This window comes from Pseudomonas sp. EpS/L25 (genome assembly GCF_001512295.1).
GTDB lineage: Bacteria > Pseudomonadota > Gammaproteobacteria > Pseudomonadales > Pseudomonadaceae > Chryseomonas.
Map to the genome: position 1 here is coordinate 1 of NZ_LNUP01000011.1, position 110,237 is coordinate 110,237.

108 protein-coding genes, 1 tRNA gene and 1 pseudogene (1 of these 110 running past the window's edge) are annotated in these 110,237 nt (G+C 66.0%); 56 read left to right on the forward strand and 54 right to left on the reverse strand.

What is annotated here, in order from left to right:
• Both AR540_RS09055 and AR540_RS09060 read left to right on the forward strand, forming a co-directional pair.
• Positions 1-133 (forward strand): annotated as a pseudogene (locus tag AR540_RS09055) (IS5/IS1182 family transposase); the annotation flags it as partial.
• 824 nt (positions 134-957) lie between these two features.
• Positions 958-2,151: a hypothetical protein gene (locus AR540_RS09060; RefSeq protein ID WP_236712036.1), complete on the forward strand. Its 1,194-nt coding sequence runs from the start codon at positions 958-960 to the stop codon at positions 2,149-2,151.
• Between the two features lie 366 nt (positions 2,152-2,517).
• Here the strand turns inward: AR540_RS09060 and AR540_RS09065 are convergent, their stop codons facing one another.
• The 14 genes from AR540_RS09065 to AR540_RS09125 all read right to left on the reverse strand — a co-directional run bounded on the left by AR540_RS09065 (position 2,518) and on the right by AR540_RS09125 (position 19,121).
• The gene (locus AR540_RS09065; protein ID WP_059228163.1) at positions 2,518-3,705 is read right to left on the reverse strand and encodes a type II toxin-antitoxin system HipA family toxin; all 1,188 of its coding nucleotides are present in this window, start codon (positions 3,703-3,705) and stop codon (positions 2,518-2,520) included.
• The gene (locus AR540_RS09070; RefSeq protein ID WP_059229708.1) at positions 3,705-3,956 is read right to left on the reverse strand and encodes a helix-turn-helix transcriptional regulator; all 252 of its coding nucleotides are present in this window, start codon (positions 3,954-3,956) and stop codon (positions 3,705-3,707) included. The genes AR540_RS09065 and AR540_RS09070 overlap by 1 nt, the downstream gene beginning before the upstream one ends.
• Before the next feature lie 137 nt (positions 3,957-4,093).
• Positions 4,094-4,675 carry a DUF4337 domain-containing protein gene (locus AR540_RS09075; RefSeq protein WP_059228165.1) on the reverse strand — a complete coding sequence of 194 codons (582 nt, stop codon included), beginning with the start codon at positions 4,673-4,675 and terminating at the stop codon, positions 4,094-4,096.
• A gap of 58 nt (positions 4,676-4,733) precedes the next feature.
• Entirely contained in the window at positions 4,734-5,993 is a 1,260-nt protein-coding gene (locus AR540_RS09080; RefSeq protein WP_177339212.1) for an acyltransferase family protein, read from the reverse strand.
• A gap of 134 nt (positions 5,994-6,127) precedes the next feature.
• Positions 6,128-7,006, reverse strand: coding sequence for an SMP-30/gluconolactonase/LRE family protein (locus AR540_RS09085; protein ID WP_059228169.1), 879 nt, complete (start codon positions 7,004-7,006; stop codon positions 6,128-6,130).
• 10 nt (positions 7,007-7,016) lie between these two features.
• Positions 7,017-7,835, reverse strand: a complete 819-nt coding sequence (locus AR540_RS09090; RefSeq protein ID WP_059228171.1) for an NAD-dependent epimerase/dehydratase family protein — start codon at positions 7,833-7,835, stop codon at positions 7,017-7,019.
• 159 nt (positions 7,836-7,994) lie between these two features.
• Positions 7,995-9,206: a hybrid sensor histidine kinase/response regulator gene (locus tag AR540_RS09095; RefSeq protein WP_059228172.1), complete on the reverse strand. Its 1,212-nt coding sequence runs from the start codon at positions 9,204-9,206 to the stop codon at positions 7,995-7,997.
• Positions 9,199-9,786, reverse strand: coding sequence for a chemotaxis protein CheB (locus tag AR540_RS09100; protein WP_059228173.1), 588 nt, complete (start codon positions 9,784-9,786; stop codon positions 9,199-9,201). The genes AR540_RS09095 and AR540_RS09100 overlap by 8 nt, the downstream gene beginning before the upstream one ends.
• A 1-nt stretch (position 9,787) precedes the next feature.
• Entirely contained in the window at positions 9,788-10,606 is an 819-nt protein-coding gene (locus AR540_RS09105; RefSeq protein ID WP_059228175.1) for a CheR family methyltransferase, read from the reverse strand.
• A gap of 3 nt (positions 10,607-10,609) precedes the next feature.
• On the reverse strand, positions 10,610-14,134 hold the full coding sequence (locus AR540_RS09110; protein ID WP_059228177.1) for a response regulator: 3,525 nt from the start codon (positions 14,132-14,134) through the stop codon (positions 10,610-10,612).
• A 260-nt stretch (positions 14,135-14,394) separates the two neighbouring features.
• Positions 14,395-14,553, reverse strand: coding sequence for a YqaE/Pmp3 family membrane protein (locus AR540_RS24400; RefSeq protein WP_007159763.1), 159 nt, complete (start codon positions 14,551-14,553; stop codon positions 14,395-14,397).
• A 359-nt stretch (positions 14,554-14,912) separates the two neighbouring features.
• Positions 14,913-16,682 (reverse strand): acyl-CoA dehydrogenase C-terminal domain-containing protein, encoded by a 1,770-nt coding sequence (locus AR540_RS09115; RefSeq protein WP_059228179.1) that lies wholly within the window; start codon positions 16,680-16,682, stop codon positions 14,913-14,915.
• A 186-nt stretch (positions 16,683-16,868) separates the two neighbouring features.
• On the reverse strand, positions 16,869-18,674 hold the full coding sequence (locus AR540_RS09120; RefSeq protein ID WP_059228180.1) for a phenylacyl-CoA dehydrogenase: 1,806 nt from the start codon (positions 18,672-18,674) through the stop codon (positions 16,869-16,871).
• Positions 18,675-18,797: 123 nt separating this feature from the next.
• Positions 18,798-19,121 carry a thioredoxin family protein gene (locus AR540_RS09125; RefSeq protein WP_059228183.1) on the reverse strand — a complete coding sequence of 108 codons (324 nt, stop codon included), beginning with the start codon at positions 19,119-19,121 and terminating at the stop codon, positions 18,798-18,800.
• 341 nt (positions 19,122-19,462) lie between these two features.
• On the opposite strand from AR540_RS09125, the gene AR540_RS09130 reads away from it, so the two are divergent.
• Entirely contained in the window at positions 19,463-20,797 is a 1,335-nt protein-coding gene (locus AR540_RS09130) for an MFS transporter (protein WP_059228185.1), read from the forward strand.
• Positions 20,798-20,867: 70 nt separating this feature from the next.
• Positions 20,868-21,290, forward strand: coding sequence for a DUF1810 domain-containing protein (locus AR540_RS09135; RefSeq protein ID WP_059228187.1), 423 nt, complete (start codon positions 20,868-20,870; stop codon positions 21,288-21,290).
• 242 nt (positions 21,291-21,532) lie between these two features.
• On the opposite strand, the gene AR540_RS09140 is transcribed toward AR540_RS09135, so the two are convergent.
• Positions 21,533-22,108, reverse strand: coding sequence for a cupin domain-containing protein (locus AR540_RS09140; RefSeq protein WP_082706961.1), 576 nt, complete (start codon positions 22,106-22,108; stop codon positions 21,533-21,535).
• A gap of 311 nt (positions 22,109-22,419) precedes the next feature.
• Between AR540_RS09140 and AR540_RS09145 the strand changes: the two genes are divergently transcribed.
• Positions 22,420-23,256 carry an isocitrate lyase/PEP mutase family protein gene (locus AR540_RS09145; RefSeq protein WP_059228189.1) on the forward strand — a complete coding sequence of 279 codons (837 nt, stop codon included), beginning with the start codon at positions 22,420-22,422 and terminating at the stop codon, positions 23,254-23,256.
• Here AR540_RS09145 and AR540_RS09150 read toward each other — a convergent pair.
• On the reverse strand, positions 23,253-23,954 hold the full coding sequence (locus AR540_RS09150; RefSeq protein ID WP_059228191.1) for an alpha/beta fold hydrolase: 702 nt from the start codon (positions 23,952-23,954) through the stop codon (positions 23,253-23,255). The two genes, AR540_RS09145 and AR540_RS09150, sit on opposite strands and share 4 nt — an antisense overlap.
• 113 nt (positions 23,955-24,067) lie before the next feature.
• Here AR540_RS09150 and AR540_RS09155 point away from each other — a divergent pair, with 113 nt between their 5' ends.
• The 5 genes from AR540_RS09155 to rarD all read left to right on the forward strand — a co-directional run bounded on the left by AR540_RS09155 (position 24,068) and on the right by rarD (position 29,483).
• A complete protein-coding gene (locus AR540_RS09155; RefSeq protein ID WP_059228193.1) occupies positions 24,068-24,364 on the forward strand; it encodes a hypothetical protein in 297 nt (98 codons plus the stop codon).
• Positions 24,365-24,423: 59 nt separating this feature from the next.
• Positions 24,424-25,161 carry a ComF family protein gene (locus AR540_RS09160; RefSeq protein WP_153014210.1) on the forward strand — a complete coding sequence of 246 codons (738 nt, stop codon included), beginning with the start codon at positions 24,424-24,426 and terminating at the stop codon, positions 25,159-25,161.
• A gap of 274 nt (positions 25,162-25,435) precedes the next feature.
• Positions 25,436-27,325, forward strand: a complete 1,890-nt coding sequence (locus tag AR540_RS09165; RefSeq protein WP_059228195.1) for a PhoX family protein — start codon at positions 25,436-25,438, stop codon at positions 27,323-27,325.
• A gap of 110 nt (positions 27,326-27,435) precedes the next feature.
• A complete protein-coding gene (locus AR540_RS09170) occupies positions 27,436-28,410 on the forward strand; it encodes a serine/threonine protein kinase (protein ID WP_059228197.1) in 975 nt (324 codons plus the stop codon).
• A 185-nt stretch (positions 28,411-28,595) separates the two neighbouring features.
• A complete protein-coding gene (gene rarD, locus AR540_RS09175; protein ID WP_059228199.1) occupies positions 28,596-29,483 on the forward strand; it encodes an EamA family transporter RarD in 888 nt (295 codons plus the stop codon).
• A gap of 55 nt (positions 29,484-29,538) precedes the next feature.
• Here the strand turns inward: rarD and secB are convergent, their stop codons facing one another.
• From secB to AR540_RS09190, 3 genes are read right to left on the reverse strand one after another with little or no spacing between them, the layout of a single operon-like run.
• On the reverse strand, positions 29,539-30,003 hold the full coding sequence (gene secB / locus AR540_RS09180) for a protein-export chaperone SecB (RefSeq protein ID WP_059228201.1): 465 nt from the start codon (positions 30,001-30,003) through the stop codon (positions 29,539-29,541).
• 32 nt (positions 30,004-30,035) lie between these two features.
• Positions 30,036-30,290, reverse strand: a complete 255-nt coding sequence (gene grxC / locus AR540_RS09185) for a glutaredoxin 3 (protein WP_059228203.1) — start codon at positions 30,288-30,290, stop codon at positions 30,036-30,038.
• Positions 30,291-30,330: 40 nt separating this feature from the next.
• A complete protein-coding gene (locus AR540_RS09190; protein WP_059228204.1) occupies positions 30,331-30,750 on the reverse strand; it encodes a rhodanese-like domain-containing protein in 420 nt (139 codons plus the stop codon).
• Positions 30,751-30,928: 178 nt separating this feature from the next.
• On the opposite strand from AR540_RS09190, the gene AR540_RS09195 reads away from it, so the two are divergent.
• The 4 genes from AR540_RS09195 (at position 30,929) to AR540_RS09210 (ending at position 35,085) form a co-directional block, all read left to right on the forward strand.
• Positions 30,929-31,540, forward strand: coding sequence for an NAD(P)-dependent oxidoreductase (locus tag AR540_RS09195; protein ID WP_059228206.1), 612 nt, complete (start codon positions 30,929-30,931; stop codon positions 31,538-31,540).
• A gap of 133 nt (positions 31,541-31,673) precedes the next feature.
• The gene (locus AR540_RS09200) at positions 31,674-32,957 is read left to right on the forward strand and encodes a murein hydrolase activator EnvC family protein (RefSeq protein WP_059228208.1); all 1,284 of its coding nucleotides are present in this window, start codon (positions 31,674-31,676) and stop codon (positions 32,955-32,957) included.
• Between the two features lie 29 nt (positions 32,958-32,986).
• Positions 32,987-34,330: a S41 family peptidase gene (locus tag AR540_RS09205; protein WP_059228210.1), complete on the forward strand. Its 1,344-nt coding sequence runs from the start codon at positions 32,987-32,989 to the stop codon at positions 34,328-34,330.
• Complete coding sequence (locus AR540_RS09210) at positions 34,327-35,085, forward strand: divergent polysaccharide deacetylase family protein (protein WP_059228212.1); 759 nt, start codon at positions 34,327-34,329, stop codon at positions 35,083-35,085. Before AR540_RS09205 ends, AR540_RS09210 begins: the two co-directional genes overlap by 4 nt.
• A gap of 3 nt (positions 35,086-35,088) precedes the next feature.
• Here the strand turns inward: AR540_RS09210 and AR540_RS09215 are convergent, their stop codons facing one another.
• The 9 genes from AR540_RS09215 to AR540_RS09255 form a co-directional block, all read right to left on the reverse strand.
• Complete coding sequence (locus tag AR540_RS09215) at positions 35,089-35,850, reverse strand: substrate-binding periplasmic protein (protein WP_059228214.1); 762 nt, start codon at positions 35,848-35,850, stop codon at positions 35,089-35,091.
• 256 nt (positions 35,851-36,106) lie between these two features.
• Entirely contained in the window at positions 36,107-36,868 is a 762-nt protein-coding gene (locus tag AR540_RS09220; RefSeq protein WP_059228216.1) for a substrate-binding periplasmic protein, read from the reverse strand.
• A gap of 52 nt (positions 36,869-36,920) precedes the next feature.
• Positions 36,921-37,679: a substrate-binding periplasmic protein gene (locus tag AR540_RS09225; protein WP_442963777.1), complete on the reverse strand. Its 759-nt coding sequence runs from the start codon at positions 37,677-37,679 to the stop codon at positions 36,921-36,923.
• A gap of 31 nt (positions 37,680-37,710) precedes the next feature.
• Complete coding sequence (hisF, locus tag AR540_RS09230; RefSeq protein WP_059228218.1) at positions 37,711-38,493, reverse strand: imidazole glycerol phosphate synthase subunit HisF; 783 nt, start codon at positions 38,491-38,493, stop codon at positions 37,711-37,713.
• 10 nt (positions 38,494-38,503) lie between these two features.
• Positions 38,504-39,241, reverse strand: a complete 738-nt coding sequence (gene hisA, locus AR540_RS09235; RefSeq protein ID WP_059228221.1) for a 1-(5-phosphoribosyl)-5-[(5-phosphoribosylamino)methylideneamino]imidazole-4-carboxamide isomerase — start codon at positions 39,239-39,241, stop codon at positions 38,504-38,506.
• A 32-nt stretch (positions 39,242-39,273) separates the two neighbouring features.
• The gene (locus AR540_RS09240; RefSeq protein WP_059228223.1) at positions 39,274-39,531 is read right to left on the reverse strand and encodes a DUF2164 domain-containing protein; all 258 of its coding nucleotides are present in this window, start codon (positions 39,529-39,531) and stop codon (positions 39,274-39,276) included.
• Complete coding sequence (gene hisH, locus AR540_RS09245) at positions 39,531-40,169, reverse strand: imidazole glycerol phosphate synthase subunit HisH (RefSeq protein ID WP_059228225.1); 639 nt, start codon at positions 40,167-40,169, stop codon at positions 39,531-39,533. Before hisH ends, AR540_RS09240 begins: the two co-directional genes overlap by 1 nt.
• Positions 40,169-40,762 carry an imidazoleglycerol-phosphate dehydratase HisB gene (gene hisB / locus AR540_RS09250; RefSeq protein ID WP_058768514.1) on the reverse strand — a complete coding sequence of 198 codons (594 nt, stop codon included), beginning with the start codon at positions 40,760-40,762 and terminating at the stop codon, positions 40,169-40,171. The genes hisH and hisB overlap by 1 nt, the downstream gene beginning before the upstream one ends.
• Positions 40,763-40,888: 126 nt before the next feature.
• Positions 40,889-42,553 carry an OFA family MFS transporter gene (locus AR540_RS09255; protein WP_059228228.1) on the reverse strand — a complete coding sequence of 555 codons (1,665 nt, stop codon included), beginning with the start codon at positions 42,551-42,553 and terminating at the stop codon, positions 40,889-40,891.
• A 296-nt stretch (positions 42,554-42,849) separates the two neighbouring features.
• Between AR540_RS09255 and AR540_RS09260 the strand changes: the two genes are divergently transcribed.
• The 16 genes from AR540_RS09260 to AR540_RS09330 all read left to right on the forward strand — a co-directional run bounded on the left by AR540_RS09260 (position 42,850) and on the right by AR540_RS09330 (position 54,949).
• On the forward strand, positions 42,850-45,075 hold the full coding sequence (locus AR540_RS09260; RefSeq protein WP_059228230.1) for an AsmA family protein: 2,226 nt from the start codon (positions 42,850-42,852) through the stop codon (positions 45,073-45,075).
• Complete coding sequence (gene mutY, locus AR540_RS09265) at positions 45,072-46,136, forward strand: A/G-specific adenine glycosylase (protein WP_059228232.1); 1,065 nt, start codon at positions 45,072-45,074, stop codon at positions 46,134-46,136. The genes AR540_RS09260 and mutY overlap by 4 nt, the downstream gene beginning before the upstream one ends.
• A complete protein-coding gene (locus AR540_RS09270) occupies positions 46,133-46,405 on the forward strand; it encodes an oxidative damage protection protein (protein ID WP_059228234.1) in 273 nt (90 codons plus the stop codon). The genes mutY and AR540_RS09270 overlap by 4 nt, the downstream gene beginning before the upstream one ends.
• Before the next feature lie 244 nt (positions 46,406-46,649).
• Positions 46,650-46,725, forward strand: a tRNA-Phe gene (locus AR540_RS09275).
• 173 nt (positions 46,726-46,898) lie between these two features.
• A complete protein-coding gene (locus tag AR540_RS09280; RefSeq protein ID WP_059228236.1) occupies positions 46,899-48,218 on the forward strand; it encodes a tyrosine-type recombinase/integrase in 1,320 nt (439 codons plus the stop codon).
• A complete protein-coding gene (locus AR540_RS09285) occupies positions 48,215-49,024 on the forward strand; it encodes a hypothetical protein (protein ID WP_059228239.1) in 810 nt (269 codons plus the stop codon). The genes AR540_RS09280 and AR540_RS09285 overlap by 4 nt, the downstream gene beginning before the upstream one ends.
• Before the next feature lie 84 nt (positions 49,025-49,108).
• Entirely contained in the window at positions 49,109-49,345 is a 237-nt protein-coding gene (locus AR540_RS09290; protein WP_059228241.1) for a helix-turn-helix transcriptional regulator, read from the forward strand.
• Complete coding sequence (locus tag AR540_RS09295) at positions 49,345-49,644, forward strand: helix-turn-helix domain-containing protein (protein WP_059228243.1); 300 nt, start codon at positions 49,345-49,347, stop codon at positions 49,642-49,644. Before AR540_RS09290 ends, AR540_RS09295 begins: the two co-directional genes overlap by 1 nt.
• Before the next feature lie 332 nt (positions 49,645-49,976).
• Positions 49,977-50,153 carry a hypothetical protein gene (locus AR540_RS25715; protein WP_177339213.1) on the forward strand — a complete coding sequence of 59 codons (177 nt, stop codon included), beginning with the start codon at positions 49,977-49,979 and terminating at the stop codon, positions 50,151-50,153.
• Positions 50,140-50,448 carry a DUF3077 domain-containing protein gene (locus tag AR540_RS09300; RefSeq protein WP_059228244.1) on the forward strand — a complete coding sequence of 103 codons (309 nt, stop codon included), beginning with the start codon at positions 50,140-50,142 and terminating at the stop codon, positions 50,446-50,448. The genes AR540_RS25715 and AR540_RS09300 overlap by 14 nt, the downstream gene beginning before the upstream one ends.
• The gene (locus AR540_RS09305) at positions 50,445-50,771 is read left to right on the forward strand and encodes a hypothetical protein (protein WP_059228246.1); all 327 of its coding nucleotides are present in this window, start codon (positions 50,445-50,447) and stop codon (positions 50,769-50,771) included. The genes AR540_RS09300 and AR540_RS09305 overlap by 4 nt, the downstream gene beginning before the upstream one ends.
• A 2-nt stretch (positions 50,772-50,773) precedes the next feature.
• The gene (locus AR540_RS09310; RefSeq protein WP_059228247.1) at positions 50,774-51,052 is read left to right on the forward strand and encodes a hypothetical protein; all 279 of its coding nucleotides are present in this window, start codon (positions 50,774-50,776) and stop codon (positions 51,050-51,052) included.
• Positions 51,042-52,028 (forward strand): toprim domain-containing protein, encoded by a 987-nt coding sequence (locus tag AR540_RS09315; RefSeq protein WP_059228249.1) that lies wholly within the window; start codon positions 51,042-51,044, stop codon positions 52,026-52,028. The genes AR540_RS09310 and AR540_RS09315 overlap by 11 nt, the downstream gene beginning before the upstream one ends.
• Positions 52,021-53,745, forward strand: a complete 1,725-nt coding sequence (locus tag AR540_RS09320; RefSeq protein ID WP_082706962.1) for a DUF3631 domain-containing protein — start codon at positions 52,021-52,023, stop codon at positions 53,743-53,745. Before AR540_RS09315 ends, AR540_RS09320 begins: the two co-directional genes overlap by 8 nt.
• The gene (locus tag AR540_RS09325; protein ID WP_059228251.1) at positions 53,745-54,038 is read left to right on the forward strand and encodes a hypothetical protein; all 294 of its coding nucleotides are present in this window, start codon (positions 53,745-53,747) and stop codon (positions 54,036-54,038) included. The genes AR540_RS09320 and AR540_RS09325 overlap by 1 nt, the downstream gene beginning before the upstream one ends.
• Positions 54,035-54,949, forward strand: coding sequence for a hypothetical protein (locus tag AR540_RS09330; RefSeq protein WP_059228254.1), 915 nt, complete (start codon positions 54,035-54,037; stop codon positions 54,947-54,949). Before AR540_RS09325 ends, AR540_RS09330 begins: the two co-directional genes overlap by 4 nt.
• A 21-nt stretch (positions 54,950-54,970) precedes the next feature.
• Here the strand turns inward: AR540_RS09330 and AR540_RS09335 are convergent, their stop codons facing one another.
• The 9 genes from AR540_RS09335 to AR540_RS09375 all read right to left on the reverse strand — a co-directional run bounded on the left by AR540_RS09335 (position 54,971) and on the right by AR540_RS09375 (position 64,676).
• On the reverse strand, positions 54,971-55,429 hold the full coding sequence (locus AR540_RS09335; RefSeq protein ID WP_059228257.1) for a hypothetical protein: 459 nt from the start codon (positions 55,427-55,429) through the stop codon (positions 54,971-54,973).
• Between the two features lie 528 nt (positions 55,430-55,957).
• Entirely contained in the window at positions 55,958-56,725 is a 768-nt protein-coding gene (locus AR540_RS24770) for a PAAR domain-containing protein (protein WP_082706963.1), read from the reverse strand.
• A gap of 157 nt (positions 56,726-56,882) precedes the next feature.
• Positions 56,883-58,283 (reverse strand): sugar porter family MFS transporter, encoded by a 1,401-nt coding sequence (locus AR540_RS09345; protein WP_059228260.1) that lies wholly within the window; start codon positions 58,281-58,283, stop codon positions 56,883-56,885.
• A gap of 109 nt (positions 58,284-58,392) precedes the next feature.
• Entirely contained in the window at positions 58,393-59,445 is a 1,053-nt protein-coding gene (locus AR540_RS09350; protein ID WP_059228261.1) for an SMP-30/gluconolactonase/LRE family protein, read from the reverse strand.
• Positions 59,446-59,553: 108 nt separating this feature from the next.
• Positions 59,554-60,879 (reverse strand): MFS transporter, encoded by a 1,326-nt coding sequence (locus AR540_RS09355; RefSeq protein WP_059228263.1) that lies wholly within the window; start codon positions 60,877-60,879, stop codon positions 59,554-59,556.
• 179 nt (positions 60,880-61,058) lie between these two features.
• Positions 61,059-62,207 (reverse strand): galactonate dehydratase, encoded by a 1,149-nt coding sequence (gene dgoD / locus AR540_RS09360; RefSeq protein WP_007159921.1) that lies wholly within the window; start codon positions 62,205-62,207, stop codon positions 61,059-61,061.
• A 105-nt stretch (positions 62,208-62,312) separates the two neighbouring features.
• The gene (locus tag AR540_RS09365) at positions 62,313-62,939 is read right to left on the reverse strand and encodes a 2-dehydro-3-deoxy-6-phosphogalactonate aldolase (RefSeq protein WP_059228265.1); all 627 of its coding nucleotides are present in this window, start codon (positions 62,937-62,939) and stop codon (positions 62,313-62,315) included.
• Entirely contained in the window at positions 62,932-63,885 is a 954-nt protein-coding gene (locus tag AR540_RS09370) for a 2-dehydro-3-deoxygalactonokinase (RefSeq protein ID WP_059228267.1), read from the reverse strand. Before AR540_RS09370 ends, AR540_RS09365 begins: the two co-directional genes overlap by 8 nt.
• Complete coding sequence (locus AR540_RS09375) at positions 63,882-64,676, reverse strand: IclR family transcriptional regulator (RefSeq protein ID WP_059228269.1); 795 nt, start codon at positions 64,674-64,676, stop codon at positions 63,882-63,884. Before AR540_RS09375 ends, AR540_RS09370 begins: the two co-directional genes overlap by 4 nt.
• Positions 64,677-64,835: 159 nt before the next feature.
• Here AR540_RS09375 and phoB point away from each other — a divergent pair, with 159 nt between their 5' ends.
• The 3 genes from phoB to AR540_RS09390 are packed head-to-tail and all read left to right on the forward strand — an operon-like array spanning position 64,836 to position 68,663.
• Complete coding sequence (gene phoB, locus AR540_RS09380) at positions 64,836-65,525, forward strand: phosphate regulon transcriptional regulator PhoB (RefSeq protein ID WP_058761685.1); 690 nt, start codon at positions 64,836-64,838, stop codon at positions 65,523-65,525.
• Positions 65,526-65,545: 20 nt separating this feature from the next.
• Positions 65,546-66,859 (forward strand): phosphate regulon sensor histidine kinase PhoR, encoded by a 1,314-nt coding sequence (gene phoR, locus AR540_RS09385; protein ID WP_059228271.1) that lies wholly within the window; start codon positions 65,546-65,548, stop codon positions 66,857-66,859.
• A gap of 55 nt (positions 66,860-66,914) precedes the next feature.
• A complete protein-coding gene (locus AR540_RS09390) occupies positions 66,915-68,663 on the forward strand; it encodes a sensor histidine kinase (protein ID WP_059228272.1) in 1,749 nt (582 codons plus the stop codon).
• Here the strand turns inward: AR540_RS09390 and AR540_RS09395 are convergent.
• Positions 68,660-68,881, reverse strand: a complete 222-nt coding sequence (locus AR540_RS09395) for a hypothetical protein (RefSeq protein ID WP_059228274.1) — start codon at positions 68,879-68,881, stop codon at positions 68,660-68,662. The two genes, AR540_RS09390 and AR540_RS09395, sit on opposite strands and share 4 nt — an antisense overlap.
• Before the next feature lie 131 nt (positions 68,882-69,012).
• On the opposite strand from AR540_RS09395, the gene AR540_RS09400 reads away from it, so the two are divergent.
• From AR540_RS09400 to AR540_RS09450, 11 genes are all read left to right on the forward strand, one after another.
• Positions 69,013-69,687: a thermostable hemolysin gene (locus AR540_RS09400; RefSeq protein WP_059228276.1), complete on the forward strand. Its 675-nt coding sequence runs from the start codon at positions 69,013-69,015 to the stop codon at positions 69,685-69,687.
• Positions 69,677-71,155, forward strand: coding sequence for an AMP-binding protein (locus tag AR540_RS09405; RefSeq protein WP_059228277.1), 1,479 nt, complete (start codon positions 69,677-69,679; stop codon positions 71,153-71,155). Before AR540_RS09400 ends, AR540_RS09405 begins: the two co-directional genes overlap by 11 nt.
• Positions 71,152-71,835, forward strand: coding sequence for a TenA family transcriptional regulator (locus tag AR540_RS09410; RefSeq protein WP_059228280.1), 684 nt, complete (start codon positions 71,152-71,154; stop codon positions 71,833-71,835). Before AR540_RS09405 ends, AR540_RS09410 begins: the two co-directional genes overlap by 4 nt.
• The gene (locus tag AR540_RS09415) at positions 71,822-72,631 is read left to right on the forward strand and encodes an SDR family oxidoreductase (protein ID WP_059228282.1); all 810 of its coding nucleotides are present in this window, start codon (positions 71,822-71,824) and stop codon (positions 72,629-72,631) included. Before AR540_RS09410 ends, AR540_RS09415 begins: the two co-directional genes overlap by 14 nt.
• On the forward strand, positions 72,628-73,275 hold the full coding sequence (locus AR540_RS09420) for a hypothetical protein (protein WP_059228284.1): 648 nt from the start codon (positions 72,628-72,630) through the stop codon (positions 73,273-73,275). Before AR540_RS09415 ends, AR540_RS09420 begins: the two co-directional genes overlap by 4 nt.
• Before the next feature lie 10 nt (positions 73,276-73,285).
• Complete coding sequence (locus tag AR540_RS09425) at positions 73,286-73,945, forward strand: response regulator transcription factor (RefSeq protein ID WP_059228286.1); 660 nt, start codon at positions 73,286-73,288, stop codon at positions 73,943-73,945.
• Positions 73,942-75,318: a sensor histidine kinase gene (locus AR540_RS09430; protein WP_059228288.1), complete on the forward strand. Its 1,377-nt coding sequence runs from the start codon at positions 73,942-73,944 to the stop codon at positions 75,316-75,318. Before AR540_RS09425 ends, AR540_RS09430 begins: the two co-directional genes overlap by 4 nt.
• A gap of 60 nt (positions 75,319-75,378) precedes the next feature.
• Positions 75,379-76,716 carry a sigma-54-dependent transcriptional regulator gene (locus AR540_RS09435; RefSeq protein ID WP_059228289.1) on the forward strand — a complete coding sequence of 446 codons (1,338 nt, stop codon included), beginning with the start codon at positions 75,379-75,381 and terminating at the stop codon, positions 76,714-76,716.
• A 169-nt stretch (positions 76,717-76,885) separates the two neighbouring features.
• Positions 76,886-78,193: an MFS transporter gene (locus tag AR540_RS09440; protein ID WP_059228292.1), complete on the forward strand. Its 1,308-nt coding sequence runs from the start codon at positions 76,886-76,888 to the stop codon at positions 78,191-78,193.
• Positions 78,194-78,369: 176 nt separating this feature from the next.
• Complete coding sequence (locus AR540_RS09445) at positions 78,370-78,678, forward strand: hypothetical protein (RefSeq protein ID WP_007159930.1); 309 nt, start codon at positions 78,370-78,372, stop codon at positions 78,676-78,678.
• A gap of 534 nt (positions 78,679-79,212) precedes the next feature.
• Positions 79,213-79,545 carry an endonuclease domain-containing protein gene (locus AR540_RS09450; protein WP_059228294.1) on the forward strand — a complete coding sequence of 111 codons (333 nt, stop codon included), beginning with the start codon at positions 79,213-79,215 and terminating at the stop codon, positions 79,543-79,545.
• Here AR540_RS09450 and AR540_RS09455 read toward each other — a convergent pair.
• Positions 79,532-81,490: a DNA topoisomerase III gene (locus AR540_RS09455; RefSeq protein WP_059228297.1), complete on the reverse strand. Its 1,959-nt coding sequence runs from the start codon at positions 81,488-81,490 to the stop codon at positions 79,532-79,534. The genes AR540_RS09450 and AR540_RS09455 overlap by 14 nt on opposite strands.
• 244 nt (positions 81,491-81,734) lie before the next feature.
• On the opposite strand from AR540_RS09455, the gene AR540_RS25340 reads away from it, so the two are divergent.
• The gene (locus AR540_RS25340) at positions 81,735-81,926 is read left to right on the forward strand and encodes a hypothetical protein (protein ID WP_153014211.1); all 192 of its coding nucleotides are present in this window, start codon (positions 81,735-81,737) and stop codon (positions 81,924-81,926) included.
• A 190-nt stretch (positions 81,927-82,116) separates the two neighbouring features.
• Here the strand turns inward: AR540_RS25340 and AR540_RS09460 are convergent, their stop codons facing one another.
• Positions 82,117-83,022 carry a LysR substrate-binding domain-containing protein gene (locus AR540_RS09460; protein WP_059228299.1) on the reverse strand — a complete coding sequence of 302 codons (906 nt, stop codon included), beginning with the start codon at positions 83,020-83,022 and terminating at the stop codon, positions 82,117-82,119.
• Between the two features lie 155 nt (positions 83,023-83,177).
• Here AR540_RS09460 and AR540_RS09465 point away from each other — a divergent pair, with 155 nt between their 5' ends.
• Complete coding sequence (locus tag AR540_RS09465; protein ID WP_059228300.1) at positions 83,178-83,792, forward strand: glutathione S-transferase family protein; 615 nt, start codon at positions 83,178-83,180, stop codon at positions 83,790-83,792.
• A gap of 81 nt (positions 83,793-83,873) precedes the next feature.
• Here the strand turns inward: AR540_RS09465 and gcvT are convergent, their stop codons facing one another.
• From gcvT to AR540_RS09495, 6 genes are all read right to left on the reverse strand, one after another.
• Positions 83,874-84,983 (reverse strand): glycine cleavage system aminomethyltransferase GcvT, encoded by a 1,110-nt coding sequence (gcvT, locus tag AR540_RS09470; RefSeq protein ID WP_059228302.1) that lies wholly within the window; start codon positions 84,981-84,983, stop codon positions 83,874-83,876.
• A gap of 182 nt (positions 84,984-85,165) precedes the next feature.
• Positions 85,166-88,021, reverse strand: a complete 2,856-nt coding sequence (gene gcvP, locus AR540_RS09475) for an aminomethyl-transferring glycine dehydrogenase (RefSeq protein ID WP_059228304.1) — start codon at positions 88,019-88,021, stop codon at positions 85,166-85,168.
• Positions 88,022-88,028: 7 nt separating this feature from the next.
• Positions 88,029-88,397 carry a glycine cleavage system protein GcvH gene (gcvH, locus tag AR540_RS09480; RefSeq protein WP_059228306.1) on the reverse strand — a complete coding sequence of 123 codons (369 nt, stop codon included), beginning with the start codon at positions 88,395-88,397 and terminating at the stop codon, positions 88,029-88,031.
• Between the two features lie 484 nt (positions 88,398-88,881).
• The gene (locus tag AR540_RS09485; RefSeq protein WP_059228308.1) at positions 88,882-90,036 is read right to left on the reverse strand and encodes a glutathionylspermidine synthase family protein; all 1,155 of its coding nucleotides are present in this window, start codon (positions 90,034-90,036) and stop codon (positions 88,882-88,884) included.
• A 2-nt stretch (positions 90,037-90,038) separates the two neighbouring features.
• Positions 90,039-90,593, reverse strand: a complete 555-nt coding sequence (locus AR540_RS09490; protein WP_059228311.1) for a DUF1190 domain-containing protein — start codon at positions 90,591-90,593, stop codon at positions 90,039-90,041.
• A 9-nt stretch (positions 90,594-90,602) separates the two neighbouring features.
• On the reverse strand, positions 90,603-91,007 hold the full coding sequence (locus AR540_RS09495) for a DUF350 domain-containing protein (protein WP_059228313.1): 405 nt from the start codon (positions 91,005-91,007) through the stop codon (positions 90,603-90,605).
• A gap of 195 nt (positions 91,008-91,202) precedes the next feature.
• On the opposite strand from AR540_RS09495, the gene poxB reads away from it, so the two are divergent.
• Entirely contained in the window at positions 91,203-92,927 is a 1,725-nt protein-coding gene (poxB, locus tag AR540_RS09500; protein WP_059228315.1) for a ubiquinone-dependent pyruvate dehydrogenase, read from the forward strand.
• Positions 92,928-93,176: 249 nt separating this feature from the next.
• On the opposite strand, the gene AR540_RS09505 is transcribed toward poxB, so the two are convergent.
• From AR540_RS09505 to AR540_RS09525, 5 genes are all read right to left on the reverse strand, one after another.
• Positions 93,177-93,911: a substrate-binding periplasmic protein gene (locus tag AR540_RS09505; protein WP_065242524.1), complete on the reverse strand. Its 735-nt coding sequence runs from the start codon at positions 93,909-93,911 to the stop codon at positions 93,177-93,179.
• Positions 93,908-94,486 (reverse strand): diguanylate cyclase, encoded by a 579-nt coding sequence (locus AR540_RS09510; protein ID WP_059228317.1) that lies wholly within the window; start codon positions 94,484-94,486, stop codon positions 93,908-93,910. The genes AR540_RS09505 and AR540_RS09510 overlap by 4 nt, the downstream gene beginning before the upstream one ends.
• Positions 94,374-95,777 (reverse strand): hypothetical protein, encoded by a 1,404-nt coding sequence (locus tag AR540_RS26035; RefSeq protein ID WP_059228320.1) that lies wholly within the window; start codon positions 95,775-95,777, stop codon positions 94,374-94,376. The genes AR540_RS09510 and AR540_RS26035 overlap by 113 nt, the downstream gene beginning before the upstream one ends.
• Positions 95,774-96,514 (reverse strand): substrate-binding periplasmic protein, encoded by a 741-nt coding sequence (locus AR540_RS09520; RefSeq protein WP_065242525.1) that lies wholly within the window; start codon positions 96,512-96,514, stop codon positions 95,774-95,776. The genes AR540_RS26035 and AR540_RS09520 overlap by 4 nt, the downstream gene beginning before the upstream one ends.
• Before the next feature lie 267 nt (positions 96,515-96,781).
• Entirely contained in the window at positions 96,782-98,302 is a 1,521-nt protein-coding gene (locus tag AR540_RS09525) for a sigma-54-dependent transcriptional regulator (protein WP_059228323.1), read from the reverse strand.
• Positions 98,303-98,389: 87 nt separating this feature from the next.
• Here AR540_RS09525 and AR540_RS09530 point away from each other — a divergent pair, with 87 nt between their 5' ends.
• The 3 genes from AR540_RS09530 to AR540_RS09540 all read left to right on the forward strand — a co-directional run bounded on the left by AR540_RS09530 (position 98,390) and on the right by AR540_RS09540 (position 100,618).
• Positions 98,390-98,824 carry a MarR family winged helix-turn-helix transcriptional regulator gene (locus AR540_RS09530; protein ID WP_059228326.1) on the forward strand — a complete coding sequence of 145 codons (435 nt, stop codon included), beginning with the start codon at positions 98,390-98,392 and terminating at the stop codon, positions 98,822-98,824.
• Positions 98,825-98,967: 143 nt separating this feature from the next.
• Positions 98,968-99,384 (forward strand): organic hydroperoxide resistance protein, encoded by a 417-nt coding sequence (locus AR540_RS09535; protein WP_059228328.1) that lies wholly within the window; start codon positions 98,968-98,970, stop codon positions 99,382-99,384.
• Positions 99,385-99,592: 208 nt separating this feature from the next.
• Positions 99,593-100,618: an alpha/beta hydrolase gene (locus tag AR540_RS09540; protein ID WP_059228330.1), complete on the forward strand. Its 1,026-nt coding sequence runs from the start codon at positions 99,593-99,595 to the stop codon at positions 100,616-100,618.
• 50 nt (positions 100,619-100,668) lie between these two features.
• Here AR540_RS09540 and AR540_RS09545 read toward each other — a convergent pair whose 3' ends face one another.
• Positions 100,669-101,577, reverse strand: coding sequence for a LysR family transcriptional regulator (locus AR540_RS09545; protein ID WP_059228333.1), 909 nt, complete (start codon positions 101,575-101,577; stop codon positions 100,669-100,671).
• A 105-nt stretch (positions 101,578-101,682) separates the two neighbouring features.
• Here AR540_RS09545 and AR540_RS09550 point away from each other — a divergent pair, with 105 nt between their 5' ends.
• The 3 genes from AR540_RS09550 to nfsB are packed head-to-tail and all read left to right on the forward strand — an operon-like array spanning position 101,683 to position 104,504.
• Positions 101,683-102,690, forward strand: a complete 1,008-nt coding sequence (locus AR540_RS09550) for a zinc-binding alcohol dehydrogenase family protein (RefSeq protein ID WP_059228335.1) — start codon at positions 101,683-101,685, stop codon at positions 102,688-102,690.
• Positions 102,690-103,838: an L-dopachrome tautomerase-related protein gene (locus tag AR540_RS09555; RefSeq protein ID WP_059228337.1), complete on the forward strand. Its 1,149-nt coding sequence runs from the start codon at positions 102,690-102,692 to the stop codon at positions 103,836-103,838. Before AR540_RS09550 ends, AR540_RS09555 begins: the two co-directional genes overlap by 1 nt.
• A gap of 18 nt (positions 103,839-103,856) precedes the next feature.
• Positions 103,857-104,504, forward strand: coding sequence for an oxygen-insensitive NAD(P)H nitroreductase (gene nfsB / locus AR540_RS09560; RefSeq protein ID WP_059228339.1), 648 nt, complete (start codon positions 103,857-103,859; stop codon positions 104,502-104,504).
• A gap of 355 nt (positions 104,505-104,859) precedes the next feature.
• Here the strand turns inward: nfsB and AR540_RS09565 are convergent, their stop codons facing one another.
• Both AR540_RS09565 and AR540_RS09570 read right to left on the reverse strand, forming a co-directional pair.
• A complete protein-coding gene (locus tag AR540_RS09565; protein WP_059228341.1) occupies positions 104,860-105,861 on the reverse strand; it encodes an LLM class flavin-dependent oxidoreductase in 1,002 nt (333 codons plus the stop codon).
• Positions 105,845-106,255: a winged helix-turn-helix transcriptional regulator gene (locus tag AR540_RS09570; RefSeq protein ID WP_059228343.1), complete on the reverse strand. Its 411-nt coding sequence runs from the start codon at positions 106,253-106,255 to the stop codon at positions 105,845-105,847. The genes AR540_RS09565 and AR540_RS09570 overlap by 17 nt, the downstream gene beginning before the upstream one ends.
• A gap of 195 nt (positions 106,256-106,450) precedes the next feature.
• On the opposite strand from AR540_RS09570, the gene betI reads away from it, so the two are divergent.
• The 3 genes from betI to betA form a co-directional block, all read left to right on the forward strand.
• Positions 106,451-107,038 (forward strand): transcriptional regulator BetI, encoded by a 588-nt coding sequence (gene betI, locus AR540_RS09575; RefSeq protein WP_059228345.1) that lies wholly within the window; start codon positions 106,451-106,453, stop codon positions 107,036-107,038.
• A gap of 271 nt (positions 107,039-107,309) precedes the next feature.
• Positions 107,310-108,782 carry a betaine-aldehyde dehydrogenase gene (betB, locus tag AR540_RS09580; protein WP_059228347.1) on the forward strand — a complete coding sequence of 491 codons (1,473 nt, stop codon included), beginning with the start codon at positions 107,310-107,312 and terminating at the stop codon, positions 108,780-108,782.
• 92 nt (positions 108,783-108,874) lie between these two features.
• On the forward strand, positions 108,875-110,237 hold the 5' portion of the coding sequence (gene betA, locus AR540_RS09585; protein ID WP_059228349.1) for a choline dehydrogenase. Its footprint extends 380 nt past the window's final position; 1,363 of the gene's 1,743 nt are visible here — the first part of the coding sequence; the start codon lies at positions 108,875-108,877; the stop codon falls past the right edge of the window.

Consider the following 110,237-nt stretch of genomic DNA (forward strand, 5'->3'; position numbering starts at 1 on the left):
GATGTTCGGCTGGCTGAAGGAGAGTCGCAGGATCGGCACTCGCTACGACAAGCTGGCAAAAAGTTTCGCGGCGATGGTCACGCTCGCTTGCACGCTGCGCTGTCTGCGCCAGTATTTTTCGTACAGAGCCTAGGAGTTCAATTCGATCACGAAAATCATATCAGAAATAGCTTTGAACTTCTGAAAGACATGAGCAACAACGAACACCAAACAATTAAAACATTTATTAAAGCAAACGACTATACTCTCAATTTCTATTCTTGCGAGGAAATGCTTGAAGCGTACATAACCGACATCAAAAATAGCAATAACATAAATCTAAATGATATAGATATTTTATTTGCTGCGCTCTGTGCGTTTGTAGAATACCACGGTGAGAAATTGAAATGAGAGCAATACTTAAATTTAATCGGCTATTTGTCAGCTCCGAATCAAATAAAGTTTGCTTCTACTGTGAGTTCTCGCCAGGCGCAAACATAATTAGCGGGCGCAACACTTCGGGAAAGAGCTCACTAATATTAAGCTTGATTTATACCTTTGGCATTAATGATATCAAAGAGAGCCTGGCTGAGATCCTAAGCTACCAGCCAACATTCAGAGTGGACTTTTCTAAGACAACTGAGGACCAAGAAGATAAATACTCTATTATAAGAACACAAAAGTCGATCTACATTAAAGAGCCGACCGGAAAAGTTGTACCTTTTCACGGCATTAATGCCGACAATAGTGCTGAGCACATCGCATTGAAGGAATACGTGCGAGACCTAGTTGGATTCACTCTGCAGCTTGAGCAAAAAGGTGAGCTAAAACCAGCCCCTCTCGAAAGCATGTTCCTGCCATATTATATTTCGCAGTCTGTAGGCTGGGTGTATTTGCGTGAGTCGTTTTCCAATCTTCAATACTACAAAGGCTTTAAAGACGACTACCTAAACTACTACTTAGGCGTAAGTAATAGCTTTGATCGCGTTGAGCACAGACAGCTCACACAAAGAAGAGACAACCTATCGGCCGATATTAACAATCTCAGGCGGTACGGGAAAAAAGCTGAATTCCAATTTGCCAAACTCGTCGACGAAACGTTCGGGGGCACAGGCAAAGGAGTACGTAGATGGATATATAAAAATATCAAACTCACTTAATGAAGAAAGAAGAAAGCACATAAACCTCTGCAACAAGCTTTCCTTATTACAAAACCACCACAAAATCCTCAAAAAAACCAAAAGCAATATCAAGAAACAAAACTATAACGATGTGGATCGCTGCCCAGCCTGCACACAAGTTCTCACTTATTCCCTAGAAGGCTTATACAGCCACTATCAAAAATACAACGACACCGTAGAGCTTGAGTCACACATCACAGAGCAATTAACAGATAAAAAATCAGAAATCCATACATCCAGCAAGAAAATTAATAACATAACTAGTGAAATATATAAAAACTACGGCACCCTAATAAGCAAAGCCATTGATGGAGTTACTTTTGACCAATGGCTGTCGAACAAAGCTAACGCTGCGCTATACAGAAAAATGCAAGCCGATATTGAAACGCTTGAGAGTGAACTAAAGAGGATAAAATTTTCCCTTGACTCAATGACCACAGAACAAGAAACCTTAACAAAGCGAAACAGTAAAGAAGCTGAGTTTAAAAGAATTTTTGTGAAATACATGTCATTACTGGAACTAAAACCGCTAACCGACAGCAGGTATCTAGATCTTTACAAAATTAGCTCTTTCCCTCGGCAAGGTGTTGAGCTTCACAAGACAATAATGGCTTATCACTTTGCACTGAACTCTTTAATCGCGAACTCAAAATCGGCCCACAGATTACCATTTTTGCTAGATGCGATCCTCAAAGAGGACATTGACGAAACCAACCTCAACATCATCCTATCATTCATCGGCAAGAGTCTACCTTCGGATACGCAGGCTTTCATTTCTGTATCTGAGCACATCAAGGAAGAAACTTGTCCTGATGAAACTTCAAATCCCATGGAAAGAATTAAAGCTGGCGAAATCAAAGAAATTTATTTCCCTGAAAACTCTAAGCTTATCTACATTGGAGAGGGAAAATTAGAACGCAGCTTCCTTTCTCAGCCTCTCGACAAGCACCAAGAGATTCATATAGATACCGTTAACATAATGGCAGTTTAAGTTTCCCATGTAAAACTGCCTAATTGGTGAAGAGAAATTTACTGTGAGAGCACGCATCTAGCTGCTGAGTCATGAATAACAGCCTGACTACCGTTTATCGGAAAAAAGCAGTGCGTTGGCAGTACAGTATACAGATTTTACTAAATTACGCTTAGAACACCCTACAGTGCTATTTTCAGCTAACTATACATACCCTAGGCTACAAATGGTTTCGCTGGGCTTGCAACGTTTCTAGTTAACTCAGAATCCTTTGGGTCCACGGTTCGAGTCCGTGTAGGCCCACTAGCTTCAAGAGCCGCGCGTTGCGCGGCTTTTTTGTGCCTGGGTTTTGGGCTTTTGCCCTGTCTTTTCCGACTCCTTACTGCTTTAGCCGAACGTCTGCACGAAGGGCGCGGCGCTGTGCCGGATGGCAGCGAAGACCTGTGGCGCCTGGCTGCAAAGCTCAGTCGAACACTGCAGAACTCGCTCCAGCGCTTCCAGCTGGGCGCGGATCACCTCGACCGGTCGTTCAACGTCACAGACATGAGCGAAATCCAGCAAACCCTGACGTGAGGCGAACAAAGACTTGTTACCCATCAGCTCCAACGCCAGCACATCCTCAGGAATGTAGGCAGTGGTGTTGACGATGTCATAGGCGGGCGCCAGCCGGGCATCACGCTGGGCAGGATCGGCGTAGAGCAATCCGAAGTTCTTCAGATGAGCATCGCCATTACCGAGGATGCAGCTCAGGCTCACCATGGCGAAGAGTTGGGCCAACGAGGGGCGGACGTGTTCGGGTGCGCAAAACAGGCGAATGGCCTTGGCGATGGCCGAGTAGCTCTTGCTGTATTTCTGCTCTGCCGCCAAGCCCATCAGCGCGGCCATGTCTTCGAAGCCGATAGGTTCGAGATGTTCGTCGCGGTCGAAACGGCGCATGACGAAGAGCTTGGCATTGCTGGAAAGATGGAATTCGGGCACCGGAATGCCCGCTTCCCGCGCCACGGACATGCAGAGGTATTCGTTGATCGCCAGGCCCGGAAACTCGTCGCGGCCACTCTTGATGATCAACTCGGCGGTTCTCGACGTGAAGCGGGCATCCTCCCGCTCAGGTACCAAGACCTTGGGCTGCACGCCGGAGATACCGGCGCGCAGGATGTAGCGATCCACCAATTCGACGAACAGGTCTTCCGTGCCATCCCAGGCGAGGATCTCGCTAAGCCGTTCGCCTGGAAAGCGCTGGCGCTCCAGCAAGGCATCGATCTCGGGAGAAGCGACCGTCACGCGGCCGATGGGCGAGCTACTGCCGGTGAGCGCCAGCAGGGCCATGGGATCGAGAGGGACCAACTTGGCCAGCCGGTTACGTAGCTGCTCAAGTACGTAACCTTCCGGTAAATTCATCTGGAAGATCGGATGCAGCTCGCGGCGGCGATAGTCATCCAGGCGCACCGGCATCAGCAAACTGACGGCGGCCTGCGCAGAGGCTTCATCTTGGTAACGGAATAGGTAATCGCCATCCTGAGATACGAGCGCTCCGCTCTCGCCTGACGGGGTTGCGACGCGCAGCCGGGTCTTCATCAGTCGAACACCCCTTGGATCTCGTCCAATGTCGGCAAGGCGGCGGGGACTACCGCCAGCTCGCAATCCAAGGCTGCGAGCGCACGCGCATAGGCGGCCATACCGACACGAGGGTCTCCCCGCTCCACGGCGATGATTTTCTGGCGGGTAAGCCCTGCCAGTTCGGCGAGGTTTGCCTGGGTCAAGCCTCGATTAAGGCGACGCTGGCGGAGTTGGCTGCCGAGGCGTTGGCCGATCAGCTCGCTGTCCATGTTCTGCATACGTAACAAAGTCGATGACTTGTAACGTATACGAAACCCGAAAGCCTGGTAAAGCTAATTCTATCGCTCGTAGCAGGCTCTTCTCTTCGAGGGCCGCCTGACGGTCGCTATCTGCAATACCTTGATGGCTAGACATGCAAAAGCGCCAATACCCCAACCACCACCCCTGCCCCCGCCACCCCATACACAGCCACCTGCAACCACCGCCGCCGCGTCAGCAAGGTGATGGCGGCCAGGGAGATGGCGACCTGCATCAGCATGGTGGCTTGGGCCCAGCGGTGGTGGCGGTGGAGTTGGGTTTCGCTCAGGGATTCGTTGGCTTGTACCTTCACTTCCAGGGCTTCGGCCTTGGTGCGGATCTCGGCCTTTTGCTGGGCGTAGCGTTGGCTGTCCTGGGTGAAGCGTTGGGCGGTAGCGGGATCGCTGGCGAGGGCGGCGCCTAGGTCGGCGAGATTCTGTTTTTCGCCCTTGGCCTGGTAGTAGCCCCACTGGTTGGCGGATTCGGTCTTGGCGATGGCTTCTTCGTTCTTGTAGTAGAGCGCCAGGCTCTCGGCGTTGCCGCCCTGGTAGGCGCAGAGGGCGCCTAGCGTCGCCAGGATGGCGGTGGTGACGGCGATGCGGCCGGTGAGGCTGTCGCGGCGATGAGCGCCGTGGGCGGCGTGCTCCACTTCGTGGTCGTGGGGGCCATGGACTTCGTATTCGCTGGACAAGGCTCAGCTCCGCTGCGGATTCCTGCGGCGAGGCTAGCCGGGCTGGCTTAAGGCCTTCTTAAGAGTTGGGCAGGCGCGCCTGTAGCCAGCGGCGTAGCGGACCGGCCACCCAGCGCTGCATGGCCAAGCCGAGCAGGACGATGAGTACCAGGTGCAGCGGCAGCATCCAGCCGGGAATGGGGATGGGCAGTGCCAGGGCCTCGCCGACGTCTTCGGCCAGGTCTTCGAGGCTGTCGCCGGCCAGGTGCATCCAGCCCAGCAGGGTGCGGGTCCAGGGTTCGAGCACGGCGATCAGCGGGGTATGGACGGCGAAGATGCACAGCGAGGCCTCGCCGAGGCGCTGGGCCAGGCGGCGCACACCGGCGCGGCCGGGCTCGCCGAAGGTGGCGCAGGCCAGCAGTACCGCGGCCTGGAAGGGCGTCAGCAAGCCGTTGTGGACCAGGTAGAACCAGCGACGGCCATCGCCCTCCAGCAGCAGGGCGCCGAGCCACAGGCCGGTGAGGCCGAATAGCAGCAGGGGTACGCGCAGGCGCTGGGTCGTCTCGGCCACCCAGGGCTCCTGCATGGCGCGATAGAGCAGGATGCCGAGCAGGAATTCCGGCAGGCGGATCAGCGGATTGCGGTGGATGACGCCCACGGTGACGGTGTCGAAGGCCTGGGCCCAGGTGGCCAGCAGCGGACCGAGCAGATAGAGCCCCCAGAGCGTGGCGGCCGCCAAGGCCCAGCGACGCAGGCGCATCAGTCGCGGGCCGAGCAATGGGAACAGCAGGTAGAAGAACAGCAGAGCCGAGATCGACCAGGCGGCGCCGTTGAGCCAGAGGAAGCGCGGCTCCCAGGACTGCAGCAGGAGCAGTTGCAAGAGCACATGGGTAGTGGCGGCCAGCCAGGACAGCGGCAGCATCTCCTCCAGCTCGTTGCCCTCCTCCAGGTGCAGGTAGGGGTGCTGGTTGTAGTAGACCGGCACCCCGTGCTCCAGCCAGGAATCCTGGGACAGCCAATAGGCCAGCCCCAGCGCGACCAGCAGGGTGAGCAGATGGATCGGATAGAGATTGCACAGGCGGCGCAGCACGAAGCCGCGGGAGCTGCCCTTGAGTGCGCCCTGGCGATCCAGACTGACGTGGGCCAGCAGGAAGCCGGAGAGCAGGAAGAAGGTGCTGGTGGCGAAGAAGCCCATGCCGGCCAGGCGGCGGAAGGCATCCGGTAGATCGCTGTAGAGCCCACCCAGGTGGTAGACGACCATATACAGCGCCATGAGGAATCTCAGCCATTCCAGGCCGTAGTAACGGACAGTAGGGCGCAGGGCGGCGGGAATCGTCATGGCGGGCAGTACGGCGGTAAAGCCTGATTATAAGCCGCCCAGGCGCCGAACCTGGCACAGGAGATGACAAAACCATGACAATCGGTGTCCCGACGTTACCGGACACCGATCAGGACGCGGTTTCGTCCTTCCCGCTAACCAGCGAAAGCCGGCTCCGCCAGACCCTGTATCCCAGGGTCGAGGGCGAACAGACCGCCCGCCAGTGGCTGGTCGCTGAGGTCACCACTTGGGCGGATGGAGGTGACGAACAGGGTGTCCAGGTTGCGCCCGCCGAAGGCGCACATGGCGGGCTTCTTGACCGGCACGGCCAGGGAGCGATCCAGGCGGCCATCCGGGGTGAAGCGATGGATAAGGCCGGCGTCGTTGCCACAGATCCAGTAGCAGCCGTCGACGTCCACCGCCGCGCCATCGGGCCGGCCGGGATGGGCATTCATGTCGACGAACAGTCGCCGGTTGCTGGGCGTGCCCGAATCGGGGTCGTAGTCGAAGGCCCAGATCAGCTGGCGGCTGGGATGGGAGTCGGACAGGTAGAGGGTGCGGCCGTCGGGACTCAGAGCCACGCCATTGGGGACGATGAGGTCGTCCAGCAACAGCCGGGCGCCCTCGCCTGCCGAATGGCTGTAGAGACGGCCAGCCGCAATACCCCGGGCCATGTCCTGCACCATGGTGCCCACCAGGAAGCGGCCCTGGCGGTCGCAGCGACCGTCGTTGCATCGCATCGCCGACTGGGCATGGTCGAGGGTGACCAGCCGTTCGCCACTCAGCTCGCCGGAGGCTTCGGGCTGCAGGGCGAACAGGCCGCTTTCCAGGCCAGCGAGCCAGCCACCGCCGACGCGGGCAGCGATGCAGGCGAGCATTTCCGGCGCGCTCCAGCTGTCCAGGGCACCGGCCGGGGTCCAGCGGTGCAGGCGCTTGGCGGGGATGTCGACCCAGTAGAGCGCCTGTTCGGCGACCTGCCAGACCGGGCACTCGCCGGTGGCGTTGCGGGCATCGACGAGCAGTTCGGCAGTCATTGCAGGCATCTCAGTCGTCGAAGGGGCCGGTGGCGACGAAGGCACCGCCCTGGTACACCCGCGACGGATCATCCGCCGCCGGCAGGGGCTGGGCCTCGACCTTGGCGCGGAATTGTTCGGAGCTGTCCTTGGGCTGGAAGCCCAGGTGCGCGGCCAGGCGGTTGTCCCACCAGCTGTCGCGGTTGTTGGAGGCGCCGTAGACGATGGTGTGGCCGACGTCGGGGGTGGTCAGGCTGCGCAGGATGAGGTCGGTGAGGTCTGCGTAGCTCAGCCAGGTGGCGAGCATGCGGCGGTTCTGCGCCTCGGGAAAGGAGGAGCCGATGCGGATGCTCACCGTTTCGATGCCATGGCGGTCGAAATAGAAGCTGGCCAGGTCTTCGCCGAAGGCCTTGGACAGGCCGTAGTAGCTGTCCGGGCGCTGGGGCACGCTGGCGTCGATGCGCTGGTCCTGCCGGTAAAAGCCGATGACGTGGTTGGAGCTGGCGAAGACGATGCGCTTCACGCCATGGCGGCGCGCGGCCTCATAGAGGTTGAAGGTGCCGCGGATGTTGGCTTCGAGAATGGGCTCGAAGGCGTGCTCGGTGGAGATGCCACCGAAATGCAGGATGGCATCGACGCCTTCCACCAGGGCATGGACGCCGGCCTTGTCCGCCAGGTCGCAGGTGACCACCTCTTCCGCCGCATCTTGAGCGGGTTCCATCGGGGCGATGTCGGACAGGCGCAGGATCTCGGCGTGGGGCTTGAGCCGCTGGCGCAGCTCCTTGCCCAGACCGCCAGCGGCACCGGTCAGCAGCAGACGATGGAAGGGTGACGACTGGACTTCGGACATGACGGGCGCCTTCTTATGGAGTTATCTGGCAAGAGGTACGACATCCCACCTCTTTTCTGGATTCTCGCGGCTGCCCGGTATCCTGTCAATGCCGCCCAACGCTCGGCCGAGGCAGTCAAGCCACGCTCGGCCCCAGGCGAGTATTACGTCACCCCAGACTCAGGCGACGCTCACCGATGCAGGCAGACAGGGCAGCCGCAGGCGGAAGGTCGCCCCCTGCCCGGCGATGCTTTCCACGTGCAGACTGCCGCGGTGCGCCTTGACGATCTGGTCGGCGATGTAAAGACCGAGGCCCAGACCGGCAATGTTCTCGGTGCCGGTAGCTCGTTCGAACTGACGGAAGATCAGCGCCTGGTGCTCCACCGGAATACCGATGCCCTGGTCCTTGACGCTCAACTCCACCTCGGCACCGTCACTGCGCAGGCTGATTTGCACCGGGCGGCCCGCGCCATAACGCATGGCGTTGGTCAGCAGGTTGGTGATCACCTGTTCGATGCGGAATTCGTCCCAGAACCCCGGTGCCGGGCCTTCCGCGTGCAGCTCGACCGGGCAGCCGGCGGCGGCGAATTGCGAGGTGAAACTGTCCACCACGGTCTTGACCAGGGCGGCCAGATCGCACTGCGAGGGCCGGATGGACAGCTTGCCGGTGCGGATGCGCGAGATGTCGAGCATGTCATCGATCAGGTGCACCAGGCGCTGGATCTGGCGTTCGTCGCGCTCGGCCATGCCAGCCAGCTTGTCGGGGGTGAAAGCCTCCAGCTTGCCCTTGTCCAGGTACATGCGGCGCAGCTGGGCTTCGAGCATCAGGGTGTTGAGCGGCGTCTTGAGTTCGTGGGAGACCATGGACATGAAGTCGTCGCGGGTCCGCACCGCCTGCTGCAGTTCCACCTGGGTCTGGCGCAACTCGGCGAGCAGCACCTCCTGCTCCTGGCGGCTCTGCTCCAGGGCCACCAGCTGCTCGGCCAGGCGCTTGCGGTGCCAGTAGAGGTCGACGAACACCCGGGTCTTGCTCTTGACCGCATGGACGTCGAGGGGCTTGTGCAGGAAGTCCACCGCGCCGCTCTCGTAGCCCTTGAAGGCATAGTTCAGGTCGCGACCGGCGGCGCTGACGAAGACGATGGGGATATGCCGGGTCTTTTCCAGGCCCCGCATCATTTCCGCCAGTTCGAAGCCGTTCATGCCCGGCATCTGCACATCGAGGATCGCCAGGGCGAATTCGTGCATCAGTAGCAGTTCCAGCGCCGCCTCGGCGGAGGTGGCCTGGAAGATCTCCAGCTCCTCGCTGCGCAGCAAGGCTTCCAGTGCCAGGAGATTCTCCGGCAGGTCGTCTACGAGCAGGAGCTTCGCCTGTTCGACGGGTACATCAGCCATGGTCGCGTTCCAGCTCGATGAGCATTAGATGGATGCCCGGCACATCCAGCACGAAATCCGGGTGGAATCTCTTCAACGCCGCCTCGGGCATGGTCGGCACCTCGGCCGATTGCGGCGACTGGACCACCGTCACGCCACCGGCCTTGGCCAGGGCGTGCAGGCCGCTGGCGCCATCGTGGTTGGCACCGGTCAGCAGGATGCCGCAGACCTGCTCGCCCAGGGCATCGGCGGCGCTGTCGAACAGCACGTCGATGGACGGCCGGGAAAACTGCACCGGCTCGTCGCGCGACAGCGAGAGGGTCAGGTCGTCCTCCACCAGCAGGTGATAGCCCGGGGGCGCGAAATACAGGCTGCCCGGCAGTATAGCCTCCTTGTCCTCGGCTTCACGGACGCGCAAGGCGAGCCGGGCCTGGAACAGCTCGGCCAGCCGTGAGGCGCGGTCGTCCGGTAGGTGCAGCACCACGGCGATCGGCAGGCGATAGCTGGCCGGCAGCCCGCTGAACAGACGCAACAGCACCTGCAGGCCACCGGCGGAGGCGCCGATGACGATCAGGCGCAAGGGCTTCACGGGAGGGAACATGCTAGAGCCTGCGGAACAGTCGTTCCTGCTTCACCACCGGCTCGAAGTGGTTGGCATAGGCGGAGAAGTCCAGCGACTCCTTGCTGCCCAGGCCGAGAAAGCCGCGGTGACTCAGGGACTCGTGGAACAACCCGAGCGCCCGATTCTGCAGTTGCTTGTTGAAGTAGATGAGCACGTTGCGGCAGGACACCAGTTGCGTCTCGGAGAAGACGCTGTCGGTGGCCAGGCTGTGGTCGGCGAAGGTCACGTTGGCGATCAGCGACTTGTCGAACAGGGCGCCGTCGTAGGCCGCGGTGTAGTAGTCGGAAAAGGCCTGGGTGCCGCCGGCTTTCTGGTAGCTGGCGGTATAGGCGCGCATCTTCTCCAGCGGGAAGATGCCCTGGCGGGCCTTCTCCATGGAGCGGGGATTGATGTCGGTGGCGTAGAACAGGGTGCGCTCGAGCAATCCCTCTTCCTTGAAGAGGATGGCCATGGAGAAGACTTCTTCGCCGGTGCTGCAGCCAGCGATCCACACCTTGAGCGAGGGATAGGTGCGCAGCACCGGCACCACCTGCTCGCGCAGGGCGAGGAAGTAGCCCGGATCGCGGAACATCTCGCTCACCGGGATGGTGATGAACTGCAGCAACTCGGCGAACAGCGCCGGATCGCGCAGCACCCGCTCCTGCAGCGCCGAGATGCTCGGACAGTCGAAGCGCGTCAGCGCCTGCAGCACCCGGCGCTTGAGCGAGGCCTTGGAGTAGTTGCGGAAGTCGTGGCTGTACCTCAGGAAGATGCCTTCCAGCAGCAACCTCAGCTCGATGTCCTGCAACCTTTCGCTCATGACCTACAGGCGCTCCAGCGACGGCATCCAGACGCGGATCAGCGAGAACAGTCGATCCAGGTCGATGGGCTTGGCCAGGTAGTCGCTGGCCCCGGCGGCGAGGCAACGCTCCTGATCGTCCTTCATGGCCTTGGCGGTGATGGCGATGATCGGCAGCTTCTTCATGTGCGGCCGCTTGCGGATCTCGCGCATGGCCTCGTAGCCATCCATCATCGGCATCATGATGTCCATCAGCACCAGGTCGATGGTGTCGCTGTTGTCGAGCTTCTCCAGCGCCTCCAGGCCATTGCGGGCGATCTCCACCTTGGCGCCCTTCTGCTCCAGGGCGCTGGTGAGGGCGAAGATGTTGCGCACGTCGTCGTCCACCAGCAGCAGGGTGCGGCCGTCGAAGGCCTTCTCGCGGCTACGGGCGCTTTCCAGCATGCGCTGGCGATCCAGCGGCATGTCGGCTTCGATCTTGTGCAGGAACAGCGTCACCTCGTCGAGTAGCCGCTCCGGTGAGCGCGCGCCCTTGATGATGATGGAGCGCGAATACTTGAGCAGCGCGGCTTCTTCGTCGCGGGTCAGGCTGCGCCCGGTGTAGACGATCACCGGCGGGAAGGAGCAGATGTCTTCACTGGCCATGCGCTGGAGCAGTTCGCCACCTTCCATGTCGGGCAGCTTGAGGTCGATGACCATGCAGTCGTAGACCTCGTTGCGCAGCAATTCCAGCGCCTGGCTGCCCATCTCCACCGCGGTGATCTCCACGTCGACGTCGCCGATCAGCTTGGCGATGCTGTCGCGCTGCAAGGCGTCGTCCTCCACCAGCAGCACCCGCTTGAGGCCGGCGGCGAACTTGGCTTCCAGGCGATTGAAGGCTTCCCTGAGCTCGTCGCGGGTGGTGGGCTTGATGGCATAGCCGACCGCGCCCATGTGCATGGCGGTCTCGATGCGATCCGAGGCCGAGACCACGTGCACCGGGATGTGCCGGGTCAATGGATTCTCCTTGAGCCGCTCCAGCACCGTGAGGCCGGAATGATCCGGCAGGCCCATGTCCAGCAGGATGGCGTCGGGCCGGTATTCCAGGGCGGCAGCGAAGCCTTCCTCGGCGCGATGGGCCACCAGGCAGCTGTACTTCAGCTCATGGGCGAGATCGAAAAGGATCTGCGCGAAGGGCACCTCGTCCTCGATCACCAGTACCCGGCGATCCGGATAGGGCCAGCTGTCGCGGTCGTCGGCGAAGGCCGTGCCGACCGGCGCCGCCGCCTCGGTGATCGGAGGTGCCGGTTGCGGACGCGGCGCGGCGGTCACCGCCGGCACAGAGGCAGGCGCGGCAACCGCGGTCGGAGCGCTGTCCGGCGTCACCGGCAGACTGGGCGCAGCGGCCTCCTGGTACTCCAGCGGCAGGCGCAGGATGAAGGTACTGCCTTCCCCCGGCTGGCTGGTGACGCTCAGGGTGCCGCCCAGCAGCAGCGCCAGATCGCGGGAGATCGACAGCCCCAGTCCGGTACCGCCGTAACGCCGGGTAATGGCGCCATCGGCCTGGCGGAAGGCCTCGAAGATCAGCTCCTGCTGCTCGGCGGCGATGCCGATGCCGGTATCGCTCACTGCGAAGCTGGGCTGGCCATCCTCTAGCGAGAGGCGCAAGGTGACCTGGCCGTGCTCGGTGAACTTGAAGGCATTGGACAGCAGGTTCTTGAGGATCTGCTCGACCCGCTGGCGGTCGCTGTAGAAGGACGGCGGCATGCGCGCATCCAGCTCAACCACGAAGGCGACACCCTTGTTCTGGGCCACCGGCTCGAAGGCGGTCTTCAGGCTCTCCACCAGGCGGCGCAGGGAAACCTGCTCCGGACGGATCTCCAGCATGCCGGCCTCGACCTTGGAGATGTCGAGGATGTCGTTGATCAGGGTGAGCAGGTCGTTGCCCGCCGAATAGATGGACTCGGCGTAGCGCACCTGCTCGTCGCTCAGGTTGCCGGCGGGGTTGTCCGCCAGCAGCTTGGACAGGATCAGCGAGCTGTTCAGCGGGGTGCGCAGCTCGTGGGACATGTTCGCCAGGAATTCGGACTTGTACTGGCTGGCGCGCTCCAGCTCACGGGCGCGCTCTTCGAGCATCTCCTGGGCTTCGTTGAGCCGGCTGTTGCGGTCATCCAGTACGTCGCGCTGCTGCAGCAGCTCCTGGGCCTGCTCCGACAGCTGCTCGTTGGTCTGCTCCAGCTCCGCCTGCTGCTGCTCCAGATGGACCTGGGACTCCTTGAGCGCCTGGGACTGTTCTTCCAGCTCTTCGTTGGCGGTGCGCAATTCTTCCTGCTGCACCTGCAATTCCTCGTTGAGCTGCTGGGTTTCCGCCAGCACCTGCTGCAGCCGCTCGCGATAGCGCGCGGCCTCCACCGAGGAACCGATGGAGTCGGCGATCAGCGTGAGCAGCTCTTCGTCCTGCGGCCGCAGGGCGCGCAGGAAGCCCAACTCGATCACGCCATTGACCCGGCCATCGTTCTCGATGGGCACGATGAGCGCGGCGCTGGCTTCGCGGTCGCCCAGTGCCGAGTTGACCTTGAGATAGTCGGCCGGCAACCGGTCCAGCGCCACGGTGCGCCCCTCAAGCACCGCCTGCCCGGCGAGCCCCTCGCCCGGTGCCAGGCGCTGGCGACGCCGCCGGCCCTCGTCGTCCAGGGCATAGTCGGCGACCCGTTCGAGACTGCCGTCGTCGAGGCGCACATAGAGCGCGCCCGCAGCGGCGCCCAGGTAGCGCGCGAGGAATTGCAGGATGCTCTGCCCCAGGGTCCCCAGCGCCGTCTGGCCGATGACGGCCTCCGACAATTGATTCTGTCCCGAGCGGAACCAGCTCTGCCGCTCCAGATTCTCGGTGTGCTCGGCCTGCTGGTCGAGCAGGCGGTTGTAGGTCGCGGACAGCCTCAGCAGTTCGCGCCGGCCGAAGAAGGCCATGACCGCCGAGAGCAGCAGGCTGACCACCAGGAAGGCGACGACGAAGACTACCGTCATCCGGCTGGCCGTCTCGGTACGCTCGGCGCGCATCTGCTCTTCGTAGGCGATGAAATCGGTGTAGTCGCGACGGATGCTGTCGATGCGGTTCTTGCCCTGGCCATCGTTCAGCGAGGTCTGGAAGTCGCCACCGGTGCGGCGCGCGTCTATGACCTGCGCGGCGTACTGCTGCCAGTCGCGGTGGGTGGCCTGGATGCGCTCCAGGCGCCGCACCTGCACCGCGCTGTCGCTGACCAGATCCTTGAGCTCCTCGAGCTGCGGCTCGACCTGGGGCAGGGCCCGTTCGTAGGGCTGCAGGAAGCTCGTGTTGCCGCTGAGCAGGTAGCCGCGCATGCCGGTTTCCAGGTCGACCACCAGGCGGAAATTGGCGTTGGCCTGGCTGATGACTCGGTCGGTATGCTCGACCCACTGGGTCACCCGCAGCAGATAAAGGATGATGGCGATGAAGAAGATCGCGCTGAAGACGCCGATACTCAGGGGCAGGGTCAGGTTGCGTTTGAGGATCTTGCTGAAGTGCGTCTGATCGAGAAGCGACTCGCGATTCATGGGGTCTGAAAGCCTTGTACAGGACGAAACGAGCGGCGACGGCAAAGCCTCCACCTGCGGGAGTGTGCCGTCACCGATCGGAGCGCGATCCAAAGCTGCGCAACGGTCCTGCCCGGCAGGATCAACACGCGACGAACGAACTCAGGCGCCTCGCTGTAGCAGTCACAGCCCTGGCGACCGTCGGCGCCTTCATCTCGGCTAGGTCCGACTCGCAGGCCAGCGGCAGGCTCCAGGCGGGACGAGAGCCTTGGCGCCTCGTATCAGCGACGGGCAATCACCCAGACCGCGTGGATGATACCCGGAATGTAGCCCAGCAGTGTCAGCAGGATGTTCAGCCAGAAGGCGCCGCCGAAGCCGACCTGGAGGAAGACACCCACGGGCGGCAGGATGATGGCGAAGATCAGGCGGATGAGGTCCATTTCAGGCTCCAGTACAGGGCGGACGAGAAGATGCCTCTAAGACTGGTACGGCCTGAATCAGGTTCCGGCAGGCAATAAAAAACCCCGCCGAAGCGGGGTTTCGCAGACTTAACCCGACATCCTTGTCGGGCCGCCAATCCTTGGCCATCTATCCCTGAGAGTCTCTGCCCGACATCCTTGCCGGGGGGCCATCCTGGCCACATTTCCTTGAAGTCATCTGGAGCGCTGGGTACATCCTGTACCGCGATCCGATGGGTGTAGATTACGCAGCCTCCCGCGCCTGGGCGATGGCTTATCGCGGCGACATGATGTACGCCGTGGCTTACACCGCTACGCTTTTTGCCTTGCCGGTCAACAGCTTAGAAAGCCTCCTCAGCCAGGGCGTAGAGCGGCTGCGAGCCACTGCGCACGGCGGCCGCCAGGCTCAGGGTGCGCGGTAACAGCCGGGCGAAATAGAAGCGTGCGGTAGCCAGCTTGGCCGCGGCGAAGGACGCCTCCTCTCCCGTGGCCGCCGCCGCGGCCCGCGCCCATAGATAGCCATAGGCGACATAGCCGAACAGATGCAGGTAATCCACCGAGGCGGCACCCAGCTGCTGGGCATCGGCAGCGCCGGCCTGCAGCAGCCATTCGGTCACGCCGTCCAGCTGATCCAGCGCCTGGCGCAGGGGCGCGGCGAATTCATCGTCCGCCGGCAGGCCGGTGAGATACTGGTGTACCTCTTCGCTGAAGGGCCGATAGAGGGCACCGCGGCTCCCCGCCAGCTTGCGACCCACCAGGTCGAGGGCCTGGATACCGTTGGTGCCCTCGTAGATCTGGGTGATACGCACGTCGCGCACCAGTTGCTCCTGGCCCCATTCGCGGATGTAGCCATGGCCGCCGAACACCTGCTGCCCGGCCACGCACAGCTCCAGGCCGAGATCGGTGAGGAAGCCCTTGGCCACCGGGGTGAGTAGCGCCACCAGGGCCTCGGCGCGTTCGCGCTCGGCCAGCTCCGGGCTGTACTTGGCGGTGTCCAGTTGCAAGGCGACGTAGCTGGAGAACAGGCGGCCACCTTCGTTGAGCGCCTTCATGGTCAGCAGCATGCGCCGCACGTCGGGATGGACGATGATGGGATCGGCGCTCTTGGCCGGCTGCTGGACGCCGGCGGGCGAACGGCTCTGCAGGCGCTCGCGGGCATAGGCCAGGGCGTTCTGGTAGGAGCGTTCGCTCGACCCCAGGCCCTGGATGCCGACACCCAGGCGCTCGTAGTTCATCATGGTGAACATGGCGGCCAGGCCCTTATTGACCTCGCCCACCAGGTAGCCGACCGCGCCGTCGAAGTTCATCACGCAGGTGGCCGCGCCCTTGATGCCCATCTTGTGCTCCAGGGAGCCGCAGGCCACGGCGTTGCGCTCACCGAGGTTACCCGCCTCGTCCACCAGGATCTTGGGCACCAGGAACAGCGAGATGCCCTTGGAACCGGCGGGGGCATCGGGCAGCTTGGCCAGCACCAGGTGGATGATGTTCTCGGTGAGGTCGTGCTCACCGGCGGTGATGAAGATCTTGGTGCCGGTGACGCGGTAGCTGCCGTCGGCCTGGGGCTCGGCACGGGTGCGGATCAGGCCCAGGTCGGTACCGGCATGGGGCTCGGTCAGGCACATGGAGCCGGACCACTGGCCGCTGTAGAGATTGGGCAGGTAGGCCTGCTTCAGTTCTTCGCTGCCATGGGCGTGCAGGGCGAGGCAGGCACCGGCGCTGAGCATCGGGTAGAGCCCGAAGGCCAGGCAGCTGGCGTGCATCATCTCTTCGACCTGCGCGGTAAGCACCTTGGGCATGCCCATGCCGCCGTATTCGGGATCACCACCGACGCCGACCCAGCCGCCCTCGGCGAAGGCCTGGTAGGCCGCGCGGAAGCCCTGGGGCGTGGTCACCTCGCCGTCTTTCCAGTGACAGCCTTCCTCGTCGGAATTGCGATTGAGCGGCGCCAGCTCCTGGGCGCACAGCTTGCCGGCTTCCTCGAGGATGGCATCGGCGGTCTCGCCGTCGACCACCTCGGCCAGCGCGGGCCACTGGCTCCAGCGCTCCTTGACCTTGAGGACGGCATCCAGCACGAAACGGATGTCGCGAAGCGGCGGGGTGTAATCAGCCATGTCGAGTCTCCTCGGAAGATGTTCTTGTCGGTATGACCCGAGTGTAAGACCGAACCGGAAGGGAGACATAGGTTCATGAACTGACCCGACGGTCAGCCGATCGGAGGTCTGCACCGGCTGGATTTTCGCGGCCGCGAAAAGGCGAAAACCCCGCCGGAGCGGGGTTTTCAGTGGCGCTGCGACGGCTTAGTAACCGAGGGCGAAGTCCTCCTCGGCCAGGGCCATCAGGCTGCCGGGGCCGGCCAGCAACGCTTCGGCATGGGCGCGGGTACGGGGCAGCAGGCGCTGGTAGTAGAAGCGCGCGGTGGCCAGCTTGGCCTGGTAGAAGGCGGCCTCGTCGGTACCGGCGGCCAGCTGCTCGGCGGCGACCCGGGCCATATCGGCCCAGAAGTACGCCAGGCAGCAGTAGCCGGAGTACATCAGGTAGTCGACGGCGGCGGCCCCCACTTCCTCGCGATCCTTCATGGCGGCCATGCCGACCTTGAGGGTGATCTCGCCCCACTCCTTGTTCAGCTTCGCCAGCGGTTCGACGAAGGCCTTGAGTTCGGCGTTCTCGGCATTGGCCTGGCAGAACTTGTGCACCACCTTGGTGAAGGCCTTGAGCGATTCGCCCTGGGTCATCAGCACCTTGCGACCCAGCAGGTCGATGGCCTGGATGCCCGTGGTGCCCTCGTAGAGCATGGCGATACGGGCATCGCGCAGGTTCTGCTCCATGCCCCACTCGGCGATGTAGCCGTGGCCACCGTAGATCTGCACGCCGTGGCTGGCCGCTTCGAAGCCGACCTCGGTCATGAAGGCCTTGGCGATGGGCGTCAGGAAAGCCAGCTGGGTCTCGACCTGCTGCTTCTGCTCCTCGTCCTGGCTGTACTTGAGAATGTCCACCAGCTTGGCGGTGTAGTAGATCATCGCCCGGCTGCCTTCGGCGAAGGCCTTCATGGTCAGCAGCATGCGGCGCACATCGGGGTGCACGATGATGGGATCGGCGGGCTTATCCGGCGCCTTGGGCCCGGTCAGGGACCTCATCTGCAGACGCTCGCGGGCGTACTTCAGGCCACCCTGGAAGGCCACCTCGGCATGGGCCAGGCCCTGCAGGGCGGTGCCGATGCGGGCGAAGTTCATGAAGGTGAACATGCAGTTCAGGCCGCGATTCGGCGGGCCTATCAGGAAGCCGGTGGCGCCATCGAAGTTCATCACGCAGGTGGCGTTGCCGTGGATGCCCATCTTGTGTTCCAGGGAACCGCAGTGCACGGCGTTGCGCTCGCCGGCGGCACCGCTGGCGTCGGGCAGGCGCTTGGGCACGATGAACAGCGAGATGCCCTTGGTGCCGGCGGGGGCGTCGGGCAGGCGGGCCAGGACGATGTGGACGATGTTCTCGGCCATGTCGTGCTCACCGGCGGAGATGAAGATCTTGGTGCCGGTGATGGCGTAGCTGCCGTCAGGACGCGGCTCGGCCTTGGTGCGCAGCATGCCCAGGTCGGAACCGCAGTGGGGCTCGGTCAGGCACATAGTGCCGGTCCATTCGCCGGTCACCAGCTTCTCCAGATAGGTGTGCTTCTGCTCGTCGGTGCCGTGCTGTTCCAGGGTGTTCATGGCACCGTGGGACAGGCCGGGGTACATGCCCCAGGACCAGTTGGCCTGGCCGACCATTTCCGACAGGGAAATGCCGAGGGATTCGGGCAGGCCCTGGCCACCGTGGGCCGGGTTGTGCGCCAGGCTCGGCCAGCCCCCTTCGACGAACTGGGCATAGGCCTCCTTGAAGCCGTCGGGCGTCTTCACGCCTTCCTCGCTCCAGGTGCAGCCCTGCTGGTCGCCGATACGATTGAGGGGTGCCAGCACCTGCTCGCAGAACTTGGCGCCTTCTTCGAGAATGGCGGAGACCATGTCGGGAGTGGCGTCGCCGCAGCCGGGCAGGCTCTGGTAGTGCGCGTCATAACCCAGCAGTTCGTCGCGAACGAAGCGGATGTCCCGCAGGGGGGCCTTGTATTCGGGCATGACTGTTACCTCTTGGCGAATGCTTGTTGTCGAGGAAGGCGGGCCGCTGCCCGCGAGCGTTTAAACAGTTGTTTGAAACTTATGTTCTAGCCCTGTCCTTGTCAAGCGGCGACGGGCGACCGGTCAGTCCGCCAGCGCCAGCATTTCGTCCAGCGCCTGGCCATCACGCGGCCGCACCAGCCGCGCCAGTTCCTGGCCGTCCCGCAGCAGGATCAGCGTCGGCCAGAGCTTGATGCGGAAGCTGCGTCCCAGACGGCGCCCGGAGCCGTCCTCGATCTTGAGATGGCGCACGGCCGGGCGCTCCGCCAGGACGGTGGCGAGCGGTGGCTGAACGGCGCGGCAGTGACCGCACCAGGGCGCGCCGAACTCCAGCAGGGTCACCCCCGGCAGGGCATCGACCTCGGTCCGCGTGGGTTCCTGGGCGGCATAGGCGGTGGTCATGGACATGGGCGGCTCCTGAAGTCGGTTCCAACGGTGGAAAAGTCGCTGCGGGGACTGCCCGCAGGCGGGAAAAGGACTAGTGTGGTTTTTCAGAAGTTACCTACACAATTTTGGTGGCGCTTTTTCGGCCTGGGCTTTGTTGTCACTCCTCGCCATAGCCCTGCTATGACTCGTCGCGGCGCCTAGCCCAGTCGGAACGCCGAACCGCCCAAAAATCACTCGCCAATTCTTGCGCGAACTTCTGAAACACCACACTAGCGTCGATCCTGCGGTACGCCCCGCTTCCACCACCATAAACAAGGCGCCCCCGTTCTGCCTCCGTATCCTTCTTTTCCCTGAGGCCCGCCATGAGTCAGACAGCGACGTCCGTTTCCCCCGCCACCCTGCGCAAGGTCATCTCCGCCGCCTCCATCGGCAACTTCGTCGAGTGGTTCGATTTCGCCCTCTACGGCTTTCTCGCCACCCTGCTCGCCGCGCACTTCTTTCCCAGTGGCGATGCCACCGCCGGGCTCCTCAAGACCTTCGCCGTTTTCGCCGTGGCCTTCGCCTTCCGGCCGCTGGGCGGCATCGTTTTCGGACTGCTCGGCGATCGCATCGGCCGCAAGCGCACCCTGGCGCTGACCATCCTGATCATGGCCGGCGCCACCGCGCTGATCGGCATCCTGCCCAGCTACGCCACTATCGGCATCTGGGCACCGATCCTGCTGACGGCTATCCGCTGTGCCCAGGGCTTTTCCGCGGGCGGCGAATATGCCGGGGCCTGCGCCTACGTGATGGAGCATTCGCCGCACGATCGCCGTGGCCGCTACGGCAGCTTCGTACCGGTCTCCACCTTCCTCGCCTTCGCCAGCGCGGCCCTCACCGCCTGGGGACTGGAGCGCCTGCTGGGTGCCACGGCCATGGCCGACTGGGGCTGGCGCATACCCTTCCTGGCCGCTGCCCCACTGGGCCTGATCGGCCTCTACCTGCGCCTGAAGCTCGACGAGACCCCGGCCTTCCAGGCCCTGGAAGCCGGCCATGAGGTCAGTCATTCGCCGCTGGGCGAGACGCTGCGCCTGCAAGGCCGTTCCATCCTGCGTCTGGGCGCCTTCATCTCGCTGACGGCATTGTCCTTCTACATGTTCACCACCTATTTCTCGACCTACCTGCAGGTCGCCGGCGGCTTCGACCGGGCCGCGGCCCTGGCCATCAGCCTGATCACCCTGTTCGCCGCCGCCAGCGCCTGCCCGCTGCTGGGGCGGGTCACCGACCGCATCGGCCGCCGCCTGACCACGGTGCTGGCCAGCCTGGTACTGGCCGTCGGCGTCTATCCGGCGCTGCTACTGGCCAGCAGCGGCCAGTTCGGCTCGGCCCTGCTGGGTTGCCTGCTGCTGGGCGCGGGCGCGGTGCTGTGCAATGTGGTGACGGCGCCGCTGCTCAGCGAGGTGTTCCCGACCCGTACCCGCTACACCGCCGGGGCCATCACCTACAACCTGGCCTACACCATCTTCGGTGGCACCGCGCCGCTGATGGCGACCTGGCTGATCGGCGCCACCGGCAGCAATCTCTCGCCGGCGCTCTACCTGATTCTGGTCGCCCTGCTCGGCCTGGTCGGTGGCCTGAGCCTGCCCGAGACCTCGCGGATCGATCTGGACGAGATCCCCGACGGCCGCGAGCCCGGCTATCGCGCGGTACGCGGCTGACCGCTCGTCCCATCGGTGGCACTTCCTCCGGGACGGCCTGCCGATAGGCAAAAGGCCAGGAGTTTCCGCCATGCCCGCCGCTCATGATCTGCAACGCTTCATCGACGCCCAGGCCGGCACCTACGCGACCGCCCTGGCGGAGATTCGCGCCGGCCGCAAGCGCAGCCACTGGATGTGGTTCGTCTTCCCGCAGATCCAGGGGCTCGGTCGCAGCGAGACGGCGCAGCGCTACGCCATCGCCTCCCGCGAAGAGGCCAGCGCCTACCTGGCGCATCCCCTGTTGGGACCACGGCTGCGCGAGATCACCACGGCGGCGCTGGAGCATCCCGAGCTAACCGCCATGGCGCTGTTCGGGCAGCCGGACGACCTCAAGTTCCACTCCAGCCTGACCCTCTTCGCCGCCGTGGCCGAGGACCCCGAGCCCTTTCGCCAGGCCCTGAAGACCTTCTTCGCCGGCCAGCCGGACGAGGCGACCCTGGAGCGACTCTGCTAAGAACCTGTTCACGATCTCGCGAGCTAGAGACAAACAAGGCGCAACGACCATCGGGAGTAACAGCCAACGGCTGGCCCGAAGGGTGAGCGCTAGCGAATCAAATGCCTGAGGAAGCGGATCGGACCCGCGCTCGGGTTTACGAGTGGTAAATGAGCATTGCGACGGGACCGCCCAGGTGGGGCTGGCCTTCCAGGGCATTTTCAACGCCGTTTGGCCGACGCGCAGCAGATCGTGAACAGGTTCTAACGCCAGAGTCCCTCGCGGCCAGTCACGGGATCGGTCGCCGGCAAGGGCACCTGGGCGATCAGCTCCAGTGACCGGGCATGGGCCGCCGGATCGGCGCGCTGGGTGATGAACGCTTCCTGGCCGGGCGGATAAGCCCCTATCACCAGAAAATCCGCGCTGGACGCCAGACTGCGATGGCCGGTCCCCGCCGGGAGCACCACCACGTCGCCCGCTGCCACGCTCACGTCCTGCCCCTGCTCGCCACCCAGGCGCAGGGTCGCCTCGCCCTGGGCCACACCGAGCACTTCATGGGCGTTGGGGTGATAGTGGTGGTAATCGTAGACGCCGTAGCGCCACTGCGGCGGCCAGTCGTGCTCGGCGAACAACCGCTCCAGCGCTGCCGCCCGGTCGCTCCCCTGCAGGGGCAGTTGGCGATAGAGCAACACCGGCAGGCGGCTGTTGGGAATGATGCCGTCATCGGCGAAGTACAGTCGCTCGGGCTCGTTGCCGGTGGCTGGAGCGGCCAGGGCCAGAACGCTGGGCGCGAGGCCCAGCACCAGGGACAGGATGGACAGGGGTTGGTGACGACGCATGGCGATTCCTCGACAGGGTTCGTCCAGTGGAGAGGCTGGGCGAGTCCGGGTTCCTGGCGCTGGACGAAACCTAGTGTGGTGTTTCAGTAGTTCGCGCAAGAATTGGCGAGTGTTTTTTGTTCGGTTCGGCGCCCCGAATGGGCTAGGCGCCGCGACGAGTCATAGCAGGGCTATGGCGAGGAGTGGCAACGACGTCCAGGGCGGTCCGCCGCTGCGGACAAAAAGCGCCGCCAAAATTGTGTAGGTAACGTCTGAAACACCACACTAGCTCTGCCTGGCTATAGTTGCTTCGCCATCCAGAGGGAACGCCCATGACGGATCAACGACAAAAATTCGCTCGTTTCCAGCATCTGCATGCCATGCAGGGAGCCTTCGTCATTCCCAACCCTTGGGATGCCGGCTCCGCACGACTGCTGACTAGTCTAGGCTTCGAGGCCCTGGCTACCAGCAGTGCCGGCTACGCCTTCGCCAAGGGCAAGCGCGACTCCAGCGCCACGCTCAGCCGTGAAGAACTGCTGGCCAACGCCGCGGAAATCGTCGCCGCCACCCACCTACCGGTATCGGCTGACCTGGAAGCGGGGTTCGGTACGGCCCCGGAAACCTGCGCCGAAACCATCCGCCTGGCCTGTAACGTGGGACTGGTGGGCGGCTCCGTCGAGGATGCGACCGGCGATCCGGCCAGCCCGCTCTATGATTTTTCCTTGGCGGTGGAGCGTATCCAGGCCGCTGCGGAAGCCGCGCGGGGACGTCCTTTTCTCTTGACCGCGCGCGCCGAGAACTACCTGTGCGGCCGCCCGGATCTGGATGACACCATCAGACGCCTGCAGGCCTTCTCCGCGGCGGGAGCGGATGTACTCTACGCACCGGGATTGCCGGATCTGGAGTCGATAAAAACGGTCTGTGCGGCTGTCGACAAGCCGGTGAACGTGGTCATGGGTCTCGCCGGCCCGACCTTTTCGGTCGCGGAGCTCGCCGCAGCGGGGGTCCGGCGGATCAGCGTGGGCGGCTCCTTCGCCCGCGCCGCCTTCGGCGCGCTGCTGAGGGCGGCCCAGGAGGTACGCACCCAGGGCACTTTCAGTTACGCCCAGGAGGCTATACCGGGCGCGCAGCTAGCCGCACTGCTTGAACCGACAGAAGTGCAAGGCTAAGCCAACCACTCCCGCAGCAGCGTCGTGGTCCGCTCGGGCAATTCCAGCGGTGGCAGGTGACCGCACTCGTCCAGCACCACCAGGCGCGAACCCTGGATGCCCTGGTGCATCAGCTCGGCTTCGGCAGGCGGGGTGAGCTGGTCCTGGGCGCCGACCACGACCAGGGTCGGCACCTGGATGGTGGCCAAGGTCGGGCGCGAGTCGGGCCGGTCGATGATCGCCCGTTGCTGGCGCAGGAAGGCCTCCTTGCCCACGGCCTTGCCCATGGCCACCACGGTATCGGCGACCGGGCTGTCCAGGCGCGAGGCATGGATAAGCCGCGGCAGCAGCTGTGGGCTGATGCCGAGGAAACGGCCGCGCTCGGCCAGTTCGAGCATGGCCCGGCGCTGGGCGGCACGTGCTTCGCCATCCGGGCTGGCCATGGTGTCGAACAGGGCCAGCCGCGCCACTCGCTCCGGTGCCTGGCGCAGGATCTCGAAGGCGACGTAGCCACCCATGGACAGCGCGCCCAGGGCGAAGCGCGGCGGTGCTTCGGCCAACACCCGCCGGGCCATGGCGGCGATGCTGGCGTCGCGGGTGAGATCGGGGATGAGCACGGGGCAGATGGCGGCCAGGTCGGCAGCCTGGGTGGCCCAGAGACGCTCGTCACAGAGCAGGCCAGGGAGCAGGACCAGGGGCAAGGCAGGGGTGGTTGTCATTTCGCAGGGACTTGAAGGGTACGACGGAAAACGCGCAGTGTAGCGCGGATCGCTGGCGAACCCGGCGGGCTTTGCGGGTTCCAAGGGACATTGCCAAGGATTCGGAAACATCCATGCGTACTGAAGGCTTCTTCGACTGGCTCGGCGCGGCGCTCGGCCAGGTCATCCGCTTCATCATCGACCTCTTCGGCTCGGTTCTCGGTGGTATCGCCGACGCCGTGCACGACTTTCTCCATGGCATGGCCCGCTCCATCGGCATGGACGACTCCTACATCAGCTTCGTCGTCCTCGCCATCGGCCTGCTGCTGCTCTATGCCGCGGTGCGGGCCTTCATGGCCCGCTCGATTGTCGGCGGCGTCATCTGGCTGATCCTCGGCCTGATGGTGATGAGCTGGCTGATCCGCGGCTGACTGGTGACCAGGCCCTCGGCCTGGCACAGTAGGGGCCTGTTCTCGGCATGGATGCCGATATGCCCACTTCCGTCCATCGCTATCTGCGGCGTCACTGGCAGCGCCTACGGCCTGGAACCTCCTGCGCCCTCTGCGCCAGCTGGCTGCCGCCCGGCCTCGCCCTGTGCGAAAGCTGCGAGACCGAGCTGCCGTGGCTCGGCCCCCACTGCCAGCGCTGCGCCCTGCCCCTACCGGTGGACGGGGTCATCTGCGGCGGCTGCCTGGCCGACTCGCCGGCCTTCGACCAGGTGCTGGCGCCCTGGCGCTATGCCTTTCCGGTCGACAGCCTGATCAACGCCTTCAAGCACCGCGACCAGGGCAGCCTCGGACGGCTGGCCGGGGCTCTGCTGGCCCGCCATCTGCAGCACCTGTTCGACGAAGGCCAGCCGCGGCCGGCGCTGTTATTGCCGGTTCCGCTGTCACCCCAGAGGCTGCGCCAGCGCGGCTTCAACCAGGCCGCGCTGCTGGCCGACTGGCTCGGCAAGCCGCTGCGACTGCCGGTGAACGCCAAGCTCCTGCAGCGGGTACAGGAACAACACAGCCAGCAGGGCCTCACGGCCAGCGAGCGGCGACGCAATCTCAAGCAGGCCTTCGCCCTGGTGAACGAGGCCGAGCTGACCGGTCGCCATCTGGCCCTGGTGGACGACGTCCTGACCACCGGCGCCACCGCCGACAGCCTGGCACGGCTGCTCAAACGTGCCGGTGCCCGCCGGGTCGATGTCTACTGCCTGGCGCGAACGCCGCCGCCCGGTGACTAGTGTGGTGTTTCAGAAGTTATCTACACAATTTTGGCGGCGCTTTTTCGCCGCAGAGGCGGACCTCCGGCACTGCGTTGCCACTCCTCGCCATAGCCCTGCCATGACTCGTCGCGGCGCCTGGCCCATCGGGGCGCCGAATCGTCGGAACGCCGAACCGCCAAAAAATCACTCGCCAATTCTTGCGCGAACTACTGAAACACCACCCTAGGCGACTGTCACCAAACCGTCATCCGCGCTGACTAGCCTCGCCCCATACCCGTGAGGAGCCATGACCATGCATGCCGAGCAGACCGACCTCGAACGTATCGTCCATCTCAGTCGCCGACGCTTCATCGGCGCGGGCGCCCTGGCGGGCGCGGCCCTGTTCCTCGGCGGCGGCCTGCTCGGGCGCAGCGCCCTGGCCGACGCCGTCAGCGCTGCCAACGGTAATCCGCTGATCGGTTTCGCCAACATACCGGCCTCCACCGCCGACACCCTGGTGGTGCCACCCGGCTACCGCGCCAGCGTGCTCATCAGCTGGGGCCAGCCGCTGCACGCCGATGGCCCGGACTTCCGCCCCGATGGCAGCCACACTGCTGCCGACCAGGAAGTCCAGTTCGGCGACAACAACGACGGCATGGCCTTCTATCCCTTCCCGGACGACCCGGACCGGGCGCTGATGGCGATCAACAACGAGTACACCAACTATCGCTATCTGCTCAGCCACGGCACCCCGCCCAAGTCGCTGGAAGATACCCGCAAGGCCCAGGCCGCCGAGGGCGTCTCGGTGATCGAGGTGCGCCGTAAGGACGGCCAGTGGCATTTCGTCCAGGGCTCGCCCTACAACAGACGCGTGCATGGCAACACGCCCATCGCCGTCAGCGGTCCGGCGGCCGGCCATGACCTGCTCAAGACCGCCGCCGATCCGGATGGACGCGAGGTGCTGGGCACCTTCCAGAATTGCTCCAGTGGTGCCACGCTCTGGCACACCTACCTGACCTGCGAAGAGAACTTCACCGACGTCTTCGGCAGCCGCGACGCCACCCTCAGATTCGATGCCGCCCAGAAGCGCTACAGCGTCAAGCACGCCAGCGTGGAGAACGACTGGCACCTGCACGACGACCGCTTCGACCTGGCGCAGAATCCCAACGAGCTCAATCGCCACGGCTGGATCACCGAGATCGACCCCTTCGATCCCCAGGCCAAGCCGGTCAAGCGCACCGCCCTGGGTCGCTTCAAGCACGAGAATGCCGCCCTCGCCCGTACTCGTGACGGCCGCGTGGTGGTCTACATGGGCGACGACGAGCGTGGCGAATTCATCTACAAGTTCGTCAGCCGCGACCGCCTGCAGGACGATCCCAAGGCCAATCGCGACCTGCTCGACCACGGCATCCTCTACGTCGCCCGCTTCGACGACGGCGACCGCGATCCGAATCGACCCAAGGGTCGCGGCCAATGGTTGCCGCTGGTCCATGGCGAGCACGGCCTGACCGCTGCCAACGGCTTCGCCGGTCAGGCCGAGGTACTGATCCACGCTCGCCAGGCCGGCAGCCAGGTCGGTGCCACGCGCATGGACCGACCCGAGTGGATCGCCGTCAGCCCCAAGGACGGCCAGGTCTATTGCACCCTGACCAACAACACCAAGCGCGGCGAGGACGGCCAGCCGGTGGGCGGCCCCAACCCCCGCGCCAACAACCTCTACGGCCAGATCGTGCGCTGGCGCGAAGACGGCGACGATGCCGCCGCCCTGGCCTTCGACTGGGATCTGTTCGTCATCGCCGGCAATCCCAAGGTGCACCCGGGCAAGCCCGAAGCCGGCTCCTCGCAGATCAACGCCGAGAACATGTTCAACAGCCCCGATGGCCTGGGCTTCGATGACGCCGGCCGGCTGTGGGTGCTCACCGACGGCAAGTACAGCAACAAGGGCGACTACGAGGGCATGGGCAACAACCAGATGCTCTGCGCCGATCCGCGCAATGGCGAATTGCGGCGCTTCCTGGTCGGCCCGGTCGGTTGCGAGGTCACCGGCCTGGCCTTCTCGCCGGACTACAGGACGATGTTCGTCGGCATCCAGCACCCGGGCGAGGAAGGCGGCTCGACCTTCCCCGAAGCCCAGCCGAACGGCCAGCCGCGCTCCTCGGTGATGGTCATCACCCGGGAAGACGGCGGGGTGATCGGCGCCTGACCGGCGAGCGGATAGCACCCGAGCCTTCGCCATCGGGCTCGGGCATGCGCTAGCATCTCCCGGATGCAGGGTGGCAATCGCCATCGTCCCCCGTGACCGAGGAGCGCGCCATGTCCCATCCGTTCGACAATCTGAGTCCCGATCTGGTCATCGACGCCATCGAAAGCCTGGGCTATCTCAGCGATGCCCGCGTCCTGGCCCTCAACAGCTACGAAAACCGTGTCTATCAGATCGGCATCGAGGGCGAGACCCCGCTGATCGCCAAGTTCTATCGTCCGGACCGCTGGACCGACGCGGCCATCCTCGAAGAGCATGCCTTTTCCGCCGAGCTGGAAGAGCGCGAGGTGCCGGTGGTGGCGCCGCTGCAGCGCGAGGGCCGCACGCTGTTCGAGCACGCCGGTTTCCGCTTCGCCCTCTTCCCCCGCCGCGGCGGCCGGGCGCCCGAGCCAGGCGATCTCAACCAGTTGCATCGTCTCGGCCAGTTGCTCGGCCGGCTGCACGCGGTAGGCGCCAGCCGCCCCTTCCAGCACCGCGAGACGCTGGACGTCCAGAGCTATGGCCATGCCTCCCTGGATACCCTGCTGACCGGCAACTTCATCCCCAAGAGCCTGCTGCCCGCCTACGAGTCGGTGGCGCGTGACCTGCTGCTGCGCCTCGACGAACTCTTCGAGGGCGTCAGCTACGACGTCATCCGCCTGCACGGCGACTGCCATCCGGGCAACCTGCTCTGCCGCGACGACGCCTACCACATCGTCGACCTCGACGACTGCCGCCACGGCCCGGCCATACAGGACCTGTGGATGCTGCTGGCGGGTGATCGCCAGGAGCGGCTGACGCAGCTCTCCGAACTCATGGACGGCTACGAGGAATTCCATGACTTCCAACCGCGCGAGCTGGCGCTGATCGAGGGCCTGCGCAGCCTGCGGCTGATGCACTACAGCGCCTGGCTGGCGCGCCGCTGGGACGACCCGGCCTTTCCCAAGAGCTTTCCCTGGTTCGGCAGCGAGCGCTACTGGGGCGACCAGATCCTCACCTTGCGCGAACAGCGCGCGGCCCTGGACGAGGCGCCGTTGCGGTTGTTCTAGTCGTAGCGCGTTTATCGCGGCCATGGCGGTCCGCCGATGCGACCGCTCCTGATCCGTAGGAGCGGCCCATGGCCCCGATTGAGCCTGGCAACGATCAGACTGCAAGCGCACCACCTCACCCGACATCCCGTCGCCCCTTGCGCTATCCTGCCTGCACAAGAACGTTGCCTGCCTAAGGACCTTCCATGTCTGCCTTGCGCCAGGGTTATGCCCTGGGCCTCACCGCCTACGGGCTATGGGGCTTGTTCCCGCTGTTCTTCAAGCTGCTGGCGGCGCTGCCGTCCCTCGAGATCCTGTTCCAGCGCATCCTCTGGTCCGCCCTGTTCAGCGCTCTGCTGCTGATGGTCTGGCGGCACCGCGGCTGGTGGGCCGAACTACGCGCCCATCCGCGACGGCTGGCCTGGCTGGCGCTGTCCGGCGCCCTGGTGGCCTGCAACTGGCTGGTCTACATCTGGGCCGTGAACAACGCCCATGTGGTCGAGGCCAGCCTGGGTTACTACATCAACCCGCTGGTCAATATCCTCCTCGCCCTGGTGATCCTGCGCGAGCGGCTGCGCCCTCTGCAATGGCTCGCCGTCGGCCTGGCGGTACTGGGCGTGGCGCAACAGCTGTGGACGCTGGGCCAGTTGCCCTGGGTCTCCCTGGCGCTGGCGCTGACCTTCGCCTTCTATGGCCTGGTCCGGCGGCAGACACCGGTAGCCGCCCTGCCGGGCATGGTGGTGGAGAGCTGGATGCTGGTGCCGGTCGCCCTGATCGCCTTGCCGCTACTGACCCAGGGAGTGAGTCTGCAGGCGTCGACCTGGCAGTCGTCGCTGGGCCTGCTGGTGGTGCTCTGCGGACCTATCACCCTGATTCCGCTGCTGTGCTTCAACGCCGCGGCGCGCAAGCTGCCCTATTCGACCCTGGGCTTCCTGCAGTACATCGCCCCGACCCTGGTGCTGGTCCAGGCCGTCTGGCTCTATGGCGAACCCTTCCCGCGCGAGCGTCTGTTCGCCTTCCTCTGCATCTGGACCGGGCTGGCGGTGTTCAGCTTCGATCTGTGGCGCGCCAGCCGCAAGCTCAGAGCCCTGTGAAGGCCAGATAGCAGAACGCCCCTGGCAAGGGGCGTTCGATACCGCAGTGAGCCGCTCAGGCTTCGCCGGCGGTCTGCATGCGCGCCAGTTCCTGGGCGTACAGGGCGTCGAAGTTCACCGGCTGCAGCATCAGCGCCGGGAAGGAGCCGCGCACCACCATGTTGTCCAGCGCCTCGCGGGCGTAGGGGAACAGGATGTTGGGGCAGAAGGCACCCAGGGCGTGGGCCATGGAAGCGGCGTCCAGGCCCTTGATCAGGAAGATGCCACCCTGCTGCACTTCGGCGATGAAGGCGGTCTCTTCCTTGTTCTTGACGGTCACGGTCAGGGTCAACACCACTTCGTGGAAGTCGTCGCCCAGGGTCTTCTGGCGGGTGGCCAGGTCCAGGTTGACGTTGGGCTGCCAGTCCTGGCGGAAGATTTCCGGGCTCTTGGGCGCCTCGAAGGACAGGTCGCGGATGTAGATGCGCTGGAGGGAGAACTGAGCGCCGTCTTCCTGGGCGCCGTTGGCTTGGTCGGTCATGGTAGGGCCTTGAGTGATGACGTGAGTGTTGGTCAGGCGAACAGCAGCGGATCGAGGCGTCCGCTTCGGTCTAGGGCATAGAGATCGTCGCAACCGCCGACGTGGGTGGTGCCGATCCAGATCTGCGGCACGCTGGTGCGGCCGGCCTTGCGGGCCATTTCGCTACGCAGGGCAGGTTGGCCATCGATGGAGATTTCCCGGTACGCCACGTTCTTGCGATCGAGCAGGTGCTTGGCACGATGGCAATAGGGGCACCAGGCACTGGTATAGATGACGACGTCGGTCATACGTGGTCTCCAGTGGCCGAGGCTCCGGCCACGCAAGGGGTCACTTCACCAGGGGCAGATTCTCTGCGCGCCAGGTGGCGATGCCGCCATTCAGCCGAGCGGCGGTGAAGCCGGCCTTCTGCAGGTCGCCGCACACGGCACCGGCCTGCTGGCCGGCGCTGTCCACCACGATCAGGGTCTTGGCCTTGTGCTTCTCCAGTAGAGACAGGCTGGTGGCGACTTTCTCCTGAGCGATGTTCAGCGCGCCGACGATATGCCCGGCGGCGAAGTCCTTGCTCGGACGGATGTCGAGCACCACGCCCTCTTCGCGGTTGAGTAGGTTGGTGAGCTCGCTGGTGGACAGGCTGCGACCGCCCCGGCGGGTCTCGTTGAACAGCATCAGGGCGACGATGGCGAGGAAGGCGGCGATGAGCAGCGGATGATGGGTGGCGAATTCGACCACCCGACCGAGAAATTCCATGATGAAGGAGCTATCCAAGAAGGGCTAAAATGCCGGCCAGTATACACAGCCCCCCGGTGGCGCCATACCCTCGAAGCCGTGGGTTATCGCCGGGTAACCAGCACACCGCGAACTGCCTTCTTGGCCAGTCGCAGCGCTCTGGCTAGGCTGGGATTCCGTTCATCATCAGGATCCCGCCATGACCTCCATCGCTCTGCTCGGCGCCACCGGTAACGTCGGCAGCCGTCTGCTCGCCGAAGCCCTTTCCCGCGGTCATCAGGTCACCGCCTTGGTCCGCGACCCCGCCCGCCTGGCCCCCCGGCATGGCCTGAGCGTCGCGGCCGGCGATGTCGCCAACCCGGAAACCGCCCGCGCCCTGGCCGGTTGCGAGGTGCTGATCAGCAGCCTGAGATTCGCCGACGTCCCCCCGGCCACCCTGGTCGCCTTCGCCCGCGCCTCAGGCATTCCGCGCCTGCTGGTGGTCGGCGGCGCCGCCAGCCTGAACCTGCCGGACGGCTCACGGCTGTTCGACGCTCCCGCCTTCCCCGCCGAGTACCGGACCGAGGCCGGCGCCGGCATCGCCACCCTGGAGGCGCTCCGCGACGTCCAGGACCTCGACTGGGTCTTCGTCAGCCCGCAGATGGTCTTCGCCGCCGGCGAGCGTACCGGCCAGTTCCGCCTGGGCCGCGACGCCCTGCTGTTCGATGCCGCCGGCAACAGCCATATCTCCTACGAGGACTACGCCGTGGCCCTGCTGGACGAGGTCGAACGCCCCGCTCACCACCGCACCCGCTTCACCGTCGGTTACTGAAACGGAAATGCCCCCTCGTTCGCAGCCCGGCCGCCTGGTCGGGCCGTGAACGCTGAACGGCGCTCCTTGCCGTTTTTTTTGCCGGATGTGACGGGCATACTAGGGGCTTCGCCCTCGCAATGTACGACCTCGCATGCGCCGTGTTCTCGCCTTTCTCCTGTTAGCCAGTCTCCTCGCCCCTGCCCTGGCCGACGATCGCGCCGAAACCCAGCGGCAGATCGAGCAGACTCGCCGGGAAATCCAGGAGATGCAGAAGGTGCTCAAGCAGGTACAGGCCGAGAAGTCCGGCGTGCAGAAGCAGTTGCAGGGTACCGAGACTCAGCTGGGCGAGCTGGAAAAGCAGGTGGACGCGCTGCAGAAGCAGCTGGAGAACGGCGAAAAAAAGCTGCAGGAGCTGGACGGGCGCAAGAAGAAGCTCGACCAGTCCCGCGCTGAACAACAGCAGCTGATCGCCGTGCAGATCCGCGCCGCCTACCAGAGCGGTCGCCAGGAATACCTGAAGCTGTTGCTCAACCAGGAGCATCCCGAGAAGGTCAGTCGCACCCTCACCTACTACAACTACCTGAACCGCACCCGGCTGGATCAGCTCGCCACCTTCAACGATACCCTGCGCGAATTGCGCGAGGTGGAACAGGGCATCCAGCAGGAGCAGGGCGAACTGGTCGCCCGCCGCGAGGACCTGGAGAAGCGCCAGGCGGAGCTGGCCGAGGTGCGCAAGGAGCGCCAGGCGGCGTTGGCCAAGATCAACGACGACTACCGCGACAAGAGCCGTGAGATCCAGGCCCGAGAGCAGGATCAGGCGGCGCTGAACAAGGTGCTCAAGACCATCGAGGAAACCCTCGCTCGCCAGGCCCGCGAGGCGGAGGAAGCCCGCCAGCGCCAACTGGCCGAAGCCCGGGCGCTGGCCGCTCGGGATGCCGCGCGGCGCCAGGCGGAAAGCGACACGAAAGCCCCGCGCAGCTCGAACGCCCCGGAGATAGCGGTGTCTAGTGCAGCACCTGCCTTTGGCGGTGCCTTCGCCAATGCCCGTGGCAAGCTGCCCTGGCCGGTCGACGGCCGCCTGGTGGCGCGCTTCGGCAGCGCCCGCGGCGACGATCCCCGGGCGAAATGGGACGGCGTGCTGATCGCCGCCGGCGCGGGGACCCGGGTCAAGGCGGTGCACGATGGCCGGGTGGTCTTCGCCGACTGGCTAAGGGGCGCCGGCCAGCTGGTTATCATCGATCATGGGAATGGCTATCTCAGCCTGTACGGACATAATCAGAGCCTGCTGAAGTCTGCGGGTGACGTGGTCAAGGCTGGAGACGCCATCGCGACCGTCGGTGCCAGCGGCGGTCAGGAAGCCTCCGCCTTGTATTTCGCCATTCGCCAACAGGGTCGCCCGACGGACCCGGTCATCTGGTGTCGTGCTCAGGGATAGCGCGACACACCCCGGTTTAGGAGCTGCACATGCCGCATCGCTTTCGTCCCACCGTCCTGGTTCTCGCCCTGTTGTTCGGTGGCGTCGGAGTCGTCCAGGCGCAATCGCCGCAGAGTACGCCGGCGGCCGTGACCCCGGTCGCCCCGGGCACCGCCAGCGATGCCCCGGCCAGCGCTCCGCTGCCCCTGGACGAGCTGCGTACCTTCGCCGAGGTGTTCGATCGCATCAAGGCCGCCTACGTGGAGCCGGTCTCGGACAAGGTCCTGCTGGAGAATGCCATCAAGGGCATGCTCAGCAACCTGGATCCGCACTCGGCCTACCTCGAACCCAAGGACTTCGCCGAACTGCAGGAAACCACCAGTGGTGAATTCGGTGGCCTGGGCCTGGAAGTCGGTCAGGAAAACGGCTTCATCAAGGTGGTCTCGCCCATCGACGACACCCCGGCGGCCAAGGCGCGCCTGCAGCCCGGCGACCTGATCGTCAAGATCGATGGCCAGCCGACCAAGGGCCAGGCCATCAACGAGGCCGTCGACAAGATGCGCGGCAAGCCGGGCAGCCCCATCGTGCTGACCATCGTCCGCGGCGGCGGCCAACCGTTCGACGTCAAGCTGGCGCGGGCGGTGATCAAGGTCAACAGCGTCAAGAGCCAACTGCTCGAGTCCGGCTACGGCCTGCTGCGCATCTCGCAGTTCCAGGTCAACACCGGCGAGGAGACGGTCAAGGCGCTGAACAAGCTACGCCAGGAGAACAAGGGCAAGCTCAAGGGCCTGGTTCTCGACCTGAGAAACAACCCGGGCGGCGTGCTGCAAGCGGCGGTCGAGGTGGCCGACGCCTTCATGACCCACGGCCTGATCGTCTACACCAAGGGCCGCCTGCCCAATTCCGAGCTGCGCTTCTCGGCGGATGCCGCCGACCCCAGCGAGAAGGTCCCGCTGGTGGTGCTGATCAACGGCGGCAGCGCCTCGGCAGCGGAGATCGTCGCCGGCGCCCTGCAGGACTCCAAGCGCGGCATCCTCATGGGCACCGACAGCTTCGGCAAGGGCTCGGTACAGACGGTGCTGCCGCTCAACAACGACCGCGCCCTCAAGCTCACCACGGCGCTCTACTACACGCCGAGCGGACGCTCCATCCAGGCCCAGGGCATCACCCCGGACATCGCCGTGGCGCCGGCCAAGGTCACGCCGCAGAGCGGTGGCGACGAGTACTTCCGCGAAGCGGACCTCGCCGGCCACCTGGGCAACGGCAACGGTGGCGCCGACCGGCCTACCGGCAGCAAGGCACCCAACCAGAGCCCGCGGCCGCAGGATGACGACTTCCAGCTGTCCCAGGCGCTGTCGCTGCTCAAGGGACTGAACGTCACCCATACGCCGTGAGGCTGCGCTCCTGGCTGCTGGCCGTGGTCCTCGCGGCCAGCAGCTTCGCCTCTGCCGACCCCGCCCGCCTGACCATCGTCATCGATGATCTCGGCCAGAATCTGGCGCGGGATCGTCAGGTGCTGGCACTCCCGGCGCCCGTGGTGCTGGCGATCATTCCCGAGACCCAGCACGCCGCGGAGCTGGCCGCCGAGGCCCACCGCGCCGGCCGCACGGTGCTGCTGCACCTGCCCATGGACCCGGCAGGCGGACCCTATGCCTGGCATCCGGAAATGGCGTCGGCCGAGCGCCTGCAACGCCTGGATCGGGCCCTGGAACGGGTACCCGAGGCGGATGGCGTGAACAATCACGAAGGCAGCCGCATGACCGCCGACCGACCGGCCATGGCCGAGCTGATGCAGGTCCTGCAGGAGCGTCATCTGCTGTTTCTCGACAGCCGCACCAGCGCCGCTACGGTCGCCGCGGCGGAAGCCCAGAAGATCGGCCTGGCCAGCGCCTCGCGCGATGTCTTCCTGGATAACGAAGCGACGCCGGCGGCGGTCGCCGCGCAGCTGGCCGAAGGGGTGCGCCTGGCACGGCGCCAGGGCAGCGCCGTGCTGATCGGCCATCCGCATCCGGCGACCCTGGCCGTGCTGGCCCAGCAGTTGCCCGGCCTCAAGGCCCAGGGCGTGGAGATCATCGATCTGCCGCAGATGATCGCCCTGCGCGCCAATCGCGCCATGGCCAGCCATGGTCGCGACGGGCGCTATCGCTAGCGATCAGAGGTAGTTCTTGGTGATGCGATCGACCACCCCTTCCCGGCGCATGGCATCCAGCGCCTGCTGCAGGCGATTCACCACCTCGTCGGGAGTGTCCTTGTTCAGCGCCAGGTACAGCGTCGCCTCGCGCATGCGCAGTACGATCTTGAGATTGCTGACGCCGGCCTGCTTGGCCAGATAGCGGCCGACCGGATCGGTGGTGGCCCAGAGGTCCAGTTGCCCCGACTGCAGCTTGGCCACGTTTTCCTGGTCGCGCAGGGCATTGATGGGCATGAGGCCCTGCCCTTCGAGGAAGAGGCTGACGGCGTCGTTCTTGTAGGCGCCCACCCGGTACTTGCCCAGGGCCTTGACGTCGCTGACAGTGATGTTGCTGTTCTGCGGCGCCATCACCACCCAGGAGCTGGTCGCCAGGGGACCCACCCACTTGAACAGGCCCTCGCGTTCGGGCGTGCGGGTGGTGGAGAAGATGCCGTAATTGGCGTTCTCCAGCGTCAGGTTGTAGATACGATCCCAGGGAAAGCGCAGCGACAGGTTGTAATCGATCTTGGCGCGCTTGAACATCTCGCGCACCAGGTCGGTGCTGATGCCATCGATGGCCTCGTCACGCGCGAAGTTCTTCTCGTCCACCGCCATGTTGAACGGCGGGAAGTTCTCGGTGAAGAGTACCACCCGATAGCCTTCCGGCAGCTCGGCGTGGACCTGGGTCGTGCCCAGGACGCCACCGAGCAGTACAGCGGCCAGACGCAACCACCACGTTCGCATCGCTACTCCCTAATCGCCTCGAAGGTCGATTCTTCGCCGCGAGCCAGCCGGCCCCAGGACCACTACCCCGTCCCGATGCGGCCGCCACGGTCGTTGCCTATCCCGCTCGATCCGACGACCGAGCCCTCTGCGAGCCCCTGTTCGGCCCTGCGTAGGCCAGGAAGCAAGCCAAGTGCCATCATTAGCCTGGCCCTGGCCCCAGCCCGGCGCAGGACGACTTGCTGCCGCCCTGGCGCGACCGATGGTCGCCGGTGGCTCAGAGGTAGTTGTTGGTGACGCTATCGACCACCCCCTCCTTGCGCATGGCGTCGAGGGCCTGCTGCAGGCGGGTCACCACCTCGTCGGGGGTATCCTTGTTCAGCGCCAGGTAGAGGTCGGATTCCTGGAAGCTCAGCAGTGTCTGCAGATTGCTCACGCCCTGTTCCTTGGCCAGGTAGCGCCCAACGATGTCGGTGGTGGCCCAGATATCGATCTCGCCCTTCTGCAACTTGGCGATGTTCTCCTGATCACGCAGGGCATCGATGGGGACGATCCCCTTCTCCTGGATCATCAGGCTCACCGCGGAGTTCTTGTAGGCGCCCACGCGCAGCTTGGCCGCAGCGGCCATATCAGGCACCTTGACGGTGCTGCCCGGCAGCGCCATGAATACCTTGCGCGTCTTGCCCAGGGGGCCGACCCACTTGAACAGCGGTATCCGCGCCTCGGTACGCGAGACGGAGAAGAGCGCATAGTTGGGGCTGTCCAGGGTCAGGTTGTAGATACGATCCCAGGGAAAGCGCAGCGACAGGTTGTAGTCGATCTTGGCGCGCTTGAACATTTCGCGCACCAGGTCGGTGCTTATCCCGTCGATGGCCTCGTCCCGCGCGAAATTCTTGTCGTCCACCGCCATGTTGAACGGTGGGAAGTTCTCGGTCAGCAGAACGACGCGATATCCCGGCGGCAATTCCGCCCGGGCCGTACTCAGTGCCAGGGTGCAACTCAGCAGAGCACCCGCGATACTCAACCACGACTTGCGCATTTCCCTCTCCTTGAGCGACCGCTCGATCCCAGGCCGGCCCGACCGGGCGACCTTACAGATAACGATTGAAGATGTTCTGGACTTCGCCCGTCTGGCGCATTTCGTCGAGCGCCTTCTGCAGTTTCTGCACCACTTCGTCGGGGGTCTGCTTGTTCAGGGCGAGGAACAGCTCGCCACTGTTGAAGCGCAGCAGGGTCTTGAGTCCGCTGACGTCTTCCTGGCGGGCCAGGTAGCGACCCGCGGGATCACCCGTGGCCCAGACGTCGATCTGCCCCTTGAGCAGACGCTGGACGTTTTCCTGGTCGCGCAGCGCCAGCTCCGGCGTGAAGCCTTGCTGCACGAGGCTGTCGGCGATGGCATCGCCCTTGTAGGCGCCGATCTTGAGTTGCTGCTTGCGGGCATCGTCCAGGCTGCGCACCTGCAGATGGCTGTCGGGACGGCCGAGCAGCACCCAGTCGTCCGGTCCGATGGGACCGACCCACTTGAACAGGGCCTCGCGCTCGGGCAGGCGGGCGGTGACGAAAACGCCATGGTCGGCCTGGTTGAGCGCCGTGCCGTAGATGCGCTCCCAGGGGAATCTCAGGGTCAGGCTATAGGAGATGCCGGCGCGCTGGCACATCTCGCGGACCATGTCGACGGCGATACCCTTGAGATTTTCCTCGCGGGCGAAGTTCTTGCCATCCACCGCGAAGTTGTAGGGCGGGAAGTTCTCGGTCAGCAACGTCAGCTGGTAGCCGGCGGGAAGCTCCGCCCTGGCCGTCATCGTCAACAGCAGTAGCCCTGCCAAGCCGGCCCAGAATCCCTTGCGCACGCCCCCAACTCCCCGCCGGCACCGCCGGTAATCAAGATTTTGCGGAGCGTATCACAATCCCTTTTTCGGCCAGGTACCGTTTAGCCTCGGGAATGGTGCATTCGCCGAAATGGAAGATACTCGCGGCGAGCACCGCGGAGGCCTTGCCTTCGAGGATGCCATCGGCCAGGTGCTGCAGGTTGCCGACGCCGCCGGAGGCGATCACCGGGATACCCACGGCCTCGCTCACGGCGCGGGTCACGCCCAGGTCGAAGCCGTTCTTCATGCCATCCTGGTCCATGCTGGTGAGCAGGATCTCGCCGGCGCCCAGGCCTTCCATCTTCTGCGCCCAGGCCACGGCGTCGAGGCCGGTGGGCTTGCGTCCGCCATGGGTGAAGATTTCCCAGCGCGGGGTTTCGCCGGGGCCGCTGACGCGCTTGGCGTCGATGGCCACCACGATGCACTGGGAACCGAAGCGCGCCGCGGCTTCACCGACGAATTCCGGGGTGAAGACCGCCGCGGTGTTGATCGAGACCTTGTCGGCGCCGGCGTTGAGCAAGTTGCGGATGTCCTGCACGGTGCGCACGCCACCGCCCACGGTCAGCGGGATGAACACCTGGCTGGCCATGCGTTCCACGGTGTGCAGGGTGGTATCGCGGCCCTGGTGGCTGGCGGTGATGTCGAGAAAGGTGATCTCGTCGGCGCCCTGCTCGTTGTAGCGGCGAGCGATTTCCACCGGATCGCCGGCATCGCGGATGTTCTCGAACTTGACGCCCTTGACCACGCGGCCATTGTCCACGTCGAGGCAGGGGATGATGCGTTTCGCCAGCGCCATGACTGCGTCCTCAGACCTTGAAGTTGTCGCACAGCGCCTGGGCCTCGGCGACATCGAGGGTACCCTCGTAGATCGCCCGGCCGGTGATGGCGCCGATGATGCCCGGGCTGCGGGCGTCGAGCAGGTTCTGGATGTCACCCAGGTTGTGGATGCCGCCGGAGGCGATCACCGGGATGCTGGTGGCTTCGGCCAGGGCACGGGTGGCCGGGACGTTGCAGCCCTGCATCATGCCGTCGCGGGCGATGTCGGTGTAGACGATGGCGCTGACGCCATCGGCCTCGAAGCGCCGCGCCAGGTCGGTGACCTGCAGCTCGCTGACCTCGGCCCAGCCATCGGTGGCGACGAAGCCGTCCTTGGCGTCCAGGCCGACGATGACCTTGCCCGGGAAGGCGCGGCAGGCTTCGGCGACGAACTCCGGCTGCTTGACCGCCTTGGTGCCGATGATCACGTAGCCGACACCGGCGCGGACATAGTGCTCGATGGTCTCCAGCGAACGGATGCCACCCCCGATCTGGATCGGCAGGCCGGGATAGCGCTTGGCGATGGCGGTGACCACCTCGCCGTTGACCGGCTGGCCTTCGAAGGCGCCGTTGAGGTCCACCAGGTGCAGCCGGCGGCAACCGCCATCGACCCACTGGGCGGCCATGGCCACGGGATCGTCGGAGAACACGGTGGAGTCTTCCATGCGCCCCTGGCGCAGGCGGACGCAGGCGCCGTCCTTGAGGTCGATGGCGGGGATGATCAGCATGGCAATACCTTGGCTCTCGGGGTGAGGGCGATCTAGGGCTTTTCCAGCGCCCAGATGTCGCTTTCCAGGCTGTCGACGCGCTCCCTGAGCAGGGCCTGCACGTCGGCAACCGCCTTGTTGTAGTACAGCGGCCCGCACTCGCGGGCGAAGAAATCCAGCAGTTCCTCGACTTCGAAGCGCCCCAGGCGGACCTCGAAGCGATCGTCCAGCAGGGTCTGCAAGGCCGTGACCAGGCGCTGGCTCTGCTCGGGTTCTAGCGTAACCAGCGGCGCGGGCGGCTTGCGCGCCATTACCAGCGGCCGTCCCAGGCGAGGAAGTTGGCATAGAGTTGCAGACCGCAGTCGGCGCTCTTCTCGGGGTGGAACTGGGTGGCGAAGCGCGAGCCATCGGCCAGCGCCGCGGCGAAGTCCAGGCCGTAGCGACCGCGGCCGACCACCTGGCGTGGATTACCGGCCTCGACATAGAAGCTGTGCACGAAATAGAAGCGGGCGCGATCAGGAATGCTGTGCCAGAGCGGATGGTCGAGCACATGGCTGACCTCGTTCCAACCCATGTGCGGCACCTTGAGGGTCTCGCCCTCTTCTTGCATGCCGCCCGGGAAGCGGCGCACGGCGCCGGGGAACAGGCCGATGCAGTCCACGCCGCCGTTCTCTTCGCTGCGTTGCATCAGCGCCTGCATGCCGACGCAGACGCCGAGGAAGGGCCGGTCCTGGCTGACTTCGCGGACCAGTTCATCGATGCCCTGGCGGCGGATCTCGGCCATGCAGTCGCGGATGGCGCCGACGCCGGGCAGGACGATGCGGTCCGCCTCGCGGATCACCGAGGGATCGCCGGTCACCAGCACCTGGTGGCTACCGGCGTGCTCCAGGGCCTTGGCCACGGAGTGCAGGTTGCCCATGCCATAGTCGATGACGGCTACCGTCTGCATCACAGGCACCCCTTGGTGGAGGGCATGACACCGGCCATGCGCGGATCTTCGCTGAGGGCCATGCGCAGGGCGCGGCCGAAGGCCTTGAACACCGTCTCGATCTGGTGGTGGCTGTTGACGCCGCGCAGGTTGTCGACGTGCAGGGTCACCTGGGCGTGATTGGTGAAGCCCTGGAAGAATTCGAGGAACAGGTCGACGTCCATGCGGCCCACGGTGGCGCGGGTGAAGGGCACGTTCCAGTGCAGCCCGGGCCGGCCGGAAAAGTCGATGACCACCCGCGACAGGGCTTCGTCCAGGGGCACATAGGCATGGCCGTAGCGCTGGATGCCCTTCTTGTCGCCGACGGCCTTGGCGAAGGCCTGGCCGAGGGTGATGCCGATGTCCTCCACCGTGTGGTGGTCGTCGATGTGCAGGTCGCCGCGGCAGTGGATATCGAGGTCGATCAGCCCGTGGCGGGCGATCTGGTCGAGCATGTGCTCGAGGAAGGGAACCCCGGTGTCGAAGCGCGCTGCGCCCGTGCCGTCCAGGTCCAGGGATACCTTGACCTGGGTTTCCAGGGTGTTGCGCTCGACGGTTGCCTTGCGTTCGGCCATAGCCTGCTCCGCGAAAATCGGTGGGCGAAAGGGCCGATATTATAGGCGCGCGGGGGCGGGATCGAAAGCGCGGCGGGACGAGGCGTCCCGCCGCAAGGGGCGCCCTCGTCGGGCGCCCGCTGCCGCTTAGCTGAAGAGGGCAGCAGTTTTCTGCAGGGTGATCCAGATACCCCAGGCCAGCGGGATGCCCACGGCCAGCCAGGCGGCGATGGCCAGCGGCTTGGTCTTGGGATCGGCGCTCCACTCCAGTACCTGGGCACTGCCGGCGCTGCTGTCATGGCTCTTGGCGCGCTCGACGGCGAGTTCGGCCTCGGTCATGAAGTGCTTGTCGGCCACCGGGCGCACCAGCAGGTTGCAGATGAAGCCCAGCACCAGCAGGCCGGCCAGGATGTACAGGGTGATGTCGTACACCTGGGCGCGGGGGATACCCATGCTCAGCTGGTACTCGCGCAGGTAGTTGACCAGCACCGGACCGAAGACGCCCGCCGCGGCCCAGGCGGTGAGCAGACGACCGTGGATGGCGCCGACCATCTGGGTACCGAACAGGTCGGCGAGGTAGGCCGGCACGGTGGCGAAACCGCCGCCGTACATGGACAGGATCAGGCAGAAGGCGAAGACGAACAGCGCCACGCTGCCCAGGTGACCGGTCCAGGGCACGATGGCGTAGAGCACGAAACCCAGGGTGAAGAAGACGAAGTAGGTCATCTTGCGGCCGATGTAATCGGAGAAGGATGCCCAGAAGAAGCGACCGCCGATGTTGAACAGGCTCAGCAGGCCGGTGAAGCCGGCGGCGATGGCGGCGATCTGCTTGAGCTGGTCGGCGCTGAGTTCACCGTAGGTCAGGCCGTTGCCCAGCAGACGACCACCGAAGACTTCCTGCAGCAGCGGCGAGGCCATGCCGAGGATGCCGATACCAGCGGTCACGTTCAGGCAGAGCACGGCCCAGACCAGCCAGAACTGCGGGATACCCCAGATCTTGCTCACGTGGACGTGGCGGTTGGTGATCATGGCGTTCTGCGCCTTCTTGGTCGAAGGCGTCCAGCCGGCGGGTTTCCAGCCGGTCGGGGGTACGCGGTAGCCCAGGGCGCCACTCATCATGAAGACGAAGTAGATCACCGCCATGACCAGGAAGGCCTGCCAGACACCGACTTCGGTGGCGGAGGCGAAGTGGCGCATCAGCAGGTCGGCCAGGGGGGCACCCACCATGGCGCCACCACCGAAGCCCATGATCGCCATGCCGGTGGCCATGCCGCGCTTGTCCGGGAACCACTTGATCAGGGTCGACACCGGCGAGATGTAGCCCAGGCCCAGACCGATACCGCCGATGACGCCGGAGCCCAGCCACAGCATCCAGATCTGGTGGGTATAGATGCCCAGCGCGGAGATCAGCAGACCACCGCACCAGCACAGTGCCGAGACGACACCGGCCTTGCGCGGACCGGCGTGCTCCAGCCAGCCACCGAACAGAGCGGCCGAGCAGCCGAGGAAGATGAAGAACAGGGTGTAGATCCAGCCGAGCTGGGAGATCTTCCAGTCGCAGGTAGCGCTGAAGATCTGCTCGAAGAAGCCCATTTCCACCGGGCAGGCCACGGCGGCGGTGATGCCGATGGCCTTGGACAGCGGCAGCCAGAACACCGAGAAGCCGTAGGCCATGCCGATGCACAGGTGGATGGCCAACGCCGCCGGCGGTACCAGCCAGCGGTTGAAGCCGGGCTTGGCGACGATGCGCTCCTTGGACAGGAAGGCCGGTTGCGGCGAAGCGCCGGCACCAGCGGTGAGAGTACTGCTCATGGGTATAGCCCTTTTCGAGTGTATAGCTGCAAGCCGGCAGACATTCCTTGCACGTCTCCTCGGGAAAGAGTCAAAGAAAAGGCGTCAACCGACCGTAGGTGCGCGACATTAAAGCGCACCCCTGGCCACCTGCCAGCCTTTCTCATTTGGCAAGGTACGGGCGGCATCAGTTGTCCGACGAAACGGGTGATCACCACGGCTGTCACAGGCCCGACACCTCGATGACATCCAGGCCAGCCCAAGCCCTTATACTGGCCAGTCGCGCCATCGCCCGTCGGAACAGGAATTTCCTCGCCATGAAAGCTTTCGCCAAAGTGCTGGGTATCGTTCTCGTCGGCCTGCTGCTCCTGCTGGTCGCCGTAGGCTTCGCCCTCACCCACCTGGTCGATCCAAACGACTACAAGGACGAGATCCGCCAGCTGGCGCGCGACAAGGCCAACGTCGACCTGCAGCTCAAGGGCGACATCGGCTGGAGCCTGTTCCCCTGGCTGGGCGTCGAACTGCACGACGCCACCCTGGCCAGCGCCGCCACCCCGGACCGCCAGCTGGCCCAGGTACAGCGCCTGATCCTCTCGGTACGCCTGTTGCCGCTGCTGCTGCGCCGCGACCTGGAGATGAGCGACATCAAGATCGATGGCCTGGACCTCACCGCCAGCCGCGATGACCAGGGCCGTAGCAACTGGGCCGAGATCGGCCGCCCCGCTCCCCAGCCCGGCCAGCACGAGACGCCAGCCAACGCCCCGGCCGACGGCCAGGCGCCCGCCGCCCCGACGACCGCGCGACAACCGCTCAAGCTCAATGTCGAGAGCCTCACTGTGCGCAACTCGCGCATCGATTACAGCGATGCCCAGAGCGGCGCCCGCTATGCCTTCGAAGGCATCGACCTGGAAACCGGCGCCATCTACGCCGGCACGCCCATCCCGCTCAAGCTGGCCGGCACCGCCAGCACCACCCAGCCGCCGGTGAACGCCACCGTCCAGCTCAGCGGCGAATTCCGCTTCGATCCGGCCAGCCAGCAGTACGCCCTGGACAATCTCCAGTTGACCGGCGACGCCACGGGCGAGCCCTTCAACGGCAAGCTGGTCAACTATTCCGCCAGCGGCCAGTTGGCCGTCGACCGCCGCGCCCAGACCGCCGAATGGACCAGCCTCAAGCTCACCGCCAACGAGCTCAAGGCCCTGGGCGACCTCAAGCTGAGCGGGCTCGAGACAGCTCCCCAATTGACCGGCGGCCTCTCCATCGCCCGTCTTGACCTGCGCGCCTTCCTCACCGGCATCGGCGTCGAGCTGCCGGCCATGGCCGATGACAAGACCCTGCAACGCTTCGAGATGAACGCCCAGGTGCAGGCCAGTCGCAACGCCCTGGCGCTGAACGACTTCAACTTCAACCTGGACGACAGCACCCTCAAGGGTCGCGTCGCCCTGGACGACATCGCCCGCCGCGCCCTGCGCGTCCAGCTCAGTGGCGACAGCCTGGATCTGGACCGCTACCTGCCGGCCAAGGCCGCCGCCGCGCGCCAGGCCAACCAGGCACGGGAAGAGGAAGTCGCCCAGGTCGATGCCACCGCCACCCAGGGCAACTTCCCACTGCCGGAAGCCCCCACCCAGCATGCCTGGAGCCAGGAGACGCTGCTGCCGGTGGAGCGCCTGCGCAGCCTGGATGCCGACGTCGACCTGAGCCTGCAGCGCCTGACCCTCAACCGCCTGCCCTTCGAGAACGCCAGCCTCAAGGCCAAGGCCGCCGCTGGCCAGCTGCAGCTCAGCGCCCTGGAAGGTGAACTCTTCGGTGGCCACTTCCAGGCCAATGGCGCCCTCGACGTGCGCGGCGCGCAGCCGCAACTCACCGCCCAGGAGCGCATCAAGGGCGTGCCGGTGGAGCGCATCCTCCAGGCCCAGGGGCAGAAGCCGCCGGTGGAAGGCCTGCTCGACCTGGACGCCGACCTGCGCAGCAGTGGCGCCAGCCAACGTGCCCTGATCGATAACCTGGGTGGCACCGCCCACTTCGCCCTGCGCAACGGGCAATTGATCGACGCCAACGTCGAAAGCCAGCTGTGCCAGGGCATCGCCCTGCTCAACCGCAAGCCGCTGGAGCTGCCCCACGGCGGCCAGAACACCCCCTTCCGCCAGCTGAGTGGCAGCCTCACCATCGTCAATGGCGTGGCGCGCAACCAGGACCTGAGCGTCAGCGTGCCGGGCCTGGCGGTGAAGGGCACGGGCGACGTCGACCTGCGCACCCTGGGTCTCGACTATCGCCTGGGCATCACCGTACAGGGCGACACCAACGCCGCCGCCGATCCTGGCTGCCAGGTCGGCGCGCGCTATGCCGACATCGAATGGCCCCTGCACTGCCGCGGCCCCATGGAGCTGGGCGCCAAGGCCTGCCGCCTGGACCGCGAGGCCATGGGCCAGATCATCGCCCGCGCCGCCGGCAATCGTCTGAACGAAAAAATCGAAGAGAAGCTCGGTGATAAAATCAGCCCCGACATCCAGAACGCCATCCGAGGGCTGCTGCAACGCCGATGACTGACGACGCCTTTGGTACCGCCGTACTGGCCTGGTACGACCTGCACGGGCGCAAGGACCTGCCCTGGCAGCAAGCCGTGACCCCCTATCGCGTCTGGGTCTCGGAGATCATGCTCCAGCAGACCCAGGTCGCCACCGTGCTGGGCTACTTCGATCGCTTCATGCAGGCACTGCCCACCGTCGAGGCCCTGGCTGCCGCCTCCGAGGACGAGGTGCTGCACCTCTGGACCGGACTGGGCTACTACAGCCGCGCGCGCAACCTGCACAAGGCCGCCAAGACCGTGGTCGAGCGCCATGGCGGCGAATTCCCGCGCAGCGTCGAGGCCCTGGCCGAGCTGCCCGGCATCGGTCGCTCCACCGCCGGCGCCATCGCCAGCCTGAGCATGGGCATCCGCGCGCCCATCCTCGACGGCAACGTCAAGCGCGTCCTGGCCCGCTATACCGCCACGCCCGGCTACCCGGGCGAACCCGCCGTGGCCCGGCGGCTATGGGACGTGGCCGAGCGGTTGATGCCTCGCGAGCGGGTCGGCCACTACACCCAGGCGATGATGGACCTGGGTGCCACCCTCTGCACCCGCAGCAAGCCCAGTTGCCTGCTGTGCCCGGTCAAGCCGGGTTGCCGCGCCCATCTGCTGGGCCAGGAGACCGACTTCCCCGCGTCCAAGCCACGCAAGACCCTGCCGCAGCGGCATACGCTGATGCCGCTGTTCGTCAACGACGACAACGCCGTGCTGCTGCAGCGCCGACCTTCCACCGGTCTCTGGGGCGGCCTCTGGGGGCCACCGGAAGTGGCCGACGAAGCCGAGCTCCTGGCCCTCGCCCAACGCCAGGGCCTGAGCGTCGACGAACGCCAGGCGCTGCCCGGTCTGGTGCATACCTTCAGCCACTTCCAGCTGGCCATCGAACCCTGGCTGGTGCAGGTGGACCATCGCCGCCACGCCGTGGCCGAGGGTGACTGGCTTTGGTATAACCTCGCCTCCCCGCCGCGCCTGGGCCTCGCCGCCCCGGTGCAGAAACTGCTCAAGCGCGCCGAGCAGGCGCTCAAAGGAGAATCCGCATGACCCGCACCGTGATGTGCCGCAAGCACAAGCAGGAGCTGCCCGGCCTCGACCGTCCGCCCTACCCCGGCGCCAAGGGCGAAGACATCTACCAGCACGTCTCCAGGCAGGCCTGGGAAGAATGGCAGAAGCACCAGACCATGCTGATCAACGAACGTCGGCTGAACATGATGAACGCCGATGATCGCAAGTTTCTCCAGGCGGAGATGGACAAGTTTCTCTCCGGCGAAGACTACGCCCAGGCCGAGGGCTACGTGCCGCCAAGCCCCTGACCGACAGCTAAGAAGCTGGTCACGATCTGCTGCGCGTCGGCCAAACCGCGTTGAAAACGGCTTCGGAATGCTCATTGACCACTCGTAAACCCGAGCGCGGGTCCGATCCGCTTCCTCAACCGCTTTCGCCTTGTTTTTCTCTCGCTCGCGAGATCGTGAACAGCGTCTAAGCGCCCGAAAAATCTAAATTTTTTTGGGCTCGCTGTTGACACAAGACCGAGAAACGCTTTTAATGCGCCCCGTTGCCCAGGTAGCTCAGTTGGTAGAGCAGGGGATTGAAAATCCCCGTGTCGGCGGTTCGATTCCGTCCCTGGGCACCAAGAACATAAATCCGAATGGTCCTGTATGACCTCGGAACCCAGAGAAACCGGCCCTTGAGCCGGTTTTTTTGTGCCCGTATGGTTCCGTATAGCGATATACAAACCTGGGTTTTAGGGGTATGAATGGGGGTACGACCCGATTCGATTTAACCCGTACCCCTAAAAGTGACGCTATGGCACGCCCCATCACGCCTCTGAGCGATTCCAAGTGCGAGGCCGCCAAGGCCAAGGACAAGCCTTACAAGCTGGCCGATGGCCAAGGTCTTTACCTTCTGGTGCGCCCTTCCGGCAGCAAGGTCTGGCGGATCAAGTACAACCGACCCAACGGCCAGGAGAACACGCTCACCGTGGGCGAGTACGGTCGTAAGGGCATCACACTGGCAAAGGCCCGGCAGGCCCGCCAGGACGCTCGTAACCTCATCGCCCAGGGCGTCGACCCTGCTGAGCACGCCAAGCTTGAGGAGGCCAAATCGCAGAACGCGACCACCTTCGAGGTAATCGCCCGAGAGTGGCACGCCTCTCAGGTGAAACGCGGCAAGTGGTCTGCCGGCCATGCGGAGCGTGTTCTGCGCGAGATGCAGGCGGATCTGTTCCCCATGCTGGGCAAACGTCCGATTGAGCAGCTGAAGACCCGCGACCTGCTGGCGCCCCTGCACGCCATCGAGGCCCGCGACGCCCTGGACATGGCTGCTCGCCTCAAGCAACGGTTGTGCTCTGTGATGCGCCACGCCACCCAAACCGGCAAGCTCGATTACAACCCGGCCCAGGACCTCGGCGGTGCCATCTCCACGCGCAAGACGAAGCATCGCCCCGCCCTGCCCCTAGATCGCCTTGGCGAGCTGGCGCAGCGTATTGAGCAGTACCCGGGCCGGCCGCTGACCCGCCTGGCGTTGCTGCTCACCCTGCAGGTGTTCGTCCGGTCGAGTGAGCTGCGCTTTGCCCGCTGGGCGGAGTTCGACCTCAAGCGGGCGCTGTGGATCATCCCAGGCGAGCGGGAGGCCCTGGAGGGCGTCAAGCACTCCACCCGTGGAAGCAAGATGAGGGATGACCACCTGGTGCCGCTCTCGCCCCAAGCCATCGCCACGTTGGAGCAGATCCACGCCATGACCGGCCAAGGCGAGCTGGTCTTTCCCAGTGACGCCTACGCCAGTAAGCCGATGAGCGAGAACACGGTTAACGCCGCCCTCCGCCGCATGGGCTACGACACCCAGAACGACGTGTGCGGGCACGGCTTCCGCACGATGGCCTGCTCTGCCCTGGTTGAGTCTGGCCTATGGTCTGAGGACGCCGTAGAGCGCCAGATGAGCCACAAGGAGCGCAATAGCGTGCGAGCGGCCTACATCCACCGGGCCGAGCACCTGGAAGAGCGACGGCTGATGCTGAACTGGTGGGGCAATTTCATGGACGCCAACCGGGTAGCGCCTGTGACGCCGTTCGAGTACGCCAGGCCGGCCGGGGATAACGTGGTCGGGTTACGGAGGGTTGCCCAGTGAGCAAGCTCACCAAATTCAAACCCGGGCTGAAGCTCAAGCAGGCAGCAGAACTCCTATCAAGGCTCATAGGTGAAGACCTGACCACTGATGACATATTTACGCTGTACTGCGCGGACTGGCTGCCTGCCGTCCTCCCGGTCCATGCGACGCTCTACAGGCTTCGGCCGCAATTCCAGCCTGATATCCACGAAAACTACGTCGCTGATGGCCGCTATTTCATGGAGCCAGAGGAAACCGCAGGGTTTTGCTCAGGCCTGCAAATGCCTTGCGATATCGTCTTCGTCAACGGAATGCACGCCTTCTCGATGCGGGATGACGAGGGAAACTTCTACGCCCTCAAGGACAACGCCGACGATGAGTTCATAGGCCCCGCGTATGAGCATGTCGACGACCCTGAGCGCCTTGTGGTCGAGCCCTTCGATATCTTCGATATAGCGGCGATGGCCAACGACGAAGGGACGCTTCCCCAACGTCAGTACATACCCCGGGCAAGTACCTGGTGCATTAGCGCCGTCCAGCTCTACAACCTCCCGCCATTGGTAGACACGCCGCGGCCAGCCAAAGAGCAGATCGAGCCGCCGGCGAAAGAACCGCCATCTAAGAACCTTGTGCTGGCGGCACTGGTGGAGATCGTTACCAGCTCGGAGGCCAGACGCTGGAATCAGGACAGCCTGGCGACCGAGATACAGGAGAGGTTCGGCAGCGTCCGGGGGCTGGGCAAGAAGACGGCAACCAACCTGTTCTCCGAGGTCCGCAAGTCGCTGCAGGCGGCTAGGCACGATGCCAATTCAGACCTGCAATCCTAATTAGGAAAAACGCTATCCCAATTGGGATGACTGGCTATCCAGCCAGTAGCGAGACTGGCTCCGTACTCACTCGGAGCCATACACATGCACCACGAACCCATCATCACCCAAGGCCTTATCCGCAAGGTAAAGCTCTGCCAGCAACTCGGGATCACCTCGGGCGGTCTGGACAAGCTCAAGAAGCGCGACCCCTCCTTTCCCAAGCCCATCAAAGACAGCGAAAGCCGCCAGGCAGCCGCCTATTACGTCGTGGCCGAGGTTGAGGCCTGGTTGCAGCGCAAGGTCGCCGAACGCGATGCAGCGCAGGGAGTGGCTGCCTAATGGACGAAAAAAAAGGCCACCCCCAAGAGAGCAGCCCCAACAATTCGCACCTGCACGATACCAGCAATGGCGCCCAGCGTCGTCGCTCCCTCAAGCGCTTGCAGCAAGGCCCCGTAGATACCCTGACCCTCCGTCGCGAGCTGTGCGTGCTGATGCCCGCCGCGCGGATCAAGGAACTGCGCGACCTGGGCTACAACATCTCGACCACCCGCGTCAGCCTGGCCGACGAGCAGGGTGTCTGGCACAAGGGCGTGGCGCTCTACACCCTGCACGCTAACCCCGTCGAGGTGGCAGCATGATGGCCCTCAAGCTCTCCGCTCGACTGCCGATAAACGGCTCTGCCTGTGTACTGAAACCCCTTGTTTCACCGAAGGGGGTCGGCTATCGTTTCCCCGTCGCTGCCAATTCAGCGACCGGGTTTGGCGACCCGAGTAGCAAAAGGCGCACAGGCGCCCATACCGATTGCAGGCGCTTTTTTTGTGCCCGTAAGTCCGTGTTATGGCGGTCGTGCGTGGGAGACCGAAAGGTCTGCCGGGTTCCTTTTGCCCCGGTTCGCCAACCTGCGCACGGCTGCCTCCCTTCGTTTGGCGACGATGGCGGCAGCTCCTACCAGCAAAAGGAGCTTCACCCCATGATCCCTACCCGCAATCCGTCTGCCATACGCGTCCGTGCCGCCGCGCACCGCCAGATGGCTCTGTCCGCCCTGCACGCTGATTCCTCGCTGGGTACCCGCCTCCGCCGCTACAACGCTCACATGGCGATCGCCCGCGACCTGGAAGCCCTGGAGGTGTCCCATGGCGCGCGCTAATGCCATCCCCACCAAGCTGACCACCCGCCAGGGCTCTGCTTTCATGTCCACCGGGCACGTCGACAAGCACCAGCGCCTACTGAGCGTCAACGGTGACATCGATGCTGTGGACGCCTTGGAGACGGCCTCGGCAATGCTCCAGGCCACGTTCGACCTCCTGCATGACGCCGGCATGGCCGGCAACAACGACCAAGGCCTGCAAGGAAACTCCGCCTGTTTGGTGCTGCACACGCTGGAGACTGTCCACGCGCTGATTGATTCGGTCGGACAAGGCCTTGAGGAGGCGCAGCAATGAGCAACGCACCCTCCTGGTACGACCTGATGGTCAGCGACGCCTCTATCCAGCAGCTCGCGTCTGAGCAACTGGAGCGGGCCCACCGGATGGCCGACGGCGAGACTGCCACTCTGGCGCTGGGCATCTCCGGCCTGGGCAACCTCATGGCCTGCGCCGCCAGCAACAAAGACTCCGGCCTGAGCGAGGAGGCGGTCGAGAGCGTCGGCTGGATGCTGGATAGCCTCGGGCGCCTGCTCGCCACCATGAACGACACCCAGGGCCTCATACAGCATCGTCTCGATGCTCTGAGCCAGTCCGCCAAGCCCAAGCCGCCGAGGGCCTAATCATGACGAACTTCAAACAGCGCCCCGTAGCGCTGACGGGATCGGCTTGCTTGGAAAAAGTGGGCACCCTGTTCTATGTCACCCACCCAAAGGCGTCCCGCCCGCTGCTGGGCCCGTTCCTGAGTGAGGCTGACGCCCTGCACGGGGTCACGGTCATGCGTAGTGCTGGCGCTCAGGTGGAAGCCCGCACAGCCCCGCTCGACGACGTGGCTCGCTGGCACGCCCAGAACAACGGCGCCATCTGCCGGGCCTTCGCCCAGGGGGTGGCTCATGTCCGTTGAAGCCATCCGCCTAGTCGCAAGTTTCTCCGTGCGCTTCGCCCCGTCCTTGGTGCCCGAACTGCTCCCAGAGGGACGGCGCCAGGGTGGGGAGTGGTGGAGCCGCAACCCGACCCGGGCTGACCGCAACCTTGGCAGCTTCTCCGTCTCGCTCAAGGATGGCAGGTGGAACGATTTTTCCAGCGGGGACCGGGGCGGCGATCTGGTCAGCCTCGCGGCCTTCGTGCTGGGCAGCAGCCAGACCGATGCGGCGATCTGGATCGCCCGTCGCCTGGGTCTGGATCTGCCAGAGCTGGAGGGCCGGCCTGGGGCAACCGACGCTGACTTGCAGCGCCAGCTCCAGAACGCCACCCGCGAGAGCGAGGCCCGCACCCTGGAGCACGTCCGCCAGATGCAGGAGCGCCAGCAGGCAGCCGCCGAGAAAGCGCAATGCCTGTGGCGCGATGCCCGGCGAGCAGATCCAGAGCACGGCTATCTCCGCCTCAAGCGCCTGGCGCCCATGGCACTGCATCAGCGGGGCTCTGAGCTGCTGGTGCCCCTGTTCTTGAATGGCGCCCTGATCAACCTGCAGATGATCACCCCAGACGGGGGTAAACGCTTCCTGTCCGGTGGGCGGGTGAAAGGCGCCTATGCCGCCATTGGCCGGCGGGAGAACGCCAGCCAGCTCTACATCTGCGAGGGCTATGCGACCGGCGCCACCCTGCACCAGCACACCGGCCAGCCAGTGGCCTGCGCCATGAACGCCGGCAACCTGCTCCCGGTGGCCACCGCCTTGCGCGAGCGTTACGGCCAGACCTTCGAGCTGGTGATCGCCGGCGACGACGACCGCCAAACCGACGGCAACCCAGGCCGCACAGCAGCAAACGCGGCTGCCCTGGCTAATGGCGCCAAGGTCGTCTTCCCAGACTGGCCCGAGGGCGCACCTGATCACCTTAGCGACTTCAACGACCTAGCCGTATGGAGCGCCCGCCATGAGTGAGAACGTTATCCCCATGAAAGCAAGCGATCCCATCGATACCGCTGTGCAACGCCTCAAGCAGGACGCTGGCGCCATCTACGAGCCCGCCATCCTCGCCGAGCTGCGCAAGTGGCGGGAAGGTGCGCCAGACCGCTTCGCCAGGATCAGGAAACAGGTCAAGGACTCCGGCGTGCTGAGCATGACCGAGTTCGACCGCCTGACCGCTCCCGCCATTGACAACCGTGAAGCGGCGAACGCGAGCATCTTCGGAGAGGTGGAGGCCTGGGCCTACCCGGTCGACGGCTCCGCCCTACTGGATGACATCGTGTCCGCGCTCACCCTGCACGTCATTGCCGACAAAGAGACGATCCGGGCCGCTGCACTCTGGTCGGCCTTTACCTGGCTGGTCGACGTGGTCCAGGTGGCGCCCATCGCCAACATCACGGCACCGGAGAAGCGATGCGGGAAATCGATCCTGCTCACCGCCCTCGGCAAGCTAGCCTATCGCCCCCTACAGGTGAGCAACATCGCACCAGCGGCGTTGTTCCGGGCCATAGAGCTGTGGGCGCCTACCCTGCTCATCGATGAGGTGGATGCCTTCCTGGCGGCGCACGAAGATACTCGGGGCATTCTCAATTCTGGCTTCACCCGAGACAGCGCGGTCGTTATCCGTTGCGTGGGCGACGACCACATGCCGACACCCTTCAACGTCTGGGGCGCCAAGGCCCTATGCGGCATCGGCAAGATCGCGGACACCCTGGCCGACCGGAGCGTGCCGCTACGCCTGCGCCGCCGGGTAGCAGGTGAGTCCGTGGCGCTGCTCAGGCACTCCGACCCCGCGCTCTGGGAGACTCTGCGTTCCAAACTGGCACGTTTTGCTGCCGACCACGCCGAGCAGATCGGCCAAGCAAAGCCGGCACCTATCCTAGGCCTTAACGATCGGGCGAATGACTGCTGGGAGCCGCTGCTGGCAATTGCCGAGGCCGCCGGCGGCGAGTGGCCACGTCAGGCCCGCCAAGCCGCCATTGTGCTGCACGGCCTGGAAGGCGAAGCGCCCAGCGTCGGCGCCGAGCTGCTCGCGGATATCAAGGCGGTTTTCGACAACAAGCGGGCGACCAAGGTGTTCAGTACCGAACTCCTTGAGGCGCTTCTGCTGGATGACGAGGCACCCTGGGCAACGTGGAATCGTGGCAAGCCCATGTCGCCTCGGCAGCTCTCCGCAAAGCTCAATGACTTCGGCATCAAGTCCGGCACCGTGCGGATGGGAGCGGTCACCAAGAAGGGCTATTCGCGGGACCAGTTCAGTGACGCCTTTTCTCGCTACCTGACGGGGGCTGAAAGCGTCACACCGGCACAACCCAGTAACAGCGCGGCTTCCAGCGATTATCAATCCGTCACATCGACTCATAGTGTGACGGATAAAAAGAGCCTGAAACCCAGTAGTGGCGCGGGTTGTAACGGTGTAACGGATAGAGCCCCCCTACAGCCGAAAGCGGGCATGAACCAGCGCCAGCACTCCCCAAGGGCGACCACTACATCCGCGACAACGCTACAAACCAGCAATGGCGCGGCTTCCAGCGGGAATCTATCCGCGACAAAGACTCAGAGTGTAGCGGATAAAAAAGCTCTAGAGCCCAGCAATGGCGCGGGTTGTAGCGTTGTCGCGGATAGAGACCATGGACAGTGGGAAGGCGGTCCGGGCCAGCGCCCCATCACCGACGATGAGGAGGGGCTGTGATGGCAGCAGTCGATTACCTCCGCGATCAAGGTCTGAGCGTTCGCCGAGTGGGCATGAGGGTCGTCATCGGCCCCAAAGCCATGATCACCGACGACGTTCGCAAGTACGTGAAGACCCATCGCCTGGCGCTGCTGGCCGAGCTGGCGGCGAACGATGGGGTGGAGCGCCGCTGCGCCTGGACGGTGCTGGTACCTGGCTACCGACCTTTCACCATGATTGGCGAGCCGATCACCCATGCCGAGGCGCTGGCCGATGCTGGCGCTCGCTGGCCGGGCGCGGAGGTGCAGCCATGACGAAACAGCGGGTTTCAGATGAACAGCGTGCCCAGGTGCTCGAACTGCGCCGGCGGCACTCGCTGCGCCAGGTGGCGGAGCTGACCGGCCTGCCCTTGGGCACGGTCAAAACGCTGGTGTCTCGCTCTGGCGCCTTCCGCGACAACGAACGGCACCGGGCGCTCTTCACCCTGCCGCCCATGCAGGAGAGCCGGGAGACGCTGCCCATGGTGCCGGAGATGCCTAGGCAGCAGCGGGTGACAGGTGACACCGAGGTCGACGCCCTGCTGTGGCTGCGGGAGGTCATCAACACGGGCGAACCGGCGCTGATTGATCGAGCGCTAGAAGCGGCGACCTGCATCGCTACCTCACTGGCCGAGGTAGAGCAGCGCTATACCGCCTGGCTGCAACGTACCCACCCCGGCAACCTGTTCGCAGCCTTGTCGTCGTTCAACTTCGCCAATCTGGACGGCCTGGCCCGCACCGCCAAGGATCGCCGGGCGAAGCAGCTCGAGGCCCGCGCCAGGTTCGGCGATCAGGTCGAGGCCCTGACCGACGCTGAGCAGTTCTGTGAGGAGGCCCTGCACGGCATCACCGGCGACCTGGTGAAGTACGACAAGGCCGAGGTGTCCGACCGATTCCGGTCCAGGCCGGAGCTGATGCCCTACACCCTGACCGACTGCCTGCACGAGCTGAACTTCTGGTCCCGCCTGTACTGGCTGCGACACGCCGTCATCGATTGGGGCGACGGACCGTTCGAGAGCATCGCCAGGGAATGGTTCGTGCGCGACCTGCTGGGCGAGATCCGGCCACGCAATCGGGACGAGGCCAAGGCCGTGCTGCTCTACCTGGTCCAGCAGCACGGCGACTACCGCTTGCCCGACGTAGACGCGGTACTGCTCAACCTGCTGGGCGTGTCTGCTGGCGATTGAGCTCGCTGCCTAATCCATGCTCTACAAGCCCGCCCAGGTCACAGCACTTGCATATGCCAGGCGGGCTCCTCTTTCGAGCGCTTCAGACGTCAGTGTCTTTATCGTGGAAGAGACTCCATCCGTAGTGGCCTTTTTGAGCGCGGAACCCAGGCTGGTACCCGCTGCCAAGCTACTTGGCTCCTTTTTCAATACAGCAAGCGTTTTGGCAGTCAACACACATCCATAGAAGGCCGTGGGACACGATTGCTGACCATCGAAGTAGATATAGCCGCTCTGACGGAGCCAGCTTATCGATGCTTCGAAGAAATCATCAATCTCGAATACTCTGTCCAGCTCCTCATCATCGGTGTCACTTGAGCCCGCTATTGCTCTTGCGAAGTCTGCAGCATGAAGCTTTTTGCTAACCGGAAACGAGTCGTACAGAGAGGCAAAAACCTCGCCGACGAGTTGGTCGAATCGCTCGATGTTGCTACTGGCCATACTGTCTCCATCCTGCTCGATCATCAATCACAACGCACGCCCAGTCCGATATTGGGCCGGTCTAGCAGGACGGTCGGCCTTGAGATCCCTGATCTAGACAGCATTGCGCCATACCTCCCCGTCTTGGGTCCTTCCTACCCCCGGCCCGGTTGGGGGTAATTCGGGCCCCGCTTGAAAGCCATGTGTGAGAATTTTCGGGGGGTTGGTTGTTATATTGTCGTCGCACTGGAGCCCGCGCCATTGCTGGGTTTCGCGCCAAAAATACACCAACCAGGGCATCGAAAAGACCAACCCGGCACTCGCTGGTCGACCATAGCGCCCGGCTTGGCTCTATCAGCCCGTCGGCGGCGACCCGCTTCCGGTTGTTTAGAAGGGGAAACACTAGAGCTGGCGCGGCCTGGCGACCAAAGCGGAACCGGAACCGGAAGTGCCGGAAAAACGCTCGTGAATAGCGAAATGACTTCGGCATCAAGTCCGGCACCGTGCGGATGGGAGCGGTCACCAAGAAGGGCTATTCGCGGGACCAGTTCAGTGACGCCTTTTCTCGCTACCTGACGGGGGCTGAAAGCCGGCGTTTTCGTCCTGCTCGATGGCGCGCTGGGTATCGTCCCGGTAGAGCCGATACAACCGCGCGATATTCGTCTCCGCATTGGCGTAACTGCTGTCGTCCTTCAGCATGAATTTTTCGCAGTGCAGTGCGATGCTCTCGGCCTGGTCCTGCCGAAAACCCTGAGCTTCCGCTCGGCAGGTTGCACCCGTGGCGGCGTTGAAGAGGTTGTTGCCGGTGCCATCGAAGAAGACGCCGATGCGCAGGGTGATGCGCTGCTCCACGGGGCGTTCAGACTCGCGGGCGGGTTTTTCTTGGTCTAACGGGGCGCTCAGCGGGTGATCGGAAAAAGCGCCCGGCCCCGGCCGCTCCCTCCCCCGTAGCCCCAGAGGTGCGGCCCGTCCCGGTGCCAGGCGCGTGGATTCCCCGTTCGCTGCGCAGGCACCCGGAGCCAGGCTACCGCCACTCGTCCCGCCGCCCTGGGTACCGATGATGACGGTCCCCGAACCACCGATCACTACCCCGCCATGGCTGGTGACGCTGCCGAGCACGGCAGCAGGCTGGCCGTTGATCAGGACGTTGGGGATGACGGCCGCGCCCAGCTTCGCACCACAGCCACAGGCGTGGCCCAGGGTGGCGGCGGGCAGGCCGTCGAAGAAGACGTTGGCCGAGCCCTGGACCAGGACCGTGGCCCCGCACTTGGGGCAGGTGACGGCGTCACCCAGGCGCGCCGCGGGTTTTCCAGACATGACCGATCTCCCTATCGGTAACTGCAGGTGCTGAAAAATGCCGCAGGAAAGGCTCTAGAACAAGGCTTTAGCGCGGGTTTACGCCCACCATCACAAAAGCGCAATCGCGGTGGAGCGCACCCGGGCATGGCCAACACGGACGAGAACGCCCTGACCCTTACTGGCCCAGGTCGCGCAGGCGCTTGCCCTGCATCAGGTTGCGCTCGATGCGCTCCAGGGTGACGCCCTTGGTCTCCGGCACCAGCAGGAACACCAGGAAGATGAACACCACGTTCAGACCGGCGTAGATCCAGAAGGTGGTGCCCTGGCCCAGGGTACCCAGCATGGTCAGGAAGGTGGCGCCGACGATCATGTTGGCGATCCAGTTGGTGAAGGTGGAGCAGCCGATGCCGAAGTCGCGACCCTTGAGCGGTTGGACTTCAGAGCACAGGGTCCAGATCAGCGGGCCGGCCGACATGGCGAAGCCGACGATGAAGATCAGCAGCATGACCACGGTGAAGGTCTGCTGGCCGTGGCTCAGGTTGCCCATGCCGAGCATGGTGCCGACCACGCCCAGGCCCACGGCCATGACCACGAAACCAGTATAGAGGATGGGTTTGCGGCCCCACTTGTCGACCAGGAAGATGGCGATGAAGGTAGCCAGCACGTTGGTCAGGCCGACCGCGGCGGTGAACCACATCTGAGCGGCGGTATCGTAGCCCATGCCCTCGAAGATGCGCGGTGCGTAGTACATCACCACGTTCATGCCGGTGAACTGCTGCACCACCTGCAGCAGCACACCCAGGCCAACCGAGCGGCGGAAGTTGGGGTTCTCCTTGAACAGCGACCAGCCCTTCTGCGGCACCTTGAGCTGCTCTTCGATCTCCGCGACCTCCTGCTGGATGACCTTTTCGTCACCGCGCAGCTTGTGCAGGACCTTGATGGCCTCCTGCTTGCGACCGGCCATGATCAGCCAGCGCGGACTGTCCGGCAGGGCGAAGACGCCGATCAGGAACAGCACGCCGGGGACGGCGATGATGCCGAGCATCCAGCGCCAGGCCTCGTAGTAGCTGAAGGCGGTATTGGAGAGGAAGGCGATCAGGATGCCGGCGGTGATCATCAGCTGGTACAGCGAGATCATGGAACCGCGGATGTTTTCCGGGGCGACCTCGGCCAGGTACAGCGGCGCGGTGAAGGAGGCGATGCCGATGGCCAGGCCGAGCAGGAAGCGAGCGAAGATCAGCATGGTCGGCGAGGTGGCCAGGCCGCACAGCACCGAACCGATGACGAACAGGATGGCGCCCAGCATCAGCGACTTCTTGCGACCCAGCTTGGCCGACAGCGAACCCGCGCCGAGGGCGCCCAGGGCGGCACCGGCCATCATGCTGGAGACGATCCATTCGATCACCTGGTCGGAGATCTGGAATTCCTGTTGGATGAACTTGGTGGCACCGGAGATGACGCCGATGTCGAGGCCGAACATGAGACCGGCCAGGGCCGCCATCAGGCAGGCGAAGATGGCTTTAGGCTGGGCCTTCTCGGTGACGTGACCGTCGGCATTGGTAGTGGTGTTGCTCATGGCAGATGCTCCTCGCTCGCCTTATGGGCGATCTTGTTGTCGCGGGTCGTTCCGTATCCGTTTGTTACAGACCTGTCTAACGAACCTTGGTTCGGCCGGTAAGAAGCCCTTACCAGAGCCGTGCGGCCTGGGCGTTCACATAGGTGGCATAGAGCGAGCCACCGCCAGTGATGAACAGGCGATTGCCCTTGGGACCACCGAATTCGACGTTGGAGACGGTTTCCGGCAGGTGCAGGGTAGCCAGCGGCTGGCCACTCGGATTGAAGATCCGCACGCTGTTCTGCGCAGCGGCGCCGGCCCAGCTGCACCAGAGGTTGCCGTCGCTGTCGACGCGGAAGCCATCGATCACGCCCTGGTCCTTGGCGTCGATCAGCACCTCGCCACCGTCGAGGGTGCCGTCGTCCCTCAGGGTGAACGCCCGTACGTGATTGGGCTTGCCGGGATTGCCGCCTCCGGCGGTGTCGCTGATGTAGAGGCGCTTGCCGTCGGGGGCGAAGGCCAGGCCGTTGGGCCGGCCGAAGTCGCCCGCCGCCACCGTGGCCTTGCCCTGGGGATCGATGCGATAGACGTTGGTGGGTAGCTCGAATTCGGCCTTGTGGCCTTCGTAGGCGCCGAGGATGCCGTAGCCCGGATCGGTGAACCAGATGGCGCCATCGGCACCGACCACCACGTCGTTGGGCGCGTTCAGCGGCTTGCCGTCGAAGCGGTCGAGCAGCACGGTGACGCTGCCATTCAATTCGCGGCGGGTGACGCGGCGGGTGTCGTGTTCGCAGCTGATCAGCCGGCCCTCGCGGTCGCGGGTGTGGCCATTGGCGTTGTGGGACTGGTCGTCGTAGACGCTGACGTGGCCATCGTCGGCGCTCCAGCGCATGACCCGGGCATTGGGGATGTCGCTGAACAGCAGGCAGCGCCAGTCGGCCATCCACACCGGCCCCTCGGTCCAGAGACCGCCGGACCAGAGCCGCTCGACGAAGGCATTGCCCAGGCGACCCTTAAAGGCCTGGTCGTGGATCTCCCAGGCGGGATCGGGCATGACGATGGGCGGCTTGCCTTCCCAGTTGCGGGTGAGACCGAACTGGTCTTCGGCCAGGGCGCGGCTGGCGACCAGGCCGGCCGAGGCAGCGAGGGAGACGCCAATGAAGGTGCGACGGGCGAGCGGCATGGAGAGACTCCTTTGTTGTCGTTATGAGCGCGATTAGGCCTTGTCAGAGCGCCTCCCTGGCCCTGACAGGCCTGGAGGCGCCTCCTGCGAGCGCCTCTTTAGTCGCCCCTACTCGGGCAGACGTTCCACCTTGCCCACCACCAGGCCGTAGCAGAGGGCGCCGATCAGCGCGGTCACGCCGATGAAGGCGATGGCCGGGGCGAAGCTGCCGTCCTTGACCAGGAAGCCGATGACGATGGGCACGCAGATGGCCGAGAGGTTGCCGATGAAGTTGAACATCCCGCCGGTGAGGCCGATCAGCCGCTCCGGCGCCATGGCCGAGACCATCGACCAGGTGATGGAGGCCAGGCCGTTGCCGAAGAAGGCCAGCGCCAGGCAGGCGATGATCAGGGCGGGGGAGTCGACGAAGTTGGCGCCGACGATGCTGGTGGAGATCAGCAGGCCACCGATGATCGGCAGCTTGCGCGCCAGGCCCACGGAGGCGCCGCGGCGGATCAGCCAGTCCGACAGCAGCCCCGAGCAGATCACGCCGAGGAAGGCAGCCAGGAACGGCAGCGAGGCGAGGAAGCCGGCCTTGATGAAGTCCATGCCACGGTATTTCACTAGGTAGGTGGGGAACCAGGTGAGGAAGAACCAGAGGGTGGAATTGAGGCAGAACTGGCCGATGTAGATACCCCAGAGCTTGCGCTTGTTGAGCACGCTCCAGAGGTCACGCCACTGGAAGGCGGCGCGATTGCGGTTCTTCTGCTCCAGGTCGACCAGGCCACCGCCCTCCTGGATCAGCGCGACTTCGGCGGCATTGGCGCCGCGGAAGTCCTTGGGTTCGCGATAGACCAGGTACCAGATGGCCGCCCAGAGGATGCCGACGCCACCGGTGACGACGAAGACCATGTGCCAGCCAAAGGTCTGCTGCAGGTAGATCAGCACCGGGGTGAGAAAGGCCAGGCCAACGAACTGGCCGGAGGTGTAGAAGCCGATGGCGGTAGCCCGCTCGCGCTCGGGAAACCAGGTGGTGACCACCCGGTTGTTGATCGGGTAGGCCGGTGCTTCCAGGGCACCTACCGCCAGGCGCAGGATGATCAGGCCGATGAAGCTGCCGACGAAGCCGAGGCCGATGGTGGCCAGCGACCAGAGCGCAATGGCCACCGGATAGAGGATGCGCGGGGCGACCTTGTCCACCAGCCAGCCGCCGGGGATCTGCATGGCGGCGTAGGTCCAGCCGAAGGCGGAGAGGATCAGCCCCATGTGCACCGGCTCGATGCCCAGGTCCTGCGCCAGGTGCGGCGCGGCGATGGAGAGGTTGCTGCGGTCGAGGTAGTTGATCACCACGGTGACGAACAGCAGCGTCATGATGAAGAAGCGCGCCCGACTGGGCTTGGCCAGCGTCGGCGCGGCCGTGGCCGCCGCCGGGGCGGCGTGGGTGGGAGTGGGCATGGCTCGGGTCCTGTAGTTGGCGTTGTGGCGAGCGTTGTGGGTATCTGGGGGTCAGGGCGCCGCGGCGGCCCTCTCCCTAGCCCTCTCCCAGCGGGAGAGGGGATGGTCCGAACGAGAGCTAAGCTCCGCGCTCCTGCTCTTGCCCCCTCCCTGGGAGAGGGTTGGGGTGAGGGTGTCTCTCACCATTCGGCGAAACTGCCGTCCTTGTGCCGCCACACCGGGTTGCGCCAGCGATGACCGATGGCGGCGCGCTCCTTGACGAATTCCTCGTTGACCTCGACGCCCAGCCCCGGTCCCTGGGGGATCTTCACGTGGCCGTCGCCGTAGTCGAACACCTCGGGATTCTTGATGTAGTCCAGCAGGTCGTTGCCCTGGTTGTAGTGGATGCCCAGGCTCTGCTCCTGGATGAAGGCGTTGTAGCAGTTGGCGTCCAGCTGCAGGTTGACCGCCAGGGCGATGGGGCCGAGTGGGCAATGCAGGGCGATGGCGACGTCGTAGGCCTCGGCCATGTTGGCGATCTTGCGCGTCTCGGTGATGCCGCCGGCATGGGACGGATCGGGTTGCAGGATGTCGACGTAGCCTTCCTGGAGAATGCGCTTGAAGTCCCAGCGCGAGTACAGTCGCTCGCCCAGGGCGATGGGCGTGTTGCTCATCAGGGCGATTTCCTTGAGCGCCTCGTGGTGCTCGCTGAGCACCGGCTCCTCGATGAACATCAGGCGGAACTGCTCCAGCTCCTTGACCAGCACCTTGGCCATGGGCTTGTGCACCCGGCCATGGAAGTCCACGCCGATGCCGAAGTGCGGCCCGCAGGCGTCGCGGATGGCGGCGACGTTGGCGATCACCTGGTCGACCTTGTCGTAGGTGTCGACGAACTGCATCTCTTCGCTGGCATTCATCTTGATCGCGGTGAAGCCCTTGGCCTGGCGTTCCAGGGCCTGGGCCGCGGTCTCGGCCGGACGGTCGCCACCGATCCAGGAGTAGACACGGATGCTGTCGCGCACCTGGCCACCGAGCAGCTCGTGCACCGGTACGCCCAGGGCCTTGCCCTTGATATCCCACAAGGCCTGGTCGATGCCGGCCAGGGCGCTCATGTGGATGCCGCCACCGCGATAGAAGCCGCCGCGGTAGAGCACCGTCCAGTGGTCCTCGATGTTGCGCGGGTCCTTGCCGATCAGGTAGTCGGCCAGTTCCTCGACCGCCGCCGCCACGCTGTGGGCGCGACCTTCCAGCACGGGTTCGCCCCAGCCGTGGATGCCCTCGTCGGTCTCGATCTTGAGAAAGCACCAGCGCGGCGGGACGACATAGGTGGTGAGTTTGGTGATCTTCATGGTGTGGGAATCTCGACGGTAATTATTGGAATCGAGGGATTGGGCAAATCGCGGTCATGGACCGCTCCTACGGATATCTGTAGGAGCGGTCCATGACCGCGAGCTTTAAGCGTTCTTCGCCGCCCGCCACCCCGCCGCGAAGGCCTGGGCATTGGCACTTACCTGGGCGGCGCTCAGGCCTGGCTTGTACAGCGCCGAGCCAAGGCCGAAGCCGTTGGCGCCGGCGGCCACGTAGGCGCCCATGTTGTCCGGGGTGATGCCGCCCACCGGCAGCAGCGCGAGCTCCTTGGGAAACACCGCGCGCCAGGCCTTGACCACCGCCGGGCCGAGTTGCTCGGCGGGAAACAGCTTGAGGCTGTCGGCGCCGGCGTCGAGGGCGGCGAAGCCTTCCGAAGGAGTGGCCACGCCTGGCGCGCTGACCAGGCCGGCGGCCTTGCTGGCGCGGATCACCGCCAGGTTGGCGTTGGGCGAGACGATCAGCCGGCCACCGGCGGCGTCCACCTCGGCCACCTGGGCTTCGGTGAGCACGGTGCCGGCGCCGATCAGGCAGTCTTCGTCCAGCTCGGCGGTCAGCCGACGGATGCTGTCGAAGGGCTGCTGCGAGTTGAGCGGAATCTCGATGACGCGAAAGCCGGCCTCATAGAGGGCGCGGCCGACCGCGACGATCTCGTCCGGGGTGACGCCGCGCAGGATGGCGATCAGCGGCAGGTCCTTGAGATAGGTATCAAGCATGGGAGCCTCCAGAGGTGGGGAGCAGGCCGGCGGCCTGGGCCAGGCGCCAGAGCCCGGCCCGGGTGGCCTGCTCCAGCAGGCGGACCTGGTGGATATCGAACAGCGCCAGGGCGTCGCGATAGCGCTGGCAGAGCGCCGCGTCGCCGATCAGCACCAGGGGTGGACAGGTGGTGCCGGCGAGGGCGGCGACCTGGCTACGCAGCTCTTCGCCGATCAGCAGGCCGGAGAGGTAGTCGAGGCTGTGCGCCGCGCCCAGCTCGCCGGCCAGCACCCGGCTGCGCACGGTGAAGAGGCGGCCGAACAGCCCCTCGGCGCCGGCATCGCGGGCGGTGACCAGGCCCAGGCGGAAGGCCTCGGCACTGGCGGCGGGCTCCGCTTCGCTGGCCGGACGCCCCAGGATGGAATGGTCGCGCAGCACGGCGAACAGCTCGCCGGTCATGTAGGTGGCGAAGTCGGTCAGGCGACCGTCACGCACCCGCACCCACTTGCTGTGGGTGCCGGGCAGTACCAGCAGGGCTGCGGCGGCCAGGTCCGGCTCCAGTTCGAGGGCGCCGAACACCTGGGTCTCCTCGCCACGCAGGACGTTGGGCAAGGCGCCACGCTGCATCACCCCAGGGACCAGATGGAGCTCGCCGCAACCCGTGTCCAGGCGCAACAGGCCGGCGGCCAGGCTGTGGACGTCGGCCGGGCAGTCGGCATAGGGCACCTCGCGCCAGCCGCCGCGACTGCCGACCATGCCGCAGGCGATGGCGGGCAGGTCCGGCTGGGCTTCGCGCCAGTCGCCCACCAGGGTGCGATAGGCCGCGGCGAAGTCACCATTCGGGACATGCATGATGCCCCAGGGCCGGCTGCGGGTTTCCAGCACGGCGCCCTGGGCGTCGAACAGCTGGGCCCGCAGGGACGAGGTGCCCCAGTCGAGGCCGATGAGGTGCGGGATGGCGGTCATGCAGGACTCCAGCCGAGTTCGCGGGAAATGGCCCGGGCGCAGGCACTGACCTCGGGCTGCAACTCGTGCAGCCGCGCCTCGGGCATGTAGGGAATGGCACTGGCCACGCTCAGGGCCGCGACGATGGCGCCGTCGGCGCCGCGGATGGGGGCGGCCACGCAACGGATGCCCAGTTCGTTCTCTTCCAGGTCCAGCGCATAGCCCTCGGCGGCGTAGCCGCGCAGCCGCGCGCGGTAGTCCGCCCACGGTAGGAAGTCCTCGCGCAGGCCGGGCTGGCCGGCTCGCCGCGCCATGCCTTCGCCATAGAGGGCTTCCCACTCGTTTTCGGCGAGATCCAGCATCAGCGCCTTGCCGACCCCGGTCAGCGCCAGCGGCATGCGCAGGCCGACGCGGGATCTCATCTCCAGGCCGCGACTGCCGGCCAGCTTGTCCAGATAGAGCACGTCGCCACCTTCGCGCACGCCGAGGTGCACGGTGTCGCCGCAGTGCTGCGCCAGGCGTTGCAGATGGGGACGGGCGACGGCGCTCAGCGGCAGCTGTTCGCGGGCCTGGTAGCCAAGGGCGATGAGATGGCTGCCGAGGATCAACCGCCCGCCATCGCTACGCAGATAGCCGGCCTGGCTCAGGGCGGCGACCAGGCGATGGGTGGTGCTGCGAGTGCAGCCGATGGCGGCGCCGACCTGGGCCAGGCTGTCGGCGCCAGCGGCCACGGCGTCGAGTACCGCGAGTCCGCGAAACAGCGCCTGGGCCCCGCTGGGCGCTTCGCCCTTGTTGGAATTGTTGTCGTTCATGGCCTTCACTCTAGAAGCCTCACCAGGAAATCTCAATATGTGACACACCATCCCATATTGTGGGATTAAAAGTAGATATGACAGCCTTGTCACATAGCTGCAATATTGGCGCTATCTAATGCACGGCACATTGCAAGGACTCGAGAGGCAGAGCGCTCCATGACGGGTAAATCCATCCTGATCGTCGACGATGAGGCCCCCATTCGCGAGATGATCGCCGTGGCCCTGGAAATGGCGGGCTATGAATGCCTGGAGGCGGACAACAGCAAGGACGCCCATGCCCTGATCGTCGACCGCAAGCCCGATCTCATCCTGCTCGACTGGATGCTGCCCGGCACCTCCGGCCTGGAACTGGCCCGCCGCCTCAAGCGCGACGAGCTGACCGACGCCATCCCCATCATCATGCTCACCGCCAAGGGCGACGAGGACAACAAGGTCCAGGGACTGGAAACCGGTGCCGACGACTACATCACCAAGCCCTTCTCGCCCCGCGAGCTGGTGGCGCGGTTGAAAGCCGTGCTGCGCCGCACCGGGCACTTGGAGAACGACGGTCCGCTGGAGGTCAACGGCCTGGTGCTGGACCCGGTCAGCCACCGGGTGACCATCGACGGCACGCCGGCCGAGATGGGACCCACCGAGTACCGCCTGCTGCAGTTCTTCATGACCCACCAGGAGCGTGCCTACACCCGCGGCCAGTTGCTCGACCAAGTGTGGGGCGGCAACGTCTACGTCGAGGAGCGTACCGTCGACGTACACATCCGCCGCCTGCGCAAGGCCCTCGGCGAGACCTACGAAAACCTGGTACAGACGGTGCGCGGCACCGGGTATCGCTTCTCCACCAAGCTCTGACCGCGCAGGCCACCGCCGCCGTGAACATCAACTGGCGCTCCCGCTTGGCCACCCAGCTGTCGATCGTGGTCGGCGGCTGCGCCCTGGCCGGCTGGCCCTTCGGCCATGTCGGCCTGGCGGTGGCGCTGGGACTGGCGGTATACCTCGCCATTACGCTGCGGCACCTGTTGCGCCTGCATGCCTGGCTGGCCAGCGAGGCAGCCGGCGAACCGCCCGAGGCCGAGGGGCTGTGGGGCGACGTGCTGGATCGCCTCTATCGCCGCCAGCGCCATGAGCTGCGCCAACGCGAGGAATTGCTCGCGGTCATCGGCCGGGCCCAGGCCTCCACCGAGGCCCTGCGCGACGCCATCATCCTGGTGGATCGCCATGGCAACCTGGAATGGTGGAACCGTGCCGCGGAGACGCTGCTGGGCCTGCGCCAGCCCCAGGATCTCGGCCAGCCCATCACCAACCTGGTGCGCCATCCGCGCTTCGCCGACTACTTCCTCGGCGGCGACTACGGCGAGCCGCTGGAACTGGCCTCGCCGCTCAACGACAACCAGTACCTGCACATCCTGGTCACCCGCTTCGGCGAAGGCGATCGCCTGCTGCTGGTGCGCGACGTGACCCGTGTCCACCAGTTGGAACAGATGCGCAAGGACTTCGTCGCCAACGTCTCCCACGAACTGCGCACCCCGCTGACGGTGATCACCGGCTACCTGGAAACCCTGCTGGACAACGCCGAGCACGCCACCCCGCGCTGGCGGCGGGCGCTGGGGCAGATGCAGCAACAGGCCGGGCGCATGCAGCACACCATCGACGACCTGCTGCTGCTGGCGCGCCTGGAAGCCACCGACTACCCCGCCGACAACCGCCCGGTGCCCCTGGAGCCGCTGCTCGGCTCCATCCTGCAGGACGGCCGGGCGCTGTCCGGCGCCGTCGGCCATCGCCTGAGCCTGGAGTGCGAGCCGGGCCTGGCGCTCCTGGGCAGCGAGACCGAATTGCGCAGCTGCTTCTCCAACCTGGTGTTCAACGCGGTCAAGTACAGCCCCGAGGGCGGCGAGGTGCGGGTGCGGGCCTGGCAGGACGCCGAGGGTGCCCACGTCGCCGTGCAGGACACCGGCCCCGGCATCGACGCCCGCCACCTGCCGCGGCTCACCGAGCGCTTCTATCGCATCGACGCCAGCCGCGCCTCCAGCACCGGCGGCACCGGGCTGGGCCTGGCCATCGTCAAGCACGTGCTGATCCGCCACCGCGGTGGCCTCGACATCCACAGCGTGCCCGGCGAGGGCAGTCGCTTCACCTGCCATTTCCAGCCCGAGCAGATCGCCCAACGCGCCGCCGCCTCGGCCTGAGTCAGCTCTCCGTGGCCGTGCTATCGTCCGGCCATCCCTGCCACGGTCTCGCCCCATGCCCCCCGCCCTGCGCCTGCTGCCGGTCCTGCTGCTCGCCCTGATCGGCGGCCTGCTGCTCGGCAGCCAGGCCTGGCACCGCGCCGAACAGGCGACCCTGGCCGAGGCCAGCCTGCTCGGCCAGGAGCAGTTGCGCCTGCACGCCAGCGGCCTGCAGACCCTGATCGACCGCTTTCGCGCCCTGCCGGCGGTGCTGGCCCAGGACCCCGAGCTGATCGCCGCCCTGACCACCGCGCCAGACGCCGCCGCCACCGAACGCCTGAATCTCAAGCTGGAGCGCCTGAACACGGCGGCGCAATCCTCGACCCTGGAGCTGTTGGATAGCACCGGCCTGGCCATCGGCGCCAGCAACTGGCGGCTGCCCACCAGCTACGTCGGCCACAACTACGCCTTCCGCCCCTATTTCCGCGAAACCCTCGCCGGTGGCAGCGGGCGCTTCTATGCCGTGGGGGTCACCACCGGCATCCCCGGCTATTTCCTCTCCCACGCCGTGCTGGACGCCCAGGGGCGCTTTCTCGGCGCGGTGGTGGTCAAGCTGGAGTTTCCCGCCATCGAGGCGCGCTGGGGCGAGCATCCCGAGATCCTGCTGATCAGCGATGCCCGCGGCGTGGTGTTCGCCGCCAATCGCCCGGCCTGGCGCTATCGCCTGCTGCGCGACCTGCTCCCGGCGGATCGCGCCGAACTGGCCGCCACCCGCCAATACGACCGGCGCCCGTTGCAGCCGCTGCCCTATCAAGAACGCACCCTCCTGGGCGACCAGCGCCGAGTGGCCCATATCGACGCGCCAGAGGGCCCGGCCGACTACCTCTGGGATAGCCTGCCGCTGCCCAGCGAGGGCTGGACCCTGCACCTGCTGCGGCCGACCCAGGACCTGCAGTCCGGTGGGCTGGGTGCGGCGCTGGCCGCCGTCTGTGTCTGGCTGCTGCTGGTCTGCGCCGGCCTGCTGTGGGCGCAAAGGCGACGGCTGCAACGCCTGCGCCAGCGCAGCCGGCTGGAACTGGAACGCCTGGTGGAAGCCCGCACCGCCGAATTGCGTACCGCCCAGGATGGCCTGGTGCAGGCCGCCAAGCTGGCTGCCCTGGGGCAGATGTCGGCGGCCCTGGTGCATGAACTCAACCAGCCACTCACCGCCCAGCGCATGCACCTGGCGAGTCTGCGCCTGTTGCTGGACCACGGCCGGCTGGACGAGGCCCGCGCCGCCCTGGAGCGTCTCGATGGCCTGTTCACCCGCATGAGCGGCCTCACCAGCCACCTCAAGACCTATGCGCGCAAGACCCCCGCCGGCCTGCGCGAAAGAGTCGACCTGGCGCGGGTGGTGGATCAGGCACTGGAATTGCTGGAAGCGCGCCGCAGCGAGGTGAACGTCGAACTGCTGCTGGAGCTCCCGCGCCCGGCCTGGCTGCTTGGCGATCCGATCCGCCTGGAACAGGTGCTGGTGAATCTGCTGCGCAACGCCCTGGACGCCGTGGCCGGACGGCCGATGCCAAGGGTCACGGTCAGCCTGAGGCGCGACGGCGACAGCTGGCAAGTGGACGTGGCGGACAACGGCGGTGGCATCGCCGAGGAGCACCTGGGGCAGGTGTTCGACCCTTTCTTCACCACCAAGCCGGTGGGCGAAGGTCTCGGCCTGGGGCTGGCAGTGTCCTCGGCCATCGTCCAGGCCCAGGGCGGCACCCTGACCGTCGCCAATGGCGTCGAGGGCGCCGTCTTCCGGTTGAGGCTGCCTGCCACGACCGAAGCGAGCTAACGCACGCAGAGGGTCACCAGCAGGGCAAAGCCCCAGCCCAGCACGCCGATTACCAGCAGGGTGGCGCCATCCCAGGCACCGCGCGTGGCATCCAGCAGCGGCAAGCCGACGCCGCCGATGAGGGCACCGGCCAGGATACCGGCGAGGATCTTGACCAGCGGCCAGTGGCTGTCGACCGACTCCTCGGGAGCGGCAGCAAGGGTCTCTTCTTCGGACATGGCAGGGTTCCGCCGGGGAATACAGAGCGCGACCCTAGCTAGGCAACCTGAAGCTGCGATGAAGCAGCGCTTCAGATTGCCTTCAGCTTGACCGCCAAGACTGCACCTCGCATTCCCCCGGAGAGGTCGCGATGCTCGACGTGACTTGGCAGTCCTCGCAAGGTTTTACCCTGGCCGATCGCAGCGGTTCGCTGCTGGCCCGCCTGGAGCCGCTCGAGGCGCCCGGCCGCCAGGCAACCGAGGCCTTCATCGGCGCCCGTTTCGCCCTGGAGCATGGCGCCCGCATCAGCCACTTCCTGCCGCTGCTGCTCGCCCTGCGCGATGCCGAAGGCGTGCTGCAGGCAGCGGTGGGCATCCGCCCCGCCCTCGACCAGCCGCTGTTTCTCGAACGCTATCTGCCGCAGCCGGTGGAGACCCACGTGGCGGCGGCGCTCGACCGGCCGATCAATCGCGCGGAGGTGGTGGAGGTCGGCAATCTGGCGGCGCTGGGTCCTGGCCAGGCGCGCCTGCTGATCGTCACCACCACCTGGCTGCTGGCCCGCAGCGGCCGGCGCTGGGTCACCTTCACCGGTCCCACCCGCCTGATCAACAGCTTTCATCGCCTCGGTCTGGCGCCCCAGGTACTGGGCGCGGCCGATCCGGCCTGCCTGGGCGACGAACGCGAGAGCTGGGGCTCCTACTACGCCAGCGCCCCCCAGGTCTGCGCCGGTGACATCCAGCAGGGTTACCGCCAACTGCTGCACGCCGGCATCTTCGCCCGCCTGGGCCTGCCTACCCTTACGGCGGAGAACTGCCATGTCGCCTGAAGCCAACCCCGTCGCCGCCTTCTTCGCCACCCTCGAAGCCCATGCCTGGGAGACCTTGCGCCCGGCGTTGGTCGGCAGCCGCGAGACCTGGAGCTACGCCCGGCTGCTACAGGAACTCAAGGCGCGCGCCGTCTGGCTGCGCGAGCACGGGGTGCAGCGCCTGGCACTGGATCTGCCCAACGGCCCGGAGCTGCTGGGCTGGGATCTGGCCGCCCTGCACGTCGGCATTCCCTGCGTGCTGCTGCCGGACTTCTTCAGCGCCGAGCAGCGCGCCCACGTACTACGGGACAGCGACGCCGACTTCTTGTTGGGCCGCGCCGAACGCAGCGCGGAGTGGACCGCCGCCGGCTTCACCGAGGCCGACGGCGCCTGGCGCCGGCCCATCGCCGAGTCCATCCCACTACCGGCCCGGACCGCCAAGCTCACCTACACCTCCGGCACCACCGGCACGCCCAAGGGCGTCTGCCTCAGGGCAGCGGCCCTGCTGCGGGTCGCGACCAACCTGGAGGGCGCCAGCCGCCCCTTGGCGCCGCGGCGTCATCAGGTGCTGCTGTCCCTAGGCATCCTGCTGGAGAACCTTGGCGTCTACGCCGCCCTGCTGGCCGGTGCCGAGGTGCTGGTCCTGGATGACGCCGACCAGGGCATCACCGGCTCCACCAGTATCGACTGGGCGCGCCTGGCCGGTTGTCTGCAGCAGCGCCAGCCGCACAGTCTGATCCTCATGCCGCAGCTGTTGCAGGGGCTGGTGGAACTGGGTGAGCGCGGTCTGCTGCGGCTGGACGAACTGAGCTTCGCCGCCGTCGGCGGAGCGCCGCTGAGCGAAGCCCTACAGACGCGCGCCGCCGCGCTCGACCTACCGGTGTTCCAGGGCTACGGCCTGTCGGAGTGCGCCTCGGTGGTGGCCCTCAATCGCCCTGACGCCAACCGCCCGGGCAGCGTCGGCCAGCCCCTGCCCCACGTCCGCCTGCGCCTGGCCGCCGACGGTGAGGTGCTGGTCGGCGGCGTCGATTTCGCCGGCTACCTGGGCGAGCCCGGCAGCGCCTCCGACGAGGTGGCCACCGGCGATCTCGGCGAATTCGACGCCGACGGCTACCTCTATCTGCGCGGGCGCAAGAAACACCAGTTCAGCCTGGCCTCTGGACGCAACGTCGATCCGGGCTGGATCGAGGCCGAGCTCACCCAGGGCGGCCCCATCGCCCAGGCCTATGTCCAGGGCGAAGGCGCCCGGCACCTGGTGGCGCTGCTCTGGCCGCGGCAGCCGGACCTGCCCGACAGTTTTCTCGCCGACCAGGTCGCCTGCCTCAACCGGCGCCTGCCCGACTACGCCCGCATCGGCGCCTGGCAGCGCCTCGCCGCACCCTTCACCCCCGCCAACGGCCTGCTCACCGCGACCGGACGCCTACGCCGCGACGCCATCCAGGCGCAATACGCGGCCCTGCTCTCGGATCTTCTGGAGGTATACCCATGAGTTTCTTCGCCACCCTGCAAGCCGCAACCGCCGCGGAACGCCAGGCGTTGTTCGAGGTGCCCATCATTCGCGCCGCCCTGAGCGGTGACGTCTCCCTGGAGAGCTATATCGCCTTCCTCGGCCAGGCCTTTTACCACGTGCGCCACACCGCGCCGCTGATGATGGCCTGCGGCGCCCGGCTGCCGGCACGCCTGGAATGGCTGCGCGGTGCGGTCTGCGAATACATCGAGGAGGAATACGGCCACGACCGGTGGATCCTCAACGACATCGCGGCCTGCGGCGGCGATGTCGAGGCGGTGCGTACCGGTCGCCCCGACCTGCCCATCGAGTTGATGGTCGCCTATCTCTACGACTTCATCGCCCGCGACAACCCGGTCGGGCTGTTCGGCATGGTCAACGTGCTCGAAGGCACCAGCATCGCCCTGGCCACCCAGGCCGCCGGTGCCATCCGCAGCGGCCTGGGTCTGCCGGCCACTGCCTTCAGCTACCTGGACTCCCACGGCAGCCTCGACCAGGAACACATGGCGACCTACCGCCAGCTGATGGATCGCCTGGACGACCCGACCGACCAGGCCGCGGTGATCCACGTCGCCAAGGTGGTCTATCGCCTCTACGCCGACATGTTCCGCAACTTGCCAGGAGCCGGTCAGCAGCCGGAGCAGCGCCATGCAGCTGCCTGATTGCCGCATCCTGCTCACCGGCGCCAGTGGCGGCATCGGCCTGCCGCTGGTGGAACAGCTCTGTACCGGCGGTGCCCAGGTCCTGGCGGTGGCGCGTGACACGGGCGCCCTGCAGCCCCTGGTCGAGCGCTTCGGCACGCGGTTGCGCCTGCAGGGCGCCGACCTCACCCAGCGCCCTGACCGCCAGGCGGTACTGGCCGAAGCCAGCCGCGGCCAGGGCGTCAACGTGTTGCTCAACGCGGCCGGCAGCAACAGCTTCGCCCTGCTCGAAGCCCTCGACGAAGACGCCATCGACGCCATGCTGGCGGTCAACATCGGCGCCGCCATCCAGCTGACCCGCCTGCTGCTGCCGCTGCTGCGGCGCCAGCCGCGCGCGGTGGTCGCCCACATCGGCTCCACCCTGGGCTCCATCGGCTATCCGGGCTATGCGCCCTATTGCGCCAGCAAGTTCGCCTTGCGCGGCTTCACCCAGGCGCTGCGCCGCGAGCTGGCCGATACCCGTATCCGGGTGCTCTACGTCGCCCCGCGCGCCACCCGCACGGCGATGAACAGCCCAGCCGCCATGGCCCTGAACCAGGCGCTCAAGAGTCCGGTGGACGAGCCTGCCGTGGTCGCCAGCGCAGTGATCCGCGCGCTGGTCGAGGACCGCCAGGAGCTCTACCTAGGCTGGCCGGAAAAGCTCTTCGTGCGCCTCAACGGCCTGCTGCCCGGCCTGGTGGATCGAGCGCTGCGCCGCCAGTTGCCGGTCATCCGGCGCTTCACCGATACCCCCCTCGTCCCGGAGAAACGTCCATGAAGTTCCCCCGCCAGGCCCTCGGCCTGCTGCTCACCGCCCTGCTCGCCAGCCCCTTCGCCCTGGCCGAGGACGCACAGCGACTGGCGCAGATCCAGCAGCGCTGGGCCGAGATCCAGTACCGCCTGCCGGCTGGCGAGAAGACCGCCGCCTTCGCGCAGCTGGCCGGACAGGCCCGCGCCTTCACCCAGGCCGAACCCCAGTCGGCGCCAGCCTGGATCTGGCAGGGCATCGTGCTCAGCAGCTGGGCCGGCGCCCAGGGCGGCCTCGGCGCCCTCGGCAAGGTCAAGGAAGCCCGGACCGACCTGGAACAGGCGCTCAAGCTCGATCCCAACGCCCTGCAGGGCTCGGCCTACACCAGTCTCGCCGCGCTCTACGACCGGGTACCCGGCTGGCCCATCGGCTTCGGCGACGCCAGCGAAGCCGACCGGCTGTTGCAGCAGGCACTCGCCCGCAACCCCAGCGGCATCGATACCCTATACTTCTGGGGCGACCACCTGTATCGCCAGAAGCGCTACGCCGAGGCGCGCACCGCCCTGCTCCAGGCGCAGCAGGCGGCGCCGCGCCCCGGCCGCGAACTGGCCGACCAGGGCCGGCAGGGCGAGATCGCGGCCCTGCTCAAGGACGTCGACCAAAAGCTGAACTGACGAGGGGCCCATGCGCGTCCTGCTCATCGAAGACGATCCCGACCTCGGCGCGGGCATCCGCTCCAGTCTGCGGGAAGAAGGCTATACCCTGGACTGGCTCAAGGATGGCGAAAGCGCCGTCCACGCCCTGCGCGAGGAAGGCTTCGACCTGGTGGTGCTCGACCTCGGGCTGCCGCGCCTGGACGGCATCCAGGTGCTGCGCCAGAGCAGGGCGAATGGTCTCACCACCCCGGTGCTGATCCTCACCGCCCGCGACGACACCGAAGACCGGGTCGCCGGCCTGGACGCCGGCGCCGACGACTACCTGGTCAAGCCCTTCGACATCAAGGAACTCAAGGCCCGCCTGCGCGCCCTGCTGCGCCGCCGCAACGGGCCCTCGCAGCTCCAGCTCGAAGGCGGTGGCATCCTCCTCGACCCGGCCACCCGCCGGGTCACCTTCGAAGGCCAACCGATCAACCTCACCCCGCGCGAATACCAGCTCCTGCACGAACTGCTGGCCAATCCCGGCAAGATCTTCAGCCGTGATCGCCTTATGGGCCTGCTCTACGGCTGGGACGAAGGCGTGGAGAGCAACACCCTGGAAGTCCACATCTACAACCTGCGCAAGAAACTGCGCGCCGACCTGATCCGCACCGTCCGGGGCATCGGCTATCGGCTCGAATGCCCATGACCTCCATCCGCCGCCGCACCGTCGGCCTGGTATTGACGCTACTCTTGATCGGCACCCTGCTGATCGCCCTCACCAACATTCACGACAGCCAGCGCGAGATCGGCGAGATCTACGACGCCCAGCTGGCGCAGAGCGCCCGCATCCTCCAGGGCATGCTGCGCGCCGCGCCCCGCGCCGAGGGCCGCCAGGCGCTGCACGAAAGCGTCACCGCGGCGCTCGCCGAAGCCACCGACAGCCCCTACGGCCATCGCTACGAGGCCAAGATGGCCTTCCAGGCCTGGAACGCCAGCGGGGCGCCGCTGATGCGTTCGCCCAACGCCCCGGCCTTCGCCCTGCCGACCACCCCCGGCTTCACCGAGCTGATCCTGGACGGCGAAGGCTGGTACGGCTTCCTGCTGCCCGATCCCGACCACGACCTGATGCTCTGGGTCGGCGAGCGCGACGAAGTACGTGCCGACCTGGTCCGCCGCATCCTGCGCCATACCCTCACCCCGCACCTGATCGGCCTGGTGCTGCTCTCGCTGCTGGCCTGGCTGGCGATCGGCTGGGGGCTGCGACCGCTGCGGCGCATGGCGGCGCTGATCCGCCACCGTGATCCGGAATCCCTGCAACCGCTACGCCTCGATCCGCTGCCGCGCGAACTCGAACCCATGCAGGCCGCGCTCAACCGCCTGCTCCTGCAGATCGAACAGCTGCTACAACGCGAGCGCCGGTTCATCGCCGATGCCGCCCATGAGCTGCGCACTCCGCTGGCAGTGCTGCGCCTGCACGCCCAGAACGCCCTGTCCGCGCAAACGGGCGGCGCTCGCGACGAAGCCTTGAAGTTCGTCGTCAGCGGCACCGATCGCCTGACCCGGGTGGTCAACCAGTTGCTGATCCTCGCCCGCCTGGAACCCCGGCCGAGCTGGAGCGACGAACAGCGCTTCGACCTGCGTACCGCCGTCGGCGCTACCCTTGAAGAGCTGGGGCCCTGGATTCTCGACAAGGGCTTCGACCTCAGCTTCGAGGCGCCGCCCACCCAGGCCCGGGTCCGGGGCGACAGCGCCATGCTCGGCATCGCCCTGCAGAACCTGCTGACCAACGCGGTCAACGTCTCGCCCCCCGGCGGTGAAATCCAGGTCCGCCTGGACGTCGGTGACGACTGGGCGGACATCCTCATCCTCGACCAGGGGCCTGGTATCCCCGCCACGGTACTGCCGCGGCTGTTCGAACGCTTCTACAGCAGCGGCGCGGCCAACGGCGCCGGCCTGGGCCTGTCCATCGTGCAGACCGTGGCCCAGCACCTGAACGGCCGTATCGAACTGGGCAACCAGCCGGACGGCGGCGCCTGCGCCCGCCTCGGCCTGCCGCTGCTGCCTGCCGCTGGCGCCTGAGCACTCGACCTGCACCCGCCGTTCCGGCAAGGTGATGGCCACGGGCGATAGGGGACAGCCATGGAACATCAGGTCTATCTGGTCGATGACGAAGCCAGCATCCGCGAAGCGGTGCGCCAGTGGCTGGAACTGTCCGGGCTGCAGGTGCGACTGTTCGCCCGCGCCGAGGACTGCCTGGCGGCGGTGACCCCGGACTTCGCCGGGGTAGTGGTCAGCGACGTGCGCATGCCCGGCATGGACGGCCTGGTCCTGCTGGAGCGCCTGCAGGCGCTGGATCGCGACCTGCCGGTGATCCTGCTCACCGCCCATGGCGATGTAGCCCTGGCGGTGACCGCCATGCGCCAGGGCGCCTACGACTTCCTGGAAAAGCCCTTCAGCCCCGAAGCCCTGCTGGGCGGTCTTGGCCGCGCCCTGGAGAAGCGCCGCCTGGTGCAGGAGAACCGCCAGCTGCATCGCCGCGCCGACGACCAGAGCGCCCTCGCCCGGCGCCTGCTGGGCGTCTCCCCCGGCATCGTCCGCCTGCGCCGGCAGATCCTCGACCTGGCGCCGACCCCGGTGAACGTCCTGCTGCGCGGCGAGACCGGCAGCGGCAAGGAACTGGTCGCCCGCTGCCTGCACGACTTCGGCCCGCGCGCCGGCAAGGCCTTCGTCGCCCTCAACTGCGCGGCCATTCCCGAGCAGCTGTTCGAGAGCGAGTTGTTCGGCCACGAGAGCGGTGCCTTCACCGGTGCCCAGGGCAAGCGCATCGGCAAGCTGGAATACGCCAATGGCGGCACCCTGTTCCTCGACGAGATCGAGAGCATGCCCCTGGCGCAGCAGGTCAAGCTGCTCAGGGTGCTGCAGGAGCAACGCCTGGAACGGCTGGGCTCCAACCAGAGTATCGCCCTGGACCTGCGCATCGTTGCCGCGACCAAGCCGGACCTGCTCGAAGAAGCCCGTGCCGGGCGCTTCCGCGAAGACCTGGCCTACCGCCTCAATGTCGCCGAACTGCAGCTGCCACCACTGCGCGCCCGGCGCGAAGACATCCCGCTGCTGTTCGACCACTTCCTCGTCGAGGCCGGCGCCCGCCTGGGCCGTCCGGCCGCACCGCCCAGCGCGGCGCGATTGGCCCAGCTGCTCGGCCACGGCTGGCCAGGCAACGTCCGCGAACTGGCCAATGCCGCCGAGCGCGAAGTCCTCGGCCTGGGCGCCCCCGCCAGCGCGGCCCCCAGCCATTCCCTGGCCGACCAGTTGGAAGCCTTCGAGGCCCAGTGCCTGCGCGCCGCCCTGGCCCGCCACGGCGGCGAGATCAAGGCGGTGATGGACGAGCTGCAACTGCCGCGGCGCACCCTCAACGAGAAGATGCAACGCCATGGCCTGATCCGCGCCGACTTCCTCGACGGCCCCGAGGGCGACTGACCCGCGATAGGCGGAAATCCGCTTATCGATGTAGTCGACCTGGCGGACTTCCGCCTATCCAATCACCGCAAATCCAGCCAGGACGCCCCTTCGCGGCTTGGCACGCCCGCTGCAATAGCCCTTGTCGACGCCTCGAGCGCACCAATAACAACGACAAGAGGACTACCCTGTGGATAGCACCGCTACCCTCACGACCGGCCAGGCCGCGCCCAAGACCACCTCGCAACGCATCAAGTCCATCTTCAGCGGTTCCGTCGGCAACCTGGTCGAATGGTTCGACTGGTACGTCTACGCAGCCTTCTCGCTGTATTTCGCCAAGGCCTTCTTCCCCCAGGGCGACCAGACCGCCCAGCTGCTCAACGTCGCCGCCATCTTCGCCGTGGGTTTCCTCATGCGCCCCATCGGCGGCTGGCTGATGGGCCTCTACGCCGACAAGGCCGGACGCAAGGCCGCGCTGATGGTCTCGGTGGTCATGATGTGCGCCGGCTCCCTGATCATCGCCCTCACCCCCAGCTACGCCACCATCGGCGTCGCCGCGCCGGTCATGCTGGTGCTGGCGCGCCTGCTGCAGGGCCTCTCCGTGGGCGGTGAGTACGGCACCTCCGCCACCTACCTGAGCGAGATGGCCACCAAGGAAAGCCGCGGCTTCTACTCCAGCTTCCAGTACGTGACCCTGATCTCCGGTCAGCTGCTGGCCCTGGCCACCCTGATCGTGCTGCAGCAGACCCTCACCGTCGAGCAGCTGGAAAGCTGGGGCTGGCGCATCCCCTTCGTCATCGGCGCCGCCTGCGCCGTGACCGCCCTCTACCTGCGCCGCGGCATGGAAGAGACCAGCTCCTTCACCAAGGCCGAGAAGCCCAAGGAATCCCTGATGCGCACCCTGGCGCGGCATCCCAAGGAGCTCTTCACCGTGGTCGGCCTGACCATGGGCGGCACCCTGGCCTTCTACACCTACACCACCTACATGCAGAAGTACCTGGTCAACTCGGTGGGCATGAGCAAGACCGACGCCACCTCCATCTCGGCGGCCACCCTGTTCATCTTCATGCTGCTGCAGCCCGTCGTCGGCGCCCTCTCCGACAAGATCGGCCGCCGTCCGGTGCTGATCGCCTTCGGCGTGCTGGGTACCCTGTTCACCTATCCGATCCTGACCGCCCTGGGCAGCGTCACCACCTGGTGGGGCGCCTTCTGGCTGATCATGGCGGCGCTGGTGATCGTCAGCTTCTACACCTCGATCAACGCCGTGGTGAAGGCCGAACTGTTCCCCACCGAGATCCGCGCCCTCGGCGTCGGCCTGCCCTACGCCCTGACCGTGTCCATCTTCGGCGGCACCGCCGAGTACGTGGCCCTGTGGTTCAAGAGCATCGGCCTGGAGAGCGGCTACTACTGGTACGTGACCGGCTGCATCGCCTGCTCGCTGCTGGTCTACGTCTTCATGAAGGATACCCGCGACCACTCGCGCATCGTCCACGAATAACCGCTCGTCCCGGGGTGCGGGCCTCTCGGTCGCAAGATTCGTCCGTCCGGCCCGCCCCTCTTTGCCTGGGCTTTCCGGCGCGCCATGGTAGCGCCACCGGCAGCCGTCGCATCGGCCGTTCTTCCCGGCCAATGTGGCGAGTTCGCCCCCTCCTCCCAAGCCCCGGTTACACACTCATGGAAATCGACTACGGTCCCAGCTACGCCAAACTGGGTCTCCAGTTCCAATACCAGTGGAGCACCCTACTGCGCGATGCCCTGAAAAAACACGGCATCACCGACGCCCAGGCCAAGGCCATCTGCGGCGACTTCGCCTTCGACCTCTCCAAGCTCATCGACGAAGCCGAGATCAAGGCCGACGGCCTCTCCTATCGCCCGGTGATCGCCTTCACCGAGGACGAGGAAACCCTGCTGGTGCAGTCGGCCGAGTTCGACTATCACGAAGCGGCCTATGCCACTGCCGCGGCGGCGTTCGACAAGAAGTAAGCCGCCCAGGGCCTGGCGTGCGCCCTCACCCCAACCCTCTCCCAAAGGGAGAGGGGGCGGTCTGGAGCGGTGGCGGGCTTCTTCTCCAGGAGCAAGCACCGCCAGCGTTTTTGAAGTCACTGCGCTAGCGGTTTGTCGGCCATAGCGTCAGAAGACACTCCATAGCCCCCTTCGCTCAGTACCCCGCCCTCTCCCCAAGCCTCTCCCAAGGGAGAGGGGGTTGTCTGGAGCGGCGGTGGCTCTCTTCGCCAGAGGCAGGCACCGCCAGCGTTTTTGAAGTCGCTGCTCTAGCGGTTTGTCGGCCATAGCGTCAGAAGACATTCCAATAGCCCCCTCTTCGTTCAGTACCGCTCCCTGCCGAGCGCTACCTCCACACACAAACGCTCAAAACTGCGTCCCAGGGCTCTCGCCAAACGCAGAACACCCGGCAATACTCAAAAAATCACCTCTCGCTCCATACCGCCCTCTCTCCCTCCGGGAGAGGGTTGGGGTGAGGGTAAGCCCAAACCAAGAATCTCAAGGGAACGGATTCCCATGCCCCTCATCACCCACGCCCGCAGCCTGCGTCGCAACCAAACCGACGCCGAACGCGCCCTCTGGCAGCACCTGCGCGGCAAGCGTTTCCAAGGATTCAAATTCCGTCGCCAGCATCCATATGGCCGTTACATCCTGGATTTCGTCTGCCTGGAAGCGCGTCTGGTAGTCGAACTGGATGGTGGCCAGCACCAGGACAGCCCAGCCGACCGCGAGCGTGATGTCTGGCTAGGTGCTCAGGACTTTCAGACGCTGCGCTTCTGGAACCACGGGGTCCTGACCCAGCCAGAGGCCGTACTCGAACGTCTCTGCGCCGCCCTCAGCCCGGCTTGACCTTGGGCTTGCGCGCCCGCGTCGGCGCGCTGCCCGACTTCGCCTTGGCCTTGCTCCCACCCGTACGCCGCTTCTTCTTCCAGGGCGCGCCCTTGCCTGCGGGCGGCGGACCGCTGATGGTCAGGGTCAGGCCCAGGCAGCGCTCCACCTGCTTGCCCATCCAGGCCGATTGCTTGGCGACGAACTCGGCCAGACTGAGTTCGCCCTCCTGCACCCGATCCAGCGCCTGCTCCCAGAGCGCCGTGGTGCCCGGGTCGGCGATGGCCCGTGGTACGGCATCGATCAGACCGAAGGCCGCGGGCGTCGCCGCCAGGGCCTTGCCCTGCTTGATCAGGTAGCCACGATCCAGCAGGCCCTGGATGATGCTGGCGCGGGTCGCCTCGGTGCCGATGCCGGTGGTGTCCTTGAGCTTCTGCTTGAGCGCCGGGTCTTCCACCAGCTTGGCGACGTTCTTCATCGCCTTGATCAGATCGCCCTCGGTGAAGGGCTTGGGCGGCTGGGTCAGCTGATCCTTGCAACGCACCTCGACCACCGGATAGTGCTCGCCCTCGCGCAAGCCGGGCAGCGCCTGGGCCGGCGGCGCCTCGCGCCCCTTGGCCGGGGTCAGGGCTTCGGGCAGGGCGCGGCGCCAGCCCGGCTCCACCAGGCACTTGCCGGTGGCCCGCAAGCGCTCGCCGCCGGCCTCGAAGTCGGCCTGGGTACGGTCGAATTCGTGCTGCGGCAGGAACTGCGCCAGGTAGCGGGCGCGGATCAGGCCGTAGACGCTACGTTCCTGGGAGTTCAATCGGTCCAGGTCGCGGGTCGCCAGGGTCGGGATGATGCCGTGGTGGGCGCTGACCTTGGCGTCGTTCCAGGCCCGCGAGCGACGACTGGCGTCCAGATGGTCGCGCAGGGGGGCGAGACTGCTGTCGGCGCCCAGCAAGGCCGCCAGCAGCGCCGGCGCCTCGGCGTGCTGGGACAGCGGCAGGTAGCCGCAATCACTGCGCGGATAGGTGATCAGCTTGTGGGTTTCGTAGAGCGCCTGGGCCACGTCCAGGGTCCGCTGGGCGCCCAGGTTCAGCCGCTTGGAGCAGACCTCCTGCAGGGTACCCAGGTCGAAAGGCAAGGGCGCCGCCTCGCAGATGCGTTCGGTCTTGAGCTTCACCAGTCGCGCCTGGCCGGCCGCTTCGATGGCCTTCGCCGCCGCCTGGGCCACCTCGGGCTTGAGGCAGCGCCCCTGGTCATCGCAGACGGCCTCCGGTGGCTGCCACTGGGCCTGGAAACGAGTGCCCGAGGCGTCCAGGGTCGCCTCCACGGTCCAGAAGGGCACCGGCACGAAGGCGGCGATGGCGCGGTCGCGGTCCACCACCAGGCGCAGGGTCGGGGTCTGCACCCGCCCGACCGAGAGCACGCCCTGATAGCCCGAGCGGCGCCCCAGCAGGGTGAACAGCCGACTCATGTTCATGCCGATCAGCCAGTCGGCGCGCGAGCGCCCCAGCGCGGACTGATAGAGGCCGTAGGTCTCGGCGCCGGGCTTGAGCGCGGCCAGGGCGCGGCGGATGGAGACGTCGTCCAGCGCCGACAGCCACAGCCGGCGGACGGGTCCACGATAGCGGCAGTGCTCCACCAGCTCGCGGGCGATCATCTCGCCCTCGCGGTCGGCGTCGGTGGCGATCACCAGTTCGCTGGCCTCGCCGAGCAGGCGCTTGACCGCCTTGAACTGGCTGCCAGTGGTTTTCTTCACCTGCAATTTCCACTGCGCAGGGACGATGGGCAGGTCGTCCAGCGACCAGCGTTTGTAGCGGTCGTCATAGGCGTCCGGTGGCGCCGTTTCCAGGAGATGGCCGATGCACCAGGTGACGGTCACGCCCTGCCCCAGCAGGCAGCCATCGCCACGCCGAGTGGCGCCGAGGACGCGGGCGATGTCCTTGGCCTGGGAGGGTTTTTCGCAGAGATACAGCTGCATGGCGAGCGTCGCGCAACGGGGGATGGCGACAGGATGCAAAGCCGCAACGGCCAGCGCAAGGACTAATCTGTATATCCGTACAGAAAGCCGCCTTTGCGCAAATTCGTTCAGCAGGCCACAGCGCGCTCAGGACGTGGATCACAGCTTGAATGGCGACGGCTCAGGACGCGGAATCTTGCCGCTGCTGGGCAGTCCTTGGGCTACGGCACTTTCGCCGTCTTTAGCCGAGCTCTGGGAGGCGTCAATGAATACTGTAGCTATGGACCGCGCCAAGGCCGAGAGCACCGGCGCCGGAAATATCGTGGACACCGCCAGCAGCCAGGCGCTGCGGGCCGCCATCGGCACCATGCGGCGTACCACCAGCCAGGTGCAACGTATCAACGATCAACTCTGGGAAGTCTGGCCGGATGGCCGGCGCAAGCTGCTGTTGCGCTGAGAGCCTGTCCAAAGACTGCTGCGCGTCGGCCAAACGGCGTTGAACAGGCCGACGGATCGCTCCTTTACCGCTCGTAAACCCGGGCGCGAATCCGATCCGCCTGCCTGGATGTTTTCACGGGGCCGCACAGGCCCTGTTTGGCCCTAGCCTGCGAGCCGTTGCCCAGGCTCTGGAGCGTCGACCCATCGCCTCAGACCGCTGTCGAGGCGTCGAGTCCCGCCAGATAGGTCGCCGCCTCGGCCTGCAGCCAGGCGCCGAAGCGCTCCTGCTTTTCCGCCGACTCCGCCCGCTCCGGCCAGACCAGCCAGTAGGCGTAGGGATAGGGCGCCACCACCGGGCTGAGCTGGACCAGCCGTCCCTCCTCCAGCGCGGTTTGCACCAGGCTGCGTCTTTCCAGTGCCAGAATCTGCCCGAGGCGTAGCGCCTCCAGCACCAGGTTGGAGTCGTTCACGCTGATGGCGCAACTGGGCATGGCCTCCCCCACACCGGCCGCTTCGCCCCAGTGCCGCCAGGTTTCCTCGGTGTGCATCAGCGGCTGCGCCAGGGCCTCGTCCAGGGTACGGGGCAGGTGCCCGCCGTTGTACCCGGGCGCCGCAACCAGCAGGACGTCGTCCTGGAACAGCCGTTGCGCCGTCAGGCCATCCCACTGTCCCTCGCCCATGCGTACCCCGATGTCCACCATGCCCTGGCGCAGGTCCTGGAAATCCATGCTGGTCTGGATGCGGATACGGTACTCCGGATACCGGGCGCGAAAACGCGGTAGCCGCGGCAACAGCCAATGAGCGGCGAAGGAAGGGAAGGTAGCGACTACCAGCTCGTTGCGCCGTGGTCGAGCCTGCAGCCGACGGGTCGCCTCGCCCAGCTCGGCGAGCAATTGCCGCACCTGTTCGGCATAGACGCGCCCGTCGCCAGTGACCTCGATGCCGCGCCCCTGGCGCTCGAACAGCACCATGCCCAGTTGATGCTCCAGCCCCTTCACCTGCTGGCTGACCGCCGCGTGGGTCAGGTGCAATTCGTTAGCGGCGCGGGTCACGCTGCTCAGCCGGGCCACGGCCTCGAAACAGCGCAGGGCATTCAGCGGCGGCACTCGTGACATGTAAGCTTTCCTTAACGATCCAGTCAGTTTTTCTCGCTGGAAACAGCTTCATCGAATCCTTAATGTCTTGTCCAGAGCGACATTCGCTGTAAAACAAGTCGGCTGGATGACGTTCCACGTGAAACAGGATTCACCCTTTCTGACAGGATGCTCTCATGCAACTCATCGGCATGCTCGACTCGCCCTACGTCCGGCGGGTCGCGATCTCCCTTCGCCTGCTGGTGCTGCCTTTCGAACTGCGCCAGTTGTCGGTCTTCCGCGATGTCGAACGGTTTCGCAGCTTCAATCCGGTGATCAAGGCGCCAACCCTCATCTGCCTGGATGGCCAGCGGCTGATGGATTCATCGCTGATCCTGGACTATGCCCAGCATCTCGCCTGCGGCAGCCGGCAGTTGCTGCCCAATGGCCACGCCGCCCGAGCGACCGCCCTGGGCCGTAGCGGCCTGGCGCTGGCGCTGTGCGAAAAGGCGGTGCAATTGGTGTACGAACGCGACCTGCGCCCGGAAGAGAAGCGCCACGAGCCCTGGCGGCAGCGGGTGGAGGGTCAGCTGAGAGCGGCCTGTGGCGCCCTGGACAAGGCCTGGCTGGGCCCGCGCCCGCCGCTGGGGGAAGACAGCATCGGCCAGGACGCCATCGACACGGCAGTGGCCTGGACCTTCCTGCACCATGCCCTGCCCGGGCTGATCGAACCGCGTAATTATCCAACGCTGGAGGCGCTTGCCGCCGAGGCGGAGGCCTTGTCGGTATTTCGGGATTATCCGGCGGTGTGACGGCAAAAGCATCGCGGCCATGGGCCGCTCCTACGGGCCCCTGTAGGAGCTGCCCATGGCCGCGATGCTCTTGGCGACTATTTACCCGCGGTAATAGCGCTGCGGCACGAAGGGTGTCTTGGCGACCTTGACCGGCACCTGCTTGCCACGCACCACGGCGAACAGCTCGGTATCGAGGACGGCGAAGGCGCTGTCGACGTAGCCCATGGCCACCGGCGCACCCAGGGTCGGGCCGAAGCCGCCACTGGTGACCCGGCCGATGCTGGCGCCGTTGGCATCCACCAGTTCCGCGCCCTCCCGCACCGGTACGCGCTCCTGCACCAGCAGACCGACGCGCTTGCGGCTCACGCCGTCGCGCTGCTCGGCGAAGATGCGCTCGGCACCGGGGAAACCGCCGGCGCGGCCGTTGCCTTCACGCCGCACCTTGGACAGCGCCCAGCCGAGGTTGGCCATCACCGGCGTGGTGCCGGCGTCCATGTCGTGGCCATAGAGGCACAGACCGGCTTCCAAGCGCAGGGAGTCACGGGCGCCCAGGCCGATGGCCTCGACTTCCGGCTCGGCCAGCAGGCGGCGGGCCAGGGCCTCGGCGGCCGCGCTGGGCACCGAGATCTCGTAGCCATCTTCACCGGTATAGCCGCTGCGGCTGACGATGCAGGGCTGGTCCAGCAGCTTCACGCGGCGCACCTGCATGAAGGTCATCTCGGCCACTTCCGGCGCCAGGCGCGCGAGCACCGCGGCGGCGGCGGGCCCTTGCAGCGCCAGCAGGGCGCGATCGAACTGCGGCAGCACCTGGCAGCGATCGCCCAGGTGCTTTTCCAGGTGGGCGAGGTCGGCTTCCTTGCAGGCGGCGTTGACCACCAGGTAAAGGCAGTCACCCAGGTTGGCGACCATGAGGTCGTCGAGGATGCCGCCGTTGTCGTCGGTCAGCAGGGCGTAGCGCTGCATGCCGCTGGGCAGGTCGATGATGTCGACCGGAACCAGGGTCTCCAGGGCTTCGGCGGCGGCGTCGCCTTCGAGCAGCACCTGCCCCATGTGGGAAACGTCGAACAGCCCGGCCTGGGCGCGGGTGTGCTGGTGCTCCTTGAGCACGCCGAGCGGGTATTGCACCGGCATCTCGTAGCCGGCGAAGGGCACCATGCGGGCGCCGAGTTCCAGGTGCAGGGCGTGCAGCGAAGTCTTGAGCAGGGACATGGTGGGGCTCCTGTCGGGTGGCGGCTGTCGCGCTCCTGGCAGGAGGAGCGCGACAGCGCTGGGCTGTTGGGTCGCAACTTTGGGTGATTCGGGTCATCCCTCACCCCGGCCCTCTCCCAGGGGGAGAGGGGAAGAGCGGCTCTGCTCCCCTCTCCCTCCGGGAGAGGGACCGCGGGTGAGGGTCAGGCCTCCCCGTAGGCTTCGATCGGCGGGCAGGAGCAGACCAGGTTGCGATCGCCGTAGACGTTGTCGATGCGCGCCACCGGCGGCCAGTACTTGCCATCCACCAGGCTGGGCAGCGGGAAGACCGCCTGCTCGCGGCTGTAGGGGTGGGTCCACTCCCCGGCCAGTTCGCGGGCGGTATGCGGCGCGTTCTTCAGCGGATTGTCCTGGGGGTCCAGGGTGCCGGCTTCCAGGGCGCGGATCTCGTCACGGATGGCGATCATGGCGTCGCAGAAGCGATCCAGCTCGGCCTTCGACTCGCTTTCGGTGGGCTCGATCATCAGGGTGCCGGCCACTGGGAAGGACATGGTCGGGGCATGGAAGCCGAAGTCGATCAGGCGCTTGGCCACGTCGTCCACGGTCACGCCGCTGCTGTCCTTGAGCGGGCGCAGGTCGAGGATGCACTCATGGGCCACCAGGCCACCGGTACCGCTGTAGAGCACCGGGTAGTGCTCTTCCAGCCGGCGGGCGATGTAGTTGGCGCTGAGGATGGCGATCTGCGAGGCGCGGGTCAGACCGGCGCTGCCCATCATCTTCAGGTACATCCAGGAGATCGGCAGGATGCTGGCGCTGCCGTAGGGCGCCGCGCAGACCGCGCCCTCCTTGCGTTTCAGCCGGGCATGGCCGGGCAGGAAGGGTGCCAGGTGCGCCTTGACGCCGATGGGGCCGACGCCCGGACCGCCGCCGCCGTGGGGAATGCAGAAGGTCTTGTGCAGGTTGAGGTGGGAGACGTCGCCGCCGAACTGGCCCGGGGCGCAGAGACCGACCATGGCGTTCATGTTGGCGCCGTCGATATAAACCTGGCCACCGTGGTCATGGACGACCTGGCAGATCTCGCGGATGGCCTCTTCGAACACCCCGTGGGTGGACGGGTAGGTGATCATCAGCGCGGCCAGGCGGTCGCTGTGCTGCTCGGCCTTGGCGCGCAGGTCGTCGAGGTCGACGTTGCCGCGCTTGTCGCAGGCCACAACCACCACGCGCATGTCGACCATGCTCGCGGTGGCCGGGTTGGTGCCGTGGGCCGACGCCGGGATCAGGCAGACGTCGCGTTCACCCTGGCCACGGCTCGCGTGATAGGCACGGATGGCCAGGAGGCCCGCGTACTCGCCCTGGGAGCCGGCGTTGGGCTGCAGGGAGACGGCGTCATAGCCGGTGGCGGCGCAGAGCATAGCCTCCAGCTCGGTGGTGAGCTGGGCATAGCCCTGGGCCTGGTCGGCCGGGGCGAAGGGGTGGATACCGCCGAACTCAGCCCAGGTGACCGGGATCATCTCGCTGGCGGCGTTGAGCTTCATGGTGCAGGAACCCAGCGGGATCATGGTGCGATCCAGCGCCAGGTCCTTGTCCGCCAGCTTGCGCAGGTAGCGCATCAGCTCGGTCTCCGAGCGATGGCTGGCGAACACCGGGTGGGTCAGGAAGGCCGACTGGCGCCGCAGCGCCGCGGGCAGTTCCACGCCCTGGGCATCGCCCAGCTCGGCGACCTGGGGCGCGGCCTTGCCGTCCGCCAAGATCTCCAGCAGCGCCTGGACGTCGGCCAGGGTGCTGGTCTCGTCCAGGGACACGCCCAGGGCCTCGGCGCTGACGTCGCGCAGGTTGTAGCCTCGGGTACGGGCGGTCTCGTGCAGGGCGGCGGTGCGTTCGCCGAACACCAGGGTCAGGGTGTCGAAGGCGGTGTGCTGGGTTTCATGGCCCAGGCGCTGCAGGCCGGCGGCCAGCAGGCTGGTGAGGCGCTGCACCCGGGTGGCGATACGGGTCAGGCCTTCGGGACCGTGGTAGACCGCGTACATGCTGGCGATGTTGGCCAGCAGGACCTGGGCGGTGCAGATGTTGCTGGTGGCCTTCTCGCGACGGATATGCTGCTCGCGGGTCTGCAAGGCCAGGCGATAGGCCGGGTTGCCGTGGCGGTCGATGGAGACGCCGACGACGCGACCGGGCATGTCGCGCTTGTACTTGTCTTGCGTCGCGAAGTACGCCGCGTGCGGGCCGCCGAAACCGAGCGGTACGCCGAAGCGCTGGGCGGTGCCGATGGCGACGTCCGCGCCCAGTTCACCGGGCGGGGTGAGCAGGGTCAGGGCCAGCAGGTCGGCGGCCATGGCCACCAGGGCACCGGCGGCCTGGAAGGCCTGGATGCTCTCGCGGTAGTCACGGATCTCGCCGGTGGTCATCGGATACTGGAACAGCGCGCCGAAGAAGCGGCCGTGGTCCTCGAGCTCGGTTTCCACGCCCACCACCACCTCGATGCCCAGCGGCTCGGCGCGGGTACGCAGCACGTCCAGGGTCTGCGGATGGCAGTGCACGGAGGCGAAGAAGGCAGTGGCCTTGTTCTTCGCCAGGCGCTTGCAGAAGGTCATGGCCTCGGCGGCGGCCGTGCCCTCGTCCAGCAGCGAGGCGTTGGCCACTGGCATGCCGGTGAGGTCGCCGATCAGTGTCTGGAAATTGAGCAGGGCCTCCAGACGACCCTGGGAGATCTCCGGCTGGTAGGGGGTGTAGGCGGTGTACCAGGCCGGATTTTCCAGCAGGTTGCGCAGGATCGGCGCCGGGGTGTGGGTGTTGTAGTAGCCCTGGCCGATCAGGCTCTTGAGCAGGCGGTTCTTGCCGGCGATGGCGCGCAGCTCGGCCAGGGCGTCGGCTTCGGAGAGGCCGGCGGGCAGGTCCAGCACGCTGGTGCCCTTGATGCTCTCGGGGATCACCTGGGCGGTCATGGCGTCCAGGGATTCGTAGCCGAGCAGGTTCAGCATGGCGATCTCGTCCAGCTCGCGCGGACCGATGTGGCGCGGGACGAATTCGTCGGCGGTGCTGAAGGTGTCGTGCAGCGACATGGCGGTCTTACCCCTTGATCAGTTGCTGATAGGCGGCTTCGTCGAGCAGGGCGGCGAAGGCTTCGGCATTGGCGGGCTGGAAACGGAAGAACCAGCCGGCATTCAGCGGATCGCTGTTGATGGTCTCGGGCGCCTCGTTGAGCGCCTCGTTGACCGCCAGTACCTCGCCGTCCAGCGGCATGGTGATGTTGCTGGCGGCCTTGACCGATTCCAGCACCGCCACCTCATCGCCTTGGGCGTAGCTGCGCAGTTCCGGCAGTTGCACGAAGACCAGGTCGCCGAGCGAGTCCTGAGCATAGTCGGTGATGCCGACGGTGATGCCGCCATCGGCTTCCTGACGCAGCCATTCGTGTTCTTCGGTGTAGCGCAGACCCATTGCAGACTCCTGCGGACGTTCGTCCCGGTGGATAGATGGGAGTGACCTGTGCAAGGCCAATGCCAGACGCGAAAGCCTGGGTTTTCAAGGCTTTGGTCTGCACACCGCTGCCTGGTCGTAGCGAAAACGTTACGATTGGACAGGATGCCACTCTTCTGCGTAACGATTTTCGAACGCCGTATCCAATTCGATACAGATATAGCGCTGCTCCTGGGTCCGACAGCCAAGCTGCACGATCCAGACGGACTGGCTGTCAGAGCCTGTTCATAATCTCGCGAGCTAGAGCCAAACCAGGCGCAACGACCAACGGCTGGCCCGTAGGGTGAGCGCCAGCGAATCAAATGGCTGAGGAAGCGGATCGGGACCCGCGCTCGAGTTTACGAGTGGTAAATGAGCATTGCGACGGGGCCGCCCAGGCCGGGCTGGCGACCCAGGCCATTTTCAACGCGGTTTGGCCGACGCGCAGTAGATTTTGAACAGGCTCTCAGTCGAGGATGAAATGCGGCAGGAAGCGCGAGCTGTCCTGGGTGATCAGCGAACGATCCTCGCGGATACCCAGGCCGCAGGCGCGGTCACCCACCACCCAGCTGCCCAGTACCGGGTAGTGACCGTCGAAGCAAGGTAGCGGCTGGCAGGCCTGGCGAATGGTCGCTCCGCCATAGGGACCGGCCACCGCGGCCCGACGACCATCGGCGGCGTGCAGGCTGACGTTGGCACCCTCGCGGGAGAACAGCGGCTTGCGCACCCAGCCCGGCGCCAGGTGCGCACCGGGGCGGGCGTCGAAATAGGTCGGCAACAGGTTGGGATGCCCCGGATGCTGCTCCCAGAGTAGCGCCAGGATGCCCTTGTTGCTCAGCAGCGCCTTCCACGGTGGCTCGACGAAGCGGGTACCACTGGCCGGAATGGCCGCGCCAAAGGGATCTTCCAGCAACTGTTCCCAGGGATAGAGCTTGAACAGGCTGAAGATCGAATGGCCGTTGAGGTCGACGAAGGTGCCCGAGCGTTCCAGGCCGATGTCCTCGATGGCCAGGAAACGGGTATCCAGGCCGGCCTGGACGGCGCAGTCGCGCAGGTAGTCGACGGTACCGCGGTCCTCCAGGGAGTCGCGCACCGCGGCCAGGTACAGCGGCTGCGGCACGCCCAGTTCCGCCAAGGTCTCGATCAGCCGCTCCTGGATCAGGTTGTACTGGTCGGCGGCGGGCGGCAGGGCTCCGCGTTCACGCTGCTGCTCCAGCCATAGCCACTGGAAATAGGCCGCTTCGTAGAGCGAGGTAGGGGTGTCGTAGTTGAGTTCGAACAGCTTGGCCGGCCCCTGGCCGCTGTAGCAGAAATCCATGCGGCCATAGAGCGAGGGCTCGCGCCGGCGCCAGCTGATGCGTAGGTGCTCCCAGAAGAAGCGTGGGATCTGCAGCCGCTCCAGCAGCTCTTCACGCTCGACGATGAGATCCACCAAGGCCAGGCACAGCTCGTGCAACTCGGCGGTGGGCGCCTCGAGGTCGTCCTCGATCTGCCGCAGGCTGAAGCGATAGGCGGCGGTCTCGTCCCAGTAGGGTTCGCCGTCGAAGGTATGGAAGGCGAAGCCCAGAGCTTCGGCCTGCGGGCGCCAGTCGGGACGTTCGGTGAGGGAGACGCGTTGCATGGCTAGCCTCCTTGGGAGCAGAGCGCCGAGGCCTTGAGCCCGAAACCACCACGTTGAACGGAGGGAGCCGGCCTGATCCGGGTCAAGGCGGTGCTGACGAGCAGTGGCCCGGAGCGGCGCCCGACATATTCGTTGCAGTTGCTGCGCAAATGGTCGTCACCCAGCGCCTGGTAAAGCGGCGCGCTGGGGAAACGCTGCTCCAGCCATTCCAGCCGTTGCCCCTGAGAACCGGTAGTGGTGACCGGCACCGTGCCCAGCAGATAACCAGAGATCGGCGGGGCGTAGGCGCTGAACGTTTGATCGACCGCCTGACAGCGACCGATACCGAAATCGGCCTCGCAATCGACTCGGGAGCGATAGCGCGGGGCGATCTGGCTGTGCAGTACCACCACCCGGGCATATTCCTGCTCGCATAACCCTGCCTTGAACACCCCGGCACTCTGACAGTCGACCGGGTCCCGATACAGATAGCCCGTCTCCGGCTTATCGTTGCAGCCGGTCACGATCAGGGGCGTGGCGCCCAACAGTACCAGGCGCAGGCGCTTGCTGCGTTTCATGGCACCTCCTCAACCGGTGATGGCGGCCGCGTTGAGCACGCCCACGGCGATGGCGAAGCAGGCGGCGAGGATGCCGCTGGCCATCTCGTTGGCCGCCAGCCGCTGCGGCAGTCCGGGCAGGCCCAGGCGCAGCAGCTGGAAGGCCAGCAACTGGGTGACCAGAGCGATCACCGCCCAGATCAGGAAGTCGGTGAGGCTGACCGCCACGCGCATGGCGCCGGCCAGCGGCAGCACGAAGCCGAGCAGGCTGCCACCGAAGGCCAGGGCCGCCGCCGGCACGTTGGCGCGGATCAGCTGCCATTCGCGATGGGGCGTGAGCCAGGCGTAGAGCACGCAGAACAGCCCGAGCAGAGCCAGGGACAGCAGCAGATAGAGCAGGAAGGCGGAAAACCCGCTGAGGTAGGCGGCAAGCACGAGAGACGTTCCTTGTCGATGAAGAGCCGAGCGCGATTATCGCCGCCCGCACGGGCTCTGCGCCGACCGTTCACCGGGCGAAACGGCGAGACGGTCGCGAACTTCCGTCTTTTTCATGGGACCAAGAGAGCACAAAAAGACCTCTACCAAGCGGCTCTAGACCTTTCCCACCCTTCTTGTCTGGAGATCCCTGTCATGGCTGTGAAAACCGTTGCCGATCTACTCGTCGCCACCCTCGAGGCCGCCGGCGTGGACACCATCTGGGGCCTGCCGGGCGATTCGCTCAACGGCCTCACCGAAAGCCTGCGCAAGCGCGAGCGCATCCGCTGGCGCGGCGTGCGGCATGAAGAAGCCGCGGCCTTCGCCGCCAGCGCCGCCGCCGACATCAGCGGTCGCCTCAGCGTCTGCGCCGGCTCCTGTGGCCCGGGCAACCTGCACCTGATCAACGGCCTGTTCGACGCCCAGCGCAGCGGCGCGCCCGTCCTGGCCATCGCTGCCCAGATTCCCTCCAGCGAGATCGGCCTGGGCTACTTCCAGGAGACCCACCCGGAGCGGCTGTTCCGCGACTGCAGCGACTATTGCGAAGTGGTCTCCCACCCCGAACAGCTGCCGCGCATCCTCGAAACCGCCATGCGCTCGGCCATCCTCAATCGCTCGGTGTCGGTGGTGGTGATCTCCGGCGACGTGGCCCTGGCCGAGGCACCGACCAAGACCGTGCAGTGGAGCGAGCCGGTGCGCCCGGTGGTAGTGCCGCCGGAGGCCGAGCTGGACGCCCTGGCCGAGCTGCTGGCCGGCGAGCAGCGCATCACCCTGCTCTGCGGCGCCGGCTGCGCGGGCGCCCATGCCCAGGTGGTGGCCCTGGCCGAGCGCCTGCAGGCGCCCGTGGTGCATGCCCTGAGAGGCAAGGCCCATATCGAGTATGCCAATCCCTACGGCGTGGGCATGACCGGACTGATCGGCTTTTCCTCCGGCTACCACGCGCTCAAGGAATGCGACCTGCTGCTGATGCTGGGTAGCAACTTCCCCTATCGCAATTTCTTCCCGGATCATGGCCGGGTGGTGCAGATCGATCTGCGCGGCGCGCACCTGGGTGTACGTACCCCGCTGCTCAAGGGCCTGGTAGGTGACGTCCGCGCCACCCTCGACGCCCTGTTGCCGCGCCTCAAACCCAACGGCCACGGCCGCTTCCTGGAAAAGGCCCAGGAGCATTACCGCAAGACCCGCGCCGAGCTGGACGAGCTGGCCACCCCGACCCCGGATGGCACCCCACTGCATCCGCAGTACCTGACCACCCGCGTCAGCGAACTGGCCGCGCCGGACGCCCTCTTCACCTGCGACGTGGGCACCCCCACCGTCTGGGCGGCGCGTTACCTGGCGATGAACTTCGAGCGCAAGCTGGCCGGTTCCTTCAGCCATGGCTCCATGGCCAATGCCCTGCCCCAGGCCATGGGCCTGCAGGCGGCCTTCCCCGATCGTCAGGTGGTGGCCCTGGCCGGTGACGGCGGGCTGTCCATGTTGCTCGGCGAACTGGCGACCCTGGCCAGCGAGCGACTGCCGGTCAAGGTCATCGTCTACGACAACGCTACCCTGGGCTTCGTCGCCATGGAGATGAAGGCGGCCGGCATGCTCGACGAGACCACCGATCTCGCCGCCGTCGACTTCGCCCAGGTGGCCGAGGCCTGCGGCGTACGGGGCTGGAAGGTGGAGTCGGCCAGCCTGCTCGATGCGACCCTGGCAGAAGCCTTCGCCCACCCCGGCCCGGCGTTGGTGGACGTGCGCATCGCCAAGCAGGAGCTGTCGCTGCCACCGAAGATCGAGGCCGCCCAGGCCAAGGGCTTCAGCCTCTACATGCTGCGCGCGGTGATGAGCGGCCGGGGCAGCGAGGTGCTGGACCTGGCCAAGACCAACGTGCTGCGCTGAAGGCTGAGCGCCTGTTCAAAGGCTGCTGCGCGTCGGCCAAACGGCGCTGAAAATGGCGTGGGTCGCCAGCCCGGCCTGGGCGGCCCCGTCGCCATGCTCATTTACTGCTCGTAAACTCGAGCGCGAGTCCGATCCGCTTCCTCAGCCATTTGATTCGCTGGCGCTCACCCTACGGGCAAGCCGTTGGCTGTTACTCCCGTTGGTCGTTGCGCCTGGTTTGGCTCTAGCTCGCGAGGCCTTGAACGGGCTCTAACGCCCGCCCGACTGCTCCAGCAGCCGGGCGAGTTCGCCGCTGGCCTCGAGCTGCGCGAAAGCCTCGCGCAATCGCGCCACCAAAGGCGCCGGCGTGGTCGGGCTGAACGCCATGTACAGCGGGGTATCGAGATCCTCCAGGACGGCCAGACGGCGCAATCCCGGGCAGGTGCTGGCCGCATCCTGGCAGAAGCGGCTCGCATCCTTCTCCGGAAGCAGCAGGGCGTCCACCTGGCCGTTGAGCAGGCGGCTGAAGTTGTCCTTCTGCTGGCCCGACACCACCAGCCGCTGGAAGCCTAGCGTCTGCAGATACTGGTGGCGCACGTCATCGCGCATCACCCCGAGACGATAGGCACGCGCATCGTCGAGCCGCTCGATACGCACGTCGTCGCGGCTGGCCAGCCGATAGAAGTAGTAGCGCAGGCGCATGACCTCCCCGACCCACAGGAACTGGGCCTCACGGGCCGGCGTACGGGCGATGAGATAGATCAGCACCCCCGGTTCGTGCAATGCCAGGTCATAGGCGCGGGCCCAGGGGTAGAGCTCCATGCGATAGTCGGCGATACCCGCCAGCGCCAGGGTGCGCTCCACCACCGCGGCGGCCGGCCCCTCCACTCGGTCGTCGACGCTCCAGGTAAAGGAGGTCTCTTCCGTCACGGCGCGGACCGTGGCGGCCTCCACGCCCTGCCCCAGCAGGACCAACAGCATGGCCAACAGCAGACGATGCTTCATAGCGGTGGCTCCTCCTGCAACTGACAACTGCGATGGCGACCCAGGCTCTTGGCACGGTAGAGCGCTCGGTCGGCCTGATCCATGAGGGCAGCGAAATCCGGCATCTCGGCGCTCAGCGAGGCGTAGCCGATGCTCAGGGTGACATGGTCGGCGATCTCCGAGCCGGCATGGGCGATCCCCAGCGCGCTCACGGCCCGACGCAGGCGCTCGGCCATCTCAGCCGCGCCCGCCAGATCGGTCATGGGCAGCAAGACCGCGAACTCCTCGCCGCCGATTCGCGCCAGCAGATCGCCGGAGCGCGTGACGACCTGCTGCATGGCGGTCGCCACCCGCTGCAGGCAGAGGTCGCCCTGGGCATGCCCGTAGGTATCGTTGTAGCGCTTGAAGAAGTCGACATCACAGAGCAGCAGCGAGAGCGCCAGCCCGGAGCGCCGGGCGCGGCGAAACTCCTGGTGCTCGGCCTCATCGAAGCAGCGTCGGTTGGCCAGGCCCGTGAGTGGGTCGCTGAGCGACAGTTCTTCCAGTCGCGCATTGGCGCTGCGCAGCGCCTCCTGGGAGGTCAGCAGATCGCGCAATTGCGCCTGGTGGTGGGACGCATGCAGCAGCAGCTGGGTGGTCATGTTGATCAGGGCACGCTCGTCGGTGCGCCACTCGCCCCCCCTGTGCACAGCCGAACAGCAGCAACCCGTATTCGTCGTCGGCGATCCGCAGATGGACCAGCGCCAGGGCCTCGTTGCCCAGGGCCAACAGGGGCTCGGCCGCGTCACCGAAAGCGGCCAGGAGCGCCTCGCGCGTGGCGAAGGTGGAAGGCACCTCGGGTTCCAGCAGGGCCTCCAGCACCTGAGCGCAAGCGGTCGGCAGGGTCATCACGCCCAGGGCCGGCTCGGCCCCGCCGAACCAGCCCTGGTACAGGCGATAGGGCGCATCCTGGGCATGCCGCTTGAACCAGCAGGCCTGACGCGCGCGTAGGCGTTGCGCCACCTCCCGCAGGCAGAGCTGGCAATGCTGATCGAACCGTTCGTAAGGGGCATGGATCAGCTGGTTGGACAGCCCGAGAATGGTTTGCTGCGCGGTCGCCAGCGCTTCGAGCTCTGCCGTACGCTCGCGAACCCGGTCCGCCAGACGATCACGATGCGCGGCCAGCTCCTCTTCATGCCGATGCTGCCGGGCGAGGTGGTCCGCCAGGTTGCCCTGCAACGTATTGATACCGCTCACCAGCAGATCCAGTTCATCCTGCCGGGCGGGGCGCTGCAGACGGAGGGGTTCGGCGAGGGTGGCAGCCGACAGCCGTGACAGGTGTCGGGCGATCCGGCGGACATGCAGGGTCACCAGCCGATTGAACGCCAGGCTGACCAGGCCGGCGAGCAGCAGGGCGAGCACGAGCTGGGTCAGCAGGGTCCCGGCCACGCTGTCGCGCAACTCGCGCCAGAGCAGGGGTTCGCTGCCTTGGATGAGGAGTTCGCCGAGCACCTCGCGACCGCCGGGATAGGGGCTGTAGGCCAGCTCGCAGTACCGGCTCGGTGCCAGGCTCGAGGGCGCCCAGTCGGCCCGCTGACGGGACTGGACCTCCGGCTCCTGGCCATGACCGGCGAGACGCAGCTCGATGCGGCCGACCGAGGCGATGCGCAGCGCGCCGTCCAGGTGCGCCTGCACCGCGGGCTTGTCCAGCTCCCAGATGGCCTTGGCCAGGGTCGACTGGTACACCTGCTCCAGCAGTTGCAGCTCGGCATCCATTCTGACGCGATTCTGCTCCCAGATATTCCAGGTGCGCAGCCCCGCCGTAAGCACGGAAAACAGCAGGCAGAACAGCACCATCAGCAGCGCCAGGCGGTGGCCGAGCGAGTGGCGCTTCAGGACGCCATTCATAGCCAGCGGCGCTGGAGCTCGGCCAGCGTGCCGTCCTGTTGCAGGGTCGCGAAGGCGGCGCGCAGCCGCGTCATCACCTCGGGAGAGGTACCCAGGCTGGCCGCCAGGTAGAGAGGATAGGGCGGCGCGCAATAGACCTGCACCAGATCGCGCCGAGGATCGTAGCCCGCCTGGCGGGCCATGTGATTGACCATGACCCGATTGGCGATCCATAGATCGACCCGCCCGGCTCGCAGCTTCTCCAGGTTGAGGCTGTAGTGCGCGCTGGGTTGCAAGTCGCGGCCGATGACGAAGCCCTGCTCCACCAGGATGCGTTCGCCGGCGTCACCATTGACCGTGGCGATTTGCAGGCCGCGGGCCGCCTCCAGGTTGGCCAGCGGCCGAACGCGCCCTTGCCAGCTGAACAGACAGAGATTGGTCTCGGTGAGGGGTACCACCCAGTTGAACAGCGCCTCTCGTTCGGGCAGACGCGCCAGGGAAAAGATCAGCACGTCGGGCCCGCCCTGGGCCTGGGCGAAGGCACGGGCCCAGGGCATGACCTGGGGCTCGGCGACCAGCCCGGCACGGGCCAACAGCAACCGCACCAGCTCGATCGAAAATCCGGTCACCCGACCATCCGGCTGGACTTGGCTGAAGGGTGGATAGTCCTCGGTCACCACCTGCAAGGCGGTCGCACGGACGCCCGTGCCGACCAGCACCAGACCGAAAAGTAGACATCTCAGGAGTTTGCTCGTCACGAAGCCCTCCCCGTCCGAGCATGACGTGATCTGGACGTTATCGGGCTGCAATGACGAAACTTGAAGCGTGGCGCTCGTGTGGTGTTCCAGAAGTCCGCGCAGGAATTGGCGCGTGATTCTTGGGCGGTTCGGCGCTCCGACTGGGCCAGGCGTCGCGGCGAGTCATGGCAGGGCTAGGGCGAGGAGTGGCAACGCCGCCCAGACGGTCCGCCGCTGCGGCCGAAAAGGCGACGCCCAAATTGTGTAGTCAACTTCTGAAACACTACATTAGTCCCGCCGCGGAATACCGTAGCGCCGCAGGCGCATGGCGATGGCCGAGTGGGAGGTCTGTAACCGCGCGGCCAGTTGGCGGCTGGAAGGGTACTGGGGATAGAGCCGCTCCAGTAGCGCTGCTTCGAAGCCCTGCACGGCGGCTTCCAGCGTGCTGACCTCGGTCTCGACGTGCCCGGCCACCGCGGTGCCGGCCAGGTCGAGGTCGTCGACGTCGATCTGACCGCTCTCGCTGATGGCGGCGGCGCGGAAGAGGATGTTCTGCAGCTGGCGGACGTTGCCCGGCCAGGCGTTGCCCAGCAGCACCCCGTAGGTGGCCGGCGCCAGGCGGCACGGCGGGCGGCCGATCTGGGCGCAGGCCTGCTGCAGGAAGTGCCGTGCCAGCAGCAGGATGTCCTGGCCGCGCTCGCGCAGCGCCGGCACCTGCAGGCTCAGCACGTTGAGGCGGTAGAAGAGGTCCTCGCGAAAGGTGCCGGCGGCCACCATGGCCTGGAGGTCGCGATGGGTGGCGGCGAGGATGCGCACGTTGACCCGGGTCTCCTGGGCCCCACCGACCCGGCGGAAGGTGCCATCGGAGAGAAAGCGCAGCAGCTTGGCCTGCAGATAGGGCGACATCTCCCCCACCTCGTCGAGGAACACCGTGCCCTGGTCGGCCAGCTCCAGCAGCCCCGGCTTGCCGCCGCGCTGGGCACCGGTGAAGGCGCCCGGGGCATAGCCGAACAGTTCGCTCTCGGCCAGGCTCTCCGGCAGGGCAGCGCAGTTCAGCGCCAGGAAGGGTGCGTCGCGCCGGGCGCTGGCGGCATGGCAGGCGCGGGCCACCAGCTCCTTGCCGGTACCGGTTTCGCCGAGGATCAGCAGCGGCGCCTCCAGGGCGGCCAGCCGCTGGGCACGGGCCTTGAGGGTACGGATGGCGGCGCAGTCGCCCAGCAGCGAATCGAAGCCCTCGGGGGTGTCATGGCGCAGCGCCGAAAGGCGACCACCGATGCGACTGGGGGCATAGAGGGTCAGCAGGCCGCCCGCCAACCCGCCCACCGGCTCGCCGATGGGAGTGGCGTCGAGCAGCAGCGCCTGGCCGCGCAACACCACCTCGCGCAGGGGCAGGCGAAAGCCCTGGTCCAGCAATTCGGCAGGCAATTCGGCGTCGTTGAAGAGTTCGGCCAGGGTCGTGCCGGCATCCTCGCCGGCCAGGGCGGCGAAGGCCGGGTTGGCCAGCAGAATGCGGCCCTCGCCGTCCACCGCCAGTACCGGATCGGCCATGGCGGCGAGCAGGGCATCGAGCTGCAGGCTGCGCCGCTGGCCGGGCAGGATGTCCACCACCCGCACCGCCTCCACGCCCACCACGGTCAGCAGGGCGTCGCGCAATTCCTCCAGCACCGCCGCGCTCAGGGTCGGCGCATCGATGTAGACGTTGGGTGGCACCATCTCCACGGCATCGAGGTTGAGATTGCGCGCACCGAGCAGTGCCAGGACTTCCTGGGTGATGCCGACGCGATCGATGAACGATACATGGATACGCATTGAAGCCCTGGGGTCTGAGAACGAAAGGAACATGCTACCCAAAGGCTCGGGGTAGAATCATTTCTCATTTGCCAGGGCGAGGCCACCATGACCACCAAAGATCCCCTCCTACTCGATCAGCAACTGTGCTTCGCCCTGTACTCCACCTCGCTGGCGATGACCAAGGTGTACAAGCCGCTGCTCGAAGAAGTGGGCCTCACCTATCCGCAGTACCTGATGATGCTGGTGCTCTGGGAAAACGACCGCCTCCCCCTCAAGGAACTGGCCCGCCGGCTGCACCAGGATTCCGGCGCCCTGACCCCGGTGCTCAAGCGCCTGGAAGCCGAGGGCTACGTGACCCGCCAGCGCAACGTCGACGACGAGCGCAACCTGTCCATCGAGCTCACCCCGGCCGGCCGTGCCCTGCGCGAGCGGGCCCGCGACATCAACGGCACCATCGGCAGCTACTGCGCCCTGGGCGACCAGGAGATGACCGAACTGCGTGAGCACCTTACCGCCCTGCGCGCCAAGCTGGAGCGCTGAGACCGCGAACGGCCGTTGGTCGTCTCTCAGAAAATATATTTGCGCGATAACAAATATCACGATAACTTAAATCCGTACCCGGGCCTTCCCCTTCGGCGAGTCCCGACCAAACAGTTATCGCGATACCCAACCAGGAGCACGCCATGAACATCCTCTATACCGCTTCCGCAACCAGCACCGGTGGCCGTGACGGCCGCTCCATCAGCAGCGACAAGGCCCTGGACGTGCAGCTGTCCACGCCCAAGGAACTGGGTGGCGCCGGTGGTGCGGGCACCAACCCCGAGCAACTCTTCGCCGCCGGCTACTCGGCCTGCTTCATCGGCGCCCTGAAGTTCGTCGGCGCCAAGGAAAAGATCGCCGTTCCGGCTGACGTCAGCGTGAGCGCCCAGGTCGGCATCGGTCCCATCCCCACCGGCTTCGCCATCGACGTCGAGCTGACCATCAGCCTGCCGGGCCTGGAGCGCGCCGTAGCCGAGGACCTGATCGAGAAAGCCCACCAGGTCTGCCCCTACTCCAACGCCACCCGCGGCAACGTGGATGTACGTCTGATCCTGGCCTAAGAGCCTATTCATAATCTCGCGAGCTAGAGCCAAACAAGGCGAGAATGGCTGAGGAAGCGGAGTTTACGAGTGGTAAATGAGCATTCCGAAGCCATTTTCAACGCGGTTTGGCTGACGCGCAGCAGATTTTGAACAGGCTCTAAGCGTCACGCCCCCTACCGGGCGCCGCCGAGGCGCCTGGTCCTTCAGCTTCGAGGAGTCATCCGTCATGCGCACCTTCTCTCGTCTGCTCGGTCTTTCCACCCTCACCCTGGCCATGGGCAGCGCCTTCGCCGCGCCCCAGCCCGATCCGCACCTGGAGCGCACCACCCAGGCCTTCGTCGACAGCCTGAATGCCAGCGGCGGCAAGCCCCTGGAAACCCTGCCGCCGAAAGACGCCCGTGCCGTCCTGACCGGCGCCCAGGCCAGCGTCAAGGTCGACCTCTCCGGCGTCAAGACCAGTGAAAAGACCATCCAGGTCGACGGTAAGCCGCTGCAACTGACCATCGTGCGCCCGGCGAATGCCAAGGGCCAGACCGCGGCCTTCATGTTCTTCCATGGCGGCGGCTGGGTCCTGGGCGACTTTCCCACCCACCAGCGCCTGGTACGGGACCTAGTGGTGGCCTCCGGCGCCACGGCGGTGTTCGTCAACTACACCCCGAGCCCGGAAGCCCACTTCCCGGTGGCCATCAACCAGGCCTATGCCGCGACTCTATGGGTCGCCGAGCACGGCAAGGACATCAATGTCGACGGCAGTCGCCTGGCCGTGGCCGGCAACAGCGTCGGCGGCAACATGGCCGCGGTGGTCAGCCTGATGGCCAAGGACAAGGGCACGCCCAAGCTGCGCTACCAGGCCCTGCTGTGGCCGGTGACCGACGCCAACTTCGACACCGAGTCCTACCAGACCTATGCCGAAGGTCGTTTCCTCACCCGCAACATGATGAAGTGGTTCTGGGACAACTACACCACCAGCGAAGCCGACCGCGCCAACATCTACGCCTCGCCGCTGCGCGCCAGCGAAGAGCAGCTCAAGGGCCTGCCGCCGGCACTGGTGCAGACCGCCGAGAACGACGTGCTGCGTGACGAAGGCGAGGCCTATGCCCGCAAACTCAACGCCGCCGGTGTCGACGTGGTCCAGGTTCGGTACGACGGCATGATCCACGACTATGGCCTGCTCAACGCCCTGTCCAAGGTCTCCGAGGTCCAGGCCGCCCTGACCCAGGCCGGCCAGTTGCTCAAGCAGCACCTGCAGTAAGGTTCGCCGCGAGTCCCAAAGGGGCGCCAGCGATGGCGCCCCTTTTCGTTTCAGCCCGGCTCGCCTAGGGCGGCGAAGCGCTCCGCCAACCAGTCGTGCAGTTGCCGTACCGCCGGCGAGAATTGCCGGCGATGCGGACAGAACAGTTGCAGCGGCAAGGGCTCGCCGGACAGCTCGGGCAGCAGTCGCACCAGCCGCCCGGTCTGGAAGTCCTCGCGCAGCTCCAGCCAGGACTTGTAGAGGATGCCTTCGCCGGCCAGGGCCCAGCGATGCACCACCTCGGCATCGTCGCTCTGCAGCGGCCCGCTCACCCCTACCTGGCGCAGGCCACCCTCGGGCAGCACGAAGCTCCACTTGTCATGGATCCGGCCATGCAGCTGATAGAGCAGGCAGGCATGCCCGGCCAACTCGTCCAGACTGCGCGGCGGGCCGTGGCGCGCCAGATAGGCCGGCGCCGCGGCCAGCAACCGGCGGTTGTCCGGTACCAGCGGCAGGGCCACCAGGCTGTCGTCCTGACTGCGGCCGTAACGAATGGCGATGTCCACCGGATCGCGATAGACGTCCGCCTGCTGGTCCGATACATACAGCCGTAGCGTCAGCCCCGGATGTCGCTGGCGGAATTCGGTCAGCCAGGGCAACAGCAGATTGCGCCCCAGATCGGACGGCGCGGCCACCTGCAGCACGCCACGCAACTCGGGACTCTCGCTCTGCAGCCGCTCGCGTCCCTCGCGCAGGGTCTCCAGCACCTCCCGGGCATAGGGCAGATAGGCCTCGCCCTCGGCGGTGAGTCTCAGACTGCGGGTCGAGCGGGCGAACAGGCGGATGCCCAGCTCGCGCTCCAGCCGGCCGATCGCCGCGCTCACCTGACCCGGCAACAGGTCTGCCTCGCGGGCGGCGCGGGAAAAGCTGCCCTGGGCGGCGGAGCGCACGAAGAGGCCGAGGTCGTCGAAGCGGATCATTTTCACTCCTGCAGTGAAGGTGCTATCCGATTCTGCCGCTTTTTCCGATCGAGCATGAAGACGACCATGGGCCCATGTCTTCTTATCGTACAAAGGAATCCGCCCATGAAAGCCATCATCTACGGTGACACCACCCTCCCCGCCAGCGATCCACGCGCCCTGCAGGACGCCGTGCTGACCGATCCCACGCCCGAGGCCCATGACCTGCTGGTGGAAGTTCGCGCCGTGTCGGTCAATCCGGTCGACACCAAGGTGCGCCAGGGCCTGGTGGAGCGCGAATCCAAGGTACTGGGCTGGGACGTCTCCGGCGTGGTGCGCGAGGTGGGCAGCGCCGTCAGCCGCTTCGCCGTGGGTGACGAGGTCTACTATGCCGGCGAGCTGTTCCGCCCCGGCTGCAACAGCGAGCTGCACCTGGTGGACGAGCACCTGGCCGGACACAAGCCCAAGAGCCTCGACCATGCCCAGGCCGCCGCCCTGCCGCTGACCGCCGTCACCGCCTGGGAGCTGCTGTTCGATCGCCTAGGTGTCGCCGAAGGCGGTGGCGCCGGTCAGCAACTGCTGGTGATGGGTGCCGCGGGGGGCGTTGGCTCCGTGCTGGTCCAGCTGGCCCGCCAGCTCACCGAGCTGACCGTGATCGGCACCGCCTCCCGCGCCGAGACCCAGAACTGGGTACGCGAACTCGGTGCCCACCACGTCATCGACCACCACCGGCCGCTGCGTCCGCAACTGGAAGCTCTCGGCCTGGACGGCGTGACCCTGGTCGCCAGCCTCACCCACACCGACCAGCACTACCTCCAGTTGGTGGACGTGCTGCGGCCCCAGGGCCGCCTGGCGGTGATCGACGATCCCGAACGACTCGATGCCGTGCCGATGAAGCTCAAGTCCCTGTCGCTGCACTGGGAGCTGATGTTCACCCGCTCGCTGTTCCAGACCCCGGACAAGGTGCGCCAGCACGAGATCCTCGAACGGGTCGCCCAGTTGGTCGACCAGGGCACCCTCAAGACCACCCTGGGCGAACATCTCGGCCGCATCGACGCCGCCAACCTGCGTCGCGCCCACGCCTTGCTGGAGAGCCATCAGGCCCGCGGCAAGCTCGTGCTGGAGGGTTTCTGATGCCTCGCTTCAGTGCCCTGACCCTCACCGTCGCCCTCGCCGTGGGTAGCCTGACCGCCCAGGCCGCGCCGCTGCCCCAGGAGCGCACCCTTGGCGAGCTGGAGCAGGTCTTCGCCTTCCAGGACGCCATGCCCACCGGGGTCACCGTCAGCGAGACCGGTCGGATCTTCGTCAACTATCCCCGCTGGGGCGACGAGGTGCCCTTCACCGTTGCCGAACTCAAGGACGGCAGGGCGGTGCCCTACCCGGATGCCGCGTTGAACGTGGAAACCCCAGGCCAGCCAGGCAAGGGCTTCATCAGCGTGCAGAGCGTCGTGGCCGATGGTCGCGGGCACCTCTGGGTGCTGGACACCGCCGCACCCGGCTTCGCCGCGCCCAAGGCCAGCGGCGTCAAGCTGGTGGCCATCGACCTCAAGACCAACAAGGTCGCCAGGACGCTGGTCTTCCCCGCGACGGTGCTCGAACCCAACAGCTACGTCAACGACGTGCGCTTCGACTTTCGCGTCGGTCGCGCCGGGGTGGCCTATGTCACCGACTCGGCGCCTCCCGGTGGCCTGATCATCCTCGACCTCGCCACCGGCCAGGCCCAGCGGCGCCTGACCGGCGCGCCCCAGGCCAACGTCGATCCTAGCTTTGTCCCGGTGGTGGAAGGCGAGCCGCTACTGATGCAGCGTCCCGATGGCAGCAAGGTCCGCCCGGCCATCGCCAGCGACGGCATCGCCCTGTCGCCGGACGGCGGCACCCTCTACTTCAGTCCGCTGTCCAGCCGTCATCTCTATGCCGTGCCCACCGCCCTGCTGCGTGATCCCAAGGCAAGCGAGGCCCAGGTGCGCGCCGGGGTGCAGGATCTCGGCGAGAAGGGCGCGTCCGACGGACTCGAAGCCGATGCCCAGGGTCGTGTCTATGCCGGCGACTACGAGCACAACGCCGTGCGCCAGCGCCAGGCCGACGGCAGCTGGAAGACCCTGGTCCACGATCCCCGCGTGCTCTGGCCCGACACCTTCAGCATCGGTCCGGACGGCTACCTCTATTTCACCGCCAACCAGCTTCATCGCCAGGCCCAATTCCACGGCGGCGAGGACCTGCGCCAGAAGCCTTACAGCCTGTTCCGCGTCAAGATCGGCGCCCAGCCGGCCCCTACCCACTGATCCGATCAGGAGTTATCCATGCAGCTGTCCCAGATCGCCCGTACCCGCTACACCACCAAGGCCTTCGATGGCTCCCGCAGCATCCCCGCCGAACAGGTCGAGGAGTTGCTTGAGCTGCTGCGCCAGGCGCCGTCGTCGGTCAACTCCCAGCCCTGGCACTTCGTGGTCGCGGCCAGCGCCGAGGCCAAGGCCCGTATCGCCCGGGGCATGCAGAGCCCCTACAACGAACCCAAGGTGCTGCCGGCCTCCCACGTCATCGTGCTCTGCACCCGCCTGGAGATGACCGAGGGCCATCTGGCCCAGGTGCTGGAGCAGGAAGCCCGGGACGGCCGCTTCGCCAAGCCCGAGGCCCGCGCCACCCAGGACGGTACCCGCCGCCACTTCGTCGATCTGCATCGCCATGAGCGCCAGGACGTGCAGCACTGGATGGAGAAGCAGACCTACCTGGCCCTGGGCACCCTGCTGCTGGGCGCCGCCGCGCTGGGCATCGATGCCACCCCGATGGAAGGCTTCGACGCCAACAGCCTGGACCAGGAACTGGGTCTGCGCGAGCAGGGCTACACCGCCCTGGTGGTGGTCGGCCTGGGCTATCGTGGCGAAAGCGACTTCAACGCCGTCCTGCCCAAGTCCCGCCTGCCCCGCAAGCAGGTCTTCACCTTCCTGTAAACGCAGAGCCCCGTAGCGTGGATAACGGCGCAGCCTTATCCACAATTCCCGCCAGTACCAGCCAGTGGAAAACGCTGCGCGGTTTTCCACGCTACGAGACGCGGCTCGTGTCGGTTGGGCTGAGCCCAACGAAGCCCAATAAAGCATTACCACGCTGTACGTATAAAAAAGCCGACCGTCGCAAGACGCTCGGCTTCTGTTTCTGGGCCATCGCGGCCATGGGCCGCTCCTACAGGGGCGATGTTTTTGTAGGAGCGGCCCATGGCCGCGATAGAAAGGTCGAGCTATAAACCGGAGTGGCCTCGATGAACCTTGGTTGGCTGAGCACAGCCAAACCCAAGGCTAATCGCTGCCATCAACCGCCCTTCAAATCCGCCAGGATCGAAAACGCCCGCAAGCGATCCGCCTGCTCATAGACGTCGCAAGTGAAGATCAGCTCGTCGGCATCGGTCTTCTCCAGCAGCAGCTCCAGGCGCTCCCGTACCCTGTCCGGTCCGCCGATCACCGCCATGCCGAGGAAACTCGACACCGACTCCTTCTCGTGGGGCAACCAGACGCCCTCCATGCTGCGCACCGGCGGTTGCAGACGCAGGCTATCGCCGCGGAACAGGGCGAGGATGCGCTGGTAGACGGTGGTGGCCAGGTAATTGGCTTCGTCGTCGCTGTCGGCCGCCACCAGGGGCACGCCGAGCATCACATAGGGGCGGTCGAGCGTCTTGGACGGCTGGAAATTCTCCCGGTACAGGCGGATCGCCTCGTGCACGTAGCGCGGTGCGAAGTGCGAGGCGAAGGCATAGGGCAGGCCCTTGGCCGCCGCCAATTGGGCACTGAACAGACTCGAACCCAGCAACCAGATCGGCACCTCGGTGCCCACGCCGGGCATGGCGATCACGCCCTGGCCGGGCTGCTGCGGGCCAAAATAATGCTGCAGTTCTTCCACATCCCGCGGGAAGTCGTCGGAACTGCCCAGACGGTCGCGGCGCAGGGCGTAGGCGGTGCGCTGGTCCGAACCCGGTGCGCGGCCGAGGCCCAGTTCGATCCGCCCCGGATACAACGATGCCAGGGTGCCGAACTGCTCGGCCACCACCAGCGGCGCATGGTTGGGCAGCATGATGCCGCCCGAGCCCAGGCGCAGGGTACTGGTGCCGGCGGCCAGATAGCCCAGCAACACGCTGGTCGCGGAGCTGGCGATACCATCCATGTTGTGGTGCTCCGCCACCCAATAGCGGGAAAAATCGAGCTGTTCGACATGCCGCGCCAGGGTCAGGGCATTGTGCAGCGCCTGGGTCGCATCGCCATCGTCGCGGATGGGGACGAGGTCGAGGACCGACAGGGCGGTCTTAGAGAGACGAGTCATCAGGGATCTCCTCGGCGGCCTGGTCGTAGGCCGCCCTGTGGCGCTGAATGAGAGGCTGCTTCGCGGACGCCCAGGCGGCCAGGGCGCCTACCGGCACCATCAGGCTCTGGCCCAGCGCAGTGAGGGCATACTCCACCTGGGGCGGCTTGCTCGGCGTCACGGTGCGCGAGATCAGGCCATCGCGCTCCAGCTGGCGCAGGGTGACACTGAGCATGCGCTGGGAAATACCGTCGACGCGCCGGCGCAATTCGTTGAAGCGCAGCGGACCGGCCTCCAGGGTGAACAACGTGAGCAGGGACCAGGCATCGCCGATCCGATCCAGCACATCCCGGATCGGACAGGCATGGGCATGCAAACGACGGCGACTGGAGATACGACTGACCACGGCGTCCATGACGATCCTCGAAGCAGAACTGACTCCAGCCTACGCCTTTCAGGCGGTTATTAAAAGTAACCACCCGTCAGGGCTGGTGCTGGGACCTTAGCCAAGGCACAATCCAGAAGATCGTAGTGTTTTTTATTGATTGAACGTTCAATAAAAAATAGTTACCCTCGGAGGCTCCTTCCGCTCCATTTAAGGAGACGCTCCGTGCCCAAGGTCGGGATGCAACCCATCCGCCGCTCGCAGCTGATCGCCGCGACCCTCGAAGCCGTCGACGAAGTCGGCATGGGCGATGCCAGTATCGCCTTCATCGCCCGTAAGGCCGGCGTCTCCAACGGCATCATCAGCCACTACTTCCAAGACAAGAACGGTCTGCTCGAAGCCACCATGCGGCACCTGATGAATGCCCTGCGCCAGGCCGTGCGCGAACGGCGGGCAGTTCTTCCCGATGACGATCCCACTGCCAACCTGCGTGCCATCATCCAGGGCAACTTCGACGATACCCAGGTCAGCGGGCCGGCCATGAAGACCTGGCTGGCCTTCTGGGCCACCAGCATGCACCAGCCCAACCTGCGTCGGCTGCAACGCATCAACGACCTGCGCCTCTACTCCAACCTCTGCTGGCAATTCCGCCGCCTGCTGCCTCGCGACCAGGCCCGCGCCGCCGCCCGCGGCCTGGCCGCCATCATCGACGGCCTCTGGCTGCGTGGCGCCCTCTCAGGCGACACCTTCAATACCCAGCAAGCCCTGCAGATCGCCTACGATTACCTGGATCTGCAACTGGCCAAGGCCTGACCGCCCCCACCCCTGCCGTCATCGATGGCAGGGTGCTCCGCCCCTGTCTCCCGCCCGCTGCATCCCTTTCTGCCGATCCGCTGCCGTCGCGCCCAAGCCTATCTAGACCGCCCATCGAGCCGTCTCCGCACGACCGCGAATTTTTCATTGATTGAACGTTCAATAAAAATTAAGTAGACTGGATTCATCGCTGGAGCAGAAAGGCCTCGCCTCTCGCTCCCCCTGTGTTCCTCGCGGGTGCCACGGCGCCCGCCCAGCTTGGGAGATCGTCATGGCCCGTTTCGCCGAACAGCAGCTCTACATCGGTGGCCGTTACGTCGCCGCCACCAGCGGCGTCACCTTCGAAACCATCAATCCGGCCACCGGCGAAGTCCTCGCCAACGTCCAGCGCGCCAGCCGCGCCGACGTCGACAAGGCAGTCGAAGCCGCCGCTGCCGGTCAGAAGGTCTGGGCCGCGATGACCGCCATGCAGCGCTCGCGCATCCTGCGCAAGGCCGTGGACATCCTCCGTGAGCGCAACGACGAACTGGCCCTGCTGGAAACCCTGGATACCGGCAAGGCCCTGTCCGAGACCCAGGCCGTCGACATCGTCACCGGTGCCGACGTGCTCGAGTATTACGCCGGCCTGATCCCCGCCCTGGAAGGCGAGCAGATCCCGCTACGCGAGACCTCCTTCATCTATACCCGCCGCGAGCCGCTGGGCGTGGTCGCCGGTATCGGCGCCTGGAACTACCCGATCCAGATCGCCCTGTGGAAATCCGCCCCAGCCCTGGCCGCCGGCAACGCCATGATCTTCAAGCCCAGCGAAGTCACCCCGCTGAGCGCCCTGAAGCTCGCCGAGATCTACACCGAGGCCGGGCTGCCCGCTGGCGTGTTCAACGTCGTCAATGGCCAGGGCCGTGAGGTCGGCGCTGCCATCACCGAGCATCCCGGCATCGAGAAGGTCTCCTTCACCGGCGGCGTGGACACCGGCAAGAAGGTCATGGCCAGCGCCGCTGGTTCGACGCTCAAGGAAGTCACCATGGAACTGGGGGGCAAGTCGCCGCTGATCGTCTGCGCCGACGCCGACCTCGAGCGCGCCGCCGATATCGCCGTCATGGCCAACTTCTTCAGCTCCGGCCAGGTCTGCACCAACGGTACCCGTGTCTTCGTACCCCAGACGCTCAAGGCCGAGTTCGAAGCCAAGATCCTCGAACGCGTCAAGCGCATCCGCCTGGGCGACCCGCTGGCCGCCGAGACCAACTTCGGCCCCATGGTCAGCTTCGCCCACATGGAAAGCGTGCTCGACTACATCGCCAAGGGCCGCGCCGAGGGCGCCCGCCTGCTGACCGGCGGCGAGCGGGCCACCGACGGTGCCCTGGCCAAGGGTGCCTTCATCACCCCCACCGTCTTCACCGACTGCCGCGACGACATGACCATCGTCCGTGAAGAGATCTTCGGCCCGGTCATGAGCATCCTGGCCTACCGCGACGAGGACGAAGTCGTCCGTCGCGCCAACGCTACCGAGTTCGGTCTGGCCGCTGGCGTCGTGACCCGCGACCTGGCCCGCGCCCATCGCCTGATCCATCGCCTGGAAGCCGGCATCTGCTGGATCAACACCTGGGGCGAATCCCCTGCCGAGATGCCCGTCGGTGGCTACAAGCAGTCCGGCGTCGGTCGCGAGAACGGCATCTCCACCCTCGGCCACTACACCCGCATCAAGTCGGTGCAGGTCGAGCTGGGCGACTACGCCTCGATCTTCTGAGCCGCCCCAGGCAGCGCTTTTCTCCCCTCTCCGCCAGGAGGGGGTCCGGGGATGGGGCCACCGTCCCACCCACCGTCAGGAGGAGAAACTTCATGGCACACGAATTCGACTACATCGTCATCGGCGCCGGCTCGGCCGGCAACGTCCTGGCCACCCGGCTGACCGAAGACCAGGACGTCACCGTCCTGCTGCTGGAAGCCGGCGGCCCCGACTATCGCCTGGACTTCCGCACCCAGATGCCCGCGGCCCTGGCCTATCCACTGCAGGGCAAGAGATACAACTGGGCCTACCAGACCGAACCCGAGCCGCACATGGACAACCGCCGGATGGAATGCGGCCGTGGCAAGGGCCTGGGTGGCTCTTCGCTGATCAACGGCATGTGCTACATCCGCGGCAACGCCCTGGACTACGATAACTGGGCCCAACTCGACGGCCTGGAGGACTGGACCTATCTCGACTGCCTGCCCTACTTCCGCAAGGCCGAGCGCCGCGACGTCGGCGCCAACGACTGGCATGGCGGCGACGGCCCGGTCTCGGTGACCACCGCCAAGCCGAACACCAATCCGCTGTTCGAAGCCATGGTCGAGGCCGGGGTCCAGGCCGGCTATCCGCGCACCGAAGACCTCAATGGCTACCAGCAGGAAGGCTTCGGCCCGATGGACCGCTTCGTCACCCCCGACGGTCGTCGTTCCAGCACCGCGCGTGGCTACCTGGACCAGGCCAAGGGTCGCCCGAACCTGACCATCGTCACCCACGCCACCACCGATCGCATCCTCTTCGACGGCAAGCGCGCCAGCGGTGTCGCCTACATGAAGGGCGATTCCCTGGAAGCCATCACCGTGCGTGCCCGCCATGAAGTGCTGCTCTGCGCCGGCGCCATCGCCTCGCCGCAGATCCTGCAGCGCTCCGGCGTCGGCCCCGCGCCGCTACTGCGGCGCTTCGACATCCCGCTGGTGCTGGATCTGCCCGGCGTTGGCCAGAATCTGCAGGATCACCTGGAGATGTACCTGCAGTACGAATGCAAGCAGCCGGTCTCCCTCTACCCGGCGCTGAAGTGGTACAACCAGCCGCAGATCGGCCTGGAATGGATGCTCAAGGGTACCGGCCTGGGCGCCACCAACCACTTCGAGGCGGGCGCCTTCATCCGCTCCAGCGAGGAATTCGACTGGCCCAACATCCAGTACCACTTCCTGCCGATCGCCATCAATTACAACGGCACCAACGCCATCGAGGCCCATGGCTTCCAGGCCCACGTCGGCTCCATGAGATCGCCCAGCCGCGGCCGCATCGAACTGACCTCGCGCGATCCGCGCCAGCATCCCAGCATCCTGTTCAACTACATGAGCACCGAGCAGGACTGGCGTGAATTCCGCGACGGCATCCGCCTCACCCGCGAGATCATGCAACAGCCGGCGCTGGACCCCTACCGCGGCGAAGAGATCAACCCGGGCCGTG

What these genes read in the sequence shown, in the direction of transcription:
- AR540_RS09490 (WP_059228311.1), bottom strand. Translation starts at nt 90,593, where the DNA reads ATGAAACGCAGCAAGCGCCTGCGCCTGGTACTGTTGGGCGCCACGCCC.
- AR540_RS09145 (WP_059228189.1), top strand. Translation starts at nt 22,420, where the DNA reads ATGACGGATCAACGACAAAAATTCGCTCGTTTCCAGCATCTGCATGCC.
- rarD (WP_059228199.1), top strand. Translation starts at nt 28,596, where the DNA reads ATGTCTGCCTTGCGCCAGGGTTATGCCCTGGGCCTCACCGCCTACGGG.
- AR540_RS09255 (WP_059228228.1), bottom strand. Translation starts at nt 42,553, where the DNA reads ATGAGCAGTACTCTCACCGCTGGTGCCGGCGCTTCGCCGCAACCGGCC.
- gcvH (WP_059228306.1), bottom strand. Translation starts at nt 88,397, where the DNA reads ATGGGTCTGCGCTACACCGAAGAACACGAATGGCTGCGTCAGGAAGCC.
- AR540_RS09350 (WP_059228261.1), bottom strand. Translation starts at nt 59,445, where the DNA reads ATGCCGCTCGCCCGTCGCACCTTCATTGGCGTCTCCCTCGCTGCCTCG.
- AR540_RS09465 (WP_059228300.1), top strand. Translation starts at nt 83,178, where the DNA reads ATGCAACTCATCGGCATGCTCGACTCGCCCTACGTCCGGCGGGTCGCG.
- gcvP (WP_059228304.1), bottom strand. Translation starts at nt 88,021, where the DNA reads ATGTCGCTGCACGACACCTTCAGCACCGCCGACGAATTCGTCCCGCGC.
- AR540_RS09135 (WP_059228187.1), top strand. Translation starts at nt 20,868, where the DNA reads ATGCCCGCCGCTCATGATCTGCAACGCTTCATCGACGCCCAGGCCGGC.
- AR540_RS09150 (WP_059228191.1), bottom strand. Translation starts at nt 23,954, where the DNA reads ATGACAACCACCCCTGCCTTGCCCCTGGTCCTGCTCCCTGGCCTGCTC.
- AR540_RS09355 (WP_059228263.1), bottom strand. Translation starts at nt 60,879, where the DNA reads ATGCCCACTCCCACCCACGCCGCCCCGGCGGCGGCCACGGCCGCGCCG.
- hisH (WP_059228225.1), bottom strand. Translation starts at nt 40,169, where the DNA reads ATGCAGACGGTAGCCGTCATCGACTATGGCATGGGCAACCTGCACTCC.
- AR540_RS09370 (WP_059228267.1), bottom strand. Translation starts at nt 63,885, where the DNA reads ATGACCGCCATCCCGCACCTCATCGGCCTCGACTGGGGCACCTCGTCC.
- AR540_RS09160 (WP_153014210.1), top strand. Translation starts at nt 24,424, where the DNA reads ATGCCCACTTCCGTCCATCGCTATCTGCGGCGTCACTGGCAGCGCCTA.
- AR540_RS09310 (WP_059228247.1), top strand. Translation starts at nt 50,774, where the DNA reads ATGACGAACTTCAAACAGCGCCCCGTAGCGCTGACGGGATCGGCTTGC.
- AR540_RS09220 (WP_059228216.1), bottom strand. Translation starts at nt 36,868, where the DNA reads ATGCGCAAGTCGTGGTTGAGTATCGCGGGTGCTCTGCTGAGTTGCACC.
- AR540_RS09120 (WP_059228180.1), bottom strand. Translation starts at nt 18,674, where the DNA reads ATGCCCGAATACAAGGCCCCCCTGCGGGACATCCGCTTCGTTCGCGAC.
- AR540_RS09315 (WP_059228249.1), top strand. Translation starts at nt 51,042, where the DNA reads ATGTCCGTTGAAGCCATCCGCCTAGTCGCAAGTTTCTCCGTGCGCTTC.
- AR540_RS09095 (WP_059228172.1), bottom strand. Translation starts at nt 9,206, where the DNA reads ATGGCTGATGTACCCGTCGAACAGGCGAAGCTCCTGCTCGTAGACGAC.
- AR540_RS09100 (WP_059228173.1), bottom strand. Translation starts at nt 9,786, where the DNA reads ATGTTCCCTCCCGTGAAGCCCTTGCGCCTGATCGTCATCGGCGCCTCC.
- AR540_RS24770 (WP_082706963.1), bottom strand. Translation starts at nt 56,725, where the DNA reads ATGTCTGGAAAACCCGCGGCGCGCCTGGGTGACGCCGTCACCTGCCCC.
- AR540_RS09455 (WP_059228297.1), bottom strand. Translation starts at nt 81,490, where the DNA reads ATGCAGCTGTATCTCTGCGAAAAACCCTCCCAGGCCAAGGACATCGCC.
- AR540_RS09085 (WP_059228169.1), bottom strand. Translation starts at nt 7,006, where the DNA reads ATGACTGCCGAACTGCTCGTCGATGCCCGCAACGCCACCGGCGAGTGC.
- AR540_RS09090 (WP_059228171.1), bottom strand. Translation starts at nt 7,835, where the DNA reads ATGTCCGAAGTCCAGTCGTCACCCTTCCATCGTCTGCTGCTGACCGGT.
- AR540_RS09395 (WP_059228274.1), bottom strand. Translation starts at nt 68,881, where the DNA reads ATGTCCGAAGAAGAGACCCTTGCTGCCGCTCCCGAGGAGTCGGTCGAC.
- phoB (WP_058761685.1), top strand. Translation starts at nt 64,836, where the DNA reads ATGACGGGTAAATCCATCCTGATCGTCGACGATGAGGCCCCCATTCGC.
- AR540_RS09280 (WP_059228236.1), top strand. Translation starts at nt 46,899, where the DNA reads ATGGCACGCCCCATCACGCCTCTGAGCGATTCCAAGTGCGAGGCCGCC.
- gcvT (WP_059228302.1), bottom strand. Translation starts at nt 84,983, where the DNA reads ATGTCCCTGCTCAAGACTTCGCTGCACGCCCTGCACCTGGAACTCGGC.
- AR540_RS09530 (WP_059228326.1), top strand. Translation starts at nt 98,390, where the DNA reads ATGACCACCAAAGATCCCCTCCTACTCGATCAGCAACTGTGCTTCGCC.
- AR540_RS25340 (WP_153014211.1), top strand. Translation starts at nt 81,735, where the DNA reads ATGAATACTGTAGCTATGGACCGCGCCAAGGCCGAGAGCACCGGCGCC.
- AR540_RS09290 (WP_059228241.1), top strand. Translation starts at nt 49,109, where the DNA reads ATGCACCACGAACCCATCATCACCCAAGGCCTTATCCGCAAGGTAAAG.
- AR540_RS09305 (WP_059228246.1), top strand. Translation starts at nt 50,445, where the DNA reads ATGAGCAACGCACCCTCCTGGTACGACCTGATGGTCAGCGACGCCTCT.
- AR540_RS09540 (WP_059228330.1), top strand. Translation starts at nt 99,593, where the DNA reads ATGCGCACCTTCTCTCGTCTGCTCGGTCTTTCCACCCTCACCCTGGCC.
- AR540_RS25715 (WP_177339213.1), top strand. Translation starts at nt 49,977, where the DNA reads ATGATCCCTACCCGCAATCCGTCTGCCATACGCGTCCGTGCCGCCGCG.
- AR540_RS09070 (WP_059229708.1), bottom strand. Translation starts at nt 3,956, where the DNA reads ATGGACAGCGAGCTGATCGGCCAACGCCTCGGCAGCCAACTCCGCCAG.
- AR540_RS09405 (WP_059228277.1), top strand. Translation starts at nt 69,677, where the DNA reads ATGTCGCCTGAAGCCAACCCCGTCGCCGCCTTCTTCGCCACCCTCGAA.
- poxB (WP_059228315.1), top strand. Translation starts at nt 91,203, where the DNA reads ATGGCTGTGAAAACCGTTGCCGATCTACTCGTCGCCACCCTCGAGGCC.
- secB (WP_059228201.1), bottom strand. Translation starts at nt 30,003, where the DNA reads ATGACCGACCAAGCCAACGGCGCCCAGGAAGACGGCGCTCAGTTCTCC.
- AR540_RS09535 (WP_059228328.1), top strand. Translation starts at nt 98,968, where the DNA reads ATGAACATCCTCTATACCGCTTCCGCAACCAGCACCGGTGGCCGTGAC.
- AR540_RS09320 (WP_082706962.1), top strand. Translation starts at nt 52,021, where the DNA reads ATGAGTGAGAACGTTATCCCCATGAAAGCAAGCGATCCCATCGATACC.
- AR540_RS09200 (WP_059228208.1), top strand. Translation starts at nt 31,674, where the DNA reads ATGCGCCGTGTTCTCGCCTTTCTCCTGTTAGCCAGTCTCCTCGCCCCT.
- AR540_RS09270 (WP_059228234.1), top strand. Translation starts at nt 46,133, where the DNA reads ATGACCCGCACCGTGATGTGCCGCAAGCACAAGCAGGAGCTGCCCGGC.
- AR540_RS09325 (WP_059228251.1), top strand. Translation starts at nt 53,745, where the DNA reads ATGGCAGCAGTCGATTACCTCCGCGATCAAGGTCTGAGCGTTCGCCGA.
- AR540_RS09430 (WP_059228288.1), top strand. Translation starts at nt 73,942, where the DNA reads ATGACCTCCATCCGCCGCCGCACCGTCGGCCTGGTATTGACGCTACTC.
- AR540_RS09435 (WP_059228289.1), top strand. Translation starts at nt 75,379, where the DNA reads ATGGAACATCAGGTCTATCTGGTCGATGACGAAGCCAGCATCCGCGAA.
- AR540_RS09125 (WP_059228183.1), bottom strand. Translation starts at nt 19,121, where the DNA reads ATGTCCATGACCACCGCCTATGCCGCCCAGGAACCCACGCGGACCGAG.
- AR540_RS09295 (WP_059228243.1), top strand. Translation starts at nt 49,345, where the DNA reads ATGGACGAAAAAAAAGGCCACCCCCAAGAGAGCAGCCCCAACAATTCG.
- AR540_RS09375 (WP_059228269.1), bottom strand. Translation starts at nt 64,676, where the DNA reads ATGAACGACAACAATTCCAACAAGGGCGAAGCGCCCAGCGGGGCCCAG.
- AR540_RS09195 (WP_059228206.1), top strand. Translation starts at nt 30,929, where the DNA reads ATGACCTCCATCGCTCTGCTCGGCGCCACCGGTAACGTCGGCAGCCGT.
- AR540_RS09570 (WP_059228343.1), bottom strand. Translation starts at nt 106,255, where the DNA reads ATGGACGCCGTGGTCAGTCGTATCTCCAGTCGCCGTCGTTTGCATGCC.
- AR540_RS09110 (WP_059228177.1), bottom strand. Translation starts at nt 14,134, where the DNA reads ATGAATCGCGAGTCGCTTCTCGATCAGACGCACTTCAGCAAGATCCTC.
- grxC (WP_059228203.1), bottom strand. Translation starts at nt 30,290, where the DNA reads ATGACCGACGTCGTCATCTATACCAGTGCCTGGTGCCCCTATTGCCAT.
- AR540_RS09415 (WP_059228282.1), top strand. Translation starts at nt 71,822, where the DNA reads ATGCAGCTGCCTGATTGCCGCATCCTGCTCACCGGCGCCAGTGGCGGC.
- AR540_RS09445 (WP_007159930.1), top strand. Translation starts at nt 78,370, where the DNA reads ATGGAAATCGACTACGGTCCCAGCTACGCCAAACTGGGTCTCCAGTTC.
- AR540_RS09335 (WP_059228257.1), bottom strand. Translation starts at nt 55,429, where the DNA reads ATGGCCAGTAGCAACATCGAGCGATTCGACCAACTCGTCGGCGAGGTT.
- hisA (WP_059228221.1), bottom strand. Translation starts at nt 39,241, where the DNA reads ATGCTGATCATCCCCGCCATCGACCTCAAGGACGGCGCCTGCGTCCGC.
- AR540_RS09205 (WP_059228210.1), top strand. Translation starts at nt 32,987, where the DNA reads ATGCCGCATCGCTTTCGTCCCACCGTCCTGGTTCTCGCCCTGTTGTTC.
- AR540_RS09155 (WP_059228193.1), top strand. Translation starts at nt 24,068, where the DNA reads ATGCGTACTGAAGGCTTCTTCGACTGGCTCGGCGCGGCGCTCGGCCAG.
- AR540_RS09400 (WP_059228276.1), top strand. Translation starts at nt 69,013, where the DNA reads ATGCTCGACGTGACTTGGCAGTCCTCGCAAGGTTTTACCCTGGCCGAT.
- AR540_RS09450 (WP_059228294.1), top strand. Translation starts at nt 79,213, where the DNA reads ATGCCCCTCATCACCCACGCCCGCAGCCTGCGTCGCAACCAAACCGAC.
- hisF (WP_059228218.1), bottom strand. Translation starts at nt 38,493, where the DNA reads ATGGCGCTGGCGAAACGCATCATCCCCTGCCTCGACGTGGACAATGGC.
- dgoD (WP_007159921.1), bottom strand. Translation starts at nt 62,207, where the DNA reads ATGAAGATCACCAAACTCACCACCTATGTCGTCCCGCCGCGCTGGTGC.
- AR540_RS09140 (WP_082706961.1), bottom strand. Translation starts at nt 22,108, where the DNA reads ATGCGTCGTCACCAACCCCTGTCCATCCTGTCCCTGGTGCTGGGCCTC.
- AR540_RS09065 (WP_059228163.1), bottom strand. Translation starts at nt 3,705, where the DNA reads ATGAAGACCCGGCTGCGCGTCGCAACCCCGTCAGGCGAGAGCGGAGCG.
- hisB (WP_058768514.1), bottom strand. Translation starts at nt 40,762, where the DNA reads ATGGCCGAACGCAAGGCAACCGTCGAGCGCAACACCCTGGAAACCCAG.
- AR540_RS09420 (WP_059228284.1), top strand. Translation starts at nt 72,628, where the DNA reads ATGAAGTTCCCCCGCCAGGCCCTCGGCCTGCTGCTCACCGCCCTGCTC.
- AR540_RS09460 (WP_059228299.1), bottom strand. Translation starts at nt 83,022, where the DNA reads ATGTCACGAGTGCCGCCGCTGAATGCCCTGCGCTGTTTCGAGGCCGTG.
- AR540_RS09080 (WP_177339212.1), bottom strand. Translation starts at nt 5,993, where the DNA reads ATGACGATTCCCGCCGCCCTGCGCCCTACTGTCCGTTACTACGGCCTG.
- AR540_RS09545 (WP_059228333.1), bottom strand. Translation starts at nt 101,577, where the DNA reads ATGATCCGCTTCGACGACCTCGGCCTCTTCGTGCGCTCCGCCGCCCAG.
- nfsB (WP_059228339.1), top strand. Translation starts at nt 103,857, where the DNA reads ATGCAGCTGTCCCAGATCGCCCGTACCCGCTACACCACCAAGGCCTTC.
- AR540_RS24400 (WP_007159763.1), bottom strand. Translation starts at nt 14,553, where the DNA reads ATGGACCTCATCCGCCTGATCTTCGCCATCATCCTGCCGCCCGTGGGT.
- AR540_RS09115 (WP_059228179.1), bottom strand. Translation starts at nt 16,682, where the DNA reads ATGGCTGATTACACCCCGCCGCTTCGCGACATCCGTTTCGTGCTGGAT.
- AR540_RS09525 (WP_059228323.1), bottom strand. Translation starts at nt 98,302, where the DNA reads ATGCGTATCCATGTATCGTTCATCGATCGCGTCGGCATCACCCAGGAA.
- AR540_RS09485 (WP_059228308.1), bottom strand. Translation starts at nt 90,036, where the DNA reads ATGCAACGCGTCTCCCTCACCGAACGTCCCGACTGGCGCCCGCAGGCC.
- AR540_RS09345 (WP_059228260.1), bottom strand. Translation starts at nt 58,283, where the DNA reads ATGAGCAACACCACTACCAATGCCGACGGTCACGTCACCGAGAAGGCC.
- AR540_RS09330 (WP_059228254.1), top strand. Translation starts at nt 54,035, where the DNA reads ATGACGAAACAGCGGGTTTCAGATGAACAGCGTGCCCAGGTGCTCGAA.
- AR540_RS09565 (WP_059228341.1), bottom strand. Translation starts at nt 105,861, where the DNA reads ATGACTCGTCTCTCTAAGACCGCCCTGTCGGTCCTCGACCTCGTCCCC.
- AR540_RS09550 (WP_059228335.1), top strand. Translation starts at nt 101,683, where the DNA reads ATGAAAGCCATCATCTACGGTGACACCACCCTCCCCGCCAGCGATCCA.
- AR540_RS09410 (WP_059228280.1), top strand. Translation starts at nt 71,152, where the DNA reads ATGAGTTTCTTCGCCACCCTGCAAGCCGCAACCGCCGCGGAACGCCAG.
- AR540_RS09365 (WP_059228265.1), bottom strand. Translation starts at nt 62,939, where the DNA reads ATGCTTGATACCTATCTCAAGGACCTGCCGCTGATCGCCATCCTGCGC.
- AR540_RS09505 (WP_065242524.1), bottom strand. Translation starts at nt 93,911, where the DNA reads ATGAAGCATCGTCTGCTGTTGGCCATGCTGTTGGTCCTGCTGGGGCAG.
- AR540_RS09300 (WP_059228244.1), top strand. Translation starts at nt 50,140, where the DNA reads ATGGCGCGCGCTAATGCCATCCCCACCAAGCTGACCACCCGCCAGGGC.
- AR540_RS09390 (WP_059228272.1), top strand. Translation starts at nt 66,915, where the DNA reads ATGCCCCCCGCCCTGCGCCTGCTGCCGGTCCTGCTGCTCGCCCTGATC.
- AR540_RS09555 (WP_059228337.1), top strand. Translation starts at nt 102,690, where the DNA reads ATGCCTCGCTTCAGTGCCCTGACCCTCACCGTCGCCCTCGCCGTGGGT.
- AR540_RS09130 (WP_059228185.1), top strand. Translation starts at nt 19,463, where the DNA reads ATGAGTCAGACAGCGACGTCCGTTTCCCCCGCCACCCTGCGCAAGGTC.
- AR540_RS09215 (WP_059228214.1), bottom strand. Translation starts at nt 35,850, where the DNA reads ATGCGAACGTGGTGGTTGCGTCTGGCCGCTGTACTGCTCGGTGGCGTC.
- AR540_RS09170 (WP_059228197.1), top strand. Translation starts at nt 27,436, where the DNA reads ATGTCCCATCCGTTCGACAATCTGAGTCCCGATCTGGTCATCGACGCC.
- AR540_RS09190 (WP_059228204.1), bottom strand. Translation starts at nt 30,750, where the DNA reads ATGGAATTTCTCGGTCGGGTGGTCGAATTCGCCACCCATCATCCGCTG.
- AR540_RS09240 (WP_059228223.1), bottom strand. Translation starts at nt 39,531, where the DNA reads ATGGCGCGCAAGCCGCCCGCGCCGCTGGTTACGCTAGAACCCGAGCAG.
- AR540_RS09165 (WP_059228195.1), top strand. Translation starts at nt 25,436, where the DNA reads ATGCATGCCGAGCAGACCGACCTCGAACGTATCGTCCATCTCAGTCGC.
- betB (WP_059228347.1), top strand. Translation starts at nt 107,310, where the DNA reads ATGGCCCGTTTCGCCGAACAGCAGCTCTACATCGGTGGCCGTTACGTC.
- AR540_RS09425 (WP_059228286.1), top strand. Translation starts at nt 73,286, where the DNA reads ATGCGCGTCCTGCTCATCGAAGACGATCCCGACCTCGGCGCGGGCATC.
- mutY (WP_059228232.1), top strand. Translation starts at nt 45,072, where the DNA reads ATGACTGACGACGCCTTTGGTACCGCCGTACTGGCCTGGTACGACCTG.
- AR540_RS09105 (WP_059228175.1), bottom strand. Translation starts at nt 10,606, where the DNA reads ATGAGCGAAAGGTTGCAGGACATCGAGCTGAGGTTGCTGCTGGAAGGC.
- AR540_RS26035 (WP_059228320.1), bottom strand. Translation starts at nt 95,777, where the DNA reads ATGAATGGCGTCCTGAAGCGCCACTCGCTCGGCCACCGCCTGGCGCTG.
- AR540_RS09260 (WP_059228230.1), top strand. Translation starts at nt 42,850, where the DNA reads ATGAAAGCTTTCGCCAAAGTGCTGGGTATCGTTCTCGTCGGCCTGCTG.